The sequence below is a fragment of the Embleya sp. NPDC020630 genome (assembly GCF_044334985.1).
In the GTDB taxonomy this organism is placed as follows: domain Bacteria; phylum Actinomycetota; class Actinomycetes; order Streptomycetales; family Streptomycetaceae; genus Embleya.
This window is the reverse complement of record NZ_JBIRUB010000014.1, coordinates 57,672-171,440: the sequence shown is the minus strand read 5'-3', so window position 1 is coordinate 171,440 and position 113,769 is coordinate 57,672. Positions and strand designations below refer to the sequence as shown.

General features: G+C 71.0%; 102 protein-coding genes and 5 pseudogenes (1 of these 107 cut by a window edge). 55 read left to right on the top strand and 52 right to left on the bottom strand.

What is annotated here, in order from left to right; genetic code table 11:
- Positions 1-152 precede the first annotated feature (152 nt).
- Positions 153-641 carry a hydrogenase maturation protease gene (locus ACH4XV_RS35425; protein WP_395796473.1) on the bottom strand — a complete coding sequence of 163 codons (489 nt, stop codon included), beginning with the start codon at positions 639-641 and terminating at the stop codon, positions 153-155.
- A gap of 179 nt (positions 642-820) precedes the next feature.
- Here ACH4XV_RS35425 and ACH4XV_RS35420 point away from each other — a divergent pair, with 179 nt between their 5' ends.
- From ACH4XV_RS35420 to ACH4XV_RS35395, 6 genes are all read left to right on the top strand, one after another.
- A complete protein-coding gene (locus tag ACH4XV_RS35420; protein ID WP_395796471.1) occupies positions 821-1,966 on the top strand; it encodes a 4Fe-4S dicluster domain-containing protein in 1,146 nt (381 codons plus the stop codon).
- Positions 1,963-2,427, top strand: coding sequence for a cyclic nucleotide-binding domain-containing protein (locus ACH4XV_RS35415; RefSeq protein WP_395796469.1), 465 nt, complete (start codon positions 1,963-1,965; stop codon positions 2,425-2,427). The genes ACH4XV_RS35420 and ACH4XV_RS35415 overlap by 4 nt, the downstream gene beginning before the upstream one ends.
- Positions 2,424-3,221, top strand: coding sequence for an FAD/NAD(P)-binding protein (locus ACH4XV_RS35410; RefSeq protein ID WP_395796467.1), 798 nt, complete (start codon positions 2,424-2,426; stop codon positions 3,219-3,221). Before ACH4XV_RS35415 ends, ACH4XV_RS35410 begins: the two co-directional genes overlap by 4 nt.
- Positions 3,222-3,223: 2 nt before the next feature.
- On the top strand, positions 3,224-4,030 hold the full coding sequence (locus ACH4XV_RS35405) for an oxidoreductase (RefSeq protein WP_395796465.1): 807 nt from the start codon (positions 3,224-3,226) through the stop codon (positions 4,028-4,030).
- On the top strand, positions 4,027-5,406 hold the full coding sequence (locus ACH4XV_RS35400) for a Ni/Fe hydrogenase subunit alpha (RefSeq protein WP_395796464.1): 1,380 nt from the start codon (positions 4,027-4,029) through the stop codon (positions 5,404-5,406). The genes ACH4XV_RS35405 and ACH4XV_RS35400 overlap by 4 nt, the downstream gene beginning before the upstream one ends.
- A 126-nt stretch (positions 5,407-5,532) precedes the next feature.
- On the top strand, positions 5,533-5,880 hold the full coding sequence (locus tag ACH4XV_RS35395) for a TlpA family protein disulfide reductase (RefSeq protein WP_395796462.1): 348 nt from the start codon (positions 5,533-5,535) through the stop codon (positions 5,878-5,880).
- A 155-nt stretch (positions 5,881-6,035) separates the two neighbouring features.
- Here the strand turns inward: ACH4XV_RS35395 and ACH4XV_RS35390 are convergent, their stop codons facing one another.
- Positions 6,036-6,686, bottom strand: a complete 651-nt coding sequence (locus ACH4XV_RS35390) for a hypothetical protein (RefSeq protein WP_395796460.1) — start codon at positions 6,684-6,686, stop codon at positions 6,036-6,038.
- A gap of 520 nt (positions 6,687-7,206) precedes the next feature.
- On the opposite strand from ACH4XV_RS35390, the gene ACH4XV_RS35385 reads away from it, so the two are divergent.
- From ACH4XV_RS35385 to ACH4XV_RS35365, 5 genes are all read left to right on the top strand, one after another.
- Entirely contained in the window at positions 7,207-10,338 is a 3,132-nt protein-coding gene (locus tag ACH4XV_RS35385) for an amino acid adenylation domain-containing protein (RefSeq protein ID WP_395796458.1), read from the top strand.
- Between the two features lie 25 nt (positions 10,339-10,363).
- On the top strand, positions 10,364-11,632 hold the full coding sequence (locus tag ACH4XV_RS35380; RefSeq protein WP_395796456.1) for an FAD-dependent oxidoreductase: 1,269 nt from the start codon (positions 10,364-10,366) through the stop codon (positions 11,630-11,632).
- Between the two features lie 94 nt (positions 11,633-11,726).
- Entirely contained in the window at positions 11,727-12,953 is a 1,227-nt protein-coding gene (locus ACH4XV_RS35375; RefSeq protein WP_395796454.1) for an aminotransferase class I/II-fold pyridoxal phosphate-dependent enzyme, read from the top strand.
- 63 nt (positions 12,954-13,016) lie between these two features.
- Entirely contained in the window at positions 13,017-14,651 is a 1,635-nt protein-coding gene (locus ACH4XV_RS35370) for a thiamine pyrophosphate-dependent enzyme (RefSeq protein ID WP_395796452.1), read from the top strand.
- 64 nt (positions 14,652-14,715) lie between these two features.
- Positions 14,716-15,297 carry an ATP-binding cassette domain-containing protein gene (locus ACH4XV_RS35365; RefSeq protein WP_395796450.1) on the top strand — a complete coding sequence of 194 codons (582 nt, stop codon included), beginning with the start codon at positions 14,716-14,718 and terminating at the stop codon, positions 15,295-15,297.
- 67 nt (positions 15,298-15,364) lie between these two features.
- Here the strand turns inward: ACH4XV_RS35365 and ACH4XV_RS35360 are convergent, their stop codons facing one another.
- Positions 15,365-15,673, bottom strand: coding sequence for a hypothetical protein (locus ACH4XV_RS35360; RefSeq protein ID WP_395796448.1), 309 nt, complete (start codon positions 15,671-15,673; stop codon positions 15,365-15,367).
- Positions 15,670-16,221: an alcohol dehydrogenase catalytic domain-containing protein gene (locus tag ACH4XV_RS35355; protein WP_395796446.1), complete on the bottom strand. Its 552-nt coding sequence runs from the start codon at positions 16,219-16,221 to the stop codon at positions 15,670-15,672. Before ACH4XV_RS35355 ends, ACH4XV_RS35360 begins: the two co-directional genes overlap by 4 nt.
- A 252-nt stretch (positions 16,222-16,473) precedes the next feature.
- On the opposite strand from ACH4XV_RS35355, the gene ACH4XV_RS35350 reads away from it, so the two are divergent.
- Together ACH4XV_RS35350 and ACH4XV_RS35345 are read left to right on the top strand one after the other, a co-directional pair.
- A complete protein-coding gene (locus ACH4XV_RS35350; RefSeq protein WP_395796444.1) occupies positions 16,474-16,881 on the top strand; it encodes a hypothetical protein in 408 nt (135 codons plus the stop codon).
- A gap of 83 nt (positions 16,882-16,964) precedes the next feature.
- Positions 16,965-17,645 carry a hypothetical protein gene (locus tag ACH4XV_RS35345; RefSeq protein WP_395796442.1) on the top strand — a complete coding sequence of 227 codons (681 nt, stop codon included), beginning with the start codon at positions 16,965-16,967 and terminating at the stop codon, positions 17,643-17,645.
- 12 nt (positions 17,646-17,657) lie between these two features.
- Here the strand turns inward: ACH4XV_RS35345 and ACH4XV_RS35340 are convergent, their stop codons facing one another.
- Together ACH4XV_RS35340 and ACH4XV_RS35335 are read right to left on the bottom strand one after the other, a co-directional pair.
- The gene (locus ACH4XV_RS35340; RefSeq protein WP_395796440.1) at positions 17,658-17,930 is read right to left on the bottom strand and encodes a hypothetical protein; all 273 of its coding nucleotides are present in this window, start codon (positions 17,928-17,930) and stop codon (positions 17,658-17,660) included.
- On the bottom strand, positions 17,906-18,493 hold the full coding sequence (locus tag ACH4XV_RS35335) for a hypothetical protein (RefSeq protein WP_395796438.1): 588 nt from the start codon (positions 18,491-18,493) through the stop codon (positions 17,906-17,908). Before ACH4XV_RS35335 ends, ACH4XV_RS35340 begins: the two co-directional genes overlap by 25 nt.
- Before the next feature lie 429 nt (positions 18,494-18,922).
- Here ACH4XV_RS35335 and ACH4XV_RS35330 point away from each other — a divergent pair, with 429 nt between their 5' ends.
- Positions 18,923-19,132, top strand: coding sequence for a hypothetical protein (locus tag ACH4XV_RS35330; protein ID WP_395796437.1), 210 nt, complete (start codon positions 18,923-18,925; stop codon positions 19,130-19,132).
- Positions 19,133-19,144: 12 nt separating this feature from the next.
- Here ACH4XV_RS35330 and ACH4XV_RS35325 read toward each other — a convergent pair whose 3' ends face one another.
- On the bottom strand, positions 19,145-19,795 hold the full coding sequence (locus ACH4XV_RS35325; protein WP_395796435.1) for an NAD(P)-dependent oxidoreductase: 651 nt from the start codon (positions 19,793-19,795) through the stop codon (positions 19,145-19,147).
- Positions 19,796-19,957: 162 nt separating this feature from the next.
- Here ACH4XV_RS35325 and ACH4XV_RS35320 point away from each other — a divergent pair, with 162 nt between their 5' ends.
- The gene (locus tag ACH4XV_RS35320; protein ID WP_395796433.1) at positions 19,958-20,368 is read left to right on the top strand and encodes a hypothetical protein; all 411 of its coding nucleotides are present in this window, start codon (positions 19,958-19,960) and stop codon (positions 20,366-20,368) included.
- A gap of 67 nt (positions 20,369-20,435) precedes the next feature.
- Here the strand turns inward: ACH4XV_RS35320 and ACH4XV_RS35315 are convergent, their stop codons facing one another.
- From ACH4XV_RS35315 to ACH4XV_RS35260, 12 genes are all read right to left on the bottom strand, one after another.
- The gene (locus ACH4XV_RS35315) at positions 20,436-21,479 is read right to left on the bottom strand and encodes an agmatine/peptidylarginine deiminase (protein WP_395796431.1); all 1,044 of its coding nucleotides are present in this window, start codon (positions 21,477-21,479) and stop codon (positions 20,436-20,438) included.
- A 311-nt stretch (positions 21,480-21,790) separates the two neighbouring features.
- On the bottom strand, positions 21,791-22,609 hold the full coding sequence (locus ACH4XV_RS35310) for an ABC transporter ATP-binding protein (protein WP_395796429.1): 819 nt from the start codon (positions 22,607-22,609) through the stop codon (positions 21,791-21,793).
- Positions 22,602-23,645, bottom strand: a complete 1,044-nt coding sequence (locus tag ACH4XV_RS35305) for an ABC transporter ATP-binding protein (RefSeq protein ID WP_395796427.1) — start codon at positions 23,643-23,645, stop codon at positions 22,602-22,604. Before ACH4XV_RS35305 ends, ACH4XV_RS35310 begins: the two co-directional genes overlap by 8 nt.
- A complete protein-coding gene (locus ACH4XV_RS35300; protein WP_395796425.1) occupies positions 23,642-24,499 on the bottom strand; it encodes an ABC transporter permease in 858 nt (285 codons plus the stop codon). The genes ACH4XV_RS35305 and ACH4XV_RS35300 overlap by 4 nt, the downstream gene beginning before the upstream one ends.
- Positions 24,496-25,458: an ABC transporter permease gene (locus ACH4XV_RS35295; protein WP_395796423.1), complete on the bottom strand. Its 963-nt coding sequence runs from the start codon at positions 25,456-25,458 to the stop codon at positions 24,496-24,498. Before ACH4XV_RS35295 ends, ACH4XV_RS35300 begins: the two co-directional genes overlap by 4 nt.
- The gene (locus ACH4XV_RS35290; RefSeq protein WP_395796421.1) at positions 25,455-27,110 is read right to left on the bottom strand and encodes an ABC transporter substrate-binding protein; all 1,656 of its coding nucleotides are present in this window, start codon (positions 27,108-27,110) and stop codon (positions 25,455-25,457) included. The genes ACH4XV_RS35295 and ACH4XV_RS35290 overlap by 4 nt, the downstream gene beginning before the upstream one ends.
- Entirely contained in the window at positions 27,107-28,135 is a 1,029-nt protein-coding gene (locus ACH4XV_RS35285) for an agmatine/peptidylarginine deiminase (protein WP_395796419.1), read from the bottom strand. The genes ACH4XV_RS35290 and ACH4XV_RS35285 overlap by 4 nt, the downstream gene beginning before the upstream one ends.
- 68 nt (positions 28,136-28,203) lie before the next feature.
- Positions 28,204-29,916, bottom strand: coding sequence for an urease subunit alpha (locus tag ACH4XV_RS35280; RefSeq protein ID WP_395796417.1), 1,713 nt, complete (start codon positions 29,914-29,916; stop codon positions 28,204-28,206).
- Positions 29,913-30,659 carry an urease subunit gamma gene (gene ureA, locus ACH4XV_RS35275; protein ID WP_395796415.1) on the bottom strand — a complete coding sequence of 249 codons (747 nt, stop codon included), beginning with the start codon at positions 30,657-30,659 and terminating at the stop codon, positions 29,913-29,915. Before ureA ends, ACH4XV_RS35280 begins: the two co-directional genes overlap by 4 nt.
- 85 nt (positions 30,660-30,744) lie before the next feature.
- Entirely contained in the window at positions 30,745-31,926 is a 1,182-nt protein-coding gene (locus ACH4XV_RS35270) for an agmatine/peptidylarginine deiminase (RefSeq protein ID WP_395796413.1), read from the bottom strand.
- 79 nt (positions 31,927-32,005) lie between these two features.
- A complete protein-coding gene (locus ACH4XV_RS35265) occupies positions 32,006-33,163 on the bottom strand; it encodes an agmatine/peptidylarginine deiminase (RefSeq protein ID WP_395796411.1) in 1,158 nt (385 codons plus the stop codon).
- 478 nt (positions 33,164-33,641) lie between these two features.
- Positions 33,642-34,226, bottom strand: a complete 585-nt coding sequence (locus ACH4XV_RS35260; protein WP_395796409.1) for a TetR/AcrR family transcriptional regulator — start codon at positions 34,224-34,226, stop codon at positions 33,642-33,644.
- 155 nt (positions 34,227-34,381) lie between these two features.
- Here ACH4XV_RS35260 and ACH4XV_RS35255 point away from each other — a divergent pair, with 155 nt between their 5' ends.
- From ACH4XV_RS35255 to ACH4XV_RS35245, 3 genes are all read left to right on the top strand, one after another.
- Positions 34,382-34,966, top strand: a complete 585-nt coding sequence (locus ACH4XV_RS35255; protein ID WP_395796407.1) for a TetR/AcrR family transcriptional regulator — start codon at positions 34,382-34,384, stop codon at positions 34,964-34,966.
- A 461-nt stretch (positions 34,967-35,427) separates the two neighbouring features.
- Entirely contained in the window at positions 35,428-37,089 is a 1,662-nt protein-coding gene (locus tag ACH4XV_RS35250) for a serine/threonine-protein kinase (RefSeq protein WP_395796405.1), read from the top strand.
- 341 nt (positions 37,090-37,430) lie between these two features.
- Entirely contained in the window at positions 37,431-38,594 is a 1,164-nt protein-coding gene (locus ACH4XV_RS35245) for an agmatine/peptidylarginine deiminase (protein ID WP_395796552.1), read from the top strand.
- A gap of 241 nt (positions 38,595-38,835) precedes the next feature.
- On the opposite strand, the gene ACH4XV_RS35240 is transcribed toward ACH4XV_RS35245, so the two are convergent.
- The 6 genes from ACH4XV_RS35240 to ACH4XV_RS35215 all read right to left on the bottom strand — a co-directional run bounded on the left by ACH4XV_RS35240 (position 38,836) and on the right by ACH4XV_RS35215 (position 44,070).
- The gene (locus ACH4XV_RS35240; RefSeq protein ID WP_395796403.1) at positions 38,836-39,477 is read right to left on the bottom strand and encodes an RICIN domain-containing protein; all 642 of its coding nucleotides are present in this window, start codon (positions 39,475-39,477) and stop codon (positions 38,836-38,838) included.
- Position 39,478: 1 nt separating this feature from the next.
- The gene (locus ACH4XV_RS35235) at positions 39,479-40,102 is read right to left on the bottom strand and encodes a hypothetical protein (RefSeq protein ID WP_395796402.1); all 624 of its coding nucleotides are present in this window, start codon (positions 40,100-40,102) and stop codon (positions 39,479-39,481) included.
- A 711-nt stretch (positions 40,103-40,813) separates the two neighbouring features.
- Complete coding sequence (locus tag ACH4XV_RS35230) at positions 40,814-41,023, bottom strand: hypothetical protein (RefSeq protein ID WP_395796401.1); 210 nt, start codon at positions 41,021-41,023, stop codon at positions 40,814-40,816.
- 129 nt (positions 41,024-41,152) lie between these two features.
- Entirely contained in the window at positions 41,153-41,986 is an 834-nt protein-coding gene (locus ACH4XV_RS35225; RefSeq protein WP_395796400.1) for an ABC transporter permease, read from the bottom strand.
- A complete protein-coding gene (locus ACH4XV_RS35220; protein ID WP_395796399.1) occupies positions 41,983-42,780 on the bottom strand; it encodes an ABC transporter permease in 798 nt (265 codons plus the stop codon). Before ACH4XV_RS35220 ends, ACH4XV_RS35225 begins: the two co-directional genes overlap by 4 nt.
- 150 nt (positions 42,781-42,930) lie before the next feature.
- A complete protein-coding gene (locus ACH4XV_RS35215; protein WP_395796398.1) occupies positions 42,931-44,070 on the bottom strand; it encodes a serine hydrolase domain-containing protein in 1,140 nt (379 codons plus the stop codon).
- A gap of 895 nt (positions 44,071-44,965) precedes the next feature.
- On the opposite strand from ACH4XV_RS35215, the gene ACH4XV_RS35210 reads away from it, so the two are divergent.
- Positions 44,966-45,382: a hypothetical protein gene (locus ACH4XV_RS35210; RefSeq protein ID WP_395796397.1), complete on the top strand. Its 417-nt coding sequence runs from the start codon at positions 44,966-44,968 to the stop codon at positions 45,380-45,382.
- Positions 45,383-45,597: 215 nt separating this feature from the next.
- Here the strand turns inward: ACH4XV_RS35210 and ACH4XV_RS35205 are convergent, their stop codons facing one another.
- Both ACH4XV_RS35205 and ACH4XV_RS35200 read right to left on the bottom strand, forming a co-directional pair.
- Positions 45,598-45,813: a hypothetical protein gene (locus tag ACH4XV_RS35205; RefSeq protein ID WP_395796396.1), complete on the bottom strand. Its 216-nt coding sequence runs from the start codon at positions 45,811-45,813 to the stop codon at positions 45,598-45,600.
- A gap of 9 nt (positions 45,814-45,822) precedes the next feature.
- Entirely contained in the window at positions 45,823-46,149 is a 327-nt protein-coding gene (locus tag ACH4XV_RS35200; RefSeq protein WP_395796395.1) for a hypothetical protein, read from the bottom strand.
- Between the two features lie 860 nt (positions 46,150-47,009).
- Here ACH4XV_RS35200 and ACH4XV_RS35195 point away from each other — a divergent pair.
- Complete coding sequence (locus ACH4XV_RS35195) at positions 47,010-48,461, top strand: AAA family ATPase (protein WP_395796394.1); 1,452 nt, start codon at positions 47,010-47,012, stop codon at positions 48,459-48,461.
- A gap of 180 nt (positions 48,462-48,641) precedes the next feature.
- Here ACH4XV_RS35195 and ACH4XV_RS35190 read toward each other — a convergent pair whose 3' ends face one another.
- Positions 48,642-49,409, bottom strand: coding sequence for a universal stress protein (locus tag ACH4XV_RS35190; protein WP_395796393.1), 768 nt, complete (start codon positions 49,407-49,409; stop codon positions 48,642-48,644).
- A gap of 644 nt (positions 49,410-50,053) precedes the next feature.
- Here ACH4XV_RS35190 and ACH4XV_RS35185 point away from each other — a divergent pair.
- Positions 50,054-51,869 (top strand): annotated as a pseudogene (locus ACH4XV_RS35185) (hydantoinase/oxoprolinase family protein); the annotation flags it as partial.
- Positions 51,870-51,947: 78 nt separating this feature from the next.
- Here ACH4XV_RS35185 and ACH4XV_RS35180 read toward each other — a convergent pair.
- Complete coding sequence (locus ACH4XV_RS35180; protein ID WP_395796392.1) at positions 51,948-52,799, bottom strand: hypothetical protein; 852 nt, start codon at positions 52,797-52,799, stop codon at positions 51,948-51,950.
- A 324-nt stretch (positions 52,800-53,123) separates the two neighbouring features.
- Between ACH4XV_RS35180 and ACH4XV_RS35175 the strand changes: the two genes are divergently transcribed.
- From ACH4XV_RS35175 to ACH4XV_RS35165, 3 genes and pseudogenes are all read left to right on the top strand, one after another.
- Positions 53,124-53,945: a pyridoxamine 5'-phosphate oxidase family protein gene (locus ACH4XV_RS35175; protein WP_395796391.1), complete on the top strand. Its 822-nt coding sequence runs from the start codon at positions 53,124-53,126 to the stop codon at positions 53,943-53,945.
- Positions 53,842-54,696: pseudogene (locus ACH4XV_RS35170) on the top strand (HAD-IC family P-type ATPase); the annotation flags it as partial. The gene ACH4XV_RS35175 and the pseudogene ACH4XV_RS35170, both read left to right, overlap by 104 nt.
- A gap of 103 nt (positions 54,697-54,799) precedes the next feature.
- Entirely contained in the window at positions 54,800-55,249 is a 450-nt protein-coding gene (locus ACH4XV_RS35165) for a cation transporting ATPase C-terminal domain-containing protein (protein WP_395796390.1), read from the top strand.
- A gap of 299 nt (positions 55,250-55,548) precedes the next feature.
- Here the strand turns inward: ACH4XV_RS35165 and ACH4XV_RS35160 are convergent, their stop codons facing one another.
- Positions 55,549-56,082: an ester cyclase gene (locus tag ACH4XV_RS35160; RefSeq protein WP_395796389.1), complete on the bottom strand. Its 534-nt coding sequence runs from the start codon at positions 56,080-56,082 to the stop codon at positions 55,549-55,551.
- A 366-nt stretch (positions 56,083-56,448) separates the two neighbouring features.
- Complete coding sequence (locus tag ACH4XV_RS35155) at positions 56,449-57,963, bottom strand: MFS transporter (protein WP_395796388.1); 1,515 nt, start codon at positions 57,961-57,963, stop codon at positions 56,449-56,451.
- Positions 57,964-58,132: 169 nt separating this feature from the next.
- On the opposite strand from ACH4XV_RS35155, the gene ACH4XV_RS35150 reads away from it, so the two are divergent.
- From ACH4XV_RS35150 to ACH4XV_RS35140, 3 genes are all read left to right on the top strand, one after another.
- On the top strand, positions 58,133-59,065 hold the full coding sequence (locus tag ACH4XV_RS35150) for a helix-turn-helix domain-containing protein (protein WP_395796387.1): 933 nt from the start codon (positions 58,133-58,135) through the stop codon (positions 59,063-59,065).
- Positions 59,066-59,100: 35 nt separating this feature from the next.
- On the top strand, positions 59,101-59,214 hold the full coding sequence (locus ACH4XV_RS35145; RefSeq protein ID WP_395796386.1) for a pentapeptide repeat-containing protein: 114 nt from the start codon (positions 59,101-59,103) through the stop codon (positions 59,212-59,214).
- 685 nt (positions 59,215-59,899) lie between these two features.
- A complete protein-coding gene (locus tag ACH4XV_RS35140) occupies positions 59,900-60,307 on the top strand; it encodes a PPOX class F420-dependent oxidoreductase (RefSeq protein ID WP_395796385.1) in 408 nt (135 codons plus the stop codon).
- A 473-nt stretch (positions 60,308-60,780) separates the two neighbouring features.
- On the opposite strand, the gene ACH4XV_RS35135 is transcribed toward ACH4XV_RS35140, so the two are convergent.
- Positions 60,781-61,191, bottom strand: a complete 411-nt coding sequence (locus ACH4XV_RS35135; RefSeq protein ID WP_395796384.1) for a MarR family winged helix-turn-helix transcriptional regulator — start codon at positions 61,189-61,191, stop codon at positions 60,781-60,783.
- 143 nt (positions 61,192-61,334) lie between these two features.
- Here ACH4XV_RS35135 and wrbA point away from each other — a divergent pair, with 143 nt between their 5' ends.
- From wrbA to ACH4XV_RS35115, 4 genes are all read left to right on the top strand, one after another.
- Positions 61,335-61,997 (top strand): NAD(P)H:quinone oxidoreductase, encoded by a 663-nt coding sequence (gene wrbA / locus ACH4XV_RS35130; RefSeq protein ID WP_395796383.1) that lies wholly within the window; start codon positions 61,335-61,337, stop codon positions 61,995-61,997.
- A gap of 26 nt (positions 61,998-62,023) precedes the next feature.
- A complete protein-coding gene (locus tag ACH4XV_RS35125) occupies positions 62,024-63,451 on the top strand; it encodes an MFS transporter (RefSeq protein WP_395796382.1) in 1,428 nt (475 codons plus the stop codon).
- Between the two features lie 44 nt (positions 63,452-63,495).
- Positions 63,496-63,828: a hypothetical protein gene (locus ACH4XV_RS35120; protein WP_395796381.1), complete on the top strand. Its 333-nt coding sequence runs from the start codon at positions 63,496-63,498 to the stop codon at positions 63,826-63,828.
- A gap of 199 nt (positions 63,829-64,027) precedes the next feature.
- Entirely contained in the window at positions 64,028-64,258 is a 231-nt protein-coding gene (locus ACH4XV_RS35115) for a hypothetical protein (protein ID WP_395796380.1), read from the top strand.
- 141 nt (positions 64,259-64,399) lie between these two features.
- On the opposite strand, the gene ACH4XV_RS35110 is transcribed toward ACH4XV_RS35115, so the two are convergent.
- From ACH4XV_RS35110 to ACH4XV_RS35095, 4 genes are all read right to left on the bottom strand, one after another.
- Positions 64,400-65,530, bottom strand: a complete 1,131-nt coding sequence (locus ACH4XV_RS35110) for an SGNH/GDSL hydrolase family protein (RefSeq protein ID WP_395796379.1) — start codon at positions 65,528-65,530, stop codon at positions 64,400-64,402.
- Between the two features lie 469 nt (positions 65,531-65,999).
- Positions 66,000-66,776: a thioesterase II family protein gene (locus tag ACH4XV_RS35105; RefSeq protein ID WP_395796378.1), complete on the bottom strand. Its 777-nt coding sequence runs from the start codon at positions 66,774-66,776 to the stop codon at positions 66,000-66,002.
- Positions 66,769-69,720: an amino acid adenylation domain-containing protein gene (locus tag ACH4XV_RS35100; RefSeq protein WP_395796377.1), complete on the bottom strand. Its 2,952-nt coding sequence runs from the start codon at positions 69,718-69,720 to the stop codon at positions 66,769-66,771. The genes ACH4XV_RS35105 and ACH4XV_RS35100 overlap by 8 nt, the downstream gene beginning before the upstream one ends.
- A gap of 1 nt (position 69,721) precedes the next feature.
- The gene (locus ACH4XV_RS35095) at positions 69,722-70,900 is read right to left on the bottom strand and encodes an acyl-CoA dehydrogenase family protein (protein WP_395796376.1); all 1,179 of its coding nucleotides are present in this window, start codon (positions 70,898-70,900) and stop codon (positions 69,722-69,724) included.
- Between the two features lie 840 nt (positions 70,901-71,740).
- Here ACH4XV_RS35095 and ACH4XV_RS35090 point away from each other — a divergent pair.
- The gene (locus ACH4XV_RS35090; RefSeq protein WP_395796375.1) at positions 71,741-72,604 is read left to right on the top strand and encodes a class I SAM-dependent methyltransferase; all 864 of its coding nucleotides are present in this window, start codon (positions 71,741-71,743) and stop codon (positions 72,602-72,604) included.
- Between the two features lie 70 nt (positions 72,605-72,674).
- Here the strand turns inward: ACH4XV_RS35090 and ACH4XV_RS35085 are convergent, their stop codons facing one another.
- Positions 72,675-73,649 (bottom strand): EamA family transporter, encoded by a 975-nt coding sequence (locus ACH4XV_RS35085; protein WP_395796374.1) that lies wholly within the window; start codon positions 73,647-73,649, stop codon positions 72,675-72,677.
- Positions 73,650-74,105: 456 nt separating this feature from the next.
- Here ACH4XV_RS35085 and ACH4XV_RS35080 point away from each other — a divergent pair, with 456 nt between their 5' ends.
- From ACH4XV_RS35080 to ACH4XV_RS35065, 4 genes are all read left to right on the top strand, one after another.
- Positions 74,106-74,342: an amidohydrolase family protein gene (locus ACH4XV_RS35080; protein WP_395796373.1), complete on the top strand. Its 237-nt coding sequence runs from the start codon at positions 74,106-74,108 to the stop codon at positions 74,340-74,342.
- On the top strand, positions 74,339-74,542 hold the full coding sequence (locus ACH4XV_RS35075; protein ID WP_395796372.1) for a hypothetical protein: 204 nt from the start codon (positions 74,339-74,341) through the stop codon (positions 74,540-74,542). The genes ACH4XV_RS35080 and ACH4XV_RS35075 overlap by 4 nt, the downstream gene beginning before the upstream one ends.
- 30 nt (positions 74,543-74,572) lie before the next feature.
- Entirely contained in the window at positions 74,573-77,017 is a 2,445-nt protein-coding gene (locus ACH4XV_RS35070; protein WP_395796371.1) for a vWA domain-containing protein, read from the top strand.
- A 639-nt stretch (positions 77,018-77,656) separates the two neighbouring features.
- Positions 77,657-78,502, top strand: coding sequence for an arginase family protein (locus ACH4XV_RS35065; RefSeq protein WP_395796370.1), 846 nt, complete (start codon positions 77,657-77,659; stop codon positions 78,500-78,502).
- A 637-nt stretch (positions 78,503-79,139) separates the two neighbouring features.
- Here ACH4XV_RS35065 and ACH4XV_RS35060 read toward each other — a convergent pair.
- Genes ACH4XV_RS35060 through ACH4XV_RS35050 form a run of 3 tightly spaced genes read right to left on the bottom strand, consistent with a single transcriptional unit; the run spans position 79,140 to position 80,951 of the window.
- Positions 79,140-79,910 carry a hypothetical protein gene (locus ACH4XV_RS35060; RefSeq protein ID WP_395796369.1) on the bottom strand — a complete coding sequence of 257 codons (771 nt, stop codon included), beginning with the start codon at positions 79,908-79,910 and terminating at the stop codon, positions 79,140-79,142.
- The gene (locus ACH4XV_RS35055; RefSeq protein WP_395796368.1) at positions 79,907-80,497 is read right to left on the bottom strand and encodes an RNA polymerase sigma factor; all 591 of its coding nucleotides are present in this window, start codon (positions 80,495-80,497) and stop codon (positions 79,907-79,909) included. Before ACH4XV_RS35055 ends, ACH4XV_RS35060 begins: the two co-directional genes overlap by 4 nt.
- 37 nt (positions 80,498-80,534) lie before the next feature.
- A complete protein-coding gene (locus tag ACH4XV_RS35050) occupies positions 80,535-80,951 on the bottom strand; it encodes a hypothetical protein (protein ID WP_395796367.1) in 417 nt (138 codons plus the stop codon).
- A 443-nt stretch (positions 80,952-81,394) separates the two neighbouring features.
- Here ACH4XV_RS35050 and ACH4XV_RS35045 point away from each other — a divergent pair, with 443 nt between their 5' ends.
- Positions 81,395-81,742 (top strand): hypothetical protein, encoded by a 348-nt coding sequence (locus tag ACH4XV_RS35045; protein WP_395796366.1) that lies wholly within the window; start codon positions 81,395-81,397, stop codon positions 81,740-81,742.
- Positions 81,743-82,152: 410 nt separating this feature from the next.
- Here ACH4XV_RS35045 and ACH4XV_RS35040 read toward each other — a convergent pair whose 3' ends face one another.
- The 5 genes from ACH4XV_RS35040 to ACH4XV_RS35020 form a co-directional block, all read right to left on the bottom strand.
- Entirely contained in the window at positions 82,153-82,461 is a 309-nt protein-coding gene (locus ACH4XV_RS35040; protein WP_395796365.1) for an immunity 53 family protein, read from the bottom strand.
- Between the two features lie 117 nt (positions 82,462-82,578).
- A complete protein-coding gene (locus tag ACH4XV_RS35035; RefSeq protein ID WP_395796364.1) occupies positions 82,579-83,586 on the bottom strand; it encodes a methyltransferase domain-containing protein in 1,008 nt (335 codons plus the stop codon).
- Between the two features lie 617 nt (positions 83,587-84,203).
- The gene (locus tag ACH4XV_RS35030) at positions 84,204-84,434 is read right to left on the bottom strand and encodes a hypothetical protein (RefSeq protein WP_395796363.1); all 231 of its coding nucleotides are present in this window, start codon (positions 84,432-84,434) and stop codon (positions 84,204-84,206) included.
- A 572-nt stretch (positions 84,435-85,006) separates the two neighbouring features.
- On the bottom strand, positions 85,007-85,210 hold the full coding sequence (locus tag ACH4XV_RS35025; protein WP_395796362.1) for a hypothetical protein: 204 nt from the start codon (positions 85,208-85,210) through the stop codon (positions 85,007-85,009).
- Positions 85,211-85,328: 118 nt separating this feature from the next.
- Positions 85,329-87,872, bottom strand: coding sequence for an MMPL family transporter (locus ACH4XV_RS35020; RefSeq protein WP_395796361.1), 2,544 nt, complete (start codon positions 87,870-87,872; stop codon positions 85,329-85,331).
- Between the two features lie 152 nt (positions 87,873-88,024).
- Between ACH4XV_RS35020 and ACH4XV_RS35015 the strand changes: the two genes are divergently transcribed.
- The 3 genes and pseudogenes from ACH4XV_RS35015 (at position 88,025) to ACH4XV_RS35005 (ending at position 90,993) form a co-directional block, all read left to right on the top strand.
- Positions 88,025-88,621: a TetR/AcrR family transcriptional regulator gene (locus ACH4XV_RS35015; protein WP_395796360.1), complete on the top strand. Its 597-nt coding sequence runs from the start codon at positions 88,025-88,027 to the stop codon at positions 88,619-88,621.
- 336 nt (positions 88,622-88,957) lie between these two features.
- Positions 88,958-89,184, top strand: a pseudogene (locus tag ACH4XV_RS35010) (IS110 family transposase); the annotation flags it as partial.
- Between the two features lie 303 nt (positions 89,185-89,487).
- Positions 89,488-90,993: an amidohydrolase family protein gene (locus ACH4XV_RS35005; protein WP_395796359.1), complete on the top strand. Its 1,506-nt coding sequence runs from the start codon at positions 89,488-89,490 to the stop codon at positions 90,991-90,993.
- A 309-nt stretch (positions 90,994-91,302) separates the two neighbouring features.
- Here ACH4XV_RS35005 and ACH4XV_RS35000 read toward each other — a convergent pair.
- Positions 91,303-91,718: pseudogene (locus ACH4XV_RS35000) on the bottom strand (sodium-independent anion transporter); the annotation flags it as partial.
- Between the two features lie 198 nt (positions 91,719-91,916).
- Between ACH4XV_RS35000 and ACH4XV_RS34995 the strand changes: the two are divergent.
- Positions 91,917-92,084 (top strand): annotated as a pseudogene (locus ACH4XV_RS34995) (transposase); the annotation flags it as partial.
- Between the two features lie 177 nt (positions 92,085-92,261).
- On the opposite strand, the gene ACH4XV_RS34990 reads toward ACH4XV_RS34995, so the two are convergent.
- Positions 92,262-94,454, bottom strand: a complete 2,193-nt coding sequence (locus ACH4XV_RS34990) for an MMPL family transporter (RefSeq protein WP_395796358.1) — start codon at positions 94,452-94,454, stop codon at positions 92,262-92,264.
- Positions 94,455-94,581: 127 nt separating this feature from the next.
- Between ACH4XV_RS34990 and ACH4XV_RS34985 the strand changes: the two genes are divergently transcribed.
- Together ACH4XV_RS34985 and ACH4XV_RS34980 are read left to right on the top strand one after the other, a co-directional pair.
- Positions 94,582-94,971, top strand: coding sequence for a DUF302 domain-containing protein (locus ACH4XV_RS34985; RefSeq protein WP_395796357.1), 390 nt, complete (start codon positions 94,582-94,584; stop codon positions 94,969-94,971).
- A gap of 52 nt (positions 94,972-95,023) precedes the next feature.
- Positions 95,024-95,212 carry a YgaP-like transmembrane domain gene (locus ACH4XV_RS34980; protein WP_395796356.1) on the top strand — a complete coding sequence of 63 codons (189 nt, stop codon included), beginning with the start codon at positions 95,024-95,026 and terminating at the stop codon, positions 95,210-95,212.
- 106 nt (positions 95,213-95,318) lie between these two features.
- Here the strand turns inward: ACH4XV_RS34980 and ACH4XV_RS34975 are convergent, their stop codons facing one another.
- On the bottom strand, positions 95,319-95,891 hold the full coding sequence (locus ACH4XV_RS34975; RefSeq protein WP_395796355.1) for a class I SAM-dependent methyltransferase: 573 nt from the start codon (positions 95,889-95,891) through the stop codon (positions 95,319-95,321).
- Positions 95,892-96,023: 132 nt separating this feature from the next.
- On the opposite strand from ACH4XV_RS34975, the gene ACH4XV_RS34970 reads away from it, so the two are divergent.
- The 4 genes from ACH4XV_RS34970 to ACH4XV_RS34955 all read left to right on the top strand — a co-directional run bounded on the left by ACH4XV_RS34970 (position 96,024) and on the right by ACH4XV_RS34955 (position 101,313).
- Positions 96,024-97,298 (top strand): sensor histidine kinase, encoded by a 1,275-nt coding sequence (locus tag ACH4XV_RS34970; RefSeq protein ID WP_395796354.1) that lies wholly within the window; start codon positions 96,024-96,026, stop codon positions 97,296-97,298.
- Complete coding sequence (locus tag ACH4XV_RS34965) at positions 97,295-98,011, top strand: response regulator (protein ID WP_395796353.1); 717 nt, start codon at positions 97,295-97,297, stop codon at positions 98,009-98,011. The genes ACH4XV_RS34970 and ACH4XV_RS34965 overlap by 4 nt, the downstream gene beginning before the upstream one ends.
- Positions 98,012-98,588: 577 nt before the next feature.
- Entirely contained in the window at positions 98,589-100,394 is a 1,806-nt protein-coding gene (locus ACH4XV_RS34960) for a hypothetical protein (RefSeq protein ID WP_395796352.1), read from the top strand.
- 16 nt (positions 100,395-100,410) lie between these two features.
- Positions 100,411-101,313 (top strand): hypothetical protein, encoded by a 903-nt coding sequence (locus ACH4XV_RS34955; protein ID WP_395796351.1) that lies wholly within the window; start codon positions 100,411-100,413, stop codon positions 101,311-101,313.
- A gap of 363 nt (positions 101,314-101,676) precedes the next feature.
- Here the strand turns inward: ACH4XV_RS34955 and ACH4XV_RS34950 are convergent, their stop codons facing one another.
- Entirely contained in the window at positions 101,677-102,744 is a 1,068-nt protein-coding gene (locus ACH4XV_RS34950) for a hypothetical protein (protein WP_395796350.1), read from the bottom strand.
- Positions 102,745-103,119: 375 nt separating this feature from the next.
- Between ACH4XV_RS34950 and ACH4XV_RS34945 the strand changes: the two genes are divergently transcribed.
- Entirely contained in the window at positions 103,120-103,788 is a 669-nt protein-coding gene (locus ACH4XV_RS34945) for a hypothetical protein (protein WP_395796349.1), read from the top strand.
- Here ACH4XV_RS34945 and ACH4XV_RS34940 read toward each other — a convergent pair.
- The gene (locus ACH4XV_RS34940) at positions 103,742-104,443 is read right to left on the bottom strand and encodes a FadR/GntR family transcriptional regulator (protein WP_395796348.1); all 702 of its coding nucleotides are present in this window, start codon (positions 104,441-104,443) and stop codon (positions 103,742-103,744) included. The two genes, ACH4XV_RS34945 and ACH4XV_RS34940, sit on opposite strands and share 47 nt — an antisense overlap.
- Positions 104,444-104,689: 246 nt before the next feature.
- Between ACH4XV_RS34940 and ACH4XV_RS34935 the strand changes: the two genes are divergently transcribed.
- The 7 genes from ACH4XV_RS34935 to ACH4XV_RS34905 all read left to right on the top strand — a co-directional run bounded on the left by ACH4XV_RS34935 (position 104,690) and on the right by ACH4XV_RS34905 (position 113,039).
- The gene (locus ACH4XV_RS34935) at positions 104,690-106,300 is read left to right on the top strand and encodes an ABC transporter substrate-binding protein (RefSeq protein ID WP_395796347.1); all 1,611 of its coding nucleotides are present in this window, start codon (positions 104,690-104,692) and stop codon (positions 106,298-106,300) included.
- An 84-nt stretch (positions 106,301-106,384) separates the two neighbouring features.
- Positions 106,385-107,338, top strand: coding sequence for an ABC transporter permease (locus ACH4XV_RS34930; RefSeq protein ID WP_395796346.1), 954 nt, complete (start codon positions 106,385-106,387; stop codon positions 107,336-107,338).
- A gap of 1 nt (position 107,339) precedes the next feature.
- Complete coding sequence (locus tag ACH4XV_RS34925; protein WP_395796345.1) at positions 107,340-109,286, top strand: dipeptide/oligopeptide/nickel ABC transporter permease/ATP-binding protein; 1,947 nt, start codon at positions 107,340-107,342, stop codon at positions 109,284-109,286.
- A gap of 65 nt (positions 109,287-109,351) precedes the next feature.
- Positions 109,352-110,302: an oligopeptide/dipeptide ABC transporter ATP-binding protein gene (locus tag ACH4XV_RS34920; RefSeq protein WP_395796550.1), complete on the top strand. Its 951-nt coding sequence runs from the start codon at positions 109,352-109,354 to the stop codon at positions 110,300-110,302.
- Positions 110,303-110,412: 110 nt separating this feature from the next.
- Entirely contained in the window at positions 110,413-111,348 is a 936-nt protein-coding gene (locus ACH4XV_RS34915; protein WP_395796344.1) for a dihydrodipicolinate synthase family protein, read from the top strand.
- On the top strand, positions 111,345-112,280 hold the full coding sequence (locus tag ACH4XV_RS34910; RefSeq protein WP_395796343.1) for an ROK family protein: 936 nt from the start codon (positions 111,345-111,347) through the stop codon (positions 112,278-112,280). The genes ACH4XV_RS34915 and ACH4XV_RS34910 overlap by 4 nt, the downstream gene beginning before the upstream one ends.
- Before the next feature lie 72 nt (positions 112,281-112,352).
- Positions 112,353-113,039: a putative N-acetylmannosamine-6-phosphate 2-epimerase gene (locus tag ACH4XV_RS34905; protein WP_395796342.1), complete on the top strand. Its 687-nt coding sequence runs from the start codon at positions 112,353-112,355 to the stop codon at positions 113,037-113,039.
- A 304-nt stretch (positions 113,040-113,343) separates the two neighbouring features.
- On the opposite strand, the gene ACH4XV_RS34900 is transcribed toward ACH4XV_RS34905, so the two are convergent.
- Positions 113,344-113,724 carry a fluoride efflux transporter FluC gene (locus tag ACH4XV_RS34900; protein WP_395796341.1) on the bottom strand — a complete coding sequence of 127 codons (381 nt, stop codon included), beginning with the start codon at positions 113,722-113,724 and terminating at the stop codon, positions 113,344-113,346.
- On the bottom strand, positions 113,714-113,769 hold the 3' portion of the coding sequence (locus ACH4XV_RS34895; protein ID WP_395796340.1) for a fluoride efflux transporter FluC. The gene runs 445 nt beyond the window's last position; only the last 56 of its 501 coding nucleotides appear in the window; the start codon falls outside the window, past its right edge; the stop codon is at positions 113,714-113,716. The genes ACH4XV_RS34900 and ACH4XV_RS34895 overlap by 11 nt, the downstream gene beginning before the upstream one ends.

The following is a 113,769-nucleotide window of genomic DNA, read 5'->3' as shown; positions in this document are numbered from 1 at the left end:
GTGCCCAAGAGGCACGGCGATTCTCCGACTTGACGCCTCGTGAGCAGCAGGTGCTCTGTGCCCTACTCGCCGGTTTCTCGGCAGCCGAGATCGCGGAAAGAGACCACATGTACGCCGCGTGTGAGGAGCGTACGGGGCAATTCCCGGATCGCTCAGTCGGCACACGAGCCGACTTCTCGCGAGATTCGCCGCGCGAGGGGTTCCACCGCCGCCGCCACGGCGCCGGTCATGCCCTTCCCCGGGCCGGTGTCGGCGCTCTCGACCGCATAGACGACCAAGCGCCCGGGCAAGCGGTCCAATACGCGGGCGAGTTCGACGGCTTCTCCGAGGCCGAGACCGTGAGAACTCGTCGTATCGCCGGAAGCGGGCAACCGCTCCGCGTCCAGTACCAGGCGGTGCACGCGCCCCGGCCGTCCGGGGTGGGCGTGGGCCGCGTCGACCACGACGGCGAGATCGGCGTCTTCCCACAGTGCGATCAGCCGAGCGGGATCGCCATCGCACGTGCGCAAGGAGACACCGGCCGGCAGCGGAGGCACGGTGGCCTGCTCGGCCAAGCGGGCCACGACCGCCCATCCCACGCCGTCATCGCGCCGATACTCGTTGCCGACGCCGATGACGACGATTCGTACGCTCACGTCCATGACGCCTTCCCTCCCCGATACGCCCTCCCGATGGCCGGCCCTGACCCGACAGAGGCCCGAACGAGGGAACGATTGGCCCACCCGGACCAGGCATGATGACGTCAAGTCACAGACAGCACACGTATCGCGACGATACTGATGTGGGATCGGGATCGGGATCGCGATGCGGAGGTCGGCGAATGACGCAGTGCGACGACGTGGTGATCGACAAGGACGGTCTGGACGCCCTGATCACCATCCTCGCCCGGCGGGGGCGCACGGTCATCGGGCCGACCGTCCGCGACGGCGCGATCACCCTCGCCGAAATCTCCGGCGGCACGGACCTGCCCTACGGCTGGGGAGTGGACCTGGAAGCCGGACGCTATCGACTCGTCCCGCGCGAGGACGGTGCCGCGTTCGCGCACAGCGCGGGCCCACAGTCGTGGAAGACGTTCCTGCATCCGCCGCGGGTACGCGAGTGGAGCGCCGACCGCACCGCCGACGGCACGGTAGTGGTGACGCCGGACGACACCCCGGTGCCGGCATACGCCTTCCTCGGCGTGCGTCCCTGCGACCTGCGAGCCATCGCCGTTCAGGACCGGGTTCTGAGCGGCGGCCGGTACAGCGACTCGGCCTACCGCCGCCGCCGGGACCGCGTGTTCCTGGTGGCGGTGGAGTGCACAGAGCCCGGAGCCACCTGCTTCTGCGTGTCGATGGAGTCCGGCCCCGCCGTGGGACAGGGGTATGACCTCGCCCTCACCGAGGTGCTCGACGCCGACGGCCACCGCTTCCTGGTCCGAGCCGCAAGCGGGGAAGGAGCGGCGGTCCTCGCCGAACTGCCCGGCCGCGCCGCCGACCCTGCCACCCGCTCCGCCGCCCGGGAGCGGGTCGCCGAGGCGGCCGACCGCATGGGTCGAACGATGCCACTCGTCGACCTGCGCACACTGATGCGCGAGACCCTGGACGCCGAGCGCTGGGACGACGTGACGGCCCGTTGCCTGACCTGCGGCAACTGCACGATGGTGTGCCCGACCTGCTTCTGTACCACCGTCGAGGACGTCACCGACCTCACCGGCGACCACGCCGAACGGTGGCGGCACTGGGAGTCCTGCTTCGACCGGGACTTCACCCATCTTTCGACCGGCCCGGTCCGCGACTCCGCGCGCAGCCGATACCGGCAGTGGGCCACCCACAAGCTCGGCACCTGGCACGACCAGTTCGACAGCTCCGGTTGCGTCGGATGCGGTCGCTGCATCGTGTGGTGCCCCACCGGCATCGACATCACGGAAGAGGCCCACGCGCTCCATCGGGAACGCGAGCAGGGCCGGGGACGGGAAGTGGGATGAGCGTGGCCCGGTACGGCTTCCTCGGCGCCCTCGCGCCCCTGCACCGCGAGCGGTTGCTCGCCTTCGCGCGGGAGGTGCGCTTCCCTGCCGAGACCCGCGTCTTCGAGGAAGCGGGCCCCGCCGACCGATTCTGGCTCGTCCGCTCGGGACTGGTCGCGCTGGACATCCACGTCCCTGGCCGCCGCGCAACCGTCGTGGAGACCCTGGGGCAAGGCGAACTGCTGGGCTGGTCCTGGTTGTTCGAGCCCTACCGGTGGCACCTCGGCGCGCGTTGCCACGCCGGAGTCACCGCGTACGAGTTCGACGCCGATCCGATCCGTGCCGCCTGCGAGGAGGACACCGACTTCGGACTCGCGCTCACGCACTGCGTCGCCGAGGTCATCGCTCGCCGACTGAAGGCGACGCGCACCCGCCTGCTGGACCTGTACGGACCCCCCGGCAGCGGCGGCGCGACACCATGACCACGCCCGTCCCGTACCGCGTGGTGGCGCGCCGGGTCGATACGCCGGACACCGCGACGATCGCCCTGGAACCCGCCGGAGCGTCCCTTCCGCCCTTCACCCCGGGCCAGTTCGCCATGGTGTACGCCTTCGGCGTCGGCGACATCCCCCTGTCGGCCTGCGGCATCGACGGCCCACGCCTGACGCACACCGTCCGCGCCGTCGGAGCCGTCTCCGGCGCGCTGCACGGCATGCGAGTCGGCCAAACCGTCGGGGTGCGCGGCCCCTTCGGCACCGGATGGGAACTGTGCGAAGCCGAAGGACACGACCTGCTCGTGGTGGCCGGGGGTATTGGCCTCGCGCCGCTGCGTCCCCTCGTGCTGGCCGCACTCGCCACACCCGAACGCCACGGACGCCTGAACGTACTCGTCGGAGGACGGACACCCGGCGAACTGCTCTATCCCGACGAGCCCTGGCAGGCCACGGCCCGGGTCCGCGTCACCGTCGATCGCGCCGGCCCCGAGTGGACCAAAGACGTCGGCCTGGTCACGACGCTGATCGACCGGGCCGAATTCGATCCGCCGCGGACGGCGGCGTTCGTCTGCGGGCCCGAACCGATGATCCGAGCCACCGCCGCCGACCTCGTGCACCGCGGCGTCGCCCCGGACCGGATCCGGGTCTCGCTGGAGCGCACGATGCACTGCGGCACCGGACACTGCGGGCACTGCCAACTCGGCCCACTACTGCTCTGCCGCGACGGCCCCGTCGTCGACTGGATCCATGCCGAACCCCTACTCGCGGTCCGGGAGTTGTGACAATGCCCGACAACGGCACGCCGGGCGAAGGCCATCCGCGCCCAAAACTCGCCGTATGGAAGTTCGCCTCCTGCGACGGCTGCCAACTCACCCTGCTGGACTGCGAGGACGAACTCCTCGGTATCGCCGCGCACGTCGACATCTCACACTTCCTCGAAGCGTCCAGTGCCGTCGCACCCGGACCCTACGACCTGTCCCTGGTCGAAGGATCGGTGACCACCGAGCGGGACATCGAGCGGATCCGGCACGTGCGAGCCGTCTCACGCCGCCTGGTGACCATCGGCGCCTGCGCGACCGCCGGTGGCGTCCAGGCCCTGCGCAACTACGCCGACGTCGCCGAATTCCAGGCCGTCGTCTACGCCCGACCGGACTACGTCGCCACCTTGGCCACATCCACCCCCATCGCCGCCCACGTCCCCGTCGACTTCGAGCTGCGTGGTTGCCCCATCGACCGCGGCCAGTTGCTGGAGGTCATCACCGCCCACCTGGCCGGACGCACGCCCGGTGTACCGCGACACAGCGTCTGCTTCGAGTGCAAGCAGCGCGGCACCACCTGTGTGACGGTGGCTCACGGCACCCCCTGTCTCGGCCCGGTCACCCACGCCGGATGCGGCGCGCTGTGCCCCACGTTCGGGCGCGGCTGCTATGGCTGCTTCGGCCCCGCCGACTCCACGAATTTCCCCGCCTTCATTCCGCTGCTTCGACGCGACGGCATGGACACCCTCGACGTGGTGCGTGTGCTGCGCACATTCAACGCCGCTGCCGAGGAATTCGACGCGGCCTCCCGCGAGGAGGAAGAGTCCCGGTGACCCATCGCGGCTCACGCGTGTTGCACGTCGGTTCACTCACCCGGGTGGAGGGCGAGAGCGCGCTGCACCTGAACCTGGACGGCGACCGAGTCGTCGAAGCCCGGTTGGCCATCTACGAACCCCCTCGCTTCTTCGAGGCGTTCCTGCGCGGACGCTCCTACACCGAACCACCCGACATCACCTCCCGAGTCTGCGGGATCTGCCCCGTCGCCTATCAGTCGAGCGCCTGCCGCGCGGTCGAGGACGCCTGCGGTGTCGTGGTGGACGGACAACTCGCCGCCCTGCGACGCCTGCTCTACTGCGGTGAGTGGATCGAGAGCCAGACTCTGCACATCCACCTGCTCCACGCCCCCGACTTCCTCGGCCGCGACAGCGCCATCGACCTGGCCCGTACCCACCGCGCCGACGTCGAACGCGGCCTGCGGCTCAAGCAAGCCGGAAACGCGATCCTCGAACTGCTCGGCGGCCGGGCGATCCACCCCGTCAACGTCCGCCTCGGCGGCTTCCACCGCGTCCCGTTCCCGGCCGAACTACGACCCCTGGCACAGACGTTGCGCCGAGCCCGGGACGACGCCGCGCAGACGGTGCGCTGGGTGGCCGGCTTCGAGTTCCCCGACGCCGGCTGCGACCACGACCTCCTCGCCCTGGCACAACCCGGCAGCTACGCCATCGAAGCCGGCACGCCGACGGTCATGCCGGCCCCGCGCACCGCCGGCCTGCGCCCGGACAGCGACCGGGCACTGCCCACGCGCACATTCGCCGTCTCCGCGTTCGACGACCACGTCGTCGAACACCCGGTGCCGCACTCCACCGCGCTGCACTCGCGACTCGACGGACGCCGCCACCTGACCGGTTCACTCGCCCGCTACGCCATCAGCGGGCGTTGGCTGTCCCCGCTCGCGCTCCAAGCCGCCCTGGAGGCGGGACTCGGCGACCCCCGACAGGGCACGGTCTGCCGAAATCCCTACCGCAGCATCATCGTCCGCGCCGTCGAGGTGCTCTACGCCGTCGACGAGGCACTGCGCCTGATCGAATCCTACGAACCCCCTCCGCGCGCCGCCGTCGACGTACCACCGCGCGCCGGCACCGGCCACGGCGCCACCGAAGCGCCACGCGGTCTGCTCTACCACCGCTACACCCTCGACGCACAAGGGACCATCACCGACGCCTCCTTGGTCCCGCCCACCGCGCAGAACCAGGGGGCGATCGAAGAGGACCTGCGCCGCCAGGTCCAGGACCGACTGATCGGCGGCGAGGCGACCGACGCCGCGCTGACCACCCTGTGCGAACGGGTGATCCGCAATCACGACCCGTGCATCTCCTGCTCCGCCCATTTCCTCGACCTGACCGTCGACAGGACCGCAACCGCCCGTTGACGGCACGCACTGCGAACGGGGGAGTCCGGGGCCAGGCCGCGGTGTGGCGAGGCGTTCCGTCCAACGTGACGCACTGCAATGAACCCGGCCGCACGCCCCGCCGTATACCCCCGTGGAGAACCAGCCTTGAAGGTCCCCTCGTCGACGGGCAAGGGCAGAACGACAGCGTTCTTCTCGCCGAACTGTCCCGCGTGTACCGAGCGTTTGCCGCGATTCGTCGAGGCGGCCCGACGCGAGAGCGGTCGCAACGTGCTCGCCGTGCTGCACGGCGACGCCGCGGCGACCCGCGCACAGGTGGCGGCCCTTCGCGACATCGCTCGCGTCGTGGTCGAGGCGTCACCCGAACGCCCGCTGGGTACCGCCTTCGCGATCACGGGGTATCCGGCGTTCGGCTTGGTCGACGCGCACGGGACGGTGACCGCGACGGGCCTCGACCCCGAACGACTCACCGCGCCCGCCCGCTCGACGGCCTGACCGGACCCGACCCCGGCGCCGGATCCGGGGCAGCGGTACCCCGGACCCGACGGAAGGCGCCTGTGGCGTCGCCCTCGGCCACCGTCTTCGGGCCGCCGAGTGCTCTGCGATCGCACGCCGCGCCGCGATCGTGCCCCGGGCGGTGTCGTCCGGGGTCACTTGTCGTGCACGAAACCCCAGTAGTCGGCGACGATCGAGTCGAGTTGGCGGGCAGCCTCGAGGATGTCCTCGGGGTCCTCGCCGTGCTCCAGCCCGTAGGCGATCGTCTCGGCGGACTTGTCGACGAACTCCGGGGACGGTCCGCTTCCCCACCACTCCATGTACTCGATGAGCGGTACCGGTATGTTGCCCAACTTGCGGGCCGCAGACGCGATTTGGGCGTAGAGCGGACACCAGACGGCGAGGTCGCCGTGCACGTACAGCGCCACCCCGCCGGGCTTGCCGAGCATGCCCGGCGCGATCAGACTGCCGACGGCGCGGGCCAGGCGTCCGCTGGTGGCGACGGAGAATTCCTCGGGCCGCAGGTCGACCGACCGAGCCGCCTCGGCCAGCAACAGGCGTGCCTGCGCCAGGGTCTGCACGATGAGGGCGAAGAGGTTCAAAGGCGCGTCGTCGTGGTGGCGTGCGACCAGGAGTCCGTAGGTGACCAGTTCGGCCTCCTGGCAGTTGAACTCCGCGATCACCAGGCGCCGGAGCAGTTCCCGGTCCACGTCTCCCGCGCGTACGCGTGCGACGGTCTCGTTGCCCTCGATGCAGCGTTCGACATCGGGTCGCATGGTTTCGATCAACTGTTCGACATTCATCATGGTCCTTTCGGGGGCCAGTGCCCGGCGATGATCCTTTTCGGAAATCTTGACATCGAAAGGAGTCGCCGAGGCCTATCCGTGGATCGGCTTCCGGATCGGTCCGAATATGGCGATCTCCTTCGCCGGGGCGGCTACCCGGCCGCAGCGATACCAATCGAACGCCGGACATCCGAGTGCAAGAAATTCGACGCCGACAGAACGCGTTCCACTTTTGCCTCGACGCGAAGCCGCCTGCCACGGATTCGATGTGCTCCGCGCGCCACGATTGCGCCTATAACCGCAGGTCAGTGATCAGATCGATATCTGATCACATATTCCTCGAAGCGTCACGCCGGCTTGATTCCGATGATCGAAGCCATGAAATGCAGCACGCGAGTGAAGGGAGTGCCTGGAGAACCGCCAGAGTTGTTCCCGCGGGCTGGTCCCAAGAATTTTCGGACAATATTCGCCGAAAATGCATCGGATCTGGAAAACGGTGAAGACGTTTCAGCGACCCTCCACCAAGAGACGGGAATCCCCCATGTCAGCCCCCGATCGGGACGACACTTCGCGCGCGCGCCATGTGGCCGTGGTGCGCGAGATCAACAATGTGCACACCGACTATCCGCGCGAGGCGACCGTGCACGAACTGTTCGCCCGCCAGGCGGAGCGCACCCCGGACGCACCCGCGATCGTGCGCGGCGACCGTCGCCTGACCTATCGCGAACTGCACGCGGACGTGGAGCGGTTGTCCGACCGACTGGTCGCCGAGGGCGTACGGCAGGGCGACGTGGTGGCGGTGGTGTTGCCGCGGTCGATCGAGTGCGTCACCGCGGTCCTGGGCGTGCTGAGCTCCGGCGCGGCCTATCTGCCCCTGGACCCGGACTACCCCGAACGCCGCTTGACCCAGACCCTCGCCGACGCCGAGGTGCGGCTCGCGATCAGCGACGAGAGCCACCGCGCGTCGCTGGACGACCTGGTCGATGGCCCGGCCGTGGTGGACGTGCACGACCTGCCGGAGTCCACCGGCGCCGCACGCTCGGTCCGCGTCGGGCCCGACGACCCCGCCTATGTCATCTACACCTCCGGCTCCACCGGCGCGCCCAAGGGCGTGGTCGTCTCGCACCGGGGACAGGTCCGACTGGTGCGCGAGGGCGACCCGCGCCTGCGCCTGTCGTCGCGCGATGTGCTGTTGGCCACCACCAATCCGACGTTCGACGTCTCCTGCTTCGAGATGTTCGCCGCCCTGCTCAACGGGGCGTGCCTGGTCGTGGCGGAAGTCGACACGCTCCTGGCGGCCGACTCGCTGGCGGAGGTGTTGCGCGCGGAGCACGTGACGGTCATGTGGCTGAGCGCGGGGCTGTTCCATCAGATGGCCATGGTGCGTCCGGCGATGTTCGCCGGTCTGCGCACGCTGATCGCGGGCGGCGACGCGCTCTCGCCGGAAGCGGTGCGCCGTGTCCTGGCCGAGGGCCCTCCCGGGGCGCTGCTCAACGGCTACGGGCCCACCGAGAACGCGTCGCTGTCCACCGTGCACGTGATCACCGAACTCGCCCCGGACGCCCGGACGGTGCCGATCGGCACGCCGGTCGCCAACTCCACCGCGTACGTGCTCACCTCCGACGGCGAACTCGCCGACGCGGGCGAGAGCGGCGAACTGTGGGTCGGCGGCGACGGCGTGGCGCTGGAATACCTCGGCAGGCCGAAGGCGACCGAGGACCACTTCGTGAAGGATCCCTTCACCCCGGACGCCTCCGGGCGGCTGTACCGCACCGGTGACCTGGCCCGGTGGCGCGAGGACGGTGTCCTGGAATTCCTCGGACGGCGCGACCGGCAGGTCAAGGTCCGCGGCTACCGGATCGAACTCGACGAGATCGAGGCGCACCTGACCCAGCACGACGACGTGCGCGAGGCGGCGGCGGTCGCCTCGCACGAGGGCGACCGGGAATCGCTGATCGCCTGGGTGACCGCGGTCGAGGGAGCCGACGCCGACGAACTGCCCGGGGAATTGCGCGACTACCTGCGTGACCGGCTGCCCGAGTACATGGTGCCGCGGCCGATCCTGGTGCGCTCTTCGTTGCCGCTGGCCGACTCGGGCAAGCTCGACCGGCGGCGTCTGCTGTGCGAGGCGCAGGAGCATGCCGAGGCCGACCGTGCCGAGGGTCCGGATCCGCGCACACCCGTGGAGAAGGCGACGGCCGAGGTGTGGTCGGAGGTCGTCGGGGTCGAGACCATCGGCCGCGACACGGACTTCTTCGCCCTGGGCGGGAACTCGCTCCAGGCGACTCGCGTCGCGGCGGCCTGTCGTGCCCGTTTCGACCTTGATCCCGGGAACAGCCGGTTCCTGATCCGCGTCCTGCTCGACAACCCGACGCTGGGCGCGTTCGCCGCACGTGTCGCGTCACTGATCGAGGACCCGGGGCAGGACACCGCCGAGGACGCGGTGGACTTCGAGGCCGAGGCGCGGTTGGACCCCGATCGGCGTTTTCCCTCCGCGCAGGAACCCCCCGCCACCGGCCGGCTGGTGTTCCTCACCGGCTCCACCGGGTTCCTGGGCACCTACCTGCTCGACGCCCTGCTCGACGACGACGTCGCCGACAAGGTCGTGTGCCTGGTCCGGGCGCCGAACCGAGACCGGGGCCGGCGCCGACTGGCCGCGCGCATGCGTCGCTACGGACTCGACCCGAGCCGCCTGGACGAACGCGTCACCATCGTGCTCGGCGATCTGAAGCAGCCGCGGTTCGGCCTCGACGAGGCCGCGTTCGACGCGCTGAGCGCGTCGGTCGACACGATCCTGCACGCCGGTTCGCAGGTGAACTTCGCCTACCCCTACGCGGCACTGCGCGAGAGCAACGTGGGCGGCACCCGTACCGTGCTGGATCTCGCCTCGCGCGGCACCGCCAAGATCCTGCACTACGTGTCCACCATCGCGGTGATCGCCGGCTTCGGCGTCTCCGGCGTCGACCGGGTGGAGGAGGACGAACCGCTGCGTTTCGGCGACCGGATCTCGCTGGGCTACCCCGAGAGCAAGTGGGTGGCCGAGCGGTTGGTGGCACAGGCCGCGCAACAGGGCCTCGCGACGGCCGTGTACCGACCCTACGAGATCACCGGAACCACCGACGAAGGCATCTGGAACACCGACACGATGATGTGCGCGCTGTTCCGCAGTATCGCCGAGACGGGCCTGGCCCCCGACATCCCGCTGCCGCTGGACTTCGTACCCGTCGACTACACCGCACGCGCCATCGTGCACATCCTGGCCCGACAGGCCGCGTGGGGACACGCCTACAACATCGCCAACCCGCACGACGCGCGCCTTGGCGTGTTGGTGGAGCGGCTGCGGGCGATGGGCTACCCCATTCGCACCGTCTCCTACGACGAATGGGTCTCGTACATGGCGGCCCTGACCGCGCGCGATCCCGACCAGCCGATGGCGCCGTTCATGCCGATGTTCCTGGAGTCCGCGCACGACGCGGACATCTCGGTGAAGGAGATGTACTTCGCCGGCACCTTCCCGGACTTCGGCCGCGCCAATCTCGACGAGGCCCTGGCCGACTCGGGATTGACCTGCCCTCCGGTCGACGCCGACCTGCTGGACATGTATCTGCGCTACTTCGTCTCGTCCGGCTTCCTGCGACCGCCCGAGCACCCGGATCGAACGCACGCGCGCTGACCGCATCCAACCCAGGGAGAAGAACATGCGCATCGCCGTCATCGGCGCGGGCATCGCCGGGCTGACCGCCGCCTGGCTGCTCGACGAGGAACATCGAGTCACCGTCCACGAGGCCGCCGACCGAGTCGGCGGCAACATCCACACCGTCCCCGTCAAGGGCGCCGGTGACGGCGCCCTGCCCGTCGACCTCGGCGCCCAACTGCTTTCCCCCACCGCATACCCCTGTCACACCGCCCTGCGCCGGGCCCTGGGCCTGGCGGCCGACCACACCCTGAACGTCCCGATGACCGCCACGTTCGCGCGGGCGGGACGCGCGACGCCGACGTTGGTCACCGACGACTCCCCGGCGGACGAGGCCACCGGCCGCACACCGGTGAGCGGCCCGGCCGCCGCGACGTTCGCGACCCTGCTCGCCGACGTGGCCCGCCTGGACGCCGAGAACGGCCCCGTCACCACCACGGTCGCCGAACTGGCCGCCACGCTGCCGCCCGACGAGGTACGGGGCACCTTTCTGGCCTGGTGCGCCTCTCTCGTCGGTTGCACGCTCGACCAGGCCGCCGAGGTTCCCGCACGGGCGCTCGCCGTCTGGACCACCGGAGCCTCCCCCGAACACCCCGACGCCGCACCCGTGTGGCATCTGCTCGCCACCGGACTGGGAGAGATCGCCACCCGCATCGCCGCCTCGCTCCACACCGCCGTCCGCGTCGGCACGCCCGCGCACTCGATCGAGATCCGGGACGGCCGTCCGCACCTGCACGACGCCACCGGAACCACCGACTACGACGCGATCGTCGTGGCGACGCCGGCCCCGCAAGCCCACGATCTGCTCCGGCGCTGCCCCGATCTCCGGTCCCCGGCAACCCATTTGGCGTCGTACGAGTACGTCCCCACCACCGTGGTCCTGCACCGGGACCCCGTCCACATGCCCCCCGACCCGGCGCACTGGTCCACCACCTGCGTCACCGTGGACGAACCGTGGGCCGAGAGCACGGTATGGCTGGGCCCGGTCCTGGGCACCGACGTCTTCAAAAGTTGGGTCACCCACCGCAACGAGCCGCAGGACGTCATCGCCCGCGCCGAATACCGACAACTGCGCCCCACCGTCGCCGGATCGTTGGCGACCCACGCGCTCGGGGCCCATCAGGGCCGCCACGGCGTGTACTTCGCGGGAAGCCACCTCGCGACCGCCGACAGCCAGGAGGGAGCGGTGCGCTCGGCGATCGACGCGGTGCGCCCACTGATCTCCACCGCGGGTCGGTACGCCCTGCTCACCGCCGGTGCCGCCCGACACTGACCGCCCCTCTCGCGCGGCGCCGACACGTCGTCGACGCGCGGGCCCGGCGGCGGTGGACGCCACCGGGCCCGCGCACATCCCCAGGAATCCCATCATGGCTCTGAAGACCGCCGCCCGTATCTCCACCATCTCCTACGACATCCGCGGTCCGCTGGCCGCTCTCGCCGACGAACTCGAAGGGCAGGGGCGCGACATCATCCGCCTCCACCTGGGCGACCCGGCCGAACACGGCGTCGCCGCGCCGGCGGCCGTGCTCGACGCCGTGCGGCGCGACCTCGACGCCTCGTGCGGATACGCCCACTCCCAGGGCATACCGCAGGCCCGAGACGCGGTCACCGCCTACTACCAGGACCGCGGAATCGACGCCATCGACCCCGACGACGTCACCCTGGGCAACGGCGTCTCGGAACTCGTCCAGGTCGCCCTGCACTCCCTGCTCGACCCCGGCGACCAAGTCCTGCTGCCGGCCCCGGGATACCCGCTGTGGGCCGCGGCCGTGACCCTGGCCGGCGGAACACCGGTGCACTACCGCTGCGACGAAGAGGCCGACTGGAGCCCCGATCTCGCCGACCTGCGCGCCCGGACCGGACCGCGGACGGTGGCGCTCGTCGTCAACTCGCCCCACAACCCCACCGGAGCGGTGTGGCCCGCCCCCGTGCTCCACGCCATGGTCGAACACGCCCGCGCACACGAGCTGACGCTGCTGTCCGACGAGATCTACGCCCACATCCTCTACGACGCCTCGCACACCATCCTCGCCGGCCTCGCGCCCGACCTGGCCTGCCTCACCTTCGGCGGCCTGTCCAAGACTCACCGGATGCCCGGATTCCGCGTCGGCTGGATGCTGCTCACCGGTCCACGCCGACACACCGCCGAATACGCGCGCGCACTCCACCTGATCGCGTCGCTGCGCCTGTGCCCCAACGTGCCCGCGCAACACGCGATCGTGCCCGCGCTGCGCGACATCGAGCGGACCGAGAGGGAGCTGACCGGGCCCGGCGGTGTGCTGCGCGAACGACACCGGAGTGCGTGGCGGGCGCTACGCGGGCTGCCCGACGTCGGCTGCGTCCGACCGCGAGGCGCGTTCTACCTCTTCCCCCGCCTGCCGCCGGGCCGCCGAGACGAGCCGTTCGCCCACGAACTCCTGTGCACGCAAGGGGTGTTGGTCGCCCCCGGCAGCGGCCTGCACCACCCGAAGGGCGACCACATCCGGTTGACGAGCCTGGCCGAGCCCGCCCGCTTCGCCGAAGCCGTCACCCGGATCGGCCGCCAACTCGACTCCCCGAGCGGGTCGCCGACGACCCGCTCGTCCCGCCGGTAGGACGCGGAACGAGTCCGCCGACACACGGATACATCCGCACCCACACGCCTTCGGAGAAGCCCCATGCCACAGGACCGTTTCGTCGACCCGACCGGTGCCGAACTCGTTTGCCGGATTCTCGTGGACGAGGGAGTGACCCACGTCTTCGGTAATCCGGGCACCACCGAGATCCCGTTCGTCCGGGCCCTGGCCCGGCGCGACGACATCGAGTACGTGCTCGGCCTGCAGGAGGCGACGGTGGTCGCGATGGCCGACGGCCTGGCCCGCCTGAGCGGACGCCCGGCCTTCGTCAGCCTCCACGCCGCAGCCGGACTCGGCAACGGCATCGGCGCCCTGACCAACGCGGCGGCGGCCCATGTACCCATGGTCGTCACCGCCGGGCAGCAGGACCAGCGCCACCTGTTGAGCGGGCCCGTCCTGGCCGGGGACCTCGCCGGACTGGCCGAGCCCACCGTCAAATGGGCGCACGAGGTCCGCACTCGCGCGGAGGTGGGGCCGTCGCTGCGCCGCGCGTTCCGCCTCGCGCTGAGCCCCCCGACCGGCCCGGTGTTCCTGTCCCTGCCGATGAACCTCTTGGACGAGCGCGGCCCCCGCGCACCCGAACGCACCCCCGCGAGCCTCCGCGGCGCCGCCCCGGTCGAAGAGCTGACCGGTCTCCTTGCCCGGACACCGGCGCACGAGATCGCCCTCGTCTACGGCGACGAAGTCGCCCGCTCGGCCGCGGACGAGGGCGTCGCCCTCGCCGAAGCCCTGCGGGCGCCGGTGTGGGGGGCCAGTTGGCCGTCCGCCAATCCCTTTCCCACCACCCATGCCCTGTGGCGCGGATACCTGCCGCCCACCGCCTCGGGCATCCACGAGACGCTGTCGGACCGCCGGCTGGTCCTGGTGCTCGGTGCGCGGGCCTTCCTCGCCTATTTCCCCTACGCACCGGGACCCGTGACCGACGCGGACACCCGGGTCGTCCAGATCAGCGCCGAGCCCGACGACGCCGGTCGCACCACGCCCGTGGAGTTGGCTCTGCACGGGGACCTGCGCGCCACGATCGCACGCCTGTCGACCGCCCTGACCGACCGCCCGTGCTCCGCCGACGAGCCGGCGCCCGCCGGTCCGGAGGCGGCGGCCGAGCAGGCCGGCTCCGACGGGCCGCTCGACGCGCGCTCCGTCGCCCACACCCTGGCCGCCACGCTGCCCGACGACGCCGTGGTCCTGGACGAGGCCCCCGTGACGACCGACGACCTGCGCCAGGCGCTGCGCCTGCGCCGACCCAACCGCTACCAGTGGGTCGCCGGCGGCCTGGGCTGGGCCATGCCGGCGGCCGTCGGCGCGGCGCTGGCAGCCGCCGGCGAGGGAAAGCGGGTGTTGTGCGTCGTGGGCGACGGGTCCGCCCTGTACTCGCCGCAGGCACTGTGGACCGCCGCCCGGCACCGGCTGCCGATCACCTACGTGGTCGTCAACAACCGCGAATACCGCGTTCTGAAGGACAATTGGCAGATCCACGCGCCCGGCGACCACGACTACCTGGCCCTGGACCTCGACCACCCCCGCATCGACTTCGTCGCCCTCGCCCGGTCCATGGGCGTCGAAGCCCGGTCCGTCACCAACGGCGAGGAGCTGCGCCGCGCACTGCTCGACAGTCACCGACGCGAGGGCCCGTTTCTCGTCGAGGTACGGCTCGTGACCCAGCGCGCCCGACCGTAGGGACCGCCACCGCTCCCGGGCGATCCGGTGTCACGGCCCCTCGGGCCGTGTTCTTCGTCGCGACGTGGACCCCACCGTCCCCCTCGGCGCCGTACACGCACTGCTCGGGCCCAACGGCGCCGGCAAGACCACCGCCGTACGCATCCCGGCCACACTCTCGACCGCCGCCGCGGGCACGGCCCGGACATCGACGAGCCGGAGTCCACCCGTGTCCGTGGCCCGCTTTCGCCTGGCCTGCTGTTTGTGCCGCAAACCCATCCCGCTCTCGACCGACGTCTACGCCCTGGACGCCGAGTGGCAGCGCCGGTATCCGCACATGCGCGGCATCCTCGCCTGCCGACGCTGCGCCTTGTCCACCGGCTGGTCGAGCTGCGAGGTGGCCGCCGGCGTATGCGCGGACGGCCACATCCGCATCGACCGCCGTCCGCTACGGCCGACCGCCCGGGAGGAGATGTCCCCGCTGGGTGCGCGACTTCTCGGGATCGCGATCCGCGATCGCCAGGAGTCGCAGGCCCGCGGCCTGCCGTACGCCTTCGGAACGGCGGAATGCCCAACCTGCAAAACGGCTTTCGCCGTGGCTCCCGCGTTCGAGAAACGTGTCGGTTCCGAGGGCGGCCGGATGCTTCCAGGGACATCGCTGTCGTAGCCACCCGCGGGAAACGATCACGACGGAGACGGGAAATCGAGCCTACCTTCGACGTTCTCTTCGCAGGTCACACCCAACTCGTGACCGGCCCAGGCCCCCCGCGAAATCTCCCTGAAGTAGCCATCGTTCCCGTCGCCGCCACTGCCGTTGGCCACCGGCGAGCCCCCGAGCCTCGGCCGCGACCGGGCGGGGTGGCGTATCCACCGCCGATGGTGATCCGCGCCTGGACGGTCTTTCCGGGTGCGCCGCCCGTCCGGTTGGCGGCGAGTGCCTGCGGGGCCTGGTCGAGGTGGATGCGGGCCTGGACGTCCAAGCGGAGCCGGCCGCCGTCGAGTTCGGCGGCGAGCTGCTCCAGGAGTTCGCTGGAGGCCTTCATGCCGAAGTTTCGCCGCCTCGACACCACGGGCCGCGGGGGCCTGCGGGTCGGCGGCAAAGCGCGAGGTGACGGCCACGCCGCCGTCGGCGACCAGGGCGCTGGTGAGGGCGAACGCGTCGGGGTCCGAGGCCAGGTCGACGAGGGCGTCGGCACCGTCGGGGTTGGCCGGCCATCGGTACGGCGGCCGCGTCGCCCAGGGCGAGCGAGGTGGGGGCGACGGTGCCGTCCGCGGGGATGGTGACGTCCTCGGCGTAGGTTCCGGCGCCGAGCGGGATCTTCCCGGTCTGTCCGAACACGGCGTCGCCGACGGCGAACCGGGTCACGCCGTCGCCGGTCGCGGTCGCGGTGCCGGCGAAGTCCTCGCCGAGCACCATCGGGAAGATGTGCGGCACCTGTCCGGACGGGGTGCCGTCGGCCATCTGCCAGTCGACGGGGTCGAGCCCCGCGCCCGCGACCTCGACCACTACCTCGCCGGGAGCGGGGGCGGGCACGTCGACCCCGACGAGCCTGGGTTCGGCGCCGAGTTCCGGGACGGCGACAGCACGCATGGCGATCTCCTCACGAGCGGTCCCACGCATGGCGGGCTGGTGCGTCGCGTCGCGTCGCGTCGCGCCGCGGCCGGGAACGGGGTGTCGGGCGGGTGGCCCCGGCCATCGTCGCCCGGCGCTCGGGGACCGCAGGCGGGGTGGACCGTCCGGGGGAACGAGGCGGCCCGCCGAACAGTCCTCGGGCGCGACCCGTGGACCAAGCTTCGGCCGAGGCCCGCCTAACAGGCCGCGGCCTGTTCGTAGGCTGGCGGCATGATCGACGACGCAGTTTCCGCTGCCGGGGCCACGCCGCCCGCTCTTCGCGCTCTCCGCGATGTCCACGCGCGTTACGTGCGGCAGACCTCGTGCCCGTCCGACGTCGCGATCCTGACGTTCGACGTCGACCCGACCACCGGGAGCTGGGGGCATCCCGGGCTGTGGGTCGAGTTGGCCGAGGACGTGCGCGTGATCGGGGACACGTTGCCGGTGGCGTATCTGACCGCGTTCGCGGCGGGCGTCGAGGAGGAGTGGGAGCGCCGGTTTTCGGACGTTCCGCTGCGGGCGGTGGTGACCGTGACCTTGGTGAAGGTCCATCCGGTCGACTCGCATGAGGGATCGTTCCGCAAGGCCGGGCATCGGGCGGTCGAGGCGGTGCTTGGGCGCTTGGCTCAGGGGGTCTGACTTTTCGGGCATCGGCCCTCCCGCGAGGCCGTGTTCACGGCTGATCGACACGTGTCCGGTAGTTGCCGGAAATCACCGAATGGTTGTGTGGATTTGGTGAAGGGAACGGTCTTTCCCGCTTCTTCCTGTCCACGACCGCGCGCCTCAGCGCCGCCGCGCCGTTCCAGGTGCTCTCGGACGGCCGCTACATCCTGCTGTTGCGGCAGTCGGTGGAGGAGTCGCACCAAGACGCGGTCTTCCACACCCCCGGCGGGGTCGTGTCCGGCGACCGGGCCGCCGCCGCGGTCGGCAGCAAGCAGGCCGCGACCGCGGTGGCGGACCGGGTGCTGCTGTGCGACCGGTTCGTGCTCGCGGGGTCCGCGCCCGGCGGCGACGACGGATTCACCGTCGAGGCGTGGATCAAGCCGGCCGCCGAGTCGGGCACGATCGTCTCGCAGCCCGCGGCGAAGTCGCCCACCGGCTTCACCGTGGCGCTGTCGGCGGACCGCAAGGTGCTCGTGCCATCTGCCGAGTGCGGCGGCTTCCTCGTCGGTCAGATCGGCGATCGCCGTGACGTGCCGCCGGGGAACGAGTACCAGCCGGCCGGGCAGGTTCGTGTCGACCGCGTGAGCGACCCGCCAATGGGCGTCGGCGGCGATGTGCTCACGCGGGCCCAGATCGTCGAAGCCGGGCTTCCTGCCGACAGGAGTAGCACGCCGCGGGCTCGACCATGGCCCGATGGTACGAGCCTGCCGTGGACCGCGCACGGGTGCCGCCTCGGGTGACCGCGGGCCGGGTCACGGGACCGCGACGCGCGCCGCCTCGTCGGGTTCGGCGGCCGGCTCCAGCGCGGGGGGCTCGCCGTAGTGCGCGACGGCGACCGCCCCGGCGACCGCGAGCACGACGTCGACACCGCCCTCGGCCGCGCCGAACGCCGCGACCGTCGAACCTTCGCCCCCGACGAACGAGCCCTCCTCGAACGCGCCGACACCCTCTATCGTGCGTGCGCGGCAGAAGACCCTTGGGTACTGCCCGGCGAACAGGTCTAACTCTGGTCGACGATGTACCACGCGTTGTCGATGTACTGGAGGGTCTGGTCGCCGAGGTCGCTTTCGGAGAAGGGGACGCTCGCGCGGACCGCCGTGGCGGGGACCTTCACCTTGTCGGGTCGGGGTGTCGAGACGCGGCTCGGGTCGACCGTGGCGGTTTGCATGGCCTTCTTCTGTGTGGCGGAGAACATTCCGAACGTGATGGGCATCGTGCTGGTGCACGGCCCGAAGCCGTCGTCCTGGGCCTTCTTCGCCGCCGGGCCGGCGATGTCGCAGACCGTGGTGAGGTCCTCGCGGCCCACGGCGTGCAGGAACTGCTCATAGCGCTGGATCGCGGCCTCCGTGGAGGCGGCCTGCCGTGCCGGCTGCGAGCCGGACGTCGCCGACGGGCTCGGTGCTTTGGAGCCGGTCGGCGCCGGCGGCGCGGATGTGGCCGGTGCCGGGGCGACGACGGTCTGTGCGGTCGTCGGCGTCGGGGACGATGTCGAAGGTGGGGCCGTGGCCTGTTTCTTCGGGGAGTCGGTGTCGTTGCATGCCGCCAACAGGATGACGGCCGATACGGTCACGCCCACGATCGCCCGCACGCGATGCTCCCCTCGCTGAGATCACTGGCGGCCGATGCTACTTCGGTCGGCGATGCTCCCGCTGGGCTCGTGTTCCATCGCCCCGTGTCGGCGGCGGTCGGGACCGGTTCGGCGCTTGCGCTCCGTCCCAGGCGCCGTCGGACGGAGCGGGGCGTCCCCGGCCCAGGGGGTGTTGGTAGCACGCTCCACCACGGGGTCCGCTGGGACGAAGCGGTGGTGTCGATGCGGTCGCCGAGGCGGGGATGGCGAGTGTCACGTCCTTGGCCCTGGCCTCGTGCCACAGGCGGTCGACCGGTTCGGCCCACGAGTGGCGGGGCCAGGTCGGTCCGCGATCCGCCGCATGGTAGCCATAGCCTCCCCCTGCGCCAATTCCCGCAACCCGATGACCGCTTCACCGTCGCCTGGGGCGGCCGAGACCCCTTGGAGGTGATGGCAGCCGATGTCGCGCTCGACTCGGCCGGTCGGTGCCGGCACCCGGTGCGGGTGCGCCCGGTGCGCAAGGACATGGACGCTCCCGACGTCGTGCTGCCGCAGGCGCGCCGACCGCCCGGCGACCGCGGGCCCGACCACTTCTGGGCGCCTCCGGCCGAACCGGCGCGGTGTGTGTCCCGCCTGTTCGGCCGGTTGACCACCACCTGAACCTGCGATGGGTCAGTAGGCCACGGTGAAACGCTCGCCGATGTGCTGCGGCCCTTCGATCTCGTCCAGCAGGGCCACCGCGTAGTCCTCTGTGGAGATCCGGCTCTCGCCGTCTGCGCCGATCACCAGATCGTCCCCGCCCTGGCGGTAGGCGCCGGTGCGCTCGCCCGGGGCGATAGTGGCCGCCGGGGAGAGGTTGGTCCAGCGCACGTCGTCGACGGTCCGCAGGTAGTCCAGCCCGTCACCGTGGGCGTGCATGATCTGCAGCACGGACTCCGGCAGGCCCGCCGCGTCCCACACCTGCTTGCCGTCCCGGGTGCGCAGTGAGCCCGCGCCGCCCACCGTGATCAGCCGCGGCGCGTCGGAGCCCAGCGTGCGCAGCCCTGCCACCAGCGATTCGAAGGACTGCTTGATCAGTGCCTGGTGGCCCGGGCCGTCGCCGCCGCCGACCGCGCTGACCACCACATCCGCGCCCTTGGAGTGGTCGGCCACCGAGGTCGGCTCCGTCACGTCGCCGGTCACGACGGTGAGCGCCGGATGCTGGACGGTCAGCTTCGCCGGCGTGCGGACCACGGCCGTGACCGAGTGCCCGCGGCGCAGGGCCTCGTCCAGCACGCGGGAGCCGATGGTGCCGGTGGCGCCGTACAGGGTGATGGTGCTCATCGTGATGCGTCTCCTGGGGATCGGAAGGGCCGGTAACACGTACGCGGCCAGCCTGCCGCTCCGACCGTGCGCGATCGGCCAACCCACGCTGTGGATCACCCGAAGGGTTGTACCAGTGCCCGCCCCCGCCGAACGCGCCACGGCACGGGCAGGGCCTTCTCGATGGTGAGTGCCCATCCCGGGGTGTTCGCCTTCCCCGGGCACGAGGCGGTGCGTCGGGCCCGCCTGGACGGCATCCCCGCCCGGATGCTTGCCGGATCCTCCGCCGGGGACTGGCTGTTCGCCGACCCGGGCCTGGATCCGGCCACCCGCGGATGCCAGAGCATCGAGGCGAGCGACTTCCTGCTGCGCCACCGCGTGTTCGATCCGACCAGTCTGCTGGTGTTGTGGCAGGTGGGCGTGATCGGCATCTCGGCGAACGTCTGCTGTGCACCGTCCGGGTTCTCGCAGTACAGGCGCCGCATCGACAAGTCGATCACCACCGGGCGGCCGCCGACTGCCTCGTCTGCGTCATGCCGCCGATACCGTGCCAGGCTGACGGCGCCAACCCCTGTCGACGCACCGCCGCGTTGAAGCACATGCCAGGGTTGGGAAGAATCTTGGAAGAGCCTAAATCCGGATACTCCCTTTGTTCGGAACTCTAACGCGTGGCCGGCAGCGGCTCATGCATGGTCGAGCAGTGGATGCCGCCGCCTCCGGCCATCAGGCGGTCGACGTCGATCTGGACGACTTCGCGGCCGGGGAATGCCGCGGCCAGGGCTTCCTTCGCGGCGGAGTCCTTGGCGTGGTCGCCGAACTCCGCGGTGATGACGCCGCCGTTGACGACGTGGAAGTTGAGGTAGGAATCGACGAACGAGGAGCTGCGCGAGCGCACGGTGTCGGGCCCGTGTACGGGAACGACGTGGAGACGGCGCCCGCGGGCGTCGGTGGCCGCGGACAGGATCGCGAACTGTTCGCGGGCGTCCCGCGCCCACGCGTCGTTGCGGTCGGGCGGTGGCAATTGGACCATGGCGACGCCGGGCCGAACGAACCGGGAGGTGACGTCCACGTGGTCGTCCGTGATGTCCTTGCCCTTGATCCCCGGGAGCCAGATCATCTTCTCCGCGCCGTAGGCGTCCAGCACCGCGGCCTCGATCTCGTCGCGGTGCATGCCGCGGTTGCGGTTCTTGTTGACCAGGCTGCTCTCGGTGGCCATGACGGTGCCGTCGCCGTCGGTCTCCACCGCGCCGCCCTCGCCGACGAAGGCGGCGTGGGAGTACCGCAGTCCCTGGCGTTCGGCGAGGCGCTCGGCGACGAGGGCGTCGTCGTCGTGGACTTGTTTGTCGCCCCAGCCGTTGAAGTTGAGCACCACCGCATCCAGGCCGCCGTGCCGGTCGTGGCGGCGGAACACCGGAGCGATGTCGCGCATCCACAGGTCGTCCGTGGCGATGTCCGTGGTCACCTCCACGCCGGAGCCGCACCGCGAGCGTGCCCGCTTCGCCGTGTAGTCGTCCGGGGCGCACATGACCACCGGCTCGAACTCGGCGATCGTGCGGGCGATCAGTGCGATGTCGTCCTGGACCTTGCCCAGTCGCAGGCCCCACACTCCTCGGCGCCACGGCCACGACATCCACGTTCGCGCGTGCGGCGCCTCGTCGGCGGGCACCCGGGCATCGCTCGAACGCTCACCGCTGCTGTGGGTCACGAGGGTCTCCAAGTCGTGCGAGGTGATGTGGGCGCGCCCGGGAACGAGCGCCGTACCCGGTAGGCCCCTGCGGCACACGTACGCGCAACCGGTCGGACCGGGTCCGGGTTCGGGCCCGCGTCGTCCCCGGAGTTCAGCTGACTGAAAGTCAGTCATTGCGTGGATGTGCCCTCACCCATTGACACGGGTGTCGCGGCACTCACCCGGAACCGGCTTCGAGGCGGATCCGGCCGAACCATCCGGCTCCCCCGGCGGGCCACGCCGGTCCCTCGGATCCCGAATCCCCATGGCGTGGACGGCCGGTGCCCGCGTCACCCCGTCGCGTCGTCGTGCCGCAGCGCGCGCCGTGCCGCGCCGATGGCGTGCGGGTCCCAGCCCGGTCGCGGCACGGAGTCCATGAGCAGCCGGGTGTAGGCATGGTTCGGCAGGGCCAGTACGTCCGCGGTGCGTCCGGATTCGACGATCCGGCCGCGGCGCATGACGATGACGTCGTCGGTGATGCATCGGACCACGCCGAGGTCGTGGGTGATGAACAGATAGCCGATGCCGGTGGCGTCGCGGATGTCGGCGAGCAGGTTGAGGATCTGCGCCTGTACGGATACGTCGAGCGCCGCGACGGCCTCGTCGAGGACGAGGATGGCCGGCTCGACGGCGAGTGCCCGCGCGATGGCGACGCGTTGCCGCTGTCCGCCGGACAGTTCGCGGGGGAGCGCGTCGGCGGCCCGCGATCCGAGGCCGACCCGGTCGAGGAGTTCGCGGATCCGCGGTGCCGGGTCGGTGCCGGGCCGGTGCAGTTTGAGCGTCTCGCGGAGCACGGCCTCGACGCTGGTGCGCGGGTCGAGCGACAGGTAGGGGTCCTGGAAGACCATCTGGATCTGGCGGGCGCGGGCGAGGCGTTCGGCGCGGCCGCGGGGTTGCGTCGTCCGGTCCTGTCCGCGCACGCGGACGTGCCCGGCGTCGGCGCGGTCCAGTCCCACGACGATGCGGGCGGTCGTGGTCTTCCCGGAGCCGGATTCGCCGACGATCCCGAGAGAGCCGCCGTCCGGGAGGGTGAAGGTGACGTCGTCGACGGCTCGTACGTCGCCGAACGTTCGGCACAGTCCGCGGACTTCGAGGAGGGGGTCAGGCATCGCCGGGCGTCCCTTCGAGACGGTCGCTGTGGTGGCAGGCGGCGGTGTGTTCGGGTTCGTCGCGTGCGGGCATGCTTCGGGGGGCTTCGGTGACGCAGAGGTCGGTGGCGTGGGCGCAGCGCGGTGCGAACGGGCAGCCGGTCGGTTCCCGGCGCAGGTCCGGGGGTTGGCCGTCGATGGCGGCGAGTCGGCCCGGTGGGACGTCCAGGCGGGGCGTGGAGTCCAGGAGTGCCTTGGTGTAGGGGTGGCGGGGTCGGGCGAATACCGATGCGGCGGCGCCGGTTTCGGCGATGCGGCCCGCGTACATGACGTAGACGCGGTCGCTGATCGCCGCCGCGAGGCCCAGGTCGTGGGTAACGAACAGCAGTCCGGTGCCGAAGCGTGCGCGCAGGTCGGCGAGCAGGGCGACGACCTCGGCCTGGGTGGTCACGTCCAGAGCGGTGGTGGGCTCGTCGGCCAGCAACAGGGTCGGGTCGCCCATGAGCGCGGCGGCGATCATCACTCGTTGGAGCATGCCGCCGGAGAGTTGGCCGGGGTACCGGTGCAGCACGTCGGTGGTCAGTCCGACGGCTTCGAGGAGTTCGCCGGCGCGGGCCTGTGCGGCGGCGGGGGTCATGATCTTGTTGAGGCGCACGCTCTCGGTGAGGAAGTCGCCGATGCGGCGCAGTGGGTTGATGGCGGCGCGTGGGTCCTGGAAGATCATTGCCGCGGTCCGGGTGCGCAGGTGGCGCAGTTGCCGGGCGTTCATGGTCAGGACGTCGTCGCCGGCCACGTGCACGGTGCCCTCGGTGGTGGTGCCGGCGGGCAGGAGTCGCAGGACTGTGCGCGAGGTGAGCGTCTTGCCGGAGCCGGATTCGCCGACCAGGGCCACGGTCTCTCCGGCGGCGACGGTGAGGTCGACGCCGTCCAGGACCGGTCGGACGGTACGTGGCAGGCGCATCCGCAGGCCGCGGATGTCGAGGGCGGCCGGGGTGTCCGGGTCCCGGCCGGGGGCGGCTCGTGGTGTGTCGGAGGGGTGGTGTTCGGTGGTGTTCATCGGTTCCTCCCGGCGACCTTGTCGGCCCAGCGTTCGCCGACCACGTTGAACGCGACGACGGTCAGGATGATCACCAGGCAGGGGACGATCGCGGAGAGCGGGTAGCCGCTCTGGATGGCGGACTTGCCGTCGAAGACCATGCGTCCCCAGTCCGGGGTGAGGGCGGGTACGCCCAGGCCGAGGAAGGACAGGCCGGCCAGGTCGATCAGGGCGTAGCCGAAGTTGACGGTGCATTGGGCCAGGACGACGGGGGCGATGTTGGGGACCACGTGCCGCAGGCAGACGTCGGTGCCCGAGTGGCCTTGCACCCGGTACGCGGCCACGTAGGGGCGTTCGTGTTCGGCGAGCACGAGGGAGCGGGCCAGCCGGGCGACATACGGCAGGTACGCGATCGACAACGCGACCACCGGAGCGACGAGCCCCTCGCCGTGGACCGACGTGAACAAGATGGCGAGGAGCAGTCCCGGGAAGGCCAGCGTCAGTTCGGTGGTGCGGGACAGGAGCGAGTCCAGCCATCCGCCGCGCCACCCGGCCGCGACGCCGACGGCTCCGCCGGCGATGGTGGAGAACACCACGACCCCGAGCGGGCCGAGGAGCGAGGTGCGGGCGCCCTCCACGAGGCGGGACAGGGTGTCGCGGCCGGCCGCGTCGACGCCGAGCAGGTGGTCGCCGGACGGTGCCGCGAGGGCGTTGCCCAGTTCGACCGTGTTCGGGTCGTACGGGGCGATCCACGGCGCGAGCAGGGCGATCGCCACGACGAGGCCGACGAAGCCGGCACTCGCCGGGTACAGGGGGCCGCGGCCGGCGGTGCGCAGCCGCGCGAGCCCCGGGCGGCGTACGAGAGTCATGGTCATCCGGTGGCCCTCGTTCCCAGGGTGATGCGCGGGTCGACGACGGGGAGCAGGAGGTCGATGATCAGGTTCACCATCATGAACAGCGCCACGATGATGAGGCAGATGGCTTGGACGACGGGGAAGTCCTTTGTGGTGGAGGCGAGTTCGAGGAGCTGACCGACGCCGCCGACGCTGAAGGCGGATTCGACGAGGACGGTGCACACCAGCAGGCTGGAGACGATCAGTCCGGCGGTGGTCAGCACCGCGCCGAGGGCGTTGCGGAAGACGTGGCGGCCGATGACGTGCCGTTCCGGGATGCCGCGGCTGCGGGCGACGGCGACGTGTTCGGAGGTGAGTTGCTCGAGCATGGCGCTGCGGGTTACCCGGGCGAGCATCCCGACCAGGTACAGCGCGAGCGCGATGGCCGGCAGTGTCAGGTGCCACAGCATGGCGCCGAATCCGTCGCCGCTGCCGCTTCCGCTGGAGGGGAACCAGCCGAGTTCGACGGCGAGGAAGCCTTGCAGCAGGATGGCCGCGACGAATGCCGGAGTGCCGATCGCGAAGGTGGTGCCGACGAGGATCGCGGAGTCGGTCGCGCCGCCGCGCGCGGCGCCGGCCCAGCCCAGTGCGAGTCCGAGGAGCACCACGAGGACCAGGGCCATGCCGATCAGCAGCAGTGTGGTGGGCAGGCGGGAGGAGAGCAGATGGGAGACGTCGGTGCGGTATTCGATCGAACGGCCGAAGTCGCCGTGCAGGATGTTCCCGAGCCAGCGCGCGTACTGCTCGATGAACGGGTCGTTCAGGTGGTACTGCTTGTCGATCGCCGCGAGGGCGGCCGGGGACGCCGACCGCCCTCCCAGCAGGAAACTCGCCGCATTGCCCGGCGCGAGGTACATCGCGCCGAAGACCACGAACGAAGCGCCGAGCAGGGTGGCGGCCATCTCCAGCAGCCGCCGGACGGCGAATCTCAGGAAGTTCACCCCGCGGCCCCCACATCCGCCGCCCATGGGTAGTACATGTAGGCGATGGTCGTCGGCGCGCCGGTGATCTTCTTGTTCAGGAAGGTCGTGGACGGCCATTCGGCGATGGGCATCCACAGCACGTCGTCCGCGGCCTTCTGCTGGAGTCTCGCCTCCAGCGCGAACCGTTGTGCCGGGTCGTAGGTCTCGGTGATCTTCGCGACCAGGGCGTCGAATTCGGCGTCGCTGTAGCCCGCGTGGTTCTGGTAGCCACCGGTGCGGAAGTTCCGCAGCATGTCGACCGGGTCGGTGACGGACAGGTAGTACGTCTCGGGGAACATGTCGATGCCCTCGCGGGCCTTGGGGTCGGTGAACAGCGCGGAGAAGGCGTCCGGGGCGATGGTCTTCAATTCGACCTCGAGGCCGATCCGGGCGCCGGCGTCCCGGATCGCGGTGGCGACCAGGGAGACGTCCTGGCCGATCGGGCTGGTGGCGACGGTGACCGTCCTGCCCTTGGCACCGGCCTCCTCGATGAGCCTCTTCGCCTGCTCGATGTCCTGCGTGCTCGACGGCAGGTGGTCGAACGCGGCGGCCTGCGTGTCGGCGGGGGCGCCCACCCAGGCCGCGCGCGGGGTCAGGGACGCGGTCGCCTTCCCATTCCCGGCGAGCGCCGTCTTGACGATGCCGGGCCGGTCCAGCGCCATCGACAGGGCCTTGCGCACGCGGACATCGGAGAGCGCGCCCTTCATGCTGGTGATGTTGACGTTGAGGGTGCTCAGGCCCTCACCGAAGTACAGGGTGCCCGCGCCGCCGGTGCGCAGCCGCTCGTAGCTCTCGCTCGGTATGAGGAATCCGCCGTCGACCTCGCCGCTGAGCATCGCGTTGGTGCGCGCCGACGCGTCGGTGAGGAACTTGAACTCGACGGTCCGAGCCTTGGCCTTGGTACCCCAGTAGTCGTCGAAGCGTTCCAGCTCGAGGGATTGGCCCTTGGCCCAGTCGCCGAGCTTGTACGGGCCGGTGCAGTCGAGGTCGCCGGTGGTGCCGTAGTCCCTGCCGGCGGCCTCCACACCCTTCCTGCTCGCCACCACGCCGGCCGCGGTGGCCATCAGCTGCGGGAAGAGCGAGTCGGCCTGCGTGAGCTTGACGGTGACCTGAAGCGGTCCGGTGGCGGTGACGGTGTCGACGTGCTCGAACGAATCGGCCCACGCGGCGCCCAGGTCGGGGTTCCTCTGGCGGCCGAAGCTGTAGACGACGTCGTCGGCGGTCAGCACCGATCCGTCGTGGAACCGCACGCCGGGTCTGAGGTCGTAGACCCACGTGGTGGGGTCCGGGTTGGACGCCTTCTCGGCCAGGCCCGGTGCCAGGGTCAGTTGCGGCGTCCAGCGCATCAGGCTCTCGCAGACGTTGGACAGCACCGTGTTCTGCGGGTAGTCGAACGCGGTGATGTAATCCAGGGAGAGCGGTTCGGCGTACAGCGCCCAGCGGAACGAGTCGATGTTCCCCTTGGCCGGCGGGGTACCGGGGGAGAGCCGGTAGTTCGCGGCCTGGCGGGCCGGGTCGTGCTTGGGCGGTCCGGAGCAGGCCGCGACCATGGCGAGGGCGGCCACGGCGGCGACCGCGGACAGCGCGGCCCGTCGCGGTCGTCCGAGGGGGGTGGGCCCGGGTCTCGTCATCGAAGGTTCCCTTCGGAGGTCGTCGGGTGCGCTGTGGGGATCTGCTGGGTGATGCAGTGGACGCCGCCGCCGCCGAAGGCCACGGTGCGGGTCGGGACGCCGACGACCTTGCGGTCGGGGAAGGCGGACCGGACGATCGCGAGCGCGCCCGCGTCCTCGGGGTGGTCGGCGATCGGCACGATCACACCGCCGTTGGCGACGTAGAAGTTGAGGTAGCAGACCTCGATGTCGCTGCCGCCCCACGCGACCGACGCGGTCTGGGGGACGTCGAGGATCTCGAACGCGCGTCCACGCGCGTCGGTGGACGCCTCCAGCACCGCGCGGTTGGCGCGCATGCGCGCGTAGTCGGGGTGTGCCGGGTCGGCGGGCAGTTGCACGATGACCTTGCCGGGGGCGGTGAACGCGCAGACGCCGTCGACGTGTCCGTCGGTCTCGGTGTCCAGGAGCCCGCCGTACGGCAGCCAGATCACCTTGGTGACGCCCAGGCGCGCCTTGAGTTCGGTCTCGATCTCGGCGCGGGTCATGCCCGGGTTGCGGTTGGGATGCAGCAGGCACTGCTCGGTGGTGATGAGGGTGCCTTCGCCGTCGACGGTGATGGCGCCACCTTCGAGGATCATCGGGGAGTCGATCCGCGGGCCGCCGAGCACGTCGGTCAGGGCCGCGGCGATCCTGTCGTCGGCGTCCCACGGGTGGTGCTTGCCGCCCCACGCGTTGAAGCGGAAGTCGACACCCGCCCGTGAGCCGGCTTCGTCGAGGACGAAGATCGGGCCGGAGTCGCGCAACCACGAGTCGTCGATGGGCAGTTCGATGATGCGGATGCCGTCGCCGCAGAGTGCGCGGGCGTCCTGCGCGGCACCGGGGACGGTGACCATGGTGACAGGCTCGAACTCGGCGATCGCGCGGGCGACGGCGGCGTACTCGTGCTTGGCGTGGTCGAACATGTCGCCCCACAGGTCGGGCCGCGTGGGCCAGGCCATGAGGCAGCCGTCGTGCGGGGTCCACTCGGCGGGCATGCGGTAGGTCACGGATCTCTCGTTTCGTCGTGTGTCGCGGCACGGTGCCGCCCGAGGACGCCCGGGGTGTCCAGGGGATTTCACAGGAAGTACAGGCGGTTGAGCGGGACTTCGTCGGCGGGTTCGGAGTGCAGCGGGGCGCCGTCGAGGGTCACCAGGCCGGTGCGGGCGTCCACCTGCACCTGGCCGGTGCGCGCGTTGCGCACCATGTCGGCGGGGCCGATGCCGCGAGTGCCGCGGACGGCGACCCGGCGGCGGCGAGTGGTCATGGCGTCGTACGGCCGGCCGACCGACCCGGCTTCCGCGGCGGCTCGGCTGACGAAGGCCACGGACAGGTCGGCGGGTGTCGCGCCGTGTCCGCCGAACAACGGACCCATCACCAGCGGTTGACAGTTGTCCGTGGCGGCGTTCGGGTCGCCGGTGACGCCGTAGGCCGGGAATCCGGACTTGAGGACCATCTGCGGCTTGGCTCCGAACGTCGCCGGGCGCCACAGCACGATGTCCGCCAGCTTGCCGACCTCGAGCGATCCGACCTCGTGGGAGAGCCCGTGGGCGATGGCCGGGTTGATGGTGAGCTTGGCGATGTAGCGGAGCACGCGCGCGTTGTCGTCGTGCGGCCCGTCCCCGTCCGCCGGGCCGAACTCGGTTTTCATCTTCCCGGCGACCGCGAAGGTGCGGCGCACGGTCTCGCCCGCGCGGCCCATGCCCTGGGCGTCCGACGACGTGATGCCGATGACGCCCAGGTCGTGCAGGACGTCCTCGGCGCCCATCGTCCCCGCCCGAATGCGGTCGCGCGCCATGGCGGCGTCGCCGGGAAGGTCGGTCTTGAGGCCGTGGACGGAGACGATCATGCCGTAGTGCTCGGCCACGGCGTCGCGCCCGAACGGCAGCGTGGGATTGGTGGACGAGCCGATGACGTTGGCGACCCCGGCCATCTTGAGGACGTTCGGGACGTGTCCGCCGCCGCAGCCTTCTATGTGGAAGGCGTGAATGGTGCGCCCTTCGAGCACGGAGAGGGTGTCCTCGACCGACAGGCACTCGTTCAACCCGTCGCTGTGCAGCGCCACTTGCACGTCGTGGTCCTCGGCCACCCGCAGTGCGGTGTCGAGGGCGCGGGCGTGCGCTCCCATGTCCTCGTGGACCTTGAACCCGCAGGCGCCGCCTTCCGCGAGCGCTTCCACGAGTGGCGCCGGGTCGGAAGCCGAACCGCGGCCGAGGAAGCCGATGTTCACCGGCCACGCGTCGAAGGAGTTGAAGGCGTGCCGCAGCGCCCACGGCGAGTTGACGCCGACGCCCCAGAGCGGGCCGAACTCCTGGCCGATGATCGTGGTCACGCCCGACGCGAGCGACGCCTCCATGATCCGCGGGCTGAGCAGATGGACGTGCGTGTCGATGGCGCCGGCGGTGGCGATCAGGCCCTCTCCCGACACGATCGCGGTGCCGGTGCCCACGACGACGTCGACGCCGTCGAGGGTGTCCGGGTTGCCGGCCCGCCCGATCGAGGCGATGCGCCCCTCGCGGATGCCGATGGACACCTTGCGGATGCCCTGGATCGCGTCGATCACCACGACGTTGCCGATCACCACGTCACAGGTCTCGCGGACGGTCGCGGCCTTGAGATGCAGACCGTCTCGTGCGGTCTTGCCGAAACCTGCGAGGAACTCGTCGCCGGCGGCTTGCGTGTCGGACTCGACCCGGACGACCAGACCGGAGTCGCCCAGGCGGATCCGGTCACCCGCCCGGGGGCCGTGCACGGCCGCGTATTCACGGGCGTCGAGGGGGCTGCCGCTCATGCGAGTTCCTTTCCGTGACCGGGCTTGGGCCGGGTCGCGCCCGGGGCGTCGCCGGCGCCGGGGATCGCGCCGAGGTAGCCGCGCGCCGCCGCGCGGCGCAGCGCCTCGGCCTTGGCGCCCGGCGCGTCCAGCGGTCCGTCGACCAGACCGGCGAAGCCGATCGCGATGCGTGCGCCACCCATCGGCACGAGGCCGACCTCGACATCTGCGCCGGGGTCGAACCGGGTCGACACGCCCGCGGGCGCCGCCGGCCGCATGCCGTAGGCCGCCGCACGGTCGAAGTCGAGGCGTGGGTTGGCCTCGAAGAAGTGGAAGTGCGAGGTCACACTGACCGGCACCGAGGCGGTGTTGTGCACCGTGATCCGAGTCACCGGCTCGGGCCCGACGGCGGCCTCGGTCGCCGGGATCACCGCGCCGGGCGCCGCGTCGCCGTGGCCGGGATGGCCGAACGGGTCGGTCACCACGGCAAGTCGGGTGCCGTCGAGGAAGACGGCTTCCACGTACACCTCGGTGACCAGGTCGACGACGCCGGGCAGCACGTCGTCCGGGCCGAGCACACAGCGGGCGGCCGTGACGGCGTCCGCGAGCCGGTGTCCCGCGCGGGCCGCCTCGCAGACGGTGTCGGCGATCAGCGCGGTCGCCTCGGGCATGTTCAGCAGCAACCCGGCGTCCCGGCGACGGCGCGCCAGCTCGGCTGCCGTGAACAGCAGCAGCCGATCACGCTCGGTCGGGGTCAACTGCACGGTGTCTCCAGATGATTCGTGACGTGCGGGACGGGGCATCGCACTCGTCCCCGCGTGAGGGGTGCGTGTTCGCCCTCGGCAGCGCCTACTTGGATGCCGGGGCGGCGGGTTGGTCGTGGGTGGCGCAGTGGATGCCGCCGCCGCCGGACGCGATGGCGTCGATCGTGACGGGCACGACCTCGCGGCCGGGAAAGTGGTCGCGCAGGATCTGCCGCGCCCGGTCGTCCGCGCGCTTGTCGCCGAAGCGCGGCATGAACAGCGCGTCGTTGGCCACGTAGAAGTTGGCGTAGCTGGAGACGAACGCGTCACCGCGGCCGGTAATCAGGTCCGGGTCGGGTTGCGGGAGGTCGACGACCTCGAAGGGCTTGCCCCGGGCGTCGACGGCGGTCTTCAGCACGGAGCGGGCCTGCTCGCCCGCCCGCGACCAGGAGTCCGCGGGGCCGCCGGGGAATGCTGTGTCCAGCAGGACGGCGCCGGACGCGGCGTAATGGACAAGACAGTCGACATGGGCGTCGGTGATGTCCTCGCCGCGGACGCCCGCGAACCAGACGACCCGGGTAACGCCCAGGGTCTGCTTGAGCCCTTCCTCGATCTGCTGCCGGGACTTGCCGGGGTTGCGGTTGTCGTTGACCACCGAGCTCTCGGTGACCAGCAGTGTTCCGTGGCCGTCGGTCTCGAACGAGCCGCCCTCCGCCACCAGGGGCGCCTGGTTGCGGGGGACGCCGTAGTGCGCGAGGACACCGCGCGCGACCCGGCCATCGTTGCCGTGCCGCTGCTTGTTCCCCCAGCCGTTGAAGTTGAGATCGACGCCGGTGACCGCGCCGCCTGCCTCGACGAAGACCGGGACGGTGTCGCGTGCCCACAGGTCGTCGACGGGCATGGCCAGGACCTCGACGTCCTTCCCGCAGGCGTTTTGCGCCGCGGCCTGCTGGTCCGCGCCAGCCAGGACGACGACCGGCTCGTACCCTGCGACGGCTCGCGCCAGCCGGGCGATGTCCTGGCGTACCGCGGGCAGGTCCGCGCCCCAGATGCCGGCCGAGGCGGGCCAGGCCATGAAAGTGCGCTCGTGCCGGTCCCATTCGGCTCCGAACCTCCGTGATCCGGCTTTGGCCGTGTCCGGACCCCCTCCCGGCGCGCCGCGACCGGCACCCTCCCCGGGAGCGTCGGACGTGGAGTCCTCGGTGCACGCGACGGCACCGAGGGCGACGACACCGGCACCGAGCAGACCGCGCAGAACGGCGCGGCGGGACGGGAGGGCAGCGGACACGGGGAACTCCGGGAGGGGTTGTGCGGTGGGCGTCGGGAACGGCCGGCGCCGGTGGGGATGGGGGATGGGAGCGGGGCGGTCAGGCCACCGGTTCCTGCATGGTGGAGCAGTGGATGCCGCCGCCTCCGCCGCCTATTCGGTCGGTGTCCAGCTGGACCACCAGGCGGCCGGGATAGGCGGCTGCGACGACCCGGCGGGCCGCCTCGTCCTTGGTGCGGTCGCCGAACTGGGACATGACCACGCCGCCGTTGCAGACGTGGAAGTTGACGTAGGAGTCGACGAAGTCCGGGTTCGTCGATCGGATGGTGTCCGGGCCGTCGATGCGGATGACGCGGAGCCGACGGCCCCGCGCGTCGGTGGCGGCGGACAGGATCGCGAGCTGGTTGCGGGCGTCCTGGGCCCAGATGTCGGTGCGGTTCGCGGGCGGGACCTGCACCATCACGACGCCGGGGCCGATGAAGCGCGAGGTGGCGTCGATGTGGTCGTCGGTGATGTCTTGGCCCTTGATCCCGGGCACCCAGATCATCTTGCTCGCGCCGTAGGCGGCCAGCACCGCCTGCTCGATCTGTGCCCTGGTCATGCCGGGGTTGCGGTTGCTGTTGACCAGGCTGGACTCGGTGGCCAGGACGGTACCGTCGCCGTCGGTCTCGACGGCGCCGCCCTCGCCGGTGAATCCGGCGCGGGTGAAGGCGAGTCGGTCGTACGCCGCGATGCCGGCGGCGACACGGGCGTCCTTGGCGTGGGTCTGCTTGTTGCCCCAGCCGTTGAAGCCGAGGCCGACGGTGTCGCGTCCACCCTGGCCGTCGGTGCGAAAGACGGGCGCGGTGTCGCGGGCCCACAGGTCGTCGACGGGGATCGAGCTCACGACCGTGACCGTCGAGCCGCATTTGGCGCGCGCGGCGCTCGCGCCGGCGGCGTCCGGCGCACACATGACCACCGGCTCGAAACGCGCGATCGTTTTGGCGATCAGGGCGATGTCGTCCTGTACGCCGCTCAGCTGACGGCCCCAGATGGACGAGCGGGTCGGCCAGGCCATCCAGGTGCGGACGTGCGCGACGTCGTCGGAGGGCACCCGCAGGGCCGCCGCGGCGCGCGCGGCCGGCGCCAGGAACGCCTGCCCGCCGACCGCGAGGCCGGCAGCGCCGAGGAGGACACCGCCGAGCACACGGCGACGCGAGGGCTCGGCGGTCACGGTCTCCGGTGCCGAACAAGAGGGGGTGGTGCGCGCTCCATGCATGGCTGACTCTCCCTGTCGGGTGGTAGCTCCGCCGCTCGGCGGCACGGATGGACGAACTCGCGGATGGTGGGGTTCGCCGACGGCACAGGGCGCACATGGCACCCGGGGTCCCGGTGTGGCGTGCCCATACTGTTCCACTGACTGAAAAGTCAGTCAATAGCGCGGACCGGAAACAGCCGCTGCGGCGGGTTTCGGGCGGGGTAGGTGGGTCGGGCGCCTCACGCGGGCGCACGCGGCCCCCGCGGGGGCCGGCGGCGGCATCGATGGGTCACCCGATGGACCTGATCGCACGAAGCGCGAGCGAGCCTGTGAATCACGCGCGAGCCCGCGGATCAAGCGTGAACGGGCCCGCGGATCAAGCGTGAACGAGCCTGTGGATCACGCGTGAACGGGACCTGTGAATCGAAGGATTCGATGGCGCGGTCGCCGACGCGGGGGAGCATCCCGCAAGGCGCTCCGGCCCGGGGCCGGGGATCTCTCAGGCGTGGCCGAGGTGGGCCAGTTCGGCATCGATCGCGCCGAGTATGAGGATGCGGGCGCGGTCGAGCGTCAGCCCCTCGCTCAGCCAGCGCCCACTGAGTCCTTCGAGAAGCGCGGTGAGCCGTTGGGCGGCCTCCAGTGCCCGGCCCGCGGGCGTGGCCGGCAGTGCCGCGGTGATCAGGTCGGCGACCTCGCCGTCCCACACGCGCGTGGCCTCGGCGAGGTCCGCGCGCAACAGGGCGTCGAACATCGCGCTGGCCCGCAGTTCGCCCCACGCGGTGCTGTTCTCCCGCACTTCGGCGGTGTCCTGGAACTCCAGGAGCAGCGTCTGCTCCAGCACGGCCCGCGGGTCCGTCAGACGCTCGGCGGCGACGTGGTCGGCGGTGTACCGCTCGGCCCGGTTGTTGATGAACTCCAAGCTCGCGCGCAGGACTCCGGCGCGGTCCTTGAAGTGGTAGTAGATCAGCCCGTTCGACACGCCGGCTTCGGCGGCCAACTCCTCGATGCGCAAACCCCGCACCCCGCGGCGGGCGATGAGCCGAGCCGCAGCTTCCATGATCACGGTACGACGGTCGGCGGCCATGGCTCGACACCCTACCCTTTGGCCTCACGGGCACCACATACCCCGCCCGTTGTGCGTCGGCGGCCGGAGATCACGGATGCGCTCACCCGATATGATGACTGAATATTCAGTCAGTCGGATGGGTGGCCACGTGTCACCCCGATGGGGTGGCACGAGTGTCGAGCCGTCAGTCATTGATCCTGGAAGCCGCCGCCGGGCTCATCGCCCGGCGCGGGGTGCGCGGCCTGCGCGTGGAGGAACTCGCCGCCGAGGCCGGAGTGTCCGTCGGGCTGGTCTATTACCACTTCGGCGACCGGGCGGGACTCATGCGGCGCACCTGGGATTTCATCAACGAGCGCGCCGAGCGCTACACGCGGTCCGGCGCCGATCCGGACCTGGATCCGCGCGGCCGGCTGGAGGAGATGTTGCTGCTCGAACTCCAGGACGACCCCGAGGTGCGGGAGAACAGCACGGCCTGGGGAGAGTTCCAGGCGAGCGCCGTCTTCGTGCCGGAGCTGGGACTTCGGATGCGCGAAGCGACCACGCACTGGGTACGGGACGCGCAGGAGCTGATCCGCCGCGGGCAGGACAACGGCGACATCGCCCCGACCGTGGCCCCGACCGACGCGGCCGAGCGACTCACCGCCCTCGTCGAAGGTCTGAGCGAGCGCTGGCTGGCGGGCTCCCTCCCCCTGGATCGGGCACGCTTCCTGCTCCGGAGCGCACTGGCCCTGGAACTCGGATCACGACCGCACCCCTGACCCGCCCCGGCCCGCCGCGGGTCCGCCTCCTCACCGGCTCAGGCATTGACTGAATTTTCAGTAAGTGTCAGAGTGTCGTCGTCCGGCGGCTGCCCAGCCGTACGCCCGTCGCCGCGGAGCGGTACTCCGTCTTCGCCATCACCCTCGCACCGCGTGGATCGCACCGGATCGGAACTCGAATCGAAGAACCGCACGACCGAACAGCTTCCTTCCCCCCGGGGCATCCTGCGGCGAGCCACCGAGCAAAGCGCCGCAGCCATCGGTGCCGGAACCGCGGGCCCACGCCACGCTCGCCGCCGCAACCTCCGGGACGCCCTGCCGTTCGACTCGACGATGACCGGCCGACGCGAGACGGCGGCCTCCCCGGCTCCACGCCGCGGCGGCCCGCCGCATAGCGCCGCCGCCCCGGATACCCGGCGCCCCGGGAACCACCGTCGCCCGCGCCGCTCTCGGAGAGCCCCGTGAACCCCCACGCCCCCGCCACCCCACCGACCCGGCTTCCGCCCCTGCGACCCGAAGACCCGGACGCCGTCGGCGGCTACCGGCTGTTCGCCAGGCTCGGCGCGGGCGGCATGGGACGGGTGTATCTGTCCTACACGCCGGGCGGCCGGCCGATCGCGCTCAAGGTCGTCCGCCCCGAATACGCCGAGGACGCCGGATTCCGCGAGCGGTTCGCCCGCGAGGTCGCCAACGCCCGGCGCATCCACGGCCTCTACACGGCCCAGGTCGTCGACGCCGGAGCCGACGCCGACGTGCCATGGCTGGCGACCGCCTATGTGGCGGGGCCGTCGCTCCAACACATCGTCCGCGCCCACGGCACCCTCCCGGTGCCCGCCGTGCTGCTGCTGGTCGGCGGCGTCGCCGAGGCGCTCCAGGAGATCCACCGGGTTCAGGTCGTGCACCGTGACCTCAAACCCGCGAACGTCCTGGTCGCGGCCGACGGCCCTCGGGTGATCGACTTCGGCATCGCCCGCGCCGCCGATGCCGTCGCGCTGACCGGCACCGGACTGCGGATCGGCACACCCGCCTTCATGGCCCCCGAACAAGCCCGCGGCCGACCGGTGACACCCGCCGCGGACGTGTTCGCTCTCGGCGCCCTCGCCGCCTACGCCGCCGGCGGCAACGCCCCCTTCGGCGACCGGCCCGACACCGGCCAGGTCCACCGCCTCCTGCACGAAGAACCCGACCTGCGCCGGGTCCCGCGCGAACTCCACGCAATCATCCGACGATGCCTGGCCAAGCAGCCCGAAGCCCGACCGACACCCGCCGAAGTCATCGACCTCGCCCGCACCCATCCCGCCGTGGGCGGGCACCTGGGCTTCGCCGAGACCTGGCTCCCGGACCGGATCCGCCGGGAGATCGACCAGCGCGCCGACCTCCCCCGGGCACCCTGCGCCGCCTCGGGTGCCCGACCGGCGCCCGCCCACGCACCGGCACACGTCCCCGCGTCGGGCGTAAGCGGCACCGCGCCGATCCCCGCCGCAGCGCCCACGCGCGTGGCGACGGCCACGGCGGTCCCGGCTCCACGAGTCCGAGCAAGCCGCGGGCGCCGGCCGGCCGCAACCGCCCTGGTCGTCGTCCTGTCGGCCGCGCTCGGTACCGCGGTGGCGATACTCGCCCTGGACGAACTCGCCGCGCCCGACGACGGTGCCGCGACGTCGGCCCCCACCCCGGTGGCCACCACACCCGGGCCGGGCACGGCGCCGCCGTCCGCGAGCCCACCCACGAGCCCGTCGGCATCGCCGGTCGTCGCGTACACGGCGGCCTACACGGGGATGGTGCTGACCACGCCGGACGGCTCGTACGACTTCGACATCGAGACGGGCGCCGTGAAACCGGCCGAGTCGGCCCGCTGGGCCATCGGCCGCGGGGCCGACGAGTTCCTGGTTCCGACGGGCAGCGATGCCGCCGTCCTCCACGGTGCCACCCCCACTCCCGACGCGTGCCTCGACAGGATCGGCAAGAGCCCGGTCAGCGGCGTCAGGTTCGACGACGTCCCAGCCGGAGACTCGTTCTGCGTCCGCGCGCGCGCCACCGGCGACCTGGCGATCATCCGCGTCGTGAACACCTCCGCCGACGGCCCGATCACGCTCGTCGTCTCCGCCTACCGTCCGACTCGGTGACCGCCGGGCGTGGAGCGGCTCCAGGTGGGATCGGTGGTAACGAGGAAGCAGGAATCCCTCGCCCGGCCCCAGTGCCCGGCGACGTTCGAGACAGGCTCGATGGGCTCGGACCGCGCTTTCCGGACTCCGCCCGGAGCAACTCCGGACGCGAAGGGGATCACTCGTCCGTAGGACGATTCACCCTTTCGCTCTGCGCGAGCGGAGGCATGCCGGGCACTCGGTCATCGGGCGCCGCCCCGGCTCCCGGGCGCCTCGTCGACCCGGGCCTCGAGTCGCATGCGGCGGTAACAGCCCATTCGGAGGATCCTGTGGTCGAGCCCAGCGCGGTGCCCCGCCGGACGATGTTGCGGTACTCGGCCGGGCTGAGTGCGCTCGCGGTCGGCCTGGCGGCGTGTTCCGACTCGTCCGGCCCGTCCGACCAGGGCGGCTCCTCCCTACCGGTGGCTCCCGGCACCCCGAGCGCGGCGCCCCCGACCACCGGGCCGATCGCGCCGGCACGGCACTTCGGCGCCGAATGGGACCCCCACATCCGCACCTTCATGTCGTGGCCCGCGTCGACCGGGATCTGGGGCTCCGAGCTGCCCGCGGTGCGCGAGGACATCGCCCGCGTGGCCCGGGCGATCGCCGCCACCGAACCCGTGGTGCTGCTCGCTCGCCCGGAGCAGGTGGACGCCGCGCGGAAGGCGTGCGGCTCCGATGTCGAGGTGGTGCCTGTCGAGGTCGACGACCTGTGGGCCCGGGACACGGTGCCGGTGTTCGTCGAGGAGGCGGGCGCCGTCCATGGCGTCGACTTCGGCTTCAACGGGTGGGGCGACAAACAACCGCACGACAACGACGCGCTGGTCGCGCGCGAGGTTTCGGCCAAGTACGGCATTCCCCGCGATCAGACGTGGATCGTCGCGGAGGGTGGGTCGTTCGAGACGGACGGCGCCGGCACGCTGATGGTCACCGAGAGCTCCGTCGTCAACCCCAACCGCAACCCGGGCAAGACCCGGCAGCAGATCGAGGACGAGCTCAAGCGGGTCCTCGGGGTGACCGAGGTGATCTGGTTCGCGGGTGTACGGGGCCGGGACATCACCGACGCGCACGTCGATTCCCTCGCCCGGTTCGTCGCCCCGGGCGTCGTCCTGCTGGACACGGCGTTCCCCGGCGAGCCGGCCGACGCGTTCTCGGGTTCCTCCGACCAGGCCAGGGCGGTCCTGAAGGACGCCACGGACGCGCGCGGCAAACCGATCCAGGTCATCGACCTGCCACAACCCGACCCGTTGGAGATGACCGGCCACGGCGACGACTTCGTCTCCTCGTACGTCAACTTCTTCATCGGCGACAAGGCCGTGTTCCTGCCGCGCTTCGGCGACAAGGCCGCCGACGACCGCGCACGGCAGATCCTGCGCGACCACTTCCCAGGCCGCGCCATCGTCTCGGTACAGATCGACACCGTCGCGGCGGGCGGCGGCGGAATCCACTGCGCGACCCACGACGAGCCCGCGCCCCCACGGACATGACCCGGCGGCGGCCTGCCCCGTCACCTGATGGTCGTTCCAGGTACAGGAGGCCCCGAGGGACGATCGAACAGGGTGCGGCGATCTTACCCACGTGTCCGTACCCGGTAGTGCGGGATTGCGGCTCCCCTCTCCACGTTCCCGGGCACCCGGATGCCGAGCACCCGGCGACCTCGAAAGCGGTCGCCGGGCGAGAGTGGTGCGGTCGGGGCCGCCCCCGGGGTGGGGCGGGTGGCTACGGGAGTCAGGCCAGGTCGTACCAGAACAAGTCGGCCCGGTCGGGGTATTGGGCGGCCGAGGCGTGGATCACCGTGTAGTCCTTGATCGCGACGAACATGTTGTTGTGCTTGAGCTGGAGGCTGAACAACTCCCCCTGCCCGGGGCCCGGGGTGGCCTGGCTGATTATCTTCGTGAAGCGTTGGTGGTTGAGGTTCGTGCAATCCTGGGCCTTCAGGATGTAGCCTTCGTTGGGGTACCCGTCAGCGGCGCCCATGCACCAGGGACCGCCGCCGATCGCGCTGATGAACTCGAATTCCATCTGGTGGAGCGGGTTGAGGATCTTGTAGCACACCCTCCAGCGCTGACTCGGGTGGCCGTCGTAGGGCCACTGGATGATCATGCCGTGGTTGGTGTCGTCCTCGTTGGCGGTCAGGACCATCCCGGCTCCCGTGTGGATCCGGTAGGTGCCGGGGACGCAGGTCATGTCGGCCGGCCACGAGCCGGCAGCCGCCGGTGTCGCGGTGAGCAGGCCGGCGCCGAGGATCAGCGTGGTGGCGACGGCGATGTGACCGCGCGCGATGCGTCGTTTGCTTCCGGGTGAGCGTGGCATGGCGGCGGTCCGTTCGTCGGCCTCGGTGTTCGGGCGATCGCGTCGGATCACTCGCATGTCAACACCCCAGCTCCTGCTTGGCCTTGGCCCGCAGGGAGCCCGGCGGCGCGACGGTCGAACAGGAGACCACGCCCTGTTCGGGGTACTCGAAGGACTGGTACACGCCGTTGGGGCCGCCGACCCGCAACCAGTAGCCGGTGTCGTATCCGGTGCGGGCACAGATCCACTTGATCCACTCGCCCTGGACACGTCTGGTGCCCTGGTAGACCAGGTAGTAGTCGGGTTGCAGGAAGTTGAAGGTCTCGGTGGTCTGGGTCGTGTCCGTGCTGCCCATCGTGTCGGAGACCTGGAAACCCACCTTCGTGCTCACATTGCCGAACAACGTCTTGGCGTCGACGGTGAAATCGGTGCTGTTGTTCACCTGTGTGGTGACCGTGTACTGCTTGGTCATCGTGACCGTCCGGCTGCCGGTGGTGCCGGGCGCGATGGGAACTGCTATCCGGTAGGTGATCACCGAGTCGACCACGGCGGTTTCGGGAACCCCGTAGTAGCGGGTGAAGTTCGGGTTGCACGCGCCCTGCGGATCGGCGTGCGCGGGCGCGATCGTGACGCCCCAGGCCACGGCGGCGAGCGCGGCGGTCGTGGCGAGGGGTCGGCGTAACCTCGTACGTGGAATCCTCATACGGTCCGTGCATCCTTTCCCGGAACGGTGACGGTGGACGACGCCGTGGGCGGACACCGGACTGACGCCGGTACCCACAACGGCCGGAACTCCCGCGAGTGACAAGGCCGTACGCGGACGCATCCGAGCTGGACCAGGATGAACGGTTGCCGCGGTCGAACGGCACCTACGAAAGTTGGAAGGCACAATTCGAAGGTTGCGCGCACGATTCACCATTGCCGGCGGTTCGGCCTATCCGGCGGTCTACGTGGCCGCCGGCGCGGCGCCCGTGCTGCGCCCGCCGTCTGCGGGAGCTGGTGCGCGTCGTGGCCCGGTCCGACGACTCCGAGGAGATCCGGACCGCGGGTACCGAGATCGCTCGCCTACGGGCCGAGGCGCACCGCGAGATCGCCGGTGAGTGACCGGTCCTGGGAATGGCCGCCCGGCTTCGAGGAGGTCGCCGCGGGCCTGCCGCCCGACATCCTGGCCACCGTCGAGAAAACGGCCGCGGACCCGGCCACCGTTACCTCCGTGGTCTACCTCGATGGAGCCGCCTTCCAGGGCACCGGCCCCGGTGTACGCACCCACAGCGACCCGGCCGCAACCTCCTCTTCGAATCCCTCACCGTCCCGCGCCGGGAGTGCGTCTCCATCACCCAGGTCACCTGGCTCGGACCCCGACGGCCGGGGATCCCTTGATCCCACCCCGGCCGACACCTCACCCGACCTCGCCTTACCAGCGCATGCCGAGTCCGGTGAGGGACCGCGCCCGTTCCTGCTCGGCGAGTCCCGGTCGGCCACACCGCCGCCAAGACGTGCACGGAGTCGGTGTGCTGCCGCCCACCTCGTCGGACCAGCCCTCCTCCGCCGACCGGTCCGCCATCATCGCCGGAAACCGGTCCGCACGGTCTCCTTCGACCATCAGGCCACGGAACTGGCTCACCACCGAGAAGTCGAAGCCCTGATCGTCCAACTCCAGCCCAGGCGTATTTCCAGTCCAGACGGCACCGGACCGCCTCCGCAGCCTGCCGCTCGGTGAGGTTCTCGGCATACCGCGACACCGACACCAGGGTCAGTCGCGCCGGCGACAGACCGCGATGTCCGTCGGGGGGATCACCGCGCGAAGTCCTCTTCCACGAACAGCCCCTCCAGATGATCCCGCGCCCGCATCGCGGCTGCCCCGGGGATTGCTCACCCGTGCGACCCGCGCCGTCAGCGGCGGACTCTCCCGTCCCGACCAGGAACCCATCGCCATCGCTGTCCGCCCTTGGACCGGCCAGACCTTCCAGGGGAGGAGGCCGAGCGTGGTCACATCGATCCCGACGGTGCCGCCTCGTCGACGAACCCTTCCCGGTCCACGACGATCGTCACGAGAACCACGGCCACTCGCCCCCGCCGTGCACCGCCCACCCGTGGCCGTGGCGCGGCCACCGAGCGGCCCGGGGGACCGGCCGGTTCGGTCAATCGGCGGACAGCGCCGCCAACACCGGCATCCGTGCGGCCCTTCGGGCCGGCAGGTCCCCCGCGAACACCCCACCGCCGCCGCTGTCGCGACGACGATGGCGATGGTTCCCCACGGAATGACGAGCACATCGAGCCGTTGCGTCATGCGCTGGTTGGCGATTCCCCATCCCAGCCCCAGGGCGAGGCCCAGGAGAGTGCCGTAGACGGTGATCACCACCGATTCCGACCGCACCAGCAGCCGTATCTGCCGCCGCGACATGCCGACCGCCCGCAACAGACCCACTTCGCGGGTGCGTTCGAGCATCGCGAGGGTCAGGGTGTTGACCACGCTCAGCACGGCGATGGCGATGGCCAGACCGGTGAGCGCGTAGACGACCATCAGCATCTCGCCCACCTGGGCGCGTTGTTCGGCCTTGATCTTCGCGTGGTCGCGGACCGTCACCTGCGGGTGATCGGCAAGGGCACCACGCAGGGCCGACGCGGTCGCGGCGCGGTCGGCGCCACGGGCGAGGCCGGCGAAAACGGCGGTGTCCACGGCACCGGGCGCGATGCGGTCCAGAGCAGCGCGATGGCGGGCGCGCCGCGAACGCGGCCGATGCTGCCACCCGGCGGGTCGGATTCCCGCAATGCGCCGATGAAGAGCGTCGTCTCGCGGCCACCACCGCGAGCGCGGACGCGCACCGCATCGCCCAGGCGCAGGCCGTGGGCGCGGGCATAGTCCCCGGCGACCACGATGGCGTCGGGACCGGACAGAGCGCGAACCGGATCGCCCGCCGTGTAGCGCTCACGCAACAGCGCCGGAAAGGACGGGTCTTCGCCATACAGCGTGGCCAGTCGCGTCCACGTCGCGCCGTTCGCGGGGCTGATCTCCAGCGGGATCGGCGCCTGGCGCTCCCGCGCCGTCACCGCGATGCCGGGCACCGCACGCACGGCGTCCGCCACCCTGACGGGGAAGCCGGTGTTGCCGGCGTCGGCGGCCAAGGCGCCCTTGCCGTCCCCGGCGACGACGAAGTCCGCGGCCAGATCACGGTCGACCTTGCGCTCGGCCGAGGCCGTCGCCCCCACGACCGACATCGCGCCTACCACCGCGACCCCGATCATCAGCGCGGCCGCCGTCGAGGCGGTCCGGTAGGGGGAGTCTTGCCGGTTCGTCGCATACCGCCAAGCCTCACCCCACCAGCCGATCCGCGCATCGGTCCGCGAGCGTCTGTGCACGCTGCGCGCCGCGATGTACATACCGGCTCGCGCGTACGTCGTGTGTCGACGGACGGACGGACGGGCGGGCGGACGGACGGGCGGGCGAGGACGAGGGGGAGGGCGTCCATGTCCACAGGGACGCCCTCCCCAACACCCACTCCGTGTACGCCCTCGACGCACGCCGCGCGGTCAGGTGCCGCCGCAGCCGGGTACCGCTTGGCCGGCGGCCAGTCGGTAGGCGTTCAGGTGCAGCGGCAGGTTCGGGTGTGCCTGGTTCATGGTGCCGGTGACGGACAGGCGCAGGGCGGGGGAGTACATCATGAACGCGCCCAGGAATCCGTTGTGACCCCAGACGATGTCGCCGCCGGGCTGCACTTTCCTCTCGATGCCCAGCCCGTAGGTGTTGTTGCTCTGCGCGGTGGTGGTGAGCATGGTTCGCAGGGTTGCGTCGTGCCGGAAGAGTCTCCCGTCGAACAGCGCGCGTATGAATGTGGTGAGTTCGGCGGCGGTGGACACCAGCCCGCCGCCGCCGAAGGTGTCGTTGGTGGGGTTGAAGCCGTATGTGTCGATGTCGCCCAGGAAGGGATGCGACAACGTCCCGCGCGGGGCCTCCCAGTGTTCGAGGTAGGTGCGGCCCATCCCCAGCGGGTCGAGGATCTGCGTGCGGTAGGCGCGGGCGAGCGGACGCCCGGTGACCTTCTCGATGATGTATCCGGCCAGGATGTAGTTGGTGTCCGAGTAGTGGTAGCCCGTGCCCGGCCGGAAGTACGGCGATCCGTGGGTCAGCGCCCAGTCGACCAGTTCGGCCGGTGTCCAGCCCTTGTGTGGTTGTGCCAGTACCGTGTCGAACCACTGTGGGTCCGTGACGTAGTCGTTGAGGCCCGCGGTGTGGTCGAGCAACTGCCGGATGGTGATCTCGGATCCGTACGACACCCCGTCGATCACACTCACCCGGTCGACCAGGGCCGGGTCCAGGTAGGCGCCGATCCGGTCGTCGAGGTCGAGCCTGTGTCGTTCGGCGAGCTGAAGGATCACCGTCGCCGTGAAGGTCTTGGTGACGCTGGAGGTGCGGAAGGTGTCCGAGGCGCGCTGGTCACGCCCTCCCGGCACGAGCTTCCCGGCGGCGCCGTCGAAGCGGATCCCCGGCGCGGTGACGTCCAGGATCGCCCCGTGCACGGGCCCGGAGGACGGGTTCACGGTCTGGTCCAGCAGGCATCGGAAAGCCGATCGGGGCGGTGCCGGCGCCGCCGAGGCGGCGCCGATCACCGCCGTCGAGGTGAGACACAACGCCGCGGTCGCGGCGACGAAGATCCTTCCGAACAGGCGCATCAGCGGTTCTCCTCGTGCATTCGATCTCATGGCGGCGAGCCTGCGTACACTCCGTCGTCGGAGCCGGCCCGTGTACCACCCGTCTCGCGGGCATCGCGTGTCGCGGTCGCCGTCACGGCGAACCCGCAACCCGACACCCGCGTACAGTCCCAACACATCCCGGACGGCGATGCCGTACCCACAGGCCGCCCCCCGTCGTGCACGAACCCCGATCCCCGCGCGGACACATCCGAACCCGACCAACTTTGCCGGCCGCCGAACCACCCTGATACCTACAGAAGTTGGCCACGATCGTCCGAAAGTTGCGATGCCGGCGAAAAAATGCGCCAGATACGAACGGCGCGCGGGGCACCCTTTCCTCCACGCCGCCCACTCCGCAAACGACGGGACCCCCGTCCCGACACGCCGCCGCTCCACGCCGATGGCGTCTCGATCCCGGACGTGCCGCCGCCCACGCGGGATCGACAACGCCGCGCCGGCCACGCGGAATCGGAGCAGGCCAGGGACGACGCCTGCGGAGAACGCCCGGCGGTACACGTTGTGCGTCGAAGGCTTCGCGAGCTTCGTCGGAGACACCGCCGGTACGCGTCGATCACCCGGCCGAGCGGAACCACATTCGTTCGACAAGGCCCGTTCGCATTAACCAATGGTCTCGCGGGAACCGCGCTGCTTGAATGCCGTGGTGGCCTTGGACGTGGCGGAACTGCCGGCAGCGCACGATCGCATCCTGCGTGGCTCCGGTTCGGCGCGCCGCGGTTCGGCACAGTGGTCGAACGGATCGGACCGCTGACCGTCACCCACTACGGCACCCACTGCATCGTCGACCACCTCGCTCTGGGCGTCTCGACCTCGGTCGCCCGGCTTGCCACGCAACCGCGGCAGAGCGCGGCCGCGCGTGTGGGTTCGGTGGGACGAGCCGCAGGCGCAGCGGGTGCTGGACCTGTCCGCTCGCTCCGGGCCGCACCGAATTCCCCTGTCCGCCTGGCACGCGATGGGTTCGATCCCATGCTGGGACATCGACATCCGTGTACTGACCCACCGCGGAAGGGTTGCCGAGGCCTGCCGGCTGGAGTCCGTTCGGGGCACCGCGTTCGCCGTGGTCGGGGGCCTGACCGCGCCGCGCCCCCAACTACTCGCCAAGCTGCCATTGTGGCGGTTCCAGTCGCCGGCGAAGGGGTTTCTGCCCGCCGAGGCCGACGGGCAACTGCGCAGTGCCCTCATGGCCGTCGGGTTTCGGGACGTCACGACGGTCCGGTCCCACCACTGGGCCCCGCCGGGCGTGATCGCAGACGACGAGTTCCAATTCCTCTGAACGGGTGCCGCTCGGCGGATTGCCGCGGCTCAGGACAGCGCGGCGACCAACTCCTTGTGGCTGGTGACGCCGATCTTGCGGTAGATGGCCTTCAGATGGCCGTGGACCGTGTGGGGACACGCCGAGCCGGCGGGCGATGTGCTTGGCGGGCAGGCCCTCCAGGGCCTTCTCGATGACGGCTCGTTCTCGGGGGGTGATGCCGGACCAGGCGAAGATCAGTGGTAACAGCAGTGCGCCCAGGGCGGGTTGCACGGCCCCGCCAGATCGCCCGTGTGGGTGTCCTCCAGGGATTGGGCGTGCAGCGCGACCCAGTCCTGCGGCGTGGGGAGCCGGATCGGCGTCGGGGCGGCCGTGCGTCGAGCCGTCCGGGTGATCCGCCACACCAGGTCGTCGAAGTCGGGGCCGGCGGTGGGGCTGCGGTCGGGGGTCATCCCGCCCAGTCAGGCGCGGGCGATCGGGGTCGCCGACTTGATCCGGTCGTCGCCGTCGACGATGATCACGCCGGGCGGCACCGTCCAACGCGCGGGGCGGCGTGGGAACCTGCCGGCCACGAAGCAGTTCGGGCCCCCGGCCAGGGAGTCCGCGTGCCGTCCGGCGAGCGCGGCCTCGGCGGCCGAGAACGGCGGTTTCCCCCGCTCTCGACGCAGGACGAACGTACCCCGGTGGAGGTCGGCCAGGGTCAGCGCGATGTGCATCTCGCCGCCGACCTCGCCGTCGGCTCCGACCTGCCGTCGCCCCCGGCCGGCGAAGCAGTGGAGGCCATGCAACAGGTATCCGTCATGAGGAGCGAACCGGCCCAACCGACACGAGAGTTGCGCACTCAGGTCGTCAATTGCACCGGTTCGTGTTCGTGGAAGGTGTACGTCAAGGACGGTGTGATCGCGTGGGAGACCTGCTCGTCCGCATCACCACCCACCTGCGCCGCCGCATGCCAGGCGCGGTGTTCCTCGCCGGGACTTCGCCATCGTGACGGGCCGGGCGTGCCGGCGGCGGTGCCGACGCCGACAAGCCGCTCGGGCCTTGATGCCGAACCGCAGGTCGGCCGGAATCGGAGGCCGCGCACTCGACTTGGGTGAGGTCCTTCAATGAATCGGCCGTCTCGGCGCCGGTACACAGCGGATGCGGGCAGCGGTCGTGCCGACCCGGCGCGAAAGCGGCCACCAGACAAGCTGCGTAGAGAGATACGTCCACCATGGCTGGGCCGGCCGGGTGGACCCGATCTCACGAGCGACGTCGAGGCCGTGTCGAGTCGTTTGCTCGGCGTGGAGCGTGTGCGTCAACACGTTCACGACCCCCGCCACAAGGGGACAGGGGAGCCGGACCGAACGCGTTGGCCGATCGCTGGGAGATTGCCGTCCCGACCCCGTTCCCTCGGATGCCGCAGACCGAACCGGACATCGGGTTTGAGCCCGTTGTGGGCGGGTACCTCGGCGCCGCCGTGACGTGTGTGCAATGGCTGAACGTGGCAGTAGCGCCCGGCCCGCAGGTGAAGCCGAACCACCCAGCCGCGCGATCCGGCAACGCCTGGATCTCGACACACCGAAGGTTCGCGAGGGATTGCGCCATGACAGTTCACGCCCACGAACAAGATCTTTCCGAGCCATGGGCGGGTTGTACCGAGACTCACGTGGCGGTGGTGTACTTCGCCGGTGATCGTGCGGTGAAGCTGAAGAAACCGGTTGACCTGGGATTTCTCGACTTCAGCACCCTCGAGGCACGCCGAAAGGCGTGCCGGAACGAGGTCGCTCTCAACCAGCGCTTCGCCCCCGATGTCTACCTCGGCGTCGGTGACGTCCGTGAAGAGAACGGCGACGTCGTGGACCACCTCGTGCTCATGCGCCGCATGCCGAGCAATCGTCGGCTGTCCCGACTGATCCGCGAACAGGCATCGGTCGACGTGGTGTTGCGCGATGTCGCCCGCATGCTCGCGGTCTGGCACGCGAGGGCCCCACGCGGCCCGCGGATCGATTGGCAGGGATCGCGCGACGCTCTCCTGGGGCGTTGGACGGACAGCTTCGAGCAGGTCCGTGCCCTGCCACCATCGATCACGAACCGAGTATCGCGGGCCGTCGAGGAGATCGAGCAGCTCACCTCGGACTACCTGAGCGGACGTGAGGAATTGTTCGCCGGGCGTATCGACGACGGCAGAATCGTGGACGGCCACGGTGATCTGATCGCCGACGACATCTTTTGCCTCGACGACGGCCCTCGAGTGCTCGATTGTCTGGAGTTCGACGACGCCCTGCGCAGCCTCGACGGTCTCGATGACGCGACCTTCCTCGCCATGGATTTGGAGCGTCTCGGAGCGCCCGCCCTGGCGGAGAAGTTCCTTCACTGGTACGTCGAGTTCTCCGGCGACCCCGCGCCGACATCGTTGTGGCACCACTACGTGGCCTACCGGGCCTTCGTGCGGGCGAAGGTGGCCCTGCTGCGGTGCGCGCAGGGAGATGCCCGGTGCGCGCCGCTCGCCGAGGAACTGACCGACCTGACGCTGCGTCATTTGTACGCGGGGGCGGTGCGACTGGTTCTGGTGGGCGGACTGCCGGGGACCGGGAAAACCACCATTGCCGGGGGCATCGCGGACAGCTTGGGGATGACCGTGCTGAGTACGGACCGTCTGCGCAAGGAAAGCGTGGGCCGTGGTCCGAACGAGGTGGCCGACCCCTCGATGTACGCACCCGATCGCATCGCCGCGAATTATGATGCGTTGCTCGCTCGCGCCCGCAGGTTGCTCGCCCTGGGAGAGTCGGTGGTTCTGGACGCGACCTGGAACGCAGCCGAAACACGCTCCGAGGCGCTTGGGTTGGCACACGAGACTGGTGCGGCCTTGACCCAGATCAGGTGTACGGCATCGGAATCCGTCACCGCTCGGCGACTCGCATCCCGGGGCGGCGGCTGGTCGGACGCGGACGCGTCCGTCGCCCGGGCGTTGGCCCGAAGCCACGCCCCCTGGAAGGATGCCGAGGTGTTGCATACGGAGACACCCATCGACGACTGCCTGGCGCGGGCACTCGGGCTGGTGCACCCAAAGGCCACAGCACAGGTATTCAGGCGTCGATCCCTCATCGAACCGAACTGACCTACGGCGCCACCGCCGCGTGGAGGGTGACCACGCCGCCACCCGGTGATCGACGCTGCGCGGCGGGTGACCCGCGTCGTCCGACTGTTCCTCACGGGTGTGAATCGGCGTTCTCCACCCGGGTCATCACGAGGTTGGCGAAGTCCGTGGGGGTTTCGGCTTCGGCGTAGTCGGGTTCCTCTAGCCGCGGAACATCGACGGCCATCCCGCGCGCAGCGCCAACTCGCCCTCCACGCCCGGTTCGTCGATCGTGGTGACCTTGCCGTCGACGACCTCGGCGCGGCCGTCCGCGCCGCGGGCGAGGGCGGCCGCGGTCGCCCCGGGCACGGGCCTGCCCATCGAGCCCGGCCGAACCTCGTTCGCGGCGAAGTTGGCGATCATGATGCATCCCGTCTCCGTTTGCCACCACGTGTCGTGGATGGGGATTTTGAGCACGTCCCGGCCCCACAGGACCGCCTCGGGGTTCAACGGTCGCGGATCGTCTCCGCGGTGTTCCGGCGCGCGGACGACCGCGACCGGACAGGCCGCGTGTGCGATCACCGGGACGACGATGTTCCCCGTGGACATGAGTTCCCTGGCCGAGGAGAGCCGACGCGAGCCCAGAACGACCATGGCGGCGCTCGCGGCCTGTTCCCGCATGACGACGGCAGGTCGTCCGTCGACAAGGGCCTCGGTGATCCGGAGTCCCGGACGAGTGTCCCGAGCGAGCGAGCGCGCCTCTTCGAGGGCCCGTTCCCCCGCGCGTCGAAAGATCCCGCTCCAGGTCTCCCACGGCTTCCTCATGTCCGGGTCACGTTCAGCGCCGAGGGGCCAGTCCAACGCATGGACCAGCCGCAGCCGAAGTCCGCGACGGTCGGCCTCCTTGGCAGCCCATCGGACCGCGAGCCGACCGCCCTGGTTGTTCTCGACGCCGACGACCATGGGCGCCGGTTTCTCGAAGCCGGCCACCGCACACCTCTCTCCGAAACGAGCCGACCCGAAGTGCGGCCCTACTGATCGACTCTGCTCCCGATCACCGACGACCGGCAGGGCCGTTGGGCCCGGTCGGTACGGCAAAGGTCCCCGCATTACACGACCGCGCGGAAAGCCACCTGCCGACGGCTTCGTGTCTGCGGTTCGACGAGCCGGGACCTGATCGCCTACGTCGTGGAATCGGGTGACGCCCGGGTCCCTTGGCCTTCGACTACGGGATATGGGCGATCTTTTCGACCGACTACCTCGTCGGACGCGAACTCGGCCGAGACCGTTGACGATTCGTGTGTTCCCGCCTCTTGGATCTCGCCGCGGTCACACTGCCCGCGACGCGGGTGGTGCGCCTGATCGCCGTGATCGGCCGGATCGGGGTGGTCGCCCCGGGGAGGGCGCAGCGGCCGTCTGTTGGTGCGCACGGCCGCACCGGCCCTCACCGATCGGTATCTACCGCGAGACGCTTTTGGGCGAACATGGTGGCCGCCAGGAGCCCCTCACCTCCATTCGGAGGAATTCGACATACTCGAGTATGTCGTGTTCACGTTGCTCGATCGCCCGGTCCGATACTCGACACGACACGCTCGGGAAGCGGCCATCGCGCCGGACAGCGGAGGGAGCCGGGCGTGGAGGACAAGCGTGGCTGGCAGTTCTGGATCGACCGCGGCGGCACCTTCACCGACGTCGTCGCCCTGAGCCCGGACGGCCGGCTGATGACCCACAAGCTGCTGTCACACATCCCGGGTCGCCCTGCGGGCCCGACGGGGAGCGGCGGCCCCACTCGCGATCCCGCAGTGGAAGGGATCCGCGCGCTGCTCGGCCTGCCCGCAGACCGCCCACTGCCCGAGTCCGACATCGATGTGGTGCGCATGGGGACCACCGTGGCCATCAACGCCCTGCTCGAACGCAAGGGCGAACGGACCGCGTTGGTGATCACCCGCGGCTTCCGCGACGCCCTGCGCATCGGCTACCAGAACCGCCCCGCATCTTCGACCGCCGGATTACCCTCCACCGACGTGTCGCACTTCGCGGGAGAGTATGAGCGCGTGTCGGCCAACCAGGTGGCGGGAGTGCGGTTGCGCGCACCGATGTTGGCCATCCACACGGTCGCCGCGGGTGGCGGCTCCGTCCTGCATTTCGACGGCAGCCGGTTGCGGGTCGGGCCCGACTCCGCAGGCGCGGACCCGGGCCCGACGTCCTACGGCGCCGGTGGCCCGCTGACCATCACCGACGCCAACGTGATGCTCGGCCGCGTCCAACCCGCGCACTTTCCCCGAGTGTTCGGACCGAACGGTGACCGGCCGCTCGACGGCGACCTGGTGCGAGAGCGGTTCGCCGAGCTCGCCGAGGAGATCCGAGCGCACACCGGTGACCGGCTCTCACCCGAGCAGGTCGCCGAGGGCTGTCTCCGCATCGCGGTGGTGAACATCGCCAACGCCGTCAAGCGGATCTCCGTGCAGCAGGGCCGGGACGTCACCCGGTATGTGCTGACCACGTTCGGCGGTGCGGGCGGCCAGCATGCCTGTGCGGTGGCCGACTCGTTGGGCATTCGCAGCGTCCTCGTGCCCCCCATGGCCGGAGTGCTCTCCGCGTTGGGCATCGGCCTCGCCGATACCACGGTGGTGCGCGAGCAGTCGGTGGAGAGCCCGCTCGCGCCGGCCGCGATGCGGCGGGTCCAGTCCGTCGCCGACGATCTCGAATCGGCGGCACGCGCGGAACTGCTCGACGAGGGCACCCCCCGACCGGATCCGGGTGACCCGTCGCGCGCAGCTGCGCTACGACGGGACCGACACCACCGTCACGGTAGACCTGACGGAGCCGGACGCCATGACCGCGGCCTTCGAGAAGAGCCACCGCGCGACTTATTCGTTCCTGATGGACCGTCCCATCGTTGTCGAGGCCCTCTGGGTCGAGGCGACGGGACTCACCGAACAACCCGACCTCGGGCATCTCGAAGCACCGGCAGGCCCCGTCGTCGACACCACGGCGGCCACCACCGTGCGACTCCACACGGGCGGTGCCTGGCGCGAGGTCCCGTTGCTGGAGCGGGCGGCGATGCGGCCGGGAGACACGGTGACCGGTCCGGCGATCATTGCCGAGTCGGGTGTGACCACCGTGGTGGACGACGGATGGCGGGCGACGATGACGCCGATCGGTCAGCTGCTGGCGGAGCGAACGGCCGCACGCGTCGAGCCCGGCGTCGGGACCGAGGTGGACCCCGTGTTGCTGGAGATCTTCAACAACCTTTTCATGGCGATCGCGCAACAGATGGGCGCGCGGTTGGAGTCCACTGCGCAGTCGGTCAACATCAAGGAGCGACTGGACTTCTCGTGCGCGCTGTTCGACCCTGATGGCAACCTGATCGCCAACGCCCCGCACATCCCGGTCCATCTGGGATCGATGGGGACCACCGTCAAGGAGGTGATTCGTCGCCGCGCCGGCCTGCCGGGGGAGTCGGTGACGGAGCAGGCCGAAGCCTGGGGATGCAAGGCGGGCCTGGCGTCGAGAGGATTCAAGCGTTCACGTGTTCGGGGGCATGTGGTGGTCCGACCCGCGCACGGCGCGCAGGCGTGACCGCATCTGCTCGACGAGGTCGTCCCACTGGTGCCGGACCTCGTCCTGGGACGGGCGTCGGCCCTGGCGAATGCGGACGAGTTCATCGCGTACCTCCCGCCCCAGCGCCGCCGAGGCGACGAGGACGAGCATGGCACCGAAGAGGAGGGTGGCCATGCCGAAGACGGCGCCGGCCGCACCGTGGCGGGAGGCGTAGGAATCGAACAGGCGCGGCAGGTAGACGGTGGCGGCCACCGAGTAGGCCGCGGTCAGCACGCCCGCGGCGACGGCGAACGGAAGCAGGGTCGCCGGGGCGAGCCGCTTCGCGGAGATGAGCCAGCCACTCCAGACCAGGAACGCCGTGGTCAGCGGCACCTCGCACACGGCGGCCGCCAGCCCCAGGGGCGTCCCGCCCAGGACCACGTAGAGCCATCCGACGGCCGCGGTGTAGAGGCCGAGCACGCAGATCCACCACAGACCGTTGCGTGTGTTGCGAACACCGAGCGGCTTCAGCTCCCAGGTCTGTTCGAACAACCGCTGCACGGTTCGGGAGAAGCTCAGTACCGAGATCGCCAGGAACAACGTTCCGAAGACGCCGAGGCCGGTGGTCGTGGCGTCGGCGGTGAACACCGACCGTACGGCGTCGGCGCCTCCGTCGGTCAGTCCGTAACGATTGATGACGCGATCCGCGGTCTCACTGCCGAAGACCGTGCCGCTCATCACCGTGAGCGGGAGCAGCGCGGTCAGCGCGCCGGAGGCCAGAGCCATCGAGCGGTCGAAACCCGCGATCTTTTGGAACCGGTTGACGACTCGCAGCATGAACGCCGGACGCAACCAGAATGTCAGCGTCCTGATAAGCCGCTCGCGGTTGATTTCCGCCGTCCCGTCCTCCGGTCATCAAGGGGTGTATGTGGCGAAGCGAGCATAAAGGAGCTTCCCGGGTGAAACGGAGAGCGACACGGTGAACGACGTGTCGTCGTTCGCGGGCCCGTGGTGACCGTTGGTTGCTCCCGGCGCCCAAGACCCGGCCCGTGACGCCGGACCGCCCCACGTTGGGCCGAGGCGAGGCTTGGATCGATTCTCGGGAGGCCATCCTCCGAGTCGTGTCGGCACTCCGCCGACGTGTCGAACCAGGAGTTCACCGTGAACGACGAGACCGCCGGAAGCCGTCGCCCGGACCTTCATGCGTTGTACGACAACATTCACACGCGGGGAAAGGCGATGGGCCTTTCAGCGGCGGACATCACGAAACTGTCGGGGCTGCCCGCCAAATGGCTGGACGACCTTGCGAACGGCACGGCCCCGCTGTCGCGCGCCGCGTTGATCCACCTTTCGAGGGTGCTGCACACCACGCCCGAACACTTGCTGACGGCATCTCCCACGGCCTTCGAGACGGTCCAGACGTCGGCACGCTTCGAGACCGCGCAGCCCACCGAGCGGCAGCTCGTGGAGATGGGTGAGTCCGAATGCTACGCGCGCCTGGCCCTGCAGGAGGTCGGCAGGGTGGTGCCCGGGGAACGGGCGGAACCGCTGGCTCTGCCCGTGAACTACATTCTGGACGGCAAGGACGTGGTGTTCCGTACGGCGCCCGATTCGCCGCTGTGCGCGGTCCGCGGTCCCGTGGCTTTCGAGGTCGACGAGGAGGTCCGTCTGGCCCGGCTGGGATGGAGCGTACTGATCAACGGCCGGGTGGAACGGATCGAGGACGCATGGGTGATCGCCCGATTGGCGGCGGCCGGGAACACCTGCGCTCGACCGTCCGGCCGCCCGGCTCGTGTCGCTGTAGCTCGCATGTGGCCCGGACCGCTACGTGGCGTTGCTCGGCGCCCGGTGGCGTGTCGACACGGAAGGGAGCACGCCGATGCCGACCGAGGCACGCCACGCACCGGAGCCGGATCCCCGAGAACCCGTCCAGCGGCTTGCTCGCGATCTGCGCTGCGGAACGGATGGATTGACCCAGCGTGAGGCTGCCCGACGGCTGGTCGTCTACGGACCCAACGTCCTCCGACGGCGCGGTGGCAGACGCTGGTGGCGCGAATTGGCCGCCCAGTTCGTGCACCCGCTGGCACTGCTCCTGACCGGCGCGGGTGCGCTGGCGTTCGTCGCGGGAACCGCGACGCTGGGCTGGGCGATCTTCGCCGTCGTCGTCCTCAACGCGGTATTCGCCTTCGTTCAGGAACGTCACGCCGAGCGGGCCGTGGAGGCGCTCGGCGACTATCTGCCGGAGCAGGCCCGCGCCGTGCGCGACGGCACGCCACGTTCGGTGGACGCACGCGACATCGTTCCCGGGGACCTGCTGATTGTTGCCGAAGGCGACCGGGTCTGCGCCGACGCACACATCGTCGACGGCACCGTCGACGTGGACACGTCCGCACTCACCGGCGAATCCGTCCCGGTACGGCGCACCGCCGAACCCGCCGACTCCACCCAGCCGCTCCTGCAGGCGCCCGACCTGGTCTTCAGCGGGACCGCATGCGTGGACGGCAGCGCTCACGCGCTCGTGTACGCCACTGGCAACCACACCGAACTCGGTCGCATCGCCGCACTGATCCACCGCGTCACCCGCGTACCCAGCCCGTTGGAGATCGAGGTCAAGCGAGCGGCGCGGATCATCGCCGTGGTAGCCGTCGGAGCGGGTCTGCTGTTCCTGCCTCTCGGTCTCGTGGCCGGACTGTCCCTCACGGACGCGTTCGTGTTCGCCATCGGACTGTTGGTGGCGAACGTCCCCGAAGGCTTGCTGCCGACGATCACCCTCGCGCTGGCGGTCCGTGTCCGGGCCCGGACTCATGAGCGGTCCCCCGCGTCCCCCCGAGGAACGGTTGATCCGTCGCGACCTCCTGGTTCGGGCCTGGCTCTTCCTCGGGCCGATCGCGGCGGCCCTGGTGCTGAGCGCCTTCTTCGCGGTGCTCGTGCACGGGGGTTGGCGCCCGGGCGATCCGACCGGATCGGGCACTGCCCTGCACCACACCTACATCCAGGCCACGACCGCGACCTTCATGGGCATCGTGGCGTGCCAGATCGGCACCGCCTTCGCGGCCCGCACCGAGCACGCCCCGCTGCGGGCCGTCGTGATCGGCACCAACCCGCTCCTGTTGTGGGGAATCGTGTTCGAGATCGCGTTCACCGCCGCATTGGTGTATCTGCCACCCCTGCAACAGGTATTCGATACCGCCGCCCCGCCGATTGAGGCCGTGGGCATCATTGCCGTGTTCCCCCTCGTCATGTGGGGCGCCGACGAGCTGCGCCGCGCCTACCTGCGACGTTCGTGACCCGCCGATGGATCAGGTCGATCGCCACCCCGCGGTCGTCGGGACGGACGAAGCAGCGGGAAGGACAGCGACTCGAGGTCTTCCCGACCACGGCTGCCGCGTTGCCGACCGCCATCGACGGGTTCGTTGCCTTCGGCGCTTCGCGCCTTGCCATCCGTAGGGGCGGTGTGAGACTTGACGGAGTGGGATCCGACCTGCTTTCGGGTGATCTTTTCCCACGGCTGGTCTGCCGTACCGAGCGGATCTGGTCGACTGAGGTTCGGCGCCTTGGAACAGGAGTTGGTGATGCTCCGGGGCGGTCAGTGCGATGTGGTGGCCCGACGACGAGCCTGCCACCACTGGGTGAGACGGGTCTTCCGGTTGAATGCCGCCAGCAGCGCTCGGTCGGGTCCCGACCCGGTCGGCGGCAACAGCCCGACTTGGCGCGCGAATGTGGCCCCATCGTAGGCGATCCGGTTGCGCTGTACCCGCCCGTCGTCGATTTCCATGAAATCCACACCGCGGAGATCGATCCGTCGCCCATTCGCGACGACCCCTTGAAATGGTCCGCCCGTGAACGTCCCGGTGGCGTGCCATTTGACCGCAGCGCCGTGAGCATCGGCGATCACGTCTTCCACGGTAATCGAAAAATCCGGGACGGCGGCCAAGAGTTCCGCGAAGAAGGCACGTACGGCCGCTGCTCCGCGGAACTCGCCGACGGCGATGAAGTCGTCGAAGACGTCGTCGGCCGAGAAAAGTGCGAAACAGTCGAGATCTCCATCATTGAGGGCTTCGAAAACCGCACGCGCCACCTCGGCGGGTCCCCGAGGTGTGCCTGAGTCCGAAGTGGTCATGGGTGCTCCCGGTCGAGGTGGACGCGACAACGCGACCTGGTTCGACGAACACTCCCAGCATCGCGCGGCTGCCCGACCCATGCCACGCCGGTCCAGGCTCCTGTGGTGTCCGAGTGGGGCCGTTGCCATCGACGGTCGATCGCGGGGAGCCGAATGTGACGGCGAGGACGGGCATCGTCTCGGTGTCGGACGAACGATCGCAGCCGACACACGAACGACAGGGAAGACCGATGTGTCGTGCGGCGGTGTGTTTCGAGCGGCCCCGGTGACATCGCCCGGCACTCACGGAGTGCGTCGGCGGTTCAGGCCGCCGGAGTGGCGCTGGGCCCAGAGGTCGGCGGGACCGGCAGATGGGACAGGAAACGCCTACGAGACGTCGCGGGCCGAGGGTGACGGCGCCGAGGACGACGAAGACCGACCGATCGGATCGGCGGGCCCGGCCCCGGCCGGTTCGGCAGGACGCCGCACGGCCTTCGGGAGAGTCAACGCGGCCGGGAGACCGATGAGGGCGCCCACCGCGACCACCGCGACGGCCGTCCGGATCCCGCCCACGGAAACCAGCACCGCCAGGCCGGCCCCGGAGCCGAACTGCAGAGCGGTGGACGCCAGTCCGGTCGCGGCGCCCTGCTCGGCGTCCGCGACGCCCGACGCGGCGGCGACCCACATCGTGGTGAACAAGGTGCCGGTGCCCAACCCGAAGGTGACGATGCCGGGCAGCAGTCCGACGTACGTCGAGTCGTCCGTCATCCCCAGCGCCAGCACCGCGGCCCCCAGCGCCGCGACCGCGAACCCGACTATCAGTGTTCGACGCACGCCCAGGCGCCCCATGAGGCGCTCACCCGCGAGATTGCCCACTGTGATCGACAGCGTCGGCCCCAGAAACGCGACTCCTGTGCGCAGCGCCGAAAAGCCCATCTCGTTTTGGAACCACAACGTCAAAAAGAACGGCACGGCCTGCAGAGTCAGTCCGAACACCAGGATCACCCCGGTCGCGGCCGTCAGAGCGCGCTGCGTGAACAGGCGTAGCGGCAGCAGTGGATCGGCCGTCCGCGATTCCACCGCGACGAATCCCGCGAGCAACAGCAGTGCCACTCCCGCCGTGCCCGGCACCCGGGGATCCGCCCAACCCCACTCCGGCCCCTGCGCAATCGCGAACACCAGCAGCGTGAGCCCGACCGTGCCGGTCAACGCGCCCGGGAAATCGAAGCCTGGCCGCGCCACACCCGCACCGTCGCGGCGCCCGTCCTGCTCGCTGCGTCCGTTCCGTCCCTCGCGCACTTCGCGCCCCTCACGTCCGCCGCGCCACGCCGCGTCGGCGGGCAACAGCGCGAACGCGGCCGTCGCGGCGACCACGACCAGCGGCACGTTCACATGGAACACCGCCTGCCAACCGAACACGCTTGTCAGTACGCCGCCGAGCAGCGCACCCAGGCTCAGCCCGCCCGCTCCCGACACCGCCCACACGGTCAGCGCTCGGGTCCGCGAACGCCCCTCCTCGAACAGCGTGTTCACAAGCGACAGCGTCGCGGGGAACAGGACCGCACCGCCCACGCCCTGCACGGCCCGCGCGCCGATCAGTGCTGCCGGCGCGGTGGCGAGGCCGCCCAGCAGCGAGCCGGCGCCGTACAGCGCCATGCCGAGTACGAACATGCGGCGTCTGCCGAGCAGGTCCGCGAGGCGGCCGCCGAGCAGCAGGAGTCCGCCGTACACGACGGCGTAAGAGCTGACGACCCACTGCAGTCCGCGGTCGGAGAAGCCGACGTCGTCGGCGATCTCGGGCAGAGCGACGTACACGATCGTGAAGTCGAGCGCGGTGATCAGGCCCGCGAGAGCGAGGAGGGCGAGTGTCCAGGCGGGGCGTGTGAGGTTGGTGGGGCGCATAGGGTTGGCAGGCGACGGCATGAGGCCGACCTCCGGAAACGGGCCTCGGGAGCGAGGCGGGCGGCTGGGTCGCTTCCCAGCGTGGGCGCACCGCCGCGGGTTACCCAGGTCCCGGCTTTGCCTACGCACCGCGTGATCACCCTCGCACCGTCCCGGCTATCGTCGCGGTGTGGACGCACGTATCGAACTGAGCGAGTTCCTCAAGTCCCGCCGCGCCCGTCTGAGTCCGGAGGACGTCGGGCTGCGGGTGTACGGCGGCCGCCGCCGCGTCGCGGGCCTGCGCCGCGAGGAGCTGGCGGGTCTCGCCGGTGTCAGCGTCGCGCACTACACGCGCCTCGAACAGGGCCGGGCCGACAGCGTCTCGGTGGAGATCCTGGCCGCGATCGGGAGGGAGTTGCGCCTGGACGAGGACGAGCGGACGTACCTGAACCAACTCGCCAGGCCCAACGCCCGCACCTGCCCCGGGACCACCGTCCCGCCGCGCCCGGGCCTGCGGCACCTGGTGGCGTCCTTCGACGCGACCCCGGCGATCCTGGTCGGGCGGCACACCGAGGTGGTGGCGTGGAACCCGGTCGCGACCGCGCTCTTCGGCGACTTCGCGGCCATGCCCGAGGGCGAGCGCAGCATCTCCGACCTGATCTTCCTCCGGCCGGACATACGCGACCTGCACGGCGACGGCTGGGAGCGCACGGCGGTCGAACACGTCGCGCACCTGAGGGTGTTGTCCGCCTGCTACCGAGGCGACCCGCGCCTCACCGCACACATCGAGCGGCTGCGCGCGGCCAGTCCCGAGTTCGCACGGATGTGGTTGTCCCATCCCGTCGCACGTACGGGCCACCGCTTCTACCGCCTGCACCACCCCGTCGTCGGCGACCTGGAGCTGTACGGCGAACTCGTGACTCTGCCCGGCGACCTCGACTACAGCGGCCTCGACCTGTTCGCCGCCGAGCCGGGCTCCGCATCCGAGCACGCACTACGCCGCCTGGCCGGCTCGGGCCGCAACGAGGACACCGCCTCGCCCGCGACCGCGCCCCCGCCACCGGAGCACCCGACGCACCCGACGCACCCGACCACACCGCCCCGGACGTACAGACAGCCCTGACCACGCTCGCCCTCCTTGAACCCCTCCGGCCCCTGGTGAATCCGTCCGGCCTCCACGTGACCGGCGCGGACCTGCACGGCGCTGAGTTGCACGGCACGGACCTGTTCGGTGCAAACCTGAGCGGGACGCGCCTGCCTGGGCGGACCTGACCGAGCGGGCGCCGGCCGGCGCGTCACCTCGGGCCGGATGGTGTCCTCGATCGTGGCGGCGGTTTCGGGGGGCGCGGCCGTGCCCCTGTTTCCATCGGGCGCCGTTCGGCGATCCAGTGGTCGCGGGTGTGCCGTTCGGCGGAGAGCAGGCATTCGGGGGTGACGCCGAACGCGGGCGGCGCCCACTCCTCCCGGGCTCGTCACCGGTTCTCGGTGTGGCGGTAGCGGCCTACGCCGAGCCGGTCGCGCCGGCCGCGGGTCTCCAGGCGCCGGTAGCTCTCCTCGGCCATACCGAGCGGCCATCTCGGCGCGGCTGCGGCCGGTGTACACGCGTAGGTGGACGATGCGTTCCCGGTCGACGGCGCACAGGTCGGCCGGGGTGACGCCGACGGCGGCCAACCGGGGGGGCGCCCCGGGTCGGGGGCGCGGGTGTCGGCCAGGTCGAGGCCTGACGCAGCTGAGGTGATCCGGTCGATCGGCGGCCGGTGGCAGCGGCTGCGGTCGTGCTCGGCTCCGTGTATTTCCTACGCGCAGCCGCGTCACGTCACCTCACGGGTGCGCGTAGGGGGTTGTCGGTCGTTGCGGCCCGGCACCGGTATCGGAAACGGTCGTTGTACTCCGTGGCGCCATCCGTTGTCGCACCCGTGCCGTGGGGTGCGAGACGCCACCGAAAGGGGCCCTTTCCATGTCAGCCGCACTCTCCGACGATCTCAAGAGGCTCGTCGACGACAACGCCGTCTTCGCGACGGTGGCCACGATCCAGCCCGACGGAAGCCCGCAGCTGTCGGTGACCTGGCTCAAGCGCGACGGCGACGACCTGCTGATCTCCACGACCGTGGGCCGCAGGAAGGAACGAAACCTGCGCAGGGACCCGCGCGTCGCCGTGATGATCAACCCGCCCGACGCGCCGTACACCTACGCCGAGGTGCGTGGCACCGCCACCCTCGGTACGGAAGGCGGTGCGGAGCTGATCGACGAACTATCGCGCAAGTACACGGGCAAGGACTACGCGGACTTCAATCCCGCCTCCGCTGACGACACCCCACGCGTCGTCGTCCGGGTCACCCCGCGCAAGGTCGTCGGCTCGATCTAGCTGCGCAGGCACGCACATCAGGCACGTCAAAAGAACCCTCGGCGCCGGACGTGCGGTCGACGCAGACCGCCGGTCCGGCGCCGAGGGCGGCGGGAGGCGCCGTCGAAGGCCGGCGAGCCACGGCGGCAGCGGTTGGGCGGCGCGCGCCGTACGGCTCTGCGACGGCGTGACCGAGAACGCCCGCCGCTCATCCGCCTCGGGCAAACCCCCGTATCCGAGCACGAGATCTGCCGCCGCAGGTCAAGCCGGCCGATGATCACGGTGCGTTCGTCCGCTTGGAGCGGAGGGCGCTGCAGTTCTGGTGCCATATCGGCGAGGCCTCCTGGGCCGTCGGGAGAGCGCGCCCGGCTATTCGTGTGGGGCGATCGGTGGGGCCTCCGGGCTGGTCGGGCTGCCCTTCGAAGCCGGCGCTTCGTTGCCTTCCGGGGTTCATGACACTCCCGTGCGAGGGCGACGCGCATCGACGTCGGCCGTCATGGCGGCGAGTACGCGAGGCAGCCCGGCCACCGTCGCCTCGGCGATCCCCGCCACCGTTTCCTCGCCGAGCATGCGCCACAACTCCTCGATCCGCTCGACGAGTTCCAGGCCACTTCGGTCAACTCGACGATGCTCGCGCGCTTGTCGGAAGGGGCCTGCGTGCGACGGACGTGCCCCGACGCTTCCAGCTTGCGGGGCATCAGCGTGACGCTGGGCGGCTCCACCCCGAGCGCCTCACTCAACTGGGCCTGGATACGCGGGCCGCCGGTGCGGGCGAGTTCGAGCAGAAGCGCCTCCTGGCCGGGGTGCAGTCCGAGCAGCGCGATCAGCGCAGCGGCCCGGGCCCGGTGCCGCAGGCTCAACGGTCGGATGGCCTGGTTGAGGGCATCGGCCTGGGCGAAGTCCACGGTCCTCCTCCTTGACGAACTACTTATGCGCATAACATTATGCAGATAATCTTATGCGCGTAAGCACTTCATGCGCACCACCCCGAGGGCGGCTCCGGCAGCCGTACGCCGTCACGCGCCCTCACCCGCTCCAGGAGCCGTACATGACCGCCAAGATCGCCGTCGTCTACTACAGCGCCACCGGTTCGGTGCACGCTCTCGCCCAGGCCCTCGCGGACGCCGCCGCCGCGGCCGGAGCGGACGTGCGGCTGCGCCGAGCCGCCGAGCTCGCGCCCGACAGCGCGATCGACGAGAACCCGCTGTGGCGCCGCCACACCGATGCCACCGCGTCCATCCCGGAAGCCGCGATCGACGACCTGGCCTGGGCCGATGCCTTCGCGTTCGGCACACCCACCCGATTCGGGGCGCCCGCCGCACAGCTCAAGCAGTTCCTCGACCAGGCCGGCGGCCTGTGGCGCGAGGGCGGTCTGGCGGACAAGCCCGTGACCGCCTTCACGTCGGCGTACAACCGGCACGGCGGCAGCGAGGCGACGATCCTGTCGCTGAGCAACGTTTTCTACCACTGGGGCGCGCTGATCGTGCCGCCCGGATTCACCGACCCCACCGTCCATGCGGCGGGCGGCAACCCCTATGGCACTTCCGCCGTCACAGGCCCGACCGGGGAGGGTCCCGACGATGCGGCACTGGACGCGGCCGCCTACCAGGGCCGCCGCCTGGTCGCCATCACCGACCGGCTCCACGCAGGCCGTGACATCACCGCCGACGCACCGCGTGACGGCGGCACGCCCGCTACCCAGGCCGTATGAGCCTCCGTCTGCCACGAGGGGAAGCCATGACCACCACCACAACCACCGAACCCGCAGCCACCGCACCGCGCTCCGGCCCCGCCCGACTGATCCTGGCCCTGGCCTGCGCGTGCCAGTTCATGGTCATCCTGGACGCGTCCATCGTGAACGTGGCGCTGCCGTCCGTCCGTCGCGACCTCGGTTTCACCTCGACCGGAGTGGCCTGGGTGGTGAACGGCTACCTGCTCACCTTCGCCGGCTTCATGCTGCTCGGCGGCCGTGCCGCCGACGTATTCGGCCACCGTCGGATGCTCGTCGCCGGGCTGTCGGTGTTCTCCGCGGCGAGCCTGGTCGGCGGCCTCGCCGGTACTCCGGAAATCCTGGTGGGCGCCCGCATCACCCAAGGTGTCGGGGCCGCGGTGCTGGCCCCGACGACTCTGGCCGTCCTCAACACCACCTTCACCGAAGAACGCGCCCGCGCCCGGGCGTTCGGCGCCTGGTCGGCTGCGGGCGGCGTCGGCGGGATGGCGGGTGCGCTGACCGGCGGCGCGCTCACCACGGGCCTGTCGTGGCGATGGGTCTTCCTCATCAACATGCCTATCGGCGCGGTCCTCGTCGCCGTGGCGATGACCGTCCTGCCCGGCATACGCGCCGAACGCGGCACGTCGCTCGACCTGGCCGGCGCGGTCACCGGTACGGCCGGCCTCGCCGCGCTGCTCTACGGTGTCATGCAGGTCACCGAATTCGGCTGGACGTCTTCGCACGTCGTCGCGCCGACCGCCGCCGGACTGGTCCTGCTGGCGGTGTTCACCGTCGTCGAGGCCCGGTTCGCCGACCAACCGATGCTTCCGTCGCGGCTCTTCGGTCTCCGCGGTGTGGCCGTCGGGAATCTGACGCTCTTGCTGTTCGGCGGGATCACGATCGCAATGTGGTACTTCACGTCGCTGTTCCTCCAAAACGTACTCGACCACAGCGCCCTACGTGCCGGGCTCGGCCAGACCCCGGCCGCCATCGCGTTCATGCTGGTTGCCCGACAGTCGGCGATCCTGCTTCCGCGCGTCGGTGCGCGCCTGTTGGTCCTCGGCGGCTCGGTGTGCTTTGTGATCGGCTTCGGCTGGCTGTCCCGGGCCGGTGCGGACAGCGGCTACCTCGCGGACGTGCTCGGCCCGACGTTGCTGATCGCCGCCGGCATCGGTCTGACGTTCCCGACCTTGATGGCCGCCGCCACCGCCGGGGTCGCGGGTGGGGACGCGGGTACGGCCGGCGGTCTGGCCAACACCGCCGTCCAGGTGGGCGGATCGCTCGGGCTTGCCGCGCTCGCCACGGCCGCGGCCGCCCGGGCAGCGCATGCGTCCGATGCCGAATCGGCGAACGCCTTGGCCGACGGCTATGACCTCGTGTTCCTCACAGCCGCGGGCCTGGCCGCGGCAATCGCCCTGGTCGGCATGCTTCTTCCGCGCCACCAGCGCACCTGAGCGCCAACGGCAGGCCCGGCGTCGCCGGGCGCACGCGGCGCCGCATGACCAAGGCCGGGGCGGTGCTGTCGGCCGCGGTCGTTCTTGTGGTCGGCTCGATCAGGCCCGCCCACGCCGGAACAGCGGAGATCAAGCGGGCCCTCCACCTGACCGCGTGGCCGACGGCGGGCAGCCGAAAGGAACGCCAGATCCAGCTCCGCGCCGACAGGTACTTCTGGTACTGCGCGATCTACGGCGGCGACTACTACCGCTACACGCAGAACTGCACCCTGTGGCCCGACATGGACGAGGCAGCAAGGGCGTACCTCATCACCGAGCCCTTCAACTTCCCCACCAGCGGCCCGCACACCGTGATCAGCCGACTCATCGGCGCCTGACGGGCGCGGGCCGGAGCGCCACGAAGCGCTGCTGTCCCTTGGAAGGGAGACCCGGAAGCTGGTCCGGTCGCTCGCCCTGCGCCCCCGCCTTGACAGGGGTCGTCTCCACGGACCGATGTGCGCCGTCCGCCTGCGGGCCGTTCGCGACAAGAGGCCCTTCCGTTACATCGGAAGGGCCTCTTGTCGCGTAGGCAGTACCGTGCCGGTCCCGCCCGCGGCCAGTGCCGCCCGTCTCGCCGTCCTCACCGCCGAAGGCGCGGACCGACTGCGCGGGGTACCGACCGACCACCTCGACGACATCGAGCGCTGGTTCACGGGCTTCTTCACTCCGGACCGACTGCGCGACCTGGTCACAGACCTGCGCACGCTCCGCGACGCCGTCCACCCGAGCGCGGCGAGGAACACCACCCCGCTGCCCGCCTCGGCGTGAGACCGGGCCGTCTCCGAGACACCGTCTCCGAGGCACTGCACGACTGGCGGCACTGCTCGACGGCACCCGTGGCTGCGGCCGACGTGGCCACAGGGGCGGGGCGCGCTGCGTCGGGTCATCCGGACCGATGCCGCACGTGGTTCACGTGTCGAGGGCCTCGCGTGTGAGTGTCGTTGTCGCCGTGCTCGGGCGCGGTGGCCGAGCGGGCTCCGGTGACCGGCCCCCGGGTCGGTGTCGGCGCAGGGCGGTGCGGATCGCCTGCTCCACCCGGGCGGCGGTGTTGGTGTGGCCTGCGGCGTTGGGGTGTACCAGGGTGGCGCGTTTGCCGATGAGGGCGCAGTTCAGCAACAGGTCGGGGACTTGGGCCGGCCAGTAGTCGTCGGCGTTGCCGCAGATTCCCTCGATCCATTTGGTGCCTTCGGGCTGACAGGCGTCGTGGCCGATGCTGGAGGTGTAGGTGTCGACGTAGCGGTCGCCGAAGGCGGAAGTGGCCTGCCGGATCGTGTCGTTGAGTGGTTCGAGGACGTGATCGCGGTACCAGTCGACGTCGGTGTGGGTGATCGCGCCGAGTTCGATCAGGGACTGGGGGTCACAGCTGGTGCCTTGCCGCGGCAGGATGGTCGGGTAGCCGATCGTGATCACCTCGGCCCCGGGGGCGGCCCGGTGTACGAGGGCCGGCATCCGGGTGTATTCGTTCCGGACCCGTGCCAGTTTGTCCGGGACGCTCTCCGTGCCCGCGGGAGGGACGGCGTAGTAGTCGCGGCACGACTTGCCGACCGCGCCCCGTTCGACACAGGTGAGCAGCACCTCGCCGAGGGGCAGGCTGTTGCCGCCGACGCCGATGGTGACGACGTCGGTTTCGGCGTCGAGGCCGGCTCGCCGGATCTGCGGGTCGACCGGGGGCCAGCCGCCGGCAGGGGGCTGGACGGGACTGACGGGTGTTTGTCGGGTGGTGGTGATGTCGCCGATGACGGCGTTGTCGCAGGAGACGTCGGTGAGGTGTACGGGCTTGGCGGGCGGGCGCCGGGCGAGTGCCCGTGCGACGACACCGGGGTAGGCGTCGGTGGTGCGATCGCAGCCGTCGCGGGATGGGTCGCCCAGCCCCGGCCGCGGGTCGCCGACGAAGTCACCGGCGGTGTAGGAATCCCCGAGCGCGGCCCACTCGTAGCCATCGGTTGCGCCGGCCGCGTCGGCGGGTCCGAGGGTGACCGCGACCAGCACGAGCACGACGGCCAGACCCCGCACGCGCGCGCGAGGCGGGAAGTATCGCACGAGTCCTCCAGGTTCGACGCAAAAGGCCGTCCGCAACGCTGCCCCGGGCGCAAGAGCACCTCGACCGATCATCCACGCGAACGAGCCCACTCCCGCGAGGAAACGAGACCATCACCCCCGATCGCACCAAATAGTCGGATCATCGACCGATCCCCGTGGAGTACGCGGCCGAGGTGCCGACCGACCACCCGGGTACGTCGAACACTCGGGCGTGCCGGGCCCGACCCCGCGAGCTTCGACGCCGAGTACGCCGCAGGACAACCCTGGAACGACTCAGCGAGCGGCGACGCCCTTCTCGCGGACCTGTCCCCGGCCGCCGGCCGCGCGCCCGATGCCGGTTTCCGGCGAGCGCACGGGTGAGGGCACCCTGTGGTTGACGGTGGGCGCATGCCACGGCCCGGCGGCCCGGATGAAGGCATCGTTCGCTGTGCTCGGGGGCGGGCAGGGTGGTGGCCGATCGCATACGCCTTCACCGTTTGTTCAGCGCCGTGTTGAGGTCCTTGCGCAGCGCGCGCAGGAGGTAGGGGCGGGCGTCGTCGAGGTAGGCGTGTCCGCCGGGGAAGCGTCGCACGGTCGTCGGCGCCTCCGTGCTGAGCCGCTCCCATTCCGTGAGGAGTTCTGGGCGCAGGGAGTCGTCCCCGTCTCCCGTGTACACGGTGATCGGGCAGGTCAGCGGTACGCCGGGCCGATGGGTGTAGGTCTCGGCGATCGTGTAGTCGGCGCGCAGTCGCGGCAGCAGTGCGCGCATCAGTTCGGGTGCGTGCGCCCCGGCTGCGGAGTCGCCGCCGAGCCGGCTCACCTCGGCCAGGAATTCCGGATCGGGGAGCAAGTGGCGGGCGCGGGCGGACTCGGCCACCCGCGAGGGCGGTTCGCTCCCGGACGCCACCAACATCACCGGTGGACGGCCGGCGGCGTTCAGTGCTCTGGCCGTCTCGTACGCGATGATCGCGCCCAGGCTGTGTCCGAAGAGGGCGTAGGGCCGTTCGGGCGCGGTGTCGAGTCGCTCGGCCAGTCCCCGGGCCGCGCCCGCGATCAACGAGTCCGGGTCCGTGAGCGGGGGTTCACCGGATCTGGTGTCTCGGCCGGGAGGTACGACGGGGCAGACCCGAATCTCCGGACCCAGGTCCGCGGCCCACGAGCGGTACTCCCCGGCTCCGCCGCCGGCGGGTGGGAAGCAGAACAGGAGCACGCGACAGTTCGGCCCCGGGTCGGGTGTGGGCAGCAGCCACGAGGCGGGCTCAGACATCGGTGACCCTCCCCTCCGGCGTCGGCCGCGATTCCGTTCCCGGTTCCGCGTCCGCGCCGGTGTCCACATCCGTGCGCGCGCCGGTTTCGGTGCCCGCCCCCGCCGAGCGCGCTATCAACGCCGCGATCGTGGGCTGCGCGAGAAAAGTCTCCACGTCGATGTCCAGGCCGAGTTCGCGGCGTGCCCGGGAGACGAAGCGGGCCGCGTCCAGGGATGTGCCTCCCGCGGCGAAGAAGTCGTCGGTCTGTCCCACCCGATCCACGCTCAGGATCCGCGCGGCCAGGGTGGCCAGGGCGTGTGGGGTTTCGCCGGGATCCGCGCCCGAGTCGATGTCGCGACCGGCGAGGTTCGGCAACGCCCGGTGATCGATCTTGCCGTTGGTGTCCAACGGAACCTTCGAGATGACGCCGATCCTCGACGGAATCAGCTGCGTGGGCAGGTGTTCGCGCAGGTGCTCCAACAGACGCGCCTCGTCGAACGCGGCGCCGTCGGCCATCACCACGTGGGCCTCGATCCGCCCGGAGATCCCGTTCGGCCCGGGGATCACCTTCGGCAGGGCGGTGCGCACATCGGGGTGCGCCTCCAACTCGGCCCGGATCTCGCCGGGTTCGATCCGATGCCCGCGGATCTTGACCTGGTGGTCGGACCGGCCGAGAAACTCCACGGCCCCGTCCCGGCGCAGCCGCACCACGTCGCCGGTGCGGTAGAGGGTGGCCCGGGAATCCGTCGAGAAGGGGTCGGGCACGAAGCGCTCGGCGGTTGTCGACGGCCGTGCCCGATAGCCGCGGGCCACGCACGCGCCCGCGACGTGGAGTTCGCCCGGGTAGCCGACGGGTACGGGCGCCCCGTCAGCGTCCAGCACCCACACCCGGACGTTGTCTATAGGTGTGCCGATGGGTACCACCGATCCCTCGCCGTCCTCGGGTCGGCAGTGCCGGTGGGTGACGTCGATGGTGCACTCGCTGGGGCCGTAGAAGTTGTGCAGTTCCACGCCCGGGTTGGCGGCGTAAAAGCGCCGGCACAGTACGGGGGGAAGAGCCTCGCCGCCGCTGAAGACGCGGCGCAGACCGGCGATGTCGGCGAGCGCGGGCTCGTCTTCCTCGATCAGGACGTCGAGGAGCGAGGGGACGCAGGCGAGGATGGTGACACCCTCGGCGACCGCTTCCGTCAACAGGGCGTGCGGATCGCGGGCCGCCTTGGGTGCCGCCACGACCAGACGGGCGCCGGAGACCAGCGGCGCGAAGATTTCCCAGACGGAGATGTCGAAGCTGAGGGACGTGTGGTGCAGGATCGCGTCCTCGCCGGTCAAGGGGAACGTTCGGGCGTCCCAGAGCAGACGATTGACCAGGTTGCGGTGTTCGACCTCGACGCCTTTGGGGGGGCCGGTGGAACCGGATGTGTAGATCACGTAGGCGAGATGGGCCGCGGTGGCCGCGTCGTCCGGGGGCGTGTCGGGGGCGCGGTCGGGCCGGTCCCGAACCTCGTCGAGGAACAGGACCGGTACGGAGGTCTCCGGCAGCCAGTCGCCGATCCACGCGTGCGTCAGCAACAGCACCACCGCGCTGTCGCGAAGCAGGAACGACAGGCGCGCCGGCGGGTATTCCGGGTCCAGGGGCACGTATGCGCCACCGGCCTTGAGGACGGCGAGGACGGCCACGATCGTGTCGATGCCGCGTTCCAGGCAGATTCCGACGGCGTCGTCGGGGCCGACGCCGTGCTCCCGCAGGAGGTGCGCGAGTCGGTTGGCGCGACGGTCCAACTCCGCGTAGGTCAGCGTCCCGGTGGCCGAACTCAGTGCCGTGCGGTCGGGATATCGGGCCGCCGCACGCTCGAAGAGGTGGTGTACGCACAGATCGGGCGGGTGGGGAACAGCGGTGTCGTTGACTGCGGATGGCACCCTGAGCCGGGCCGACGCCGACACGTCGACCGGTTCGGGCGGGCCGATCACGCGTGGGCATCGCAACGGCTCCGCGGGTACGTGTGCGGTGGTGCCGGCGGCACCCGCGAGTCGGCCGGCGCCGGGCGTCTCGGCGAGCAAGTGGCGATAGCACCGGGTCGCGAGTCGCCCCTCGGCCAGACCCGCGGCGCCGTGTACGTGCAGGCCATGGTCGACGCATTCCCGCACGAGTCCGAGAATCGCGTCGACGAACGCTTCGGCACGCTTGTGGGCGATCGAGGCGTCGATGCCCTCGGCCAGGCCCAGCAGACCTTCCTGTACCGCCAGACGCAGCCCTTCGAGGCGGGCGCGTTGGGCGGCCAGGGGGAAGGCGAGCGCCTGGTTGCGGCCGATGGTCCGGCCGAACTGGCGCCGCTCGCGCGCCCGGGTCAGGGCCGCATCCAGTGCGGTGGCGCCGATCCCGAGCAGGTACGCGCCGCGCAACCATGTCGTCATGGCCCACAACGAACCGACGTCGCCCCGGAGTTGCCCGGCGGCCTCGTCCCGGGGGCCGACCGCCCACAGGGGGCCGGCGGGACCGGCGTACGGGTCGGCACGCAGCCGGCCGCTCGACACGGTCCGCAGCCCCCCGGTCGCTTCGTCGGCCAGCAGGACGAGGTCCGGGACGTCGTGGAGCAGGTAGCCGAGTGAGCCGTCCGACCGGATCACGTGGGGATGCGAGGGCGCGCACACGGCCACGCTCGGCCGCGGCGGGGCCGCGGCACCGGCGGGCGGTGGGGTCCATGTGTGTGCCGGCGCCAGACTTGCCGGCACGGACCCCATGGTTTGGAAGGGGAGCAGGGCCCGGCCCAGGCTCTGGGCGAGTAATCCGGCCTCGGTGACACCGAGGCCCAGACCGCCGTCGTCGGCCGGCACGAGCAGGCCGTTCCAACCGTTGTCGCCCATCAGCGTGCGTGCGCGTTCGTGCGCGTCGTCGCCGGTACAGCCGCGCCAGGCGACTTCCAGATCGTGGGCGAAGTGGCGTTGCCACGTGGTGCGGACGAACATCTCAGACCTCTTCCGTTGCCCAGGGGTCGTCGCCGTCCAGCAGGTCGCCGGCGACGGTGTCCAGGAGTACCTCCGAGGTGCCTGCGGCCAGGGAGAGCCCGGGGGCTTCTCGGACGGCGACTGCCAGGTCCGGGAACAGCGGGTGGGCGGTGCCGTCGGCGGGGGATGGGCCCAGCACTTCCCAAGCCAACGCGGCGACCCGTTGGGCCAGTTCGCTCGCCCACCACTTGGCCGCCGCGGCCGTCGCGGCCCCCGGGCGGCGCTCCGCCACGTCCTGCACCGCTCGCCAGGCCAGCAATCGACAGGCTTCCACCTCTGCGTCCAGGCGTGGCAGGCCCTGCCGCACCCGGACGTCGGGGAGGCCCGGGTCGGTTTCCAGACAGGCGATCAGGCGGTCGAGCCAGCGCCGGGCCCGGCCGGCGAAGCAGATGCCGGTGCGTTCCAGGCCCAGCGCCTGGGCCAGGAGGGGCCAGCCCTGGCCGGGGCGGCCCACCAACGATTCATGCGGCACCTCGACATCGTCGAGGCGGACGTCGAAGAAGCGCTCGGGGTTGACCGTGGGCACCGGAGCGATCCGCACGCCCGGATGGTGCAGGGGGACGACGAACAGGCTGATGTCCGCGTACTTGTTGCCGCTGTCGCCGGGAGTGCGGGCGGCGCAGATCGCGTGGTCGGCCTCGGCGGTACGGGCGTTCCACGCCTTGACGCCGTTCAGATGCCACCCCCGCGCAGTCGGCTCCGCCCGGGTGGACAGGCCGCCGAGGTCGCTGCCGACGTCCGGTTCCGTGTACAGGACGGCGAACACGCTCTCCCCTCGGGCCATCGCGGGCAGGTATCGGGCGCGTTGGGCGGGCGTGCCGGCGGCGAGGATTGTGGCCCCCGCGTTGTCGATGGTGTTCACCCGCGCGCTGTCCGGGATTCCGTGCAGGGCGAGTTCCTCCGCGACCACCGCCGCCGCGTACGCGTCCGCGCCCAGCCCGCCGTACGCGCGGGGCCAGTGGGGCGCGAGCAGGCTTTCGGCGCCGAGCGCGCGGTAGGTCGCGTCGGTGTGCGCGAGACCTGCCGTGTCGTGGGCCTCCGCCCACACGCGTTCTCGCTCCGCACGCAATGCGGGCCGGTCGAGTATTCGGCGCGCACGAACTCGTATGTCGACGTGATCCACGATCATGGCGGCATGCATGGACTCTCCTCCACGGGTCCCGACGAAACGGTCCGAAGGCGATTCCTCTGGTACCCGAAGCATCGCGAATAAAGCCTGCACCGCTCCTCGATCGAAGAAATGATTCGGATGATCGAATTCCGATTCCGACTTCATCCTCGGTGATCGGTGACGCGGGTGTCCAAAGCCGCTCCGAGAATGCTGCGGGAGTTCGATCGCAGCGACGAGAGCGGTCCTCGATGGAGATCGAATCACAATGCTGCCCGCGATCCGAGCGAACAAACAGACATAGCCTCGACTTCTTTTTCGAAAGAAAAGATGCACCCGTCAAAGCATGATCAATTCTCCGTTCGCGCAGCTCAGAGACTGTTTTTGCGACCCGCGAAGAGCTGCGACGGATCTGTTGACAACCTCGGGCGGAGCTTCATACTTTGAAATAGCGAGGCCCGAAAGCCTTCTTTCCGATCACGGATGACCCGAACTCGAAGATCGGCCGCAGCACCACGCCGACCCCGGGCATCGGGTCGCCCCGCGCACGACCGCGATTCACGTCCCAACCGATCGCACGGGGTTGATCGGAGCGCACGGGAGCAACAGCTCGCCGCCCGGTGATCCGGATCCGCGAGACCGTGCGGGCCCGTGCGGATTCATGCGACGACACATCGACTCGACTTACCCGGTGCACCGCCCGGGAACGGGCTCGGCCCGATGTCGGATGCCCGATGCCGGATGCCCGGAGTTCCGGGCACGGCAGTGCCCAGTCGCATGTGCGCCTGTCCCGCAGCCACTCGCATCGGCCGAGTGGAATACCGCGTCGCCTTCACCCACGACCGCCGCACCCGAGAACCCGAGGGAGAAAACGTGACCACCCCTGAATCGACGCCCGCCCACCACACGAACGACGACGAACGCGACCTGGCGGCCGTCCAGAAGGAGACCGTCAGGTCCGTGTACCTGCGGGTCGCCGAGGAGTACGACGAGCGCATTCCCGGCAACGGCCCCTCCGACGACCTGTTCACCCAAGCCGAACGGGAATTCCTGCTCGGCAAGATCCGGCCCGGCGAGCGGGTGCTCGACATGGGCTGCGGTACCGGACGCTTCACGGTGCCGATGGCCGAACGCGGCGCACGACTGAGCGGCCTGGACATCTCACGGTCGATGCTCGACGTGGCCGAACGCAAGCTGAGTGAAAGGGGATTGGCGGCCGATCTGCGTGAGGGCGACATGGCGGCGATCCCGTTCCCGGACGCCTCCTTCGACACCGTCACCAGCATGCTTGCGCTTATGCACATCCCGATCGCGGACCGACCGGCCGTCTTCGCGGAGGTCCGACGCGTACTGCGTCCCGGAGGCCGGATGCTGCTCGGCGTGAAGAACTCCGTTTTCGAGCGCATGTTCACCGGCGACCGATTCGCCTCGGTGGACGTCACCGACGTGGCCAACAAACAATTGTTGTTCACCAATACGCGCAGTGGCGACGAGTACGTCGCCCCGTGGTTCAGCTTCAGCCCGCACGAACTCACCGTCCTGTTCGCCACCGTCGGCATGACGGTGACACAGCTGCGCGGCAACTCGCCGATCGCCGTCTGGCTGGCCGACGAGGTACTCGCGGACAAGACGGTCGCCGGCTTCGTCGCCGGGATGGAACGTTTCCTGGCCGACGCGGCGCCGTTCAACACGCTCGGCTACCACCTGCTGGTGGAGGCGATCAAACCGGCGATCTGACACAGTTCGCCCCCTGGGCGGGGCGGCCCGCGGCCTCGGGGCGCCCTTCGGCGCGATGTGCCGAAGGGCGCTACGCCCAATCGGCGTTCGCCTTGGTCCCCGGGGCGATGTCGGACCCCTCCCGCGTTCGCGCCTCCGTCCGCCGCTCGCCGACGAGCACGCCCATCACACCCACGATGATCACCGCCGCACCGACGACGATCCCCACCGTGATCGACTCGTCGAGCACCAGCCACCCCAGAAACAGCGCCACGGCCGGATTGACGTACGTGTACGTCGTGGCGATCGAGGTCCGGGTGCGCGAGATCAGCCACACGAAGGACACGTACGCCAGGATCGATCCAGGTCCGATCAGGTACAGCAGCGCCGCCACGCTGCGCCCCGACCAGGCGCCGAAGTCCGGACGTTCCCCGACCGCCAGGCCCACCACGAACAGGACCGGACCGGCGACGAGCATCTGTACGGCCGAGCCCAGGATCGGATCCTCGGCCACCGACAACCGGGGGGCGTAGTAGGAACCGACTGCCTCACAGAACGCGGCCACCAGCAGGAACACGACACCCCACACGGCCGCGTCGCCGGAGGCGTGACCGAGCAGGCTCAGCATGGCCACACCCCCCAGGCCGCAGATCACCCCGCACCAGGTGAGCCATCCGATGGTCTCGCGATGCGCGGCACGCAGCAGCACGACCCACGCCGGGACCGCCGCCGCAAGCAGGGCGGCCAAGCCGGAGGGCACCGAATGCTCCCCGAGCGTGAGCAGCCCCAGCCCACCACCGATGACCAGCAGTCCGACGACCGCGGTACCGGCGAGATCCCGACGGTCCAGGCGCGGCATCCCTCCGCGGTGAACGGCGCACCAGCCGTACAACAGCGCGCCCGCGACGAAGAAGCGCAGGCCCGCGCCCAGCAGTGGCGGAATCGTCTCGACCATGATGCGGATCGCCAAGTAGGTGGATCCGAAGACCACGTAGACCACGGCGAGGTTGGCGGTGACTGCACGGCCCGAGGGTGGATCCGAGGCGTGATCGGTCAGGGCACTCATCTCCTCCGGCTTCCCGGGATCGGCCGACCGATGCTCCGCCGAACGGCGCGAAGGCGATCCACCGCCAGCGATCCCGGCACTCCCCGAGACGGGCTCCATCCGCCCGGTGCACGAGACGGCCTCGGGCCCGCCGAACGATGGCGCTCACGCCGTGGCGAGGACTTCGTATCCGCAGCCGGCGTCGAAGGCGGCCGAGTCCAACGAACGCGGTCTCGGCGGCCGAGCATCGACCCACGGGGCAACGGGCCCGAACGGTGTGCGGGAGGGCGCCGGGGCCGTGTCGACCGCGAACGTGTGCGGTCGTGGCGCGCTGCGGTGCTCGTTACGGGCGGACAACCACCCCGGGCCGCGCCCCGACATCGTCGTCGAGGGCGCGGCTTGCGCGAGTGGTCCCCTTATCGGAAGCGACGAGTGCCGAGAGCGCACCATGCGCTGGGGGCGCGGTCGCCTTACGGCGTGGCGCAGGACGCGGTCGCCGTGTCGGTCGCCGCCGGTGTGCGGATCGCGATGGGCACCGACAGCGGCCTGACCCCCGACCACGGGAGCGCCCTGCGTGAGCTTGGCCTTTTGGTGAGGTTCGGCCGGATGTCGTCGCCAGAGGCGATCACTGCGGCCACCCGGAACGCGGCGGAGCTGTGCGGCGTGGCGGACGAGACGGGGACGCTGGTTGCCGCGGGGCCGCGCACGTCGTGATCACCGGGGTGGACCCCGTCACGGATATTGAAGCCCTCGGCGACCCGGCCACCATCCACGCCGTCGTCAAGGAAGGCCGCGTGGTCATCGATCGTGCCGGCATCCTGGCCGGCGGCGGCCTGCACACGCTTGTGCCGTGGCTATTCCCTACTTCCGACAGACGGGTGTCATCGGCGCGTGTCGGTCACGATATGCCTTGAATGTCATATTTACGTACTAATCATGTGTTCATGTCGAGTCCCACGTTGCTGTCCCCACGACGTTCCCGCTGGTGCGCGCTTGCCGCAGCCGGTCTGTCCGCGGTCGCGCTGGTGGTGCCGGGAATCGCTTCGGCGGACCGGTCCGCGGTACCACGATCCGTCCCGACGCCGACCGCCGACACCTCCGTCATCACCGTCAAGGTCGGCGGCGACCGCACCGGCGCACAGACGGAGGGCCCGCTGGCCGGTGCGCGGCTGGCACTGTTCACCGAGCCGAACAATGGCCCGCCCGTCGACGTGGTCTGGGCGGTGTGCACGTCGGACGCCGACGGGGACTGCTCGTTCACCATCCCGGAGACCGGCAGCGGGCAGGCCAACGCCGGCCGTCGGTTCTGGGTCGGCCAAGTGCCGGACGGGGTTCCCGCAGGCTGGTACACCAACCCCCGGTTGCGGGTGGGCCCGGGGAGCGGCAGCAGTTCCCAAGACCCGGCGTACGTCTTCCAGACACCGGCGATGGCGGGCGGCACCACATACGCCTCGACCGTGCCGGCCCCGGACGGATTCATGTTCAGTTCGACGTACGGCACGAACTACACCGCGTCCGGCGGTGTCTGGCAGAACTCGCGGAACAACCCGCGGCTCACCGCGCACTGCGGTGTCGATGTCGCCCTCGTGCTCGACCTGTCCGCATCCGTCGGCTCCGCGCTCCCCGACCTCAAGGCGGCGGCGGACACGTTCGCCGACGCGCTCACCGGCACCCCGTCGCGGATGGCGGTCTTCTCGTTCGACCAGGCGTCGCCGGCCACCAGCGTCACCGCCAATCATCCCGAGCTGCAGTCGGTGTCGACGAAGGCCGGCGCCACCACCTTCAAGAACCTGTACCGGGACTGGACGCTCGGCAAGGGCACCAACTGGGACCAGGGCCTGTGGGCGGTCGCGCAGGCCACCCAACACTACGAGGCGGTCGTCGTGCTGACCGACGGCAATCCGACGCGGTTCGCGGACAACGCGCAAGGCGACGGCTCCAACACGCACTTCCGCGACGTGGAGAACGGCATCTTCTCCGCCAACGCCGTGAAGGCCGAGGACTCGCGCATCGTGGCGCTCGGCGTCGGCAAGGGTGTCGAAGGCGTGTCCGCGCTCAACCTGCGTGCCCTCTCCGGCCCGACCGCCTACAACGGCACCAACGCGGCCGCCGCGGACTACTACCAGACCGCGGACTTCGCCACCGCGGGACAGCAGTTGCGGGACCTCGCGATGGCGCAGTGCAGGGGCAGTATCTCGGTCGTCAAGCAGATTGTCCCGGCGGGCACCACCGGCGAGGACATCACCGGGGCGGTCAACGCCGGAGCCGGATGGACCTTCGGCGCCACCACAGCCACCGCCGGCATCGGCGGCATGCCGGCCACCGCGACGACAACCGACGACGGCACCGGCTCGGTGGCCTTCCAGCCGTCGTTCAACGCCGTCGACCACGGGGACTTCACCATCACCGAAACCCGGCACGCCGACCACGAACTCGTCACGCAGAATGGCCGCAACGCGGTCTGCACCGACCTCGGCACGAACCGACCGGTACCGGTCACCAACACCGGGACGACCGCGGCCCCCGGATTCTCCGTCGGCCTCGACGCGAGCCAGGCAGTCAGCTGCGTCGTCTACAACCGGGAGGCGCAGGCCGCCGACGTCTTCGCGGACAAAACCTGGCGCATCGACGGCAAGAACCACGCCCAAGGCACCCAGCCCGCCGGATTCGACGCGTGGCTCACCCTCACCGGACCCGGTACCGCGGGAGCGACCGCCCAGCCGTGGGGCACGCCGCGGACCGGCTACCAAATCGGCGAGCAGGTCACCGCGGACGAGACGGTACGCCTGGCGGAAGGCTGCACGCTGGACTCGGCGCGGGTGACATCCGTCGACGGTGCACCCGTGGACTTCCCGCTGCCCCACACCGCCGAAGTACGGTCGGAACACCTGCGGATCGGCATCACGAACACCGTCACCTGCACACGCCCCACCCACACGCCGACCGCGACTCCGACGCAGACGGGGAAGCCGACACCGACGCATACGCATCCCACAACTCATCCGACCCCGACAGCCACGCCGACCACGCCGCCCACCACTGTGCCGTGCTCGGACACGCTGACGTGGCCGAGCAGGACGCCGATCCCTCCCACCTCGTCGACGCGGCCGCCGTCAGGGCATCCCACGTGGACGCGTCCGACCCGATCTCCGAACGCGACGCCGACGACCGCACACCCGACGCCGTCGGAATCCTCGTGGGTACCGCCGCCGGGACCCGGGACCGGGCCCGGATCAGGGGCGGGTAACGGACCGGGCACCGGGCCCGACACCGGTCACCTGGCGTCCACCGGCGCCCCGGCACCACTGGGTGCGTTGGCCGGATCCGCCGCCGTGTTCGGCGCACTGGGCGGTGCCGCAGTCATCCTGACCCGACGTCGGCGCGCCTGAGTCGCGGCGGAACGCAAGGGGGCTTTGGCGACGCGGGTGATGCGGAACCGTCGGCCGACGGGCTGTGCCGTCTGTGGCGGCACGGTCCGTCGGCGCACGTTCCACACCGCCGACCGGCTGATCGCGAGCCGCGAGCCGCGATCACGGGAACCACAGCCATGTGGGCGGCCGAGGTGAAGCGAGGCACCGCGCCCATGGGTAGGCACGGGCGAACTGCCATGCGATCCGGGGAACTGCCGCGCGGGCAAGCCGATGCAACGCCTGTGCCCGGGTTGTCTGCCGGCCCGTCCCAGGACGGCCCGCGCAGGCCGCAAGACGAGAGGCAAGGAACTGGGTCGTGAGTCTGTCCTTCGAAGTCGGTGTACCACCCGTGCGAGGGTGCGGTTCCGGTGCACGTTCCGCCTGTTCAAGTAGTCCCTGGGCGGAACGCGCCCACGAACCACTCGTCGGGTGTCGGGGCCGGCCCGAGGCGTTGGAATATCTCGACCGGCTGCAGCGCCCTCATCACACTGAGGCCAGACCCGGCGGACCACCGTCGATTCACCGGAAGAAAATTCGCCGGCGCACATAGTCATGCGGAACTAGGGTGATTTCCGGGCCGTCCACCGCCCTCCGCGCAACCACCAGGGAGCAGCCGACATGTCCGATCTCACGATCGTCGAGATCCCGCAGTGGCAGGGTTCCTCCACCGGTACCGCACAGCGCCTGGTCGAGGGCGCCCGACTGCTCGCGAGAGCCGTCCCCGACGCCGCCCGGATCCGGGTGAGCACCGACGCCGCCGCCGGCCGAGCCCGTGACGGCGTCGCGCACGCGGATGTGCTCGTCCGCAACCTCGCCCTCGCCCGCCGGGCCGTGGCCGTGGTCGACCGGCCCGTGCTGACCCTCGGCGGCGACTGCGGCGTCGACCTCGCCCCGGTCGAGGCCGCCCTGCGCCGGTACGGCGACCGGCTCGCGGTCGTGTGGTTCGATGCGCACGGCGACCTCAACACCCCGGCATCGTCACCGTCCGGGGCCTTCCACGGAATGATCCTGCGCGCGCTGCTCGGCGAGGGCCCGGCCGAGCTCGTGCCCGAAACCGCCCTGAAACCAAGCCGGCTCGTCCTCGCCGGAGTGCGCGCCCTCGACCCGGACGAGCGTGCGTACGTCGACCGGAACGCCGTCGCCGAGCTGCCCGCGGCTCGACTCGCCGACCCGACGAACCTGGTCGACGCAACCGCCGCGACCGGCGCCGACCACGTGCACATCCACATCGACCTCGACGTGCTCGACCCCACCGTGTTCTCTTCGGTCGGCACGCCCGAACCGGGCGGCCTGACCCCGCAGACCCTGCTCGCCGCCGTCACCGCGCTCGTCGAGCGCTTCACCGTCGTGGGCCTGACCATCACCGAATACGAGCCCGATCCCGAGACGGACTCCGTCCACGCCCGCGACCAAGGCGTGCTGGCCGACATCGTGCCGAAGCTGCTCCGGGCCGCCGCCGGCTGAACCCGCCCCGACGCGGCGCGCTCCCACCGCAGCGTCGACTCCCACCACCGACACACCACCGCCCACGCGATGCCGAACACATCCCCGGCATCAACCCCACCGCGCGCCGCCCGCCGCGCCACACCCGCCAACCCCCGCTGAACCGCGACCCCTCCGGCACCTCGCGCAAATCCAAGTGCTCCGGAACTCCGTCCGCGTCCGGGGCCGACCGGCCGTGCCGCGCACACCCGCTCCCACCGCGCCGCGTACCGAACCACTCGCACCGACGCGCCACATCCCCGCGGCACCCCACCCGGCAGCCTCGTCCTCCTCCGCCGCGGTCGACTGGCTCGGAGCTCATCTGCCCACCGCGGCAGCCGGCCCCCACATCCGGGCGCCGAACCGCCCCCACCGATTACCCGTCGCCTGGGGCGTCGCATCCCCCGCCGCCCGTGGCAACGACGGGGCAGGAACCGGGCGCATGCGGCGCCGAACGACGACTGCGGCGCCGGGTATGTCGCGAGGTCACGACGCACACCGGCGCGGCAGTCGGGTGGCATGCCGACGAGAGCCCGATCCCGGCGTACGCCGAGCCGACGCCCACGGCGTTCGGCATGGTGGCTCGGAGCCGGGCGGGCCTATATCGAGGCGGAGTTGCCTACCGCTTGGGGGCGGGGCTCACCGGGGCAGGGTTCACCGGGGCGGACGAACCCGGCGGGAGCGTCGGGCCGTCGTCGAATACCGGACCCCGCTGCCTGGGGTCGTCGATCAGCGTGCAGGCGCCGACCGGCCCGGCCGCGAGCCGATACAGGGTGGTGCTGCCGGCGCTGTCCGTGTTGTGAGCACGTCGGCCATCGCGGTCGCCCGGGTCGGGGAGGTCCTCGGCCCGTACCTTGTCGAAGGTCGTGGTGAGCACCAACGTGGCGTCCGGGGGCATCAGTTCCGGGCGGATCTCGGTCCACATCCTGCGGTAGAAGTCGATCTCCTCGTCCGTCAACCGGCGGCCGTCCGGCGTGGGAAGCCAGTGGTAGATCGCATTCAACCGGTCCTGGGACGTCGGGTGTTCGGCGAAGCGTCCAAGCGCGCACTGCTTGCCGTACGGCACGTAGTCGACCACCACCCGCAGTCCAAGCTCCTGCAGGCGCTGTTCCAGGCCCTTCGGATTGCGGAACTCGTCGACCTTGAACAGGATCCCGCCGTCCGGCTGCTTCCGCACCTCGAACGGCTGCGCCTCGGCCGAACCGCCGCTGAGCATCGGCGTGGCGACCCCGATGCCCGCCGCGAGCACCACCGAGGCGGCGAGCCCGTACCCGATGCGGCGGCCCCGCGAGGTCGCCGCCCTCGTGGGCGGCGGGTCCGTCGCCGGCACACCTCCCGTGGCGGCCAGCAACTTCAGTTCCTCCAAGGCACGTTCCTCGAAATTGATCACGCCTTCGCCTCCGCCTGTACGTGTCCGGTCCGGGTGTCGCGGTACGGCTCCGCCGACGGCGAGCCCACTTCCTTCGCCAGTCGCCGCCGCGCCCGGTGCAACCGCACCCGCGCCGCGACCGGACGTATGCCGAGCGCCGCCGCGGCCTCCGCCACGGACATCGCGTCCACACTCACCAGTTCGAGCACCGCGCGGTCCTCTTCGGACAGTCGCGCGAGCGCCCGATAGGTACGCCGAACCTCCGCCGCCGCGTCCAGCCGCTCCTCGAGCCGTTGGATGTCGCCCTCGTCCAACGCGCGCCGCGCCGCCATCCGCCGCGACGCGTCGGCCTCCCGCGCCGAGCGCCGACGCTCGTTCGCGACCACGTTGCGGGCCACGCCGTACAGCCAGGCCAACTCGCCCCCCGGCCCGCCGCGATACGAAGCCGCCGAGCCCATCGCGGCGATGAACACCTCGACGGTCAGGTCCGCGGCCGACTGCGGATCGTCGACCCGCCGGGCGACGAACCGCCCCACCGCGTCGATGTGTCTGCGATAGAACGCTTCCAGGAGCACCGGTTCGGTGCCGATCCCTCGGACCGCATCCACATCCGATCCGCCAGGCCCATCGGGTCCATCGGGTCCATCAGGTCCATCCAAAGTGGGCTCCTCGTACCGCGCCGAAGTCGTGCTTCCCTGTCACCTCCCTTGTGGCGACCGACACCAGGAGCGTTACACCCACGGTCCCGACGACCCCGACCGGCAACACCGACCCACGTGGGGTCACCCACACCCCGAGCCGGACGTCCTCCGGACACCCGTCGAACGCGGTCACCATCTCACCTTTGCCGCGCGGGACTTCAAGGTGCCAGACGCGGTTCCGGTAGGCCGCTGCCGCGTCCACCGCGATCGTCAACGCCTGTTCGCGGGTGCGCTTGGGCCGGGGCCCATCCGGCACCGACACCGCCACCGCCGCCCCGGCCTCGGCCGAGCCGGCGGTGTCGACCAGCGCGGACGGGGCCGGCCCGAGCGCGAGCAGCTGCTCGCGCTGCGCCGCGTTCAACCCGTCCCACCCGGACCGCCGGTCCGGCCACCAACAGCCCGATCCCAGTCCCGCGGTGCACGACGTCCAGGCCCACACCCTCCAGCCGCGCCCCGTCGCCGAGGCCGGCCACGTACTCGACCGCGTGGGTCGGGCGCCGCCGCCACGCCACCGGCCAATGCGGCGGGCGACACGCCTCACCCTCCACCAACGCGTCCAGCGCCGCGCTGCGCCCGGGGAGTATCAGGAATGACCTTTCGGTGGGCTGAGCCGGTTCGGTTCGCCGGTGGGCAGCGGCCGGGTTCGTTGGGTTGAGGAGTGGTCTCGTGTGGCGTTTCCCGGGTCGTGTGTTCCTGTGCGAGGACTCGTTTGATCTGTGGTGCCGCAGGTTCGGGAAGGCTGGACGCCACCCCGGAGGTTCGTGTCGGGTGGGGATGGCGTGGGTCGAAGTGAGGTTCCATGACATGGGAGGAACTCGACACGCCCCTGTCGTCGTTCCTGCTCGAGGGTTCACCCACCAGGTGCTGCAGAAGGCGATGGCGGCGTCCCCTCCCGATGTCGGTCGCATCCGTGCCTGCTTCGACGCCGTGGAGGCGATGCTCGCTCTCGACGACGAGTACCTCACCTTCGCGGTCGACCGGACGATCCTCGAACCGCTCCTGGACTCCCGGGAGTTCATGATCCTGGGGCTGCGGCACTGCCTCCCCCGGACACGCGAACTCACCCTGACCGGCTTCCGGGCCTGGGGCATCGCCCCGGAGCCCGAGTGGCTGACCCCGGTGCGTGTCGCCTCCGGCCCATCACGGACTTGACCACCGAACGCCCCGCACCGCTGCGCCACATCGATCCGGAGCCCGACGCCACCGACGCATCACCGAACGTCCACATCGGTGCGGGTGTCGGTCCCTTCGGGCGCGTGGTCGTGTCCGGGGCAGTGGGCCCCGATCGACGCGACGGCGGCAAGGCGGCGTTCGTTTACCTTTCCACCCTTGGTGGCAAGGGCCACCGAGCCCATCGGATCATGCTTCGGCTCGCCGAGGCGCTCGGCCGTGGGAATCGGAACTCGCCCACTCGGCGTGGGTCTCGCGCTCGTCGCCCCTCGGTTCCGTGAGCGAGCGTCGTGGGGTGGCGGGAATCCGACCGTCGCGTCGCGGCTGTGCCCCCGCGCGGTCCACGGGCATGATGCCGAGGCGATGGTGTTGTCGGGGGCGGTGTCACCGGTTCACGAGGGGGTCGTGTTCGCCCGGTCGCGGAACAGGGTGAGGGCTTCGACCAGGTTCCGGGGGCCGCAGTCGATGTTGAACCTCCCGTCGGCCGTATGGGCCCTGACCCAGTCCTGCGGGCCGCGGTCGATGATCCGAAGGGGGTACGGGTGTCCTTCCGGGTCCGTCTCCGCGAGATCGATCTCGATCGTCCAACCGGGGTTGTCGAGTGTGGCGATCCGCACGCCCCGCTCGTGCTCCCAGTCACCGTCGCACCGCCGCGCGTACCAATTCCGCAGCCAGTCGAGAAGATCACGCGAATCAGTCACGACCCGAGACGACAGGCGACCCGCAAACGCGGCCCCGGTCGAGGCCGCCCGATTCCCACCGGCCGCTGCACGGCGCGGGCCCGACATCCGTGGCGGTCCGCACCCGAGTACCGGCGGCTACATCTCCCAGCGCCGTTCGGGCCGCTCCGCCCAGCCCCATTGCCGGTCACGTTCGACGGTGATGCCGAAGTCGTAGCCGTGGACGCGGTGTTCGTCCTGCCATTGCAGCACGGCGTCGACCTCGTCCCACAACCGTCTCGGCCCGCCCTGGACGGCCTTGCCGATCCCGGGCCGGTCGTCGACCAGCGCCCAGGACCGCCCACCGTCCCACAGCCGCCACACGGCCCCGCCTCCGAGCGTCTCCAGCCGCACGTCGGGCAGCCTCAACGCGACGGCGTGGGTGAAGTTCCCGTCCGCGTACAGCGACTCCAACACCCACTCCACCTCGACCTCGCCCGTGGCCGGCTCCGCCTCACGCACCGCCTCGAACCCGCCCGCGCCGTCGTCGCGTTGGCCGCGCAACTCCATGAAGGCCACGCTGCGCACGAGTTTCCCCGACGCCGTGCGGTCGTCGGCGACGACCAGGCGCAGGAGGGCGCCGGCGCCGAAGCCGGGTGACCACGGGGCGACGATCACCGCGCCGGGGCGGGTCTGTTCGATCCAGGCGTAGGGGAGGCGGTGGGTGAAGGCGGCGGTGGCGTGCACGCGGTCGAACGTCCCGTGGTCGGGGGCGCCGAGGGTTCCGTCCCCGGTGAGCACCGTGGGTGCGAGGCCGAGTCGGGCGTGGGCGGCGCGTGCGCCGTCCGCGAGCGCGGGGTCGATCTCGACCGAGACGACGTTCTCGTCGCCCAGGTGGTGGGCGAGCAGGGCAGCGGTCCAGCCGGGTCCGGTGCCGATTTCCAGGACGCGTTGGCCTGGGTGGACGTCGAGTTCGGTGAGGAAGGAGGCGACCGCGCGGTAGTCGCTGAGCGAGCTGCTCGCCACGCCCCCCACCGTCTCGGTGGTGCCGTCGTCGACCTGGGTGACCACGGGGTCGGCACGCAGTACCGCCTCGGCCCACCTCTCGGGGTCGGCGCGGCGGTCGACGGCGGTGTAGCGGCCGGACTCGGCATCGGCGCACCACACCGAGTCGCGACACGATGAGCAACGGCAAGACCGCGTTGCCGGAGGTCTCGTCCCGGGCGGCCGCAGGCCCGAACTTCCCCGCGCATGGGTGGGGATGCGGTTGTGCGGGGGATTCGTTTCGTTCGCGGTGCGGAGGAGGGGCCCGGGGAGGTTCACGGGGGTGCCCGCTTCGGCGCCGGAGTCGGGTCGCCCGTCGCTCGCCCGTCACGGTTGATACCCGTGGCATCCCAGCGGACGGGACCCTGCGGTGCACACCCCGAAGCCTCGACGCTGCGCGAGGGTCCCGAACAGGTCGTCGAAACGGGCCGCATACCCCTCCAACGGCCCGGCACAGGCGGACACGGCACGCGAGCGGTCATGGAACACCCCCCGAACGGGACCACCAGTACCGCTACTTCATGGCATGGCGCTACTCGAAGCCGTCGTCGACAAACCACCGGTAGGGCCGCCGAATATCCTCACTCCCGACGGCGCGCCCGCCGCCATGCGCCGGGGCGTGTGGGACGAGACGCCACCTTCCACGACCGGCGGCGCGGGATCGCGGTGGGCCCGGCCTCGACGAGGGACCGGCGCCGCTCGCCGCGTGCGACGGATACCTCCGGGGCGGACGGGCCGGATCACCAGAGTTCCGTGACCACCTCCACCTGCTTGGCGCCGCTCAGTTCGTTGACCCACACGGCGCCCAGGTCGCCGTTCTTGACCAGCGCGTCTCCGCCGTCGGTGAGCACACCGATGCCCCACCAGTTGTCCAGGACGATCTGCTTGGCGCCGCCCAGCTCGTTGACCCAGGGCGTGCTCAGGCCGTGAGAGCCGGTTGCGATGGGGAAGGGTCCGGCGCCCGCAGGCAACGATCGTTGACGACTGCGGGCAATCGATCCTTGACGCAGGCTGTAGATGCGCACTGCACAGCGTCATGGGGAGCTGGAACCGTCCTTTCTGTCTGCCCAATTCGCGAACGAGCGGTGTATCAGCGTCACCGTCATGCAGGCCAAGACAAAGACGCGGGGGCTGAGCATTCCGGCGAACGCCTCGGCCTGTCTGTGGATGGAGCATCACGAGATCCCGCCCGTGCGCCAGCACGGGGACACCCTCGGCTCCCGGGCCGCGCTCGGCTTCGCCACGACTACTACGTCACGGGTGAATATCCCCCCGGCTCGGGGGCTACTGGGAAAGCGACACCTCCGACGGCAACCGGCGCACCGGTCCCGCCCGGCTCCTGTCTCCCGACCTGAAGGCCCGCGCCGACTTCGCGTCCGCCGCCGAAGACCCAACCGAGCATGCCCTCCGGTAGCGGCCGGGTACGGTCCACTCCGACGTGGCGGCCACCGTTCTGCGGACGCTACCGCGAAGGACAGCGCCCCCGGTGCCAAGGGTTGTGTACCCGAAGCGTTCATACGCGTTCTGGCCTGCCGGCCATGCGTCACGACGCACACGCACCGCCCCTTCCGAGGTGAAAGGAGCAGGCGTCCTCGCCGCATACGTTTCCATCGACGCCGCCGGCACGCAGGGCGCTCTCGGACATGCGGGCGTCGGTAAGGGTGGCGCGCATGCCTGCGGTGATGTTGTCCTCGAAGGCGCCCTGGGCGGGCGCGGCGACGGTGAACTCGGTGACGGCGGTGATCATTTCCGTCTTCTTTCGGTTGTTGGCGTGATGTCGGTGGCCGTCCCGCCCGGCCGAGGCCCGCACGGCGATGGCGATGATGTGCACCGCGTGTCCGATCGAGCCCCTCTGCGGGGTGCGGTTACAGGGCTGGAGTCGGGCTCGGGGCCGCGGCCGGCTGAGGGAGCCTGCCTGTGCGGCGGGCCCAGATTTCGAACGCGACAGTCATGAACGGGGGTACGGCGGCCAGCAGGGCGAAGGTCGTGGTCCGGCCCAGCCGCCACTTCAGCCGGATCGCGACCAGGACGGTCAGCGACACGTAGACGATGAAGGCGGCACCGTGGAGGGCGCCGAAGATCCGTACGCCGAGTTCGGTGGTTTCGGGAATGTATTTGAGGTACATCCCGACCAGCAGACCCGCCCACGTGCACGCTTCGATGACCGCGATCCAGGTGAACGCGCGCAGTAGACGCCCGGAGCCGGTTGCGGCAGCCCGTGCGGCCGGCACGTCGGCGGAAGGCGGTTCGAGGGTGTGCGTGGAAGGCGTCTGCGGGGTGCCTGGGTGTGCGGGCCACAGGGCGCGGTCGCCGAGCAGGTGGACGATGGCGGGGACCAGGAGCGGGCGGATGAGGAAGGTGTCCAGCAGGATGCCGAAGGCCATGGCGAAGCCGAACTGGAACAGTTCGCGGATCGGCTGGGTCATCAGGACGGCGAAGGTCGCCGCGAGGAGGAGGCCCGCGGAGGAGACGACGCCGCCGGTGCGTGTCAGGGCGGCGGTGATCGCCTTCGCCGGGGGCTGGGTGCGCAGTTCCTGCGTGAACCGGCTCATGATGAAGATGTTGTAGTCGACGCCGAGCGCGACGAGGAAGACGAAGATGTACGCGGTGACGCGGTTGCCGATGCCGTCGTCACCGAGGACGGTCACGGTGAAGAAGGTGGTGGCGCCCAAGGTGGCCAGGAATGACAGGATCAGGGTCGCGATGAGGTAGAGCGGGGCAAGGAGCGAGCGGAGCAGCAGGACGAGCACCGCGGTGACGATGGCTAGGACCAGGAGCACGATGAAGGTCGTGTCGCGGTCGAGGGCGGAGCGGATGTCGGCGTTCTGCGCGGTCTCGCCCCCGATGAGCACCGTGGCGTCCTGCACGCCGGCGGCCTGGGCCGCGGATTGTGTGGCCTGCTTGAGGGGACCGATCGCGTCGAGTGCCTTCGAGCTGTAGGGGTCGAGGTCGAGGACGACGTCGTAGAAGACGGTCTTGCCGTCCTTGCCCATGCGGGGGTCTGCGACACGGCTGACGTGATCGGCATCGGTGAGCGCGGTGGCAATGTCGGCGCGTGCGGGGCTGGAGCGCAGGTTGTCCCGGGAATGGACGACGACGGTACTGGGGGCGATCTCGCCGGGCCCGAATTCCTCCTGGATGAGGTGCTGCCCGTGCTCCGACTCGGTGGCGGCGCGGAAGCCGCTGAGGGTGTTGAAGCTCTCCTGGTAGCCGAGCAGTCCCGCGCTCAGCACCACGAGGAGTGCGATCACGGCCGAGGCCACCTTGACGGGGGCCCGTGCGACCAGGGCGGCGATGCGGTGCCAGATGCCTGCGCCGCGACTGCGTTCGGCGGCCTTGTCCACGCCCCCGGGCCAGAACACGCCCCTGCCCAGCAGGAGGACCAGGGCGGGGATGAAGGTGAACGCCACCAGCGCCATGACGGCCACGCCCAGAGCGAGGTATGGTCCGAGGTCATGAAGTGCCGGGGAGACGGCCACGAGCAGGGCAAACATGGCGAGCACGATGGTTGAGGCGCCGGCGAGGACGGACTCGCCGGTGCGGCGCACGGCGGTCTGCATCGCGCGGGTGCGGTCTGGCTCGTCGAGCAGGGTCTCGCGGTAGCGGGCGGTGATGATCAGCGCGTAGTCCGTGCCCACCCCGAACAGCAGCACGGTCATGATCGAGGCGGTCTGGGAGCTGACCGTGACGACACCTGCGTCCGCGAGAATCGCGCCGAGCGTCTCCGCCACGCGCATAGCCACGCCCACGGCAAGAAGCGGTACGAGCGCCATCAGGGGCGAGCGGTAGATCGCCAGCAGGATGATCAGGACGAGCACGATAGTGGCCAGCAGCAGGACTTTGTCACCGCCGCTGAAGACCTTCACGGTGTCGGTGGCGATCCCGGCGGGGCCGGTCACCGCGACGTCGGCGGGCCCGGCCTGGTCGGACGCGAGGGCACGCACCTCGTCGACCGCGTTCTGGAAGGACTCGTCCGAAGGGCTTCCCTTCATGGGCACGATGACCAGCTGAGCATCGCGGTCCTGGGAGACCAACTCGGCCGCAGCGTCGGGAGCGGTCACCGTGGAGACCACGCTCACGACGTGGTCGGGTCGGCTGGTTCCGGAAAGGGCCGAGGTGATGGCGGCGACCGCCTGTGTGGCGCTCGCCGCCGCGTCGGTGCCCTTGCCCCGGACCACGATGATCGCCGGCGTCGCGTCCTGGCCCGGAAGCTGGGCGCGGACGAGATCACGGGCCTTCATCGAGTCCGAGGCGGCGGGCGGCAGGTTGGCGGACGCGTTGTCCTCGACGGATTCCAGGGCCGGGGCGACCGCGGCGAGGAGGCCCGCGATCAGGACCCAGAAGGCCACCACCACGGCGGCGCGCTTCTTCGATCCCAGGAGACATCGAAGCAGAGCGGGGGAGTTCATCGGTTGCATCGGGCAGCCTTCGGCAGGAAGCACGGACAGAATTTGGCGACAGGGTGTCTCTAAGTCGCGTCAAGCTAACATGCCCCTCGGCCTCTCGGGCGTGGGGGTAGGTTGGCTGGAGACGGCACAGTGTCCGAGGTGAAGCGGAGAGAATGCCCAAGATCGAAGCCGGCAGCGTCCGGGAGCACCGGGCCCAGCGGCTCGCGCAGCTGATCGACGCGGCCGAGGAGCTCTTGGAAGAGGGCGGCGCCGAAGCCCTCACAGCCGGAGCGGTTGCAGCGCGAGCCGGGATCGCCCGAAACAGCATCTACCGCTACTTCAACTCCATCGACGACCTGCTCGAACTCGTCGTCACCCGCGAATTCCCCGCTTGGATCGACGCAGTGGAGCAGGCCATCGCGGCCGAGACCACGCCCCCCGACCAGGCTGCCGCCTACGTCAGGGCCAACCTCGAACAGGCGGCTCGCGGTACCCACGGCTGGCGGGCCGCGCTCTCGCGCGACTCGCTTTCGCTGTCGGCGCGGGAGCGGGTGAGGAATCTGCACACCTCGCTACATGAGGCGCTCGCCCGGGTCGTGCGCGAACTGGGGCAGCCACAGCCCGAGCTGACCGTGGCGGTGGTCCAGGCAGTTGTCGATGCATGCATCCGCAGAATCGACCAGGGCGACGATCTAACGACCGTGTCCGACTTCGCGGCGGGAGCGACGCGTCGACTGCTCGCGGACGACGACTTGCCGCATCACCCGTGACGCACCCCGCCCGGTCGGCTCGCAGGCCCGTCGACAGCGAAGCCCCGGCAGAACGAGCCCGATCTCGAGCCGCCCCGTCCGTGCAGGATCCATCCGATATCGGGCGCGCGGGTGCGCGTCACCACCATCCTGGGCGCCGCCGTCCCGGCCCGCACAGGCCAGGTGAGCATGCCCCGGCCGGGCGGGGAGGCGTTCTGCCCGCGCTTGATCGACCTCCACCTCGCCGCGATGACCGAAGCCGGCGCCACCGTCACCGACGACGGCCACACCATCCGCGCCGTCCTCGACCCACGCGGCCTGCGGCCGTTCCGGCTCGACGGGAACACGCCCTACGGCCCCAGGAGCGGAAACCGGCTCCTGAAAAACGGGCGATGTTCCTCTCCGCGTTCGCCGCCCTGCACGACCCTGCCTCCCGCACCTACCACGACCGATGCAGAGCCCGCGGCAAAACCCACACCCGAGCCCTCCTCCGCCTCGTACGACCACGCATCAACGTCCTGTTCGCCATGCTCAGAGACGGAACCCTCCACGAATCCCGACCCGCCGAACCAGTCGCAGCATGACCCGCCCACGCTTGACGAAAGACATAGAGGCACCCCCCCAGCCGCACCACCGGGCCCTCCAGAGCGACCGTGCGCCATCGCAACGGCCCCGGATCGTCTCCGCGGCCGACCGGGATCCGTACGCAACGGGCGCGGCCACCGACCGAGTTCCACGCTCGATCAGTCGTTCGGTCGTGACGGAAGCCGTCCGTCGACGCGTTGTCCGGACTCTGCCGCCCTCTTCCCCGGGGGTGGGGCGGTCCCCACCCCCATCCTCCACCTGGCGCCATGGTCGAAGGGATCGTCTCGTACCAGTGTGTTGTCATGCCCACTCGACGCGCGACACTCGCCGCCTCGGCCGCCGTGACCGGCGCCGCGTTCCTGCCCGCCGTCCCGGCCGCAGCGGCCACGGAGGCCGATTCCGGTCGGCCCCCCGGCGGCACCATCGCCCTCGCCCACGCCACCATCCTCGGTGTGGGCCCCGACCGAACCGTCCTCGTCCGGGACGGCCACATCGTCCGCACCGGCCGTTCGGCCGAGATCGAGATTCCGCGCGGGACGACGACCTACGACCTGACCGGCAAGTACATCGTCCCGGGCGGCCTCGTCGAGGCCCATGTGCACAACGATGGGCCTGAGAGCGTCATGCCGCCCCTGTTCCCGCTCAACGGCGTGACCGCGGTTCGCGAGATGTGGGGCAAACCCCTGCACCACGCATGGCGGGACGAGGTCCGCGCGGGCCGACTCCTCGGTCCCCGCTGGGTGATCGCGAGTTCGATCATCGATGGGCGGCCCTCGATCTGGGCCGGCGAGGTCGGCAAAGTCGTCGAGGTCGCGGACGCCTCGTCCGCACGCCGCGCGGTACGCGAGGCGAAGGCCCAAGGCGCCGACTTCGTCAAGGTGTACTCGCGACTGGACCGCGAGGCGTACGAGGCGATCGCCGACGAATCCCATCGCCAGGGGCTGCGTTACGCGGGTCACTGCCCGGACGCGGTGCCCATGGCGCGCGCAAGTGATGCCGGACAACAGTCCATTGAGCATCTCCACGCGCTGACGCTCGCCACGTCCTCCCGAGAAGACGAGATCAGGCGGGCCATCGCGAGGATCCGCATCGATCCCGGTCTCGGTTCCAGCCTCGATCGCTACGCGAGTTGGTTCCGGCAGGTGCACCCGCTGGAATGGCAGGCGATTCGCAGCTTCGACCTCGGTCGCACACGGGCCCTTTTCGATCGGCTGGCCGCCAACGGGACGTGTGTCGTGCCGACTCTCACCGTTCATCACTGCCTGGAGCGCACCGACCAACTCGCGGTCGACCCGGAGGAGATGCGCTACCTGCCCACCTGGATGACCGACGAGTGGAATCCCACGTGGGCCGCCCTGACGGCCGGTCGCACCGCGCGCGACATCGCCCAACTCCGGGAGATCTACGCGCACCGCCTCCGGCTGGTCGGCGAACTCCACCGGGCCGGCGTGCAGTTGATCGCAGGCACCGACACCGGTACCGGCTACGCGGTCCCCGGCTTCTCCCTGCACCACGAACTGGAACTGCTCTCCGAGGCGGGAGTGCCCGACCGGGACATCCTCACCGCCGCCACCACCGCGCCCGCCCGCATGCTCGCGCTGCCCGCCGGCCGCGCCGACCTGCTGGTCCTGGACGCCGACCCTCGCGCCGACATCCGAAACACGCAGCGGATCGACTCCGTCCTCGTCGGTGGCCGCTACGTGGACCGCCGGGAACGCCTGCGCCTGCTGGACGAGGTGGCGCGTGCCGCCGCCGCGAGCAGACCCCCCACCGCAGGCGCCGCGGCACCCCACATCTGCGTCCACTGACCACCCCACACTCGCACGCACCGATCACGGAGCGGATGCCGGCAACGTCCGCGGACTCCGAGTGCCGGCTCGCGGACCCGCTGCGCCCGGACCTGGAGGGCGGATGCGTCCGGGCCGAGGTGGACCCCGCGGCGCAGGCTTCGGCGCTCGTGGCGCAGTCCGAGGGTTCGGCGTACTCCGTGCTCATCGACACCTGCGACTCCACGGTCCCGTCCGACGGATACGAGGCCGCGGCCCTGCCCGCATCTCACGGGCGGGGCCGCGGCGTCGGTATCGAGGTGGGCCGGAAGCGATCCAGTGGCTGGCGGGTTCGCCGCCGAGGTTGCCGTGGACCTTCGCACTGGGTTCGTTGAGCGCGACGATGGTGACCTTCTTGCCGAGCGCGGCGTACCCGGTCTCCACGGCGTCGGGGCGGCGACGGACGAGGCGTCCCGGATGTGCGCGTCCGACAGGTCGATGACCACCGCGTCGGGGTCGCCTCGACAGTCGAACCGGTGGACCGCATCGTTCGACGAGGCGAAGAACAGCTCACCGGTCACCACGCGCACCGTCTGCTTGTCGTCGGGGTCGACGACCTCGCTGACCTCGGCCAGGTGGGCGAGGCGCTTGGCGAAGATCACCATCGCGGTGATCGTTCCGCCGATCACGCCGATCGCGAGGTTGCGGGTGGCGACCACACCGGCGACGGTGACGACCATGACGGTGAGCTGCCCTCCCGGCGTTCGGGCATGCGGGGGGAGGGCGCTCGCTTCCCGAGAGGGATTCCTGGGCGGACGCGCTCCAGCCCGGTGTCGGCGAGCCGAGGTCAGCGTCGGGAACGGCCGAAGAAGACCCGATAGAGGATCAGCACGATCAGTGGGCCGCCGATCGCGGCACCCCACGTCTTGAGTCGAAGAAGTGTTTCTCGAACGGGCGATCGAAGACTGCGTGAGCGCCCGGGTGTCGAGATCGTCTGCCGGGACGGATCCGGCGCCTACGCAGAAGGCGTCCGACGCGCCCTACCCGACGCGGGCCGGGTCAGCGACCGGTGGCATCTGTGGCACGCGCTCCGTGAGGCGCTGATCGATCGAGTGGAGGTGCGAGACCTTTGCCGCTGTATGCCGCCGGTTCCGTCACCGTTCCGATCGAACTCGTCCTCGAATACGAGCCCGTCCGTGGTCGTGCGCCTTCGCTCCAGAGAGGATTCGAAAGGAAAAGCCGGGACGTGTTGCGAGCCGAGAACGTGGTGCGGTCGTCACCCGTCCAACGAAGCCCCGCCGACGGGCGGGTCAGTCGTGGGAGAAGCGGACGTCGGGGAGGACCCGGCGCAGCCACCTCGGGCTCCACCAGGCCGCGTGGCCGGTCAGGCGCAGGAGGACGGGCAGCAGGACGAGGCGTACCAGAGCGGCGTCGAGCAGCACGGCCAGGCCCAGGACGATGCCCATCTCCTTGGGGGGCAGCGGTCCGGAGAGGGCGAAGGTGAAGAAGACCGCGACCATGACCGCGGCGGCGGCGAAGATGACGCGTCCGGAGTGGCCGAGCGCGCCGACGACCGCTTGGCGGGGGTCGCGGGTCTTCTCGTAGTGCTCCTTGGCGGAGGCGAGCAGGAAGACGGTGTAGTCCATGGCGATGGCGAAGATCATCGCGAAGAAGAACACCGGGGCCCAACCGTCGAGGAAGCCCTGGGGGGTGAAGCCGAGGAAGCCGGAACCGTGGCCGTCCTGGAAGATCAGGCGCGCGGCGCCGAACGCGGCGGCGGTGGCGAGCAGGCTGGTGGCGGTGCCCAGCAGCGCGGCGAGCGGGGCCTGGAGGGCGAGGACCAGCAGGAGGAAGCCGAGTCCGAGGACGACGCCCAGGACGAGCGGGGTCTTGGCGTCGAGGGTGGCCTGGAGATCGAGGTTCTCCACGGCCGCGCCCCCGACCTTCGCGTCGTCGGGGAGGGTGCCGCGCAAGTGGTCGACGGTGTCGGCCAGGTGCGGGTCGGACGGGTCGACGGCCGGCATGGCCTGGAGCAGGGTCAGGGCGGAGCCGTCGTCAGCGTGCCGGGCGGGCATGACCGCGGCGATGCCTGGGTCGCCGGCGAGCGCGGCGGCGGTGGCGTCGGCCGCGGCCGTGGGCGTGACGATCTGGAGCATGCCGGGGGCGCCGCGGCCGAACGCCTGCTGGACGGCGGTGTATCCGGTGCGGGCCGAGGAGTCCTCGGGGACCACCGTGATGGACGGCATGGCGGTGCGCAGCCCGGCGATCGGGGCGGCGAGGGCGATCAGGACCAGCAGGGCGGGGAGGCCGTAGCGCAGCGGGTGGCGCCACAGCCGCTGGCCCCAAGAGGTGAACGCGGTGGAGGCGCCGGCCCGGTCGGCGTTGCGGCGGGTCCAGGGCGGGGCGGCGGCGTTGACCCTGTGGCCGAGGCGGCCCAGCACGGCGGGGAGCAGCGTGAGGGTGGCGGCGAGGACGAAGGCGACGGCCAGCATGATGCCCAGCGCCATGGAGCGGAACGCGGGGGCCGGGACGAGCATCACCGCGGACAGGCTCACCAGCACGGTCGCGCCGGACAGCAGGACGGCCTTGCCGGCGGTGTCCATGGTCTCGCCGACCGCGCGTCGCCCGTCGCCGTGCCGGGCCAGAGCCGCGCGGAACCGGACCACGAGGAACAGCGCGTAGTCGATGCCGAGTGCCAGGGCGAACATCATCGCGAAGTTCATCGCCCACACCGACGTGGGTGTGACGTGGTTGAGCAGTACCAGCGCTCCGGCGGACGCGGCGAGTCCCGCGAGGGTGAGCAGCAGCGGCAGTCCGGCCGCCACCAGCGACCCGAACGCGAGGACCAGGATCGCGAGGGTGACGGGCCAGGACAGCATCTCGGACTTGATCATCGCGTCGTGGTTGGCCTTGTTGAAGTCGCTCCACAGGACCGACGCCCCGGTCGCGGAGACCTCGACGCCGCCGCCGGACAGGGCTGCGAGCGGCCCCTTGGGGTCGTCGGCGGCCCGGACCATGTCGTTGGTGTCGGCCCGGGCGCCGGCGAGCAGGATCGCGGTGCGCCCGTCGGGGCTTATGGTGACGCCGCTCTGTGGCGGGATGACCTCCGCGATGCGGGAGTCCGCGCGCAGCAGGACGGTGGCGCGGTCGACGACGGCGCGTACGGACGGGTCGTCGACCGGACGGTCGGCCGCGACGACCACCTGGAGCGCCGAGGAGGCGTTCCCGCCGAAGTGCGCCCGGGCCAGGTCGCGCACCTGGACGGACTCCGAGCCGTTCGCCTGCCAGCCCGCGCCGGCGAGGGCGGAGGTGACCTGCGGGGCGAACGCGCCCAGTCCGGCGACCAGCGCCAGCCACAGCACCGCGACCAGGCGCAGACGCCCGGCGGCGAGCACGCCGAGGCGCCCGAGGAGCCCGAGACGCGTCGGCGGGTCGGCGGCGGCGCCGGGCTGCGGCGCGGTCGCGTTCCGCGCCGTGGCGCGGGTGGGATCGGTGGTCGTCACAAAGCCTCCTGATGGATACCCCCGGGGGTACGTTCGAGACAACGGTAGTCGATACCCCCACCGGTATACAAAAATACGGGTGGGGGTATATTGGAGAGTGCTCGGGATTCACCGAAGGAGGCCGGACATGGGCTACGACCGCACCGTGCGCGTCGGCACCGACTTCACCACCACCGTCGTCGCGGTACGCGACGCGCTCGCCGCCCACGGGTTCGGCGTGCTCACCGAGATCGACGTCACCGCGACGCTCCAGGCCAAGATCGGCGCCGAGATGGAGGACTACCTGATCCTCGGTGCCTGCAACCCGGCGCTCGCCCACCGCGCTCTGGAAGCCGATCGCGCCATCGGGCTGCTGCTGCCGTGCAACGTGGTCGTGCGCCGCGACGGCGAGCGCACCCTCGTCCAGGCACTGGACCCCATGACCATGGTCGCGCTCAGCGGCGACGCGGCCCTGGAGCCGGTTGCCCGCGAGGCGGCCGACCTCCTCGATGCGGTCCTCGCCGCCCTCGTCGCGTGACCAGCCGTATCCGACGCCGGGACCAAGAGCAGCAGGTGCCTTCCTCACCTTCGTGAGCAGCCCCACCGGACGGCCCCTGCGCATCACCGCCGGCACCGCCATGATCGCCGCCGGCGCGACACTCGGCGGCTGGTGGACCCTCGCGGCCCTGGGCCCGCCCCCGCTTCTCACCGGCGCGTTCGGCATCTGCCCCGGCACCGTGCTCGCCGACCGCAGGGCGCGCCTCCGCGGGCACGGCTGACCCGGCCCCGGGGTTCCGGGCGCTTGGCGAGCACCGCGCGGATGTGGCTGCGAACGGTCGGCAGAAAAACCCGGTCCGCTTCCGCGATCTCAGCTGCCGAGGAACCCTACAACAATGGCCTCCGGGTGGCCCTGTGCACGAAAGCGGGCGGGAGGTTCGCCCACACCGCCTTCGAGCGCTCCAACCGGTCGAAACGGCAGGCCAGTTCGGCGGCGAAGTGACGGGCCGGCGGAGTCCGGGCCGTGTGCAGATAGGCGAAGGTGGTGAACCGGCCGCCGGGCACGAGGACTTCGGTCACGGCATCCAGGATGTGCCCGCGCCGGTCCCGCGACATGACCGTCCACGGCAGCCCGGAGACCACCGCGTCCACCGGTTCGCCCACCGCGGCGGTCAGCCCGGCGGCCGAACCCTGGACCACGGTCAGCCGACTGTCGCGCCGGGTGGCCGACAACCGGACGGCGAGCACCGGGTTGAGCTCGACCGCGACGAGCCGTGCGTCGGGGGCAAGCCGGGCGAGGATCGCGTCGGTGAAGACCCCGGTCCCGGGACCGAGCTCGGCGACGAGCCGGGCCCGCTCCAGGCCGATACCCTCGGTCATCGCGTACGCCAGCCGCCGTGAACTGGCCGCCACGGCACCGGTCATGAGGGGACGCCTGAGGAACTCGGTGGTGATCGACATGGCGGTCATGCTGGAAGCGCCCCGGGTAGCCGCACGTCGTATCCCCGGCCGGTGTCCGTACGACTGCGGGAGGACCCCGTGGTGCCCGCCAGGATGATGCCGGGGAGCGAGCCCCGACCGTAGCGTGAGGCGGTGCAACGGCTGATCGAGACCCTGCCCCGCCTGCGGCGCGAGCATTCGTGGCTTGTGGACGTCCTGTTGCTCGTGCTGGTGGCCGTGCCCCCGGTGATCCGCCGGCAGCCGGGCTGGCAACCGGTCTGGGTACAGGCGGGCGTCTACGTCGCCTTGGTGCTGCCTCTCCTCTGGCGCCGCCGCCGGCCGGTCCTCGTCGCGGCCCTGGTGACGGCCGCGTTCTGGGCGCAGTACCTCGGACACGTGTGGGGACAGGAACCGGGACGCGGCGCCGTCGCCCTGGCCGCGGTCCTGGCCACCCTCACGGTACGCGGCCTGCGCCGGGTCGCCGCGGCGACGGTGCTCTGCGCCGCCGGCTGCGTCGCGCTGTGGATTCCCGCCTGGCGGCGGGACTACGGGGGCCCGGGCACCCGGGGGGCCTGGCTCACCCCGCTCGCAGTGGGGCTCCTGCTGGCTGGGGCCTGGATGTTCGGCGAGTATGTCCGCGCCCGGCGCGCCTATATCGCCGAGTTCGAGCGGCGGGCCGCGCTCGCCGAGTCGGAGCGCCTCGCGCTGGCCCGGGTCGCCGTCGCCGAGGAACGGGCGCGTATCGCCCGCGAGATCCACGATGTCCTCGCGCACAGTGTGAGCGTGATGGTGCTGAACGCGGAGGGCGGCAGGATGATGCGGCACGCCGACCCCACGGTCGTCGACCGTACCCTCGGTGTCATCAGCGCGACCGGCCGCGAGGCACTGGACGAACTGCGCCGGCTGCTGGAGGTACTGCGCACCTCCGACACGGACACCGCGGCCCGCGGCCCGGGCCCCGGGCCGGATCACGGTGGGGCCGGCGAGTCCCTTTCGGCGGATCTGCGGCGGCTGGTCGGGCGCCTCAACACGAGCGGCGCGCGCGCCCGGCTGGATCTTCGTGGAGAGGGTGGCGGTCTTCCGGCGGATCTCACCACGCAGACGTACCGCATCGTGCAGGAGGCACTCACCAATGTCGTCAAGCACGCACCGCCGGACGCCACGATCCACGTACGGGTCGACACCGGTACCGACGGGCCCGAGCGGCTGATCCGCGTCCGGGTAGAGAACTCGGCCGGAGCCGGAAGGGAAGCAGCCCCGAACCACCCCACCCCACTGCTCCTCTCCGGTTACGGGCTCACCGGTATGCGCGAACGCGCCGCCCTGTACGGCGGGAGCGTCGACGCCGGACCCACACCCGACGGCGGCTACCGGGTTACCGCCACCCTGCGCTCCACCGAGCCCGAGTCCGTCACGGCGACCCCATGATCGACCCGACCCCGACCCCGACCCCGACCCCGACCCCGGCTCCCGCTCCGGCATTGTCCCGGGTGCTGATCTGCGACGACCAGGAGCTCATCCGGATGGGCCTGCGCATGGTCATCGACAGCCAGCCCGACCTCACCGTGGTGGGCGAGGCCACCGACGGCCACGCGGCGATCACGGGCGTGGCCGCCCTCGAGCCGGACCTCGTCCTGATGGACGTACGCATGCCCGGCATGGACGGGCTCGCCGCAACCGAACACCTCTGCGCACAGCCCCATGGACCCCGGATCCTCGTCGTCACCACCTTCGACCTCGACGAGTACGCCTACGCTGCTCTGCGCGCCGGCGCGAACGGCTTCCTCGTCAAGGACGCCCTTGCCGAGGAGATCCTGGTCACCGTCCGCGCGGTGCTGCGGGGTGAGGTCATGGTAGCGCCCTCACTCACCCGGCGCCTGGTCGAACGCTTCGTCCGGCACGCCCCCGCGTCCGCGCCCGCCCAGCGCGAACTCCTGGCCGCACTCACCGACCGGGAACGGGAAGTCCTCGCCCTGATCGCCCGGGGACTGGCCAACAGCGAGATCGCCGACCGCCTCTTCGTGGGAGAGACGACCGTCAAAACCCACCTCGGCCGCATCCTGACCAAACTCGGCCTCCGCGACCGCATCCACGCAGTGATCTTCGCCTACGAGAGTGGGCTGATACGGGCCGGGGACTGAACAGCGACGGGCACAGCGCCAGACGGAGCCCGGAGGGCGGGCTCGCATGAGCGGCACCACGCGCGACTTGCGAACCCGACCGGACCGACCGACGCCGGAAGCGGGCGGTGGGGCCTCCGATGGGGTGTGCCCCGCGCCGGAGGAATCGGGTTCGGACGAAGGAGCGTCGATGTGGGCGATCACCGGCGATGTGCCTGTATCGGTTGTCCGGTACCAGCGCCGGTGCACGTACGGCTCCACGGCGGGCGCACGAGTTGGCACATGCCGTCATTGCTCGTCGCGACGACATCGAGGTCGACGACATCGTCCTCTCGTTGCCGCACCGGCTTGCGGAACGGCTCGACCTTCATCGGCCACGCCGTGCGCTCGTCGGTGAGCCTGCCGACCTCGCACGGTCGTGGCCGCTTGCCGGCCTCGCTCCCTCAGCCACGACACGATCGACGTCCGACGGGGAGCCTGATCTCGCCGAAATGCCTTATATCCAGCGGAACATCGTGATCGCGTGGCATGCTCGGCTTGCACCCGAATCGCTGCCCGATCCGTGTCAGGCAGGAATTCGTCGAGGGAGGGGTGTTCGTTGATCGACTACCACGCCCACCTGGCCATCCTCGAACGACTGCGGGCGGACGCCGCCGGCGCCGTCGCGACCGCACCGGCCGGACCGGACCGCGACGCTCTCGCCGACCTGCTCGCGGCGGTCGCCACAGAGGAAGACGCGGCGCTGCTCGGTACGTTCGTGGACCACGTCATCGTCCAGGCGGCGTCCGACGGCACCGAATCCGATCTCCTGGCCCGAGCCGCGGCGTTATGGACGCGCGGCCTGGACCTGTACACGGCGGTCGGACAAGTCCGCGACGCCGTCGAGCAGGCCTTGACCGCCCCCGAAGCGCCGGGCGCGGTCGACGCGTTCAACGGCGCCACCGCACTCCTCGCGGCCGAGATCCCGGAGGCCCGGGATCTCACGGCCCGCGCCCTCGCCCTGCGCGAGGACCTGCGTCCGCTGAAACACATCCCGCCGCACCCCCGACAGGACGACCTGCCGTTGACGGCGTGGAACTGGGGCGATGTGTTCCTCGCCCGCCGCGGCGACGCGTACGTCCGGACCATGTTCGACGCCGCGCGCGAACCCGGGGAGGCGGCCTGCGCGTTCGGTGTCCTGGCGGCCTACGGGGGCAACGCCGCCGGATCGGCCTACCAGGGCCGGGCGGTCGGCGGGCCGCGCCGCAACCACCGCTTCCGCGACCGGCTGGCCCGAAACGCGATCGGCTCGTGGTGCGCTCGGCACTACGCGCTGCCGACCCCGGGGCAACTCGCCACCCGGCTGGCCGCGTTCGACGCCGACTCGGCGGCGGTCCGACTGCTGGGCGAGGCGCTCGCACACGCCTACGACCCGGACCGCACCCCGCCGCCGCCCGACCCGGCGCTCGGAATCCGGCGCGTGAGGGACCAGTTGACCGCCTTCGACACCATCCGCCGCCCCGCCCTCCCGGCCCCGCCCGTGCCGGAGATCGCGATACGGATCGCGGCCGGGGCCACGGGCGGCGCGCCGACCCCCGACACCGGCAAGTCCTGGCCGCGATCCGGTGACGACGGCTCCGGCACCGGCTCGGGCACGGGCACCGGCGTCACCGGGACCGACGGGAGCGACCAGACCGGCACCGACAAGTCCGGGGACGGTGGTTGCCTGGCCTTCTTCGCCGCCCTCCTCGTCACCTCCCTGGTCCTGGGCATCGCCTGCCTCGTCGGACTGGCCACCAAGGGCGACTGCGGCAAGGGCATCGAGGACGTGTGGGACGCGGTGACCGGGAAGCCGAAGGGCGGCGACAACGGCGAACCCCCGCCGGCGCTCACGCAGGAGCAACTCACCGTGTTGGCGACCACCGACGGTGGCCCGCACTTCGCGCAACACCTCTTCGAGGTGCAACTCGTCCTGTGGCAGGCGTTCGACCAGGCCCTCGACTACCTCGCGCTCGTCGGCCTGGTGCCGCCCGACGATCTGGCCATGGCCTCGCCCCTGTACGGCCAATTCGTTTCTCTGCCCGCCCGGCCCGCCTGGCCGCTGCGTCCGGTCGCCGCGCCCGAGACCGGCTACTTCCTGGATCCCACGGCACCCGTGGAGAACCCGCAGGAGCAACCGTCCCCGTACCCGACCGGAGCCGACCCCTCGGTGTTCGTCGACCCCACGCCGGGGGCGGCCTTCCGCACCGGGCCCGGGATCGCCCTGGCGCTGCTGTGGCAGATCGCCCGACGGGAGCACGACAGCGTCAACCTCGACCTCGACGCGGACCGAGGCTTCGGACACCGCTGCTGGACGGTGCCGGACGGCCGATCGGTGCTGGAGGACCCGGTACCCGTCGTCGACCTCGGCTACGGCGAACTCTGACACAGGAGGCGCGGCCATGCCCGAACCCGACCCCCACCCCGACGTCCCGGCGCCGCCCAGCACCTACCTGGTCATCCCCTACTTCCCGGGCGACCGCGGCGACCCCAAGACGGATCGCCCCGTGCCCGCGCCTGCGGTGTCGTACGCGTGCCCGTCCATCCACGTCACCGGCACCCCCGGCCCCGGCGTCTTTTGGCCCGGAGAGCCGTTCCGGGTCGCGGTGGAGGTGGCCAACTTCGGCGTGGGCACCAGCGCCGCGGCGGTGAGCGTGATCGTGTGGTGGTCCACCGCGACCAGTGGCTTCACCGATCTGCGCTGGTTCGGACAGGCCGTCGTCGCGGTGCCCTCGCACGGCGGCCGGGCCACGACCGTGCCGATGACCAACTCCATTCCGGCCGACGCGGGGCCGCACGTATGCCTGCTGGTCCGCGCGACCGCGGTGAACACGCCACTGCCCGCCGGCGCCGGCCCGGACCCGGTCCACGACCCGCACTGGGCCCAACTCAACCTCGTCACCGCGCCCGTACCCCCTGGACAGGCACCGTTCCCCTTCGAGTTCGCCTGGTCGGCGGGCAATCCCGGGGCACGGACCGCCCGGTATGTGGTCACCGCCCGGCCGACCGAGGCGGTCGTGCTGCGCACGCTCGCCCGAACCCTGGGTGCCCGCCCCGTACTCGCCGACGACCTGCGCTTGGCGGTGGACGGCGGGGAAGGACCCCGGGTATTGGAACTGGAAGCCGGGGAAAGCCGGGAACTGCACCTTGCCGGCGTCCTGGGCACCCCTCTGGAACAGAGTACGTTCACCGCGATCGACATCGTCCAGGAGGACGTGACCGGAGACGGCGAGGGCCGGATCACCGGCGGCATCGGCCTGATCCTGCGCGCGGACACCGGCGACGGGCGCGCCGCGCCGAGCTGAGCACATCGCGTCACGGCACCCGATCCCGACCCGGATCGAGGGACCGGCCCCTTGCCGTCCGGGGTGCGCCGGAGGGCGGAAGCGCACGAGTCCGGCGGGGTCTGCGCCGGTCGGGGTCACCTGGAGATCGGTGACGCCGGACGCCCCGCGCAGGGTGATCCACAGGGGCAGGGCGACGGGTACGCACCACACCCCCGCACACCCGGGCGCACACCTCGCTGGTCTTCCCGAGCTTCCCGGTCCGGTCGGTGCCACACCTGCCCGGCCAGGAGCGGCACATGACGGATTTCGAACTGTTCCGCTCGTCCTACCACGCGGCCTTCGGCCTGGCCGTCGTGCCGGTGTGGGCGCGGCCGGACGTGCTCAGCCCGCGGGGCCGTGATCCACGGACGCCGTCCAGGTCGTGGGGCGCGCGCGAGTCCGACGCAGCAGGCGGATCTTGACGCCGACGATCAGGTACGCGATCACATTGGCGGCCAGGCTGTACAGCCCGAAGAACTGGTACTCGGCGAAGATGAACACCTGGGTCACCAGCATGCTCACCAGCAGCGACGCGGCGACCAGGCGATAGGCCAGCAGGCGGTTCCACAGGAACACCCCCGCTCCGGCGGCGGCCAGGGTCAGCGAGACCACCGAGGAGACGGCGGGCAGGATCGAGTCGAGCGCGTCGTAGCCCAGCGCCGCGCGATCGATGCCCAGCGATTCCAGAACCAGCACACCGGCGCCCGACTGGAGCCCGAGGGCGACCGCGATCACCAGCCACAACCACGTGTGCGCCTCGATGCCCTCGCGGATCCGGGTCAGCCGGCGCTCGATCATCCGGGACAGGCCCGCGACGCGCGACACGTGTAGGGGACAGGCATCGATCAGCCCCATCACGGCGACGTGTTCGGGGGTGCCTGCCTGATCGCGCAGCGCCTCCTGGGCCCGTTCCCGCTGCGGCACGGTCAGGCCCCGGCGCAGGTGGGTGGCGGCGGCCACGGCGGCGTTGACCAGGCGGTCGTCCGAGCTCATGCGCTCGACCGGCAACAACAACTGCACCAGCACGAGCAGGGCCACGAAGGTCACGTACATGATGGCCACGGCCGGCTTGTAGAAGTAGCCGCCGGTGCGGCCGACCAGCTTGCCGATCTCGTCGATGAACAGGCCGAAGCCCACGCCGCCGACGACGGAGGTGACATCGTGCAGGCGCGGCCCGATCAGGGTGAGCTGCAGGACCATCGCAAGCAACATGAGCAGCCCGCCCCACACCGCGTGCGCGATGTGCAGGTGGTTGACGCCGACCTGGGGATAGCCGGACTCGGACAGCGCCAGGCGGGTGAGCAACACCGTCACCACGGCCGCCAGAACCAGCGTCTGGACATGCCGAACACCCGCCCACGCCCTGCTCAGACCCCACACGGCGGCCCGCGTACGCACCGCTGACGTCATGTCCTGAAGCGTAGGCGCGCATCCGCCCCGCACCCGTTCACGCCCCACATCCTGGCGTGTTGCCCCGCCACGATTGCGCTTGTCGGGCGACGATGTCGTTGCCGGCCGTGGACACCGGGCGCTCGCGACCACCGTGGAGATTCCACCGACCGCTGTCCCCGACGCCGCGGCTGACGCAGGTCGACAACATGGGCATCGCCGGGTTGTCCCACGCCCTGTGGCAGATGCTCGACCCCGGCACACGGCCCGGTCCTGCGCCGGCCGGCGTTGGACGAGCCGGATGTCTATGCGGCGCTGTACCGGTACGGCAGGACCCGGACACGTTGGGCCGTGGGCAAGCAGTTCCGCTACGGCACGGGGGAGGGCCCGGTGCCGTTGGCGGCCGAGCTGCGCGCGAAGTTCCTCGACGAGCGCAAGGGGCTGCGCTTCGCAGTGGAAACCGCGGACGACGAGGTGGCCCGGCAGGCTTCCCGGTGGACCGGCAACGACCCCGTCTACCGGTGGGACGATCGTGTGTATCACCCCTGGTCTCCGTGGCCGCGCGAAGCCATGGTCGCGCTGGTGCGGCGCGTACTCGACACCCGCGGCGAAGCCTTGGCCGCCTTCGCCGAGGCGGCCGACGCTCCCGGGCCTCTGGGGCCGGCTCACACCGGGAGCCGCGGCCCGGGTTGCCGCGCGCGCATCGGCCCACCCGTGTGGCGGGTGGTGCGGGCGATCGGCCACGCGCCGGCCGAAGGCGGCCTTTCGGACCGCGAGGTGGTGACGCCGGCGCGGCCCGCCTCGTACGCGCTTCGCGCGCTCGACTCGGACTGGATGCCGGCGATCCGGGGTCAGGTCGCGGCGCACTCCCGGCTGCGCGAGCTCGCGGCGCGCGATTCGGGAGGCGACCCGGACGCGTGGGCCATGCGGCCGGCCGTGGGGATCTCCGTGGGGAGGCATGGCGTACGAGCCGAAGGGACGGGCGCTTGCCGAGTTCCCTCTGTCGCGCGACTGTTCCTCACGGGGCCGGAACGGGCCCGGGCGTGCGGCTTCGGATGCCGGTGAAGTGGACCGTGAGCGCGCGGCGGGCGCGTTCGGCGTCGCGGGCGGCGACCGCTTCGTAAACCTCGCGGTGTTGGGCGGCGACGTCCTCGGCGGACTCGCCGATGGGCGGCAGGTCGGCGGCGAGTCGATCGTAGGCGTCCCAGAACGCGGCGAGCAGGCGCAGCATCAGGTCGTTGCCCAGCGGGCGATACAGCGTCTCGTGAAATTGGCGGTCGGTCAGCGGCGACACCTCGCCGCCGGCTGCCTCCGCAGCCATGCGATCGGCCACCGCGCGCAGATCCGCCAGGTCGGCGTCGTCGGCGATCTCGACGACCCGTCCGATCAGGCCCGCCTCCAACGCCTCGCGCACCGCGACCAGTTCGGTGATGCTGCGCGCGCCCGAGGCCTGTGAGAGGCGGCCGTGGAAGGACAGTTCGTCGACGAGGGCGCCGAGGGACATCCGACCCACGTAGGTGCCGAAACCGTGCCGGATCTCCACGATGCCCACGGCCTGGAGCGCCTTGAGCGCCTCACGCACGGAGTTTCGGCTGACGCCGAGGAGTTCCATCAGATCGGTCTCGGTGGGCATCGGATCGCCCGCACTCAGGCCGCGCTCCAGGATCAACTCCTTGATCTGTTCCTGTACGCCGTTCTTGCGCCGGTCGCGCACCGTCATCGCGTCCCCCATCGCCGAATGTCTCCGGGCGTCACCCTACTCATCGATGCATGGGCGCCCGTCGCGCAGCGTGGTCGCCGCATCGGTTCGCCCTGCCCTCTTGACCGGGTCACGGATGGCCTCCTAATCTCACCCGAGTCTAGACGTAGGACGTCCCTCGTTCCACATCCGATGTCTGATGTTCAGCAATTATTCCCATAGGTTCTTTTTCGAGTTCCCTCATTACCGGACAAGACAGGAGACGCCGTGTTCGAGTCGCGTTCGCCCGCCCAGGCGCTGGGCCGGCGGCAGTTCCTCAGGTTCACCGGCGCTCTCGGCGCCGCCGCCGCCATCGGTGGCTCCCTCGCCGCGTGCGGCCCCGAGTCGACCAACACCGGCAACGGGGACTCGGGCGGCAAGAGCAGTGGCAAGAAGACCATCAACGCCGGTCTCTCCTACACGCTGAGCACCGGCTTCGACCCGATGACCGCCTCCGGCGCGCTCCCCGTCGCGGCCAACCTGCACGTCTTCGAGGGTCTGGTCGACCTCGACCCGGTCACCCGAAGCCCCTACGCCGCGCTGGCGGCGACGATGCCCCAGCAGGTGGACGCCACCACATGGCGGGTCAAGGTGCGCCAGGGCGCCACCTTTCACGACGGCTCGCCGGTCACCGCCGAGGACGTCGCCTTCAGCTTCCAGCGCATCCTGGACCCGGCGAACAACTCCCTGATCAGCCAGTTCCTGCCGTTCTTGCGCGAGGTGCGCGCCGTCGACGCGAACACGGTCGAGTTCGGCCTCAAGTTCGCTTTCGCGCTGTTCGGCGAACGGATATCCGTGGTCAAGATCGTCCCCAAGGCCGTGGTGACCAAGGGCCAACAGCAGTTCGACGCGCTGCCGGTGGGATCGGGTCCCTACCGCATGGTGTCCGCGACCAAGGACGACCGGATCGTCTTCGCCGAGCACACCGCCTACAACGGTCCCAAGCCGGCGCGCGCCGCCACGATGAACTGGTTCCTGCTCGCCGACGCCTCCGCCCGGGTCACGGCGCTCGACTCCGACCGGGTCCAGGTCATCGAGGACGTCCCCTACATCAACTACGCCCAGGTCAAGAAGGCCCATCGGGCCGACTCCGTACAGAGCTTCGGCCTGCTGTTCCTGATGTTCAATCTGCGCCGCAAGCCCTTCGACGACGTGCGGGTGCGCCAGGCGCTGCACTGGGGCCTGGACAAGGAGAAGCTGATCGCCACCGGCCTGCTCGGCAACGCCGCGCCCGCGAGCAGCTTCCTCCAGGAGACCCACCCCGACTACCGGCGCGCGGGCACCGTCTACGGCTACGACCCGGCCCGGGCCAAGAGCCTGCTGGCCGAGGCGGGCGTGAGCGGGCTCGACCTCACCCTGGTCCTCACCGACACCGCGTGGGTCAAGGACATCGCGCCGCTGATCAAGGAGAGCTGGGACGGAATCGGTGTGCGCACCACGCTCGACATCGGCCAGTCCGGCGGCCAGTACAAGAACAAGATCGACAACGGCGAATACCAGGTGATGGCGGCTCCCGGCGACCCGTCGGTGTTCGGCAACGACGTCGACCTGCTGATGCGCTGGTGGTACGTGGGCCTGTGGGCCGACAAGCGGCACATGTGGTCACAGACGCCCGAGGGCAAGCAGGCCCGGACGCTCCTGGACGCCGCCGCCGCCGAGGCCGACACCGTCAAGCGCAAGGAACTGTGGGCCCAGGCGATCGACCTGGCCGCCGCACAGGTCCCGCTCTACCCCGTCTTCCACCGCAAGCTCGCCACCGCCTGGAACGACAAGGCCCTCACCGGCTTTCGGCCGCTGCCCACCACCGGCCTGTCCTTCCTGGACTCGGGTCCCGCGTAAGCGACCCGGCCCACCCCCGCTCGTCACCCGAGCCGCCCGCACCCACCCGTGCGGGCGCCCCGCCTCCCGCCTCCCGAGAGCCCCATGACCACGATCCTGCGCATGGCCGGCAGACGGCTGCTCACGCTCCCACCCCTCCTCCTGGGGATCACGTTGTTCGTCTTCGTGGTCCTGCGTTTCTCGCCCACCGACCCCGCGTACAACGCGCTCGGCGAAGGCGCGTCCCAGGCCGCGCGCGACGCCTACGCCGCCGACCACGGCCTCGACGACCCGATCGTGGTGCGCTACCTCGCGTTCCTGGGCGACCTGCTGCACGGCGACCTCGGGGTCACCACCCCGCCCAGCAAGCCGGTCTCGGACGCGATCTTCACCGCACTGCCGCTGACCCTGCAACTGACCTTCCTGGGCATGCTGCTCGCGTCGCTGGGCGCGTTGCTGCTCGGCGTGACCGCGGCGATCTTTCGCGACCGATGGCCCGACCAGGTCATCCGCCTGCTGTCGATGGCGGGTGTGGCCACGCCCTCGTTCTGGCTCGGCATCCTGCTCATCCAGCAGTTCGCGCTGCGCCTGGGCTGGTTTCCCACCGGCGGCTACGTCAACCCGGTCGACGGCGTGAGCGCCTGGCTGCAGAGCTTGTTCCTGCCCGCCGTCGCGATCGCGGTGCCCGTCGGCGCGTCGCTGACCCGCATCGTGCGCACCTCCATGGTCGAGGAGCTCGACCGCGACTACGTGCGCACCGCCGCCGGAAACGGCCTGCCACCCCTGGTGATCGTGGGCCGCAACGTACTGCGCAACGCCCTGGTGACCCCGCTGACCGTACTCGGCCTGCGCGCCGGTTACGCGCTCGGCGGCGCGGTGGTGATCGAGACCATCTTCGGCCTCCCGGGCCTGGGCACGCTCATCCTCAACGGCGTCACCTCCGGCGACGTGGCCGTCGTACAGGGCACCGTCCTGGTGATCGCCGTCGTGTTCGTGCTGGTCAACCTGGTCGTCGACCTCGCCTGCCTGTTCGCCAACCCCCGCACCAGGGAGGCCTGACATGATGCGTCCCGAACTGGTCGCCCGACTCTCGCGCCCCGGCATCGGATGGCGCCGCCTTTCGGTGCCCGCCCGGGTGTGCGTGAGCGCGCTCGCCCTGCTGTGCCTGGCGGCGCTGCTCGGACCGTGGGTCGCCCCGCACGATCCGCTCGCCACCGGCATACCCGCCCAGGGCCCCTCCGGTGATCACTGGTTCGGTACCGACCGGGCCGGGCGGGACGTGTTCTCCCGTCTCCTGGTCGGCGCCCGCTGGTCGCTCGCCATCGGTCTGGGCGCCACCGTCCTCGCGCTCGTGCTCGGGGGCCTGCTCGGCGCCCTCGCCGCCACCTCGCGCCGCCCGGTCGACGAGGGTGTGATGCGCGTACTCGACGTGGTCATGGCCTTCCCCAACGTGGCCCTGGCAGCGGTGTTCGTCGCCGTCTTCGGCAGCTCGCTGAGCGTGCTGGTCTGCTCCATCGCGTTCCTGTACACCCCCTCGCTGGCCCGCGTCGTACGCGCCAACGTGCTCGCGCAGTACGGCGAGGACTACGTCGCGGCCGAACGCGTGATCGGCGCCCGCCGCCCCCACATCCTCGTGCGACACGTCGCGGTCAACTGCGCCGCGCCGATCCTGGTCTTCGCCACCGTCCTGGTCGCCGACGCCATCGTCTTCGAGGCGAGCCTGTCCTTCATCGGCGCGGGCGTGCCCGACCCCGATCCCTCGTGGGGGTCGGTGATCGCCTACGGCCGCACACTCGTGCTCACCGGTGGGTGGTGGGCCACCTTCTTCCCGGGCCTGATGATCCTGCTCACCGTGCTCGCGCTGAACGTCCTCGCGGAAGGCATCTCCGACGCGTGGGCCGCGCCGGCCGGACACACGGCCAAGGACCCCGTCAAGGCCGAGCGCCAAGCCGCCCGCGTCGCGCCGCTCGACCCGGCCGCGCGGGCCGTCCTGGACGCACGCCTGGCCGAGGCCGCCGACCGGCTGCCGATCCGCGAGGTCCCCGACGCGCCACCGCTGCTGTCCGTGCGTGGGCTGTCGGTACGCTTCCCCGACCGGCATGGCGGTGTACGCATCGTCGACGACGTCTCCTTCGACGTACGCCCCGGGGAGACCGTGGGGCTGGTCGGCGAGAGCGGGTGCGGCAAGAGCCTGACCAGCCTGGCCGTGATGGGCCTGCTGCCCAAGGGCGCCGAGACCGCGGGCGAGGTGCGCTTCGCCGGCCGGGACCTGCTCGCGATGACCCCGCGTGAACGCCGCCCGCTTTTGGGACACGAGATCGCGATGATCTACCAGGACGCGCTCAGCTCGCTCAACCCCGGCCTGCTCATCGAGACGCAGATGAGCCAGCTCACCAGGCGCGGCGGCACCCGCACTCCCGCCGAACTGCTCGAACTGGTCGGCCTGGACGCCGCCCGCACGCTGCGCAGCCATCCGCACCAGCTCTCCGGCGGCCAGCGCCAGCGGGTGCTGATCGCGATGGCCCTCTCGCGCGGCCCCCGGCTGATCCTGGCCGACGAACCGACCACCGCGCTGGACGTGACGGTGCAGGCCCAGGTCGTGGACCTGTTGACCCGGCTGCGCGACGAACTGGGCTTCGCCCTGGTCCTGGTCTCGCACGACCTGGCCCTGGTGTCCTCGCTCGCCGACCGGATCGTGGTCATGTACGGCGGCCATGTGGTCGAGACCGGCCGGACCGCGGAACTCCTGCGCACTCCCCGCCACCACTACGCGCGCGGCCTGCTGGGTTCGGTGCTCTCCCTGGAAGCCGGCGAGGAACGCCTGCACCAGATCCCGGGAGTGGTGCCGCCACCGGCCGACTTCGGCCCCGGATGCCGATTCGCCGAACGCTGCCCCGCGGCGAGCGAGCAGTGCCTCGACGTCCGACCGGCCCTGAGCGGTGACGTGCACGCGCACGCCGCCGCCTGCCACCACCCGGCCCACATCCCGACCGGAGGCCTCCGATGAGCCGGACCCGTACCGTGCCCACACCCGCGACCGGACCCGAACCGCAGACGTCGGCCGAGCCCACGGTGCTCTCGGTGCACGACGTGGACGTCACCCACACCGTGCCCGGCGCCCGACTCTTCGCCAGGGCACACCTGCACGCCCTGACCGGTGCGCGGATCGCGATCCGCCGCGGCGAAGTACTGGGCATCGTCGGCGAATCGGGCTGCGGCAAGTCCACCCTGGCCCGGGTGCTGGTGGGACTGCAAAAGCCCACCGCGGGCGTCGTGCGCTTTCACGACCGGAACCTGTGGGAGATGCCCGCCAAGCGCCGCGACCGCGAATTCGGCAGCGCCCTGGGCATGGTCTTCCAGGACGCTTCCACGGCACTGAACCGACGCCTGACCGTGCGCCGGGTGCTGCGCGATCCCCTCGACGTGCACGGGCGCGGCACCAGGGAGCAGCGCGAGGCGCGCGTGCGCGAGGTGATGGACCTGGTCGGCCTGCCGCCGAGCGCGGCCGAGGCACTGCCCGGACAGCTGTCCGGCGGACAACGCCAGCGGGTGGCGATCGCCCGAGCACTGGTCCTGGAACCCGAGGTGATCGTCGCCGACGAGCCCACCTCGGCGCTCGACGTGTCCGTGCGGGCGCAGATCCTGAACCTGCTCCGCGACCTCAAGGACCGGCTCGGCCTGGGCCTGGTGTTCATCTCCCACGACATCCAGACCGTGCGCTACCTCGCCGACCGGATCGCCGTCATGTATCTGGGCCGCGTCGTCGAGGAGGGTCCGACCGCGCGGGTCACCGCCACCCCGCGGCACCCGTACACGGTCGCCCTGTTCTCGGCCACGCCCAGCCTGCTCGACTCGGCGGAGCGGATCACCCTCACCGGCCCCCTGCCCTCCGCCGTCGACCCGCCCAGCGGATGCCCGTTCCGGACCCGGTGCCGGCATGCCACGGACACCTGCGCCGAAGTGTCGCCCGAGCCGCGCGAGGCGGAATCCGGTCACCTCTTCCGCTGTCACCACCCCTTGTGACCGCTCCCGCGCTCGTGCGCGATCCGCCGTTGTTCCACCCCTGCTAGCGCCCTTTCCCCGCTCTGTTCCGCCGCCTCTCCCGTTCACCATTGCCAGGAGCTCTGAACCGCATGTCCTCGTCGCCGACCGCACTTCGCGGCGTCGTCCCCCCCGTCTGCACCCCGCTGACCCCCGAGTCGGAGGTCGACGCCCCCTCGCTGGAGCGACTGATCGCGCACCTGCTCGACGCCGGCGTGGACGGCCTGTTCGTCCTCGGCTCCACCAGCGAGGTCGCGTTCCTGCCGGACACGCACCGGGCCCGGGTCCTGGAGATCGCGGTGAGCGCCGTCGCCGGGCGGGTGCCCGTGGTCGCCGGCGTGATCGACACCGCCACGTTGCGCGTGGTCGAGCACGTCCGCACCGCCGAGAAGCACGGCGTGGACGGAGTGGTGGCCACCGCCCCCTTCTACACCCGCACCCACCCGGCCGAGATCGACGCTCACTTTCGCACGCTGCGCGCCGCCACCGACCTGCCCGTGATCGCCTACGATCTGCCGGTCTCGGTGCACACCAAGCTCGGCGTCGCGCAACTGGCGAACATGGCCCGCGACGGGGTGATCCAGGCGGTCAAGGACTCCAGCGGAGACGAGGGCGGATTCCGCCGATTGCTCCTGGAAACCGCCGACGTCGCGGACTTCGCGGTACTCACCGGCTCGGAGTTGACCGTGGACACCGCGTTCCGGATGGGCGCGCACGGCGTGGTCCCGGGTCTGGGCAACGTCGACCCGCGCGGCTACGTGCGACTGCGGGACTTGGCCGCGGCCGGCGACTGGGATGCGGCCAAGGCCGAACAGGAGCGCCTGATCGCGCTGTTCGGCCTGGTCGACGTCGGCTCGCCGAAGCGCATGGGGCGCGGATCGTCGGCGCTGGGCGCGTTCAAGGCCGCGCTGCACCTGCTCGGCGTGATCGACTGCCCCGCGACCGCCGCGCCGCAGATCCCGCTGAACGCGGCCGAGATCGCCGACGTGCGCGCCCACCTGGTCCGGGCCGGCCTGCTCGCGGCATGACACTCCCGGGATGGCCCCGGATCGGGGTCGACATCGGCGGAACGAAGATCGCCGCCGGGCTGGTGCGGCGCGACGGAAGCGTCATCGGTCGCCGGGTGCGCGCGACCCCGGCCGCGGCGGGCCCTGACCGGGTGCTGGCGGCGGTGATCGACCTGGTGCGCGAATTCGCCCCGGACGCGACCTGCGTGGGCGTCGGCGCGCCCGGCGCCGTGGACAGCCGAACCGGGACGGTCCGCTTCGCGACGGACCTGCTCCCCGGCTGGGCGGGCACTCCCGTGGGCGACGCGGTCGCGTCCGCGTCCGGTCTGCCGACCCTGGTGGACAACGACGTCAACGTGCTGGCCCTGGGTGAACTGCGCCGCGGCGCCGCGATCGGCAACGACGCGGTGTTGTACGTGTCGGTCGGCACCGGGGTGGGCGGCGCGCTCGCCCTCGGCGGCCGGATCGTGCGCGGCGCTCGCGGAGTCGCGGGCGAACTGGGCCACCTGAGCGTGGCCGGCCCGGTGCGGGCGCGACCGTGCGCATGCGGTCGCACCGGGCACCTGGAGGCGGTCGCGTCCGGACCCGCGATCGAAGCCGCCTACAGCGCCTCCGGACCGGACCTGCGTGAGATCGCCCGCCGCGCGCACGCCGGGGAAACCCGCGCCGGCCGGGTGATCGAGGAGGCCGCGGTCGTCCTGGGACGCACACTCGCCGGACTCGTGAGCGCGCTGGACCCCCAGGCGCTGGTCGTGGGCGGCGGGGTGGCCGCTATCGGCCCACGCTTCACCGAATCCCTCGCCGACGCGCTGCGTGCCGAGGTCCTGCCGCCGCTGCGCACGATCCCCGTGCTGACGGCGGCGCTGGGGCTGGACGCACCCCTGGTGGGTGCGGCCCTGCTGCCCGAGGACCTGACGGTCGCCGGGAACGTGAGCGATGTGACGGGCCGGTGAACCGAGCCGGCCCGAGTGCTTTCGTGAATCCGAAAGAACAGATGAATCCCTTGCACCGAAACGGATGTGACCATGCATCATCTGCTTGAGCGGTTGCGCGGTGGCCTGATCGTGTCGGTCCAGGTCCACCGCGCGGACGACCCGCTGCGGGGCTCGGCGACCATGGCGGCGATCGCACGCGCCGCGGTGGAGGGCGGCGCGGCCGCGATCCGCTGTGGCGGTATCGGCGGCATCCCCGACGTCGAGGCGGTGTGCGAGGCGGTACACGTGCCGGTGATCGGGTTGTGGAAGGACGGCGACGCGGACGTATACATCACGCCGAGCGCCGCCCACGCCGTGGCGGTGCGAGCGGCGGGAGCGGGGATCGTAGCGATCGACGGCACCACCCGGGCCCGCCCCGACGGCAGCACCTTCGCCGACGCGGCGCGCGCGGTGCATGCCGTCGGGGCGCTGGTCCTGGCGGATGTGTCCACCGAGGACGAAGCGCTGGCCGCCGAGGCGGCCGGCGCTGACGCGGTGGCGACGACCCTGGCCGGCTACACCCCGGACAGGGCCCGAACGCCCGGCCCCGATCTGGCCCTGGTGGAGACGTTGGCCGCACGGGTGAACGTCCCCGTGATCGCCGAGGGCCGATACCACCGCCCGACCGACGCGGCGGCGGCCATAGCGGCCGGCGCGCACGCGGTGGTGGTCGGCACCGCGATCACCGTACCGGCGTGGATCACCACGACCTTCCGTGAGGCGCTGCCGAACCGGTAGGTCGGGGCGTGGGCTTGACGCCCCGAGACCGTGGCACTCGTCGCGCCGCCTACACCGCCGACGCTGCGCCGGGCACCGCTCGTCCGAGGCCACGGCGCCCCACAGCCCACCAGGACTTCGCCGGCAAGCGAGGTCATGGTGAAGGCCACGGCCACGCCGAGAGCGATGGCGAAGAGCGGGGCGGGGGGCGCCAGAAGCGCCAGTGGGGCGATGCCGATCAACCCGGACACGTCCGTGGCGGCCGGCGGACGGCGCGGCCGATAGCGCAGCGCGGCCGGCCCGCCGACGATGGAGCCCTCCGCGCTCAGTTCCAGATAGTGCTCGCGATGCCCGCGCCCGCGAAGGACAAGCCCACGCCGAGGCTGACGGCGACCGCGAGGTAGAGCGCGGCGATCACCGCCCGGCCGGTCGAGGTGAGGGTGAACTCCTCGTAGGAGAACGTCGACCAGGTCGACAAGGCCCCGCAGAACCCGGTGGCCGCCAGCAGGTTCTCGTTGCCGGTCACGCCGCCGCGCAGGACGCCCTCGGACAGGAAGCCGAGCAGCAGGCACGCCGCGGAGTTGGCGGCCAGCGTCCCGAAGGGGAACGGGCTGTGCACCCGGGACTTGACCGCGACACCGGTGAGGTAGCGGGTCGGCGCGCCGAGCGCCCCACCGGCGAGAACCAGGAGCCAGTCAGCGAGCATCTGCGGACGCCTTCTGGTGTGAGGGGGTTCCGACTGCGACGCGGG

What these genes read in the sequence shown, in the direction of transcription:
- ACH4XV_RS34965 (WP_395796353.1), top strand. Translation starts at nt 97,295, where the DNA reads ATGATCGACCCGACCCCGACCCCGACCCCGACCCCGACCCCGGCTCCC.
- ACH4XV_RS35220 (WP_395796399.1), bottom strand. Translation starts at nt 42,780, where the DNA reads ATGTACATCGCGGCGCGCAGCGTGCACAGACGCTCGCGGACCGATGCG.
- ACH4XV_RS35140 (WP_395796385.1), top strand. Translation starts at nt 59,900, where the DNA reads ATGTCAGCCGCACTCTCCGACGATCTCAAGAGGCTCGTCGACGACAAC.
- ACH4XV_RS35100 (WP_395796377.1), bottom strand. Translation starts at nt 69,720, where the DNA reads ATGTTCGTCCGCACCACGTGGCAACGCCACTTCGCCCACGATCTGGAA.
- ACH4XV_RS35215 (WP_395796398.1), bottom strand. Translation starts at nt 44,070, where the DNA reads ATGCGCCTGTTCGGAAGGATCTTCGTCGCCGCGACCGCGGCGTTGTGT.
- ACH4XV_RS34940 (WP_395796348.1), bottom strand. Translation starts at nt 104,443, where the DNA reads ATGACGGTGCGCGACCGGCGCAAGAACGGCGTACAGGAACAGATCAAG.
- ACH4XV_RS35370 (WP_395796452.1), top strand. Translation starts at nt 13,017, where the DNA reads ATGCCACAGGACCGTTTCGTCGACCCGACCGGTGCCGAACTCGTTTGC.
- ACH4XV_RS35235 (WP_395796402.1), bottom strand. Translation starts at nt 40,102, where the DNA reads ATGAGGATTCCACGTACGAGGTTACGCCGACCCCTCGCCACGACCGCC.
- ACH4XV_RS35385 (WP_395796458.1), top strand. Translation starts at nt 7,207, where the DNA reads ATGTCAGCCCCCGATCGGGACGACACTTCGCGCGCGCGCCATGTGGCC.
- ACH4XV_RS35300 (WP_395796425.1), bottom strand. Translation starts at nt 24,499, where the DNA reads ATGACCATGACTCTCGTACGCCGCCCGGGGCTCGCGCGGCTGCGCACC.
- ACH4XV_RS35125 (WP_395796382.1), top strand. Translation starts at nt 62,024, where the DNA reads ATGACCACCACCACAACCACCGAACCCGCAGCCACCGCACCGCGCTCC.
- ACH4XV_RS35245 (WP_395796552.1), top strand. Translation starts at nt 37,431, where the DNA reads ATGTTGCGGTACTCGGCCGGGCTGAGTGCGCTCGCGGTCGGCCTGGCG.
- ACH4XV_RS35020 (WP_395796361.1), bottom strand. Translation starts at nt 87,872, where the DNA reads ATGAACTCCCCCGCTCTGCTTCGATGTCTCCTGGGATCGAAGAAGCGC.
- ACH4XV_RS35065 (WP_395796370.1), top strand. Translation starts at nt 77,657, where the DNA reads ATGTCCGATCTCACGATCGTCGAGATCCCGCAGTGGCAGGGTTCCTCC.
- ACH4XV_RS34930 (WP_395796346.1), top strand. Translation starts at nt 106,385, where the DNA reads ATGACCACGATCCTGCGCATGGCCGGCAGACGGCTGCTCACGCTCCCA.
- ACH4XV_RS35310 (WP_395796429.1), bottom strand. Translation starts at nt 22,609, where the DNA reads ATGCCTGACCCCCTCCTCGAAGTCCGCGGACTGTGCCGAACGTTCGGC.
- ACH4XV_RS35290 (WP_395796421.1), bottom strand. Translation starts at nt 27,110, where the DNA reads ATGACGAGACCCGGGCCCACCCCCCTCGGACGACCGCGACGGGCCGCG.
- ACH4XV_RS35305 (WP_395796427.1), bottom strand. Translation starts at nt 23,645, where the DNA reads ATGAACACCACCGAACACCACCCCTCCGACACACCACGAGCCGCCCCC.
- ACH4XV_RS35415 (WP_395796469.1), top strand. Translation starts at nt 1,963, where the DNA reads ATGAGCGTGGCCCGGTACGGCTTCCTCGGCGCCCTCGCGCCCCTGCAC.
- wrbA (WP_395796383.1), top strand. Translation starts at nt 61,335, where the DNA reads ATGACCGCCAAGATCGCCGTCGTCTACTACAGCGCCACCGGTTCGGTG.
- ACH4XV_RS34910 (WP_395796343.1), top strand. Translation starts at nt 111,345, where the DNA reads ATGACACTCCCGGGATGGCCCCGGATCGGGGTCGACATCGGCGGAACG.
- ACH4XV_RS34950 (WP_395796350.1), bottom strand. Translation starts at nt 102,744, where the DNA reads ATGACGTCAGCGGTGCGTACGCGGGCCGCCGTGTGGGGTCTGAGCAGG.
- ACH4XV_RS35265 (WP_395796411.1), bottom strand. Translation starts at nt 33,163, where the DNA reads ATGCATGGAGCGCGCACCACCCCCTCTTGTTCGGCACCGGAGACCGTG.
- ACH4XV_RS35360 (WP_395796448.1), bottom strand. Translation starts at nt 15,673, where the DNA reads ATGAAGGCCTCCAGCGAACTCCTGGAGCAGCTCGCCGCCGAACTCGAC.
- ACH4XV_RS35350 (WP_395796444.1), top strand. Translation starts at nt 16,474, where the DNA reads ATGATCGACGACGCAGTTTCCGCTGCCGGGGCCACGCCGCCCGCTCTT.
- ACH4XV_RS35180 (WP_395796392.1), bottom strand. Translation starts at nt 52,799, where the DNA reads ATGCTGCGAGTCGTCAACCGGTTCCAAAAGATCGCGGGTTTCGACCGC.
- ACH4XV_RS35420 (WP_395796471.1), top strand. Translation starts at nt 821, where the DNA reads ATGACGCAGTGCGACGACGTGGTGATCGACAAGGACGGTCTGGACGCC.
- ACH4XV_RS35355 (WP_395796446.1), bottom strand. Translation starts at nt 16,221, where the DNA reads ATGCGTGCTGTCGCCGTCCCGGAACTCGGCGCCGAACCCAGGCTCGTC.
- ACH4XV_RS35105 (WP_395796378.1), bottom strand. Translation starts at nt 66,776, where the DNA reads ATGTCTGAGCCCGCCTCGTGGCTGCTGCCCACACCCGACCCGGGGCCG.
- ACH4XV_RS35005 (WP_395796359.1), top strand. Translation starts at nt 89,488, where the DNA reads ATGCCCACTCGACGCGCGACACTCGCCGCCTCGGCCGCCGTGACCGGC.
- ACH4XV_RS34900 (WP_395796341.1), bottom strand. Translation starts at nt 113,724, where the DNA reads ATGCTCGCTGACTGGCTCCTGGTTCTCGCCGGTGGGGCGCTCGGCGCG.
- ACH4XV_RS35405 (WP_395796465.1), top strand. Translation starts at nt 3,224, where the DNA reads ATGCCCGACAACGGCACGCCGGGCGAAGGCCATCCGCGCCCAAAACTC.
- ACH4XV_RS35025 (WP_395796362.1), bottom strand. Translation starts at nt 85,210, where the DNA reads ATGATCACCGCCGTCACCGAGTTCACCGTCGCCGCGCCCGCCCAGGGC.
- ACH4XV_RS34915 (WP_395796344.1), top strand. Translation starts at nt 110,413, where the DNA reads ATGTCCTCGTCGCCGACCGCACTTCGCGGCGTCGTCCCCCCCGTCTGC.
- ACH4XV_RS35120 (WP_395796381.1), top strand. Translation starts at nt 63,496, where the DNA reads ATGACCAAGGCCGGGGCGGTGCTGTCGGCCGCGGTCGTTCTTGTGGTC.
- ACH4XV_RS35015 (WP_395796360.1), top strand. Translation starts at nt 88,025, where the DNA reads ATGCCCAAGATCGAAGCCGGCAGCGTCCGGGAGCACCGGGCCCAGCGG.
- ACH4XV_RS34925 (WP_395796345.1), top strand. Translation starts at nt 107,340, where the DNA reads ATGATGCGTCCCGAACTGGTCGCCCGACTCTCGCGCCCCGGCATCGGA.
- ACH4XV_RS35380 (WP_395796456.1), top strand. Translation starts at nt 10,364, where the DNA reads ATGCGCATCGCCGTCATCGGCGCGGGCATCGCCGGGCTGACCGCCGCC.
- ACH4XV_RS34905 (WP_395796342.1), top strand. Translation starts at nt 112,353, where the DNA reads ATGCATCATCTGCTTGAGCGGTTGCGCGGTGGCCTGATCGTGTCGGTC.
- ACH4XV_RS35205 (WP_395796396.1), bottom strand. Translation starts at nt 45,813, where the DNA reads ATGACCCCCGACCGCAGCCCCACCGCCGGCCCCGACTTCGACGACCTG.
- ACH4XV_RS34955 (WP_395796351.1), top strand. Translation starts at nt 100,411, where the DNA reads ATGCCCGAACCCGACCCCCACCCCGACGTCCCGGCGCCGCCCAGCACC.
- ACH4XV_RS34975 (WP_395796355.1), bottom strand. Translation starts at nt 95,891, where the DNA reads ATGTCGATCACCACCGAGTTCCTCAGGCGTCCCCTCATGACCGGTGCC.
- ACH4XV_RS35330 (WP_395796437.1), top strand. Translation starts at nt 18,923, where the DNA reads ATGGCAGCCGATGTCGCGCTCGACTCGGCCGGTCGGTGCCGGCACCCG.
- ACH4XV_RS35160 (WP_395796389.1), bottom strand. Translation starts at nt 56,082, where the DNA reads ATGACCACTTCGGACTCAGGCACACCTCGGGGACCCGCCGAGGTGGCG.
- ACH4XV_RS35320 (WP_395796433.1), top strand. Translation starts at nt 19,958, where the DNA reads ATGGTGAGTGCCCATCCCGGGGTGTTCGCCTTCCCCGGGCACGAGGCG.
- ACH4XV_RS35325 (WP_395796435.1), bottom strand. Translation starts at nt 19,795, where the DNA reads ATGAGCACCATCACCCTGTACGGCGCCACCGGCACCATCGGCTCCCGC.
- ACH4XV_RS35280 (WP_395796417.1), bottom strand. Translation starts at nt 29,916, where the DNA reads ATGAGCGGCAGCCCCCTCGACGCCCGTGAATACGCGGCCGTGCACGGC.
- ACH4XV_RS35045 (WP_395796366.1), top strand. Translation starts at nt 81,395, where the DNA reads ATGGGAGGAACTCGACACGCCCCTGTCGTCGTTCCTGCTCGAGGGTTC.
- ACH4XV_RS35240 (WP_395796403.1), bottom strand. Translation starts at nt 39,477, where the DNA reads ATGCGAGTGATCCGACGCGATCGCCCGAACACCGAGGCCGACGAACGG.
- ACH4XV_RS35095 (WP_395796376.1), bottom strand. Translation starts at nt 70,900, where the DNA reads ATGCATGCCGCCATGATCGTGGATCACGTCGACATACGAGTTCGTGCG.
- ACH4XV_RS35410 (WP_395796467.1), top strand. Translation starts at nt 2,424, where the DNA reads ATGACCACGCCCGTCCCGTACCGCGTGGTGGCGCGCCGGGTCGATACG.
- ACH4XV_RS35070 (WP_395796371.1), top strand. Translation starts at nt 74,573, where the DNA reads ATGTCGAGTCCCACGTTGCTGTCCCCACGACGTTCCCGCTGGTGCGCG.
- ACH4XV_RS34985 (WP_395796357.1), top strand. Translation starts at nt 94,582, where the DNA reads ATGGGCTACGACCGCACCGTGCGCGTCGGCACCGACTTCACCACCACC.
- ACH4XV_RS35085 (WP_395796374.1), bottom strand. Translation starts at nt 73,649, where the DNA reads ATGAGTGCCCTGACCGATCACGCCTCGGATCCACCCTCGGGCCGTGCA.
- ACH4XV_RS35425 (WP_395796473.1), bottom strand. Translation starts at nt 641, where the DNA reads ATGGACGTGAGCGTACGAATCGTCGTCATCGGCGTCGGCAACGAGTAT.
- ACH4XV_RS35260 (WP_395796409.1), bottom strand. Translation starts at nt 34,226, where the DNA reads ATGGCCGCCGACCGTCGTACCGTGATCATGGAAGCTGCGGCTCGGCTC.
- ACH4XV_RS35375 (WP_395796454.1), top strand. Translation starts at nt 11,727, where the DNA reads ATGGCTCTGAAGACCGCCGCCCGTATCTCCACCATCTCCTACGACATC.
- ACH4XV_RS35390 (WP_395796460.1), bottom strand. Translation starts at nt 6,686, where the DNA reads ATGATGAATGTCGAACAGTTGATCGAAACCATGCGACCCGATGTCGAA.
- ACH4XV_RS35155 (WP_395796388.1), bottom strand. Translation starts at nt 57,963, where the DNA reads ATGCGCCCCACCAACCTCACACGCCCCGCCTGGACACTCGCCCTCCTC.